General features: G+C 65.5%; 76 protein-coding genes, 2 pseudogenes and 1 riboswitch (1 of these 79 running past the window's edge). Of the genes and pseudogenes, 28 read left to right on the top strand and 50 right to left on the bottom strand.

Going from position 1 to position 95,227, the window contains the following annotated elements:
- A pseudogene (locus tag IB225_RS08800) lies at positions 1-117 on the top strand (IS30 family transposase); the annotation flags it as partial.
- Between the two features lie 200 nt (positions 118-317).
- Here IB225_RS08800 and IB225_RS08795 read toward each other — a convergent pair.
- From IB225_RS08795 to IB225_RS08755, 9 genes are all read right to left on the bottom strand, one after another.
- Positions 318-1,304, bottom strand: coding sequence for a hypothetical protein (locus IB225_RS08795; protein WP_192310783.1), 987 nt, complete (start codon positions 1,302-1,304; stop codon positions 318-320).
- Between the two features lie 66 nt (positions 1,305-1,370).
- Positions 1,371-2,099: an energy transducer TonB gene (locus IB225_RS08790; protein ID WP_192310782.1), complete on the bottom strand. Its 729-nt coding sequence runs from the start codon at positions 2,097-2,099 to the stop codon at positions 1,371-1,373.
- The gene (gene exbD, locus IB225_RS08785) at positions 2,096-2,521 is read right to left on the bottom strand and encodes a TonB system transport protein ExbD (protein WP_192310781.1); all 426 of its coding nucleotides are present in this window, start codon (positions 2,519-2,521) and stop codon (positions 2,096-2,098) included. Before exbD ends, IB225_RS08790 begins: the two co-directional genes overlap by 4 nt.
- A complete protein-coding gene (gene exbB, locus IB225_RS08780; protein WP_225583354.1) occupies positions 2,518-3,234 on the bottom strand; it encodes a tonB-system energizer ExbB in 717 nt (238 codons plus the stop codon). The genes exbD and exbB overlap by 4 nt, the downstream gene beginning before the upstream one ends.
- 65 nt (positions 3,235-3,299) lie before the next feature.
- On the bottom strand, positions 3,300-6,167 hold the full coding sequence (locus IB225_RS08775) for a TonB-dependent receptor (RefSeq protein WP_192310780.1): 2,868 nt from the start codon (positions 6,165-6,167) through the stop codon (positions 3,300-3,302).
- A 94-nt stretch (positions 6,168-6,261) separates the two neighbouring features.
- Positions 6,262-8,463, bottom strand: a complete 2,202-nt coding sequence (locus IB225_RS08770; protein WP_192310779.1) for a TonB-dependent receptor — start codon at positions 8,461-8,463, stop codon at positions 6,262-6,264.
- Between the two features lie 93 nt (positions 8,464-8,556).
- Positions 8,557-9,825, bottom strand: coding sequence for a DUF3526 domain-containing protein (locus tag IB225_RS08765; RefSeq protein ID WP_192310905.1), 1,269 nt, complete (start codon positions 9,823-9,825; stop codon positions 8,557-8,559).
- On the bottom strand, positions 9,822-11,261 hold the full coding sequence (locus IB225_RS08760; RefSeq protein WP_192310778.1) for a DUF3526 domain-containing protein: 1,440 nt from the start codon (positions 11,259-11,261) through the stop codon (positions 9,822-9,824). Before IB225_RS08760 ends, IB225_RS08765 begins: the two co-directional genes overlap by 4 nt.
- On the bottom strand, positions 11,258-11,980 hold the full coding sequence (locus tag IB225_RS08755) for an ATP-binding cassette domain-containing protein (RefSeq protein WP_225583352.1): 723 nt from the start codon (positions 11,978-11,980) through the stop codon (positions 11,258-11,260). The genes IB225_RS08760 and IB225_RS08755 overlap by 4 nt, the downstream gene beginning before the upstream one ends.
- Positions 11,981-12,123: 143 nt before the next feature.
- Here IB225_RS08755 and IB225_RS08750 point away from each other — a divergent pair, with 143 nt between their 5' ends.
- Together IB225_RS08750 and IB225_RS08745 are read left to right on the top strand one after the other, a co-directional pair.
- Complete coding sequence (locus IB225_RS08750) at positions 12,124-12,570, top strand: Rrf2 family transcriptional regulator (protein WP_192310777.1); 447 nt, start codon at positions 12,124-12,126, stop codon at positions 12,568-12,570.
- Entirely contained in the window at positions 12,567-13,460 is an 894-nt protein-coding gene (locus tag IB225_RS08745; protein ID WP_192310776.1) for an NAD(P)/FAD-dependent oxidoreductase, read from the top strand. Before IB225_RS08750 ends, IB225_RS08745 begins: the two co-directional genes overlap by 4 nt.
- A 146-nt stretch (positions 13,461-13,606) precedes the next feature.
- On the opposite strand, the gene IB225_RS08740 is transcribed toward IB225_RS08745, so the two are convergent.
- Both IB225_RS08740 and IB225_RS08735 read right to left on the bottom strand, forming a co-directional pair.
- Positions 13,607-13,939: a multidrug efflux SMR transporter gene (locus tag IB225_RS08740; RefSeq protein ID WP_192310775.1), complete on the bottom strand. Its 333-nt coding sequence runs from the start codon at positions 13,937-13,939 to the stop codon at positions 13,607-13,609.
- A 218-nt stretch (positions 13,940-14,157) separates the two neighbouring features.
- Complete coding sequence (locus tag IB225_RS08735) at positions 14,158-14,862, bottom strand: FadR/GntR family transcriptional regulator (RefSeq protein WP_192310774.1); 705 nt, start codon at positions 14,860-14,862, stop codon at positions 14,158-14,160.
- A 137-nt stretch (positions 14,863-14,999) separates the two neighbouring features.
- On the opposite strand from IB225_RS08735, the gene IB225_RS08730 reads away from it, so the two are divergent.
- From IB225_RS08730 to IB225_RS08685, 10 genes and pseudogenes are all read left to right on the top strand, one after another.
- Positions 15,000-15,740, top strand: a complete 741-nt coding sequence (locus tag IB225_RS08730; RefSeq protein ID WP_345776584.1) for a (Fe-S)-binding protein — start codon at positions 15,000-15,002, stop codon at positions 15,738-15,740.
- Positions 15,737-16,420, top strand: a complete 684-nt coding sequence (locus IB225_RS08725) for a lactate utilization protein C (protein ID WP_192310772.1) — start codon at positions 15,737-15,739, stop codon at positions 16,418-16,420. The genes IB225_RS08730 and IB225_RS08725 overlap by 4 nt, the downstream gene beginning before the upstream one ends.
- Positions 16,417-17,892, top strand: coding sequence for a LutB/LldF family L-lactate oxidation iron-sulfur protein (locus IB225_RS08720; protein WP_192310771.1), 1,476 nt, complete (start codon positions 16,417-16,419; stop codon positions 17,890-17,892). The genes IB225_RS08725 and IB225_RS08720 overlap by 4 nt, the downstream gene beginning before the upstream one ends.
- A gap of 101 nt (positions 17,893-17,993) precedes the next feature.
- Positions 17,994-19,982: a sigma-54-dependent Fis family transcriptional regulator gene (locus IB225_RS08715; protein ID WP_192310770.1), complete on the top strand. Its 1,989-nt coding sequence runs from the start codon at positions 17,994-17,996 to the stop codon at positions 19,980-19,982.
- Between the two features lie 390 nt (positions 19,983-20,372).
- Complete coding sequence (locus IB225_RS08710) at positions 20,373-21,233, top strand: transporter (protein ID WP_225583349.1); 861 nt, start codon at positions 20,373-20,375, stop codon at positions 21,231-21,233.
- Between the two features lie 70 nt (positions 21,234-21,303).
- Complete coding sequence (gene aldA, locus IB225_RS08705) at positions 21,304-22,740, top strand: aldehyde dehydrogenase (protein ID WP_192310769.1); 1,437 nt, start codon at positions 21,304-21,306, stop codon at positions 22,738-22,740.
- Between the two features lie 17 nt (positions 22,741-22,757).
- On the top strand, positions 22,758-23,396 hold the full coding sequence (locus IB225_RS08700) for a Rieske (2Fe-2S) protein (RefSeq protein ID WP_192310768.1): 639 nt from the start codon (positions 22,758-22,760) through the stop codon (positions 23,394-23,396).
- Between the two features lie 71 nt (positions 23,397-23,467).
- Positions 23,468-25,195, top strand: a complete 1,728-nt coding sequence (locus tag IB225_RS08695) for a PQQ-dependent dehydrogenase, methanol/ethanol family (protein WP_192310767.1) — start codon at positions 23,468-23,470, stop codon at positions 25,193-25,195.
- A gap of 84 nt (positions 25,196-25,279) precedes the next feature.
- Positions 25,280-25,738: an azurin gene (gene azu, locus IB225_RS08690; protein WP_192310766.1), complete on the top strand. Its 459-nt coding sequence runs from the start codon at positions 25,280-25,282 to the stop codon at positions 25,736-25,738.
- Between the two features lie 157 nt (positions 25,739-25,895).
- A pseudogene (locus IB225_RS08685) lies at positions 25,896-27,881 on the top strand (TonB-dependent receptor); the annotation flags it as partial.
- Between the two features lie 107 nt (positions 27,882-27,988).
- Here IB225_RS08685 and IB225_RS08680 read toward each other — a convergent pair.
- From IB225_RS08680 to IB225_RS08665, 4 genes are all read right to left on the bottom strand, one after another.
- On the bottom strand, positions 27,989-28,210 hold the full coding sequence (locus IB225_RS08680; RefSeq protein ID WP_225583344.1) for a hypothetical protein: 222 nt from the start codon (positions 28,208-28,210) through the stop codon (positions 27,989-27,991).
- Positions 28,211-28,218: 8 nt separating this feature from the next.
- Positions 28,219-36,921, bottom strand: coding sequence for a glycoside hydrolase family 94 protein (locus IB225_RS08675; protein ID WP_192310764.1), 8,703 nt, complete (start codon positions 36,919-36,921; stop codon positions 28,219-28,221).
- 134 nt (positions 36,922-37,055) lie between these two features.
- Positions 37,056-37,331, bottom strand: coding sequence for a hypothetical protein (locus IB225_RS08670; RefSeq protein ID WP_192310763.1), 276 nt, complete (start codon positions 37,329-37,331; stop codon positions 37,056-37,058).
- Between the two features lie 37 nt (positions 37,332-37,368).
- Positions 37,369-37,611 carry a hypothetical protein gene (locus IB225_RS08665; RefSeq protein WP_192310762.1) on the bottom strand — a complete coding sequence of 81 codons (243 nt, stop codon included), beginning with the start codon at positions 37,609-37,611 and terminating at the stop codon, positions 37,369-37,371.
- 594 nt (positions 37,612-38,205) lie between these two features.
- On the opposite strand from IB225_RS08665, the gene IB225_RS08660 reads away from it, so the two are divergent.
- The gene (locus tag IB225_RS08660; protein ID WP_192310761.1) at positions 38,206-38,658 is read left to right on the top strand and encodes a fasciclin domain-containing protein; all 453 of its coding nucleotides are present in this window, start codon (positions 38,206-38,208) and stop codon (positions 38,656-38,658) included.
- An 829-nt stretch (positions 38,659-39,487) separates the two neighbouring features.
- Here the strand turns inward: IB225_RS08660 and IB225_RS08655 are convergent.
- The 4 genes from IB225_RS08655 to IB225_RS08640 all read right to left on the bottom strand — a co-directional run bounded on the left by IB225_RS08655 (position 39,488) and on the right by IB225_RS08640 (position 42,512).
- Positions 39,488-40,423 (bottom strand): sugar kinase, encoded by a 936-nt coding sequence (locus tag IB225_RS08655; RefSeq protein WP_192310760.1) that lies wholly within the window; start codon positions 40,421-40,423, stop codon positions 39,488-39,490.
- Between the two features lie 3 nt (positions 40,424-40,426).
- Positions 40,427-41,455, bottom strand: coding sequence for an SPFH domain-containing protein (locus IB225_RS08650; RefSeq protein WP_192310759.1), 1,029 nt, complete (start codon positions 41,453-41,455; stop codon positions 40,427-40,429).
- A gap of 35 nt (positions 41,456-41,490) precedes the next feature.
- Complete coding sequence (locus IB225_RS08645) at positions 41,491-41,844, bottom strand: hypothetical protein (RefSeq protein ID WP_192310758.1); 354 nt, start codon at positions 41,842-41,844, stop codon at positions 41,491-41,493.
- A 257-nt stretch (positions 41,845-42,101) separates the two neighbouring features.
- Positions 42,102-42,512: a helix-turn-helix transcriptional regulator gene (locus tag IB225_RS08640; RefSeq protein WP_192310757.1), complete on the bottom strand. Its 411-nt coding sequence runs from the start codon at positions 42,510-42,512 to the stop codon at positions 42,102-42,104.
- A gap of 617 nt (positions 42,513-43,129) precedes the next feature.
- Between IB225_RS08640 and IB225_RS08630 the strand changes: the two genes are divergently transcribed.
- The 3 genes from IB225_RS08630 to IB225_RS08620 are packed head-to-tail and all read left to right on the top strand — an operon-like array spanning position 43,130 to position 47,696.
- Entirely contained in the window at positions 43,130-44,035 is a 906-nt protein-coding gene (locus IB225_RS08630; protein WP_192310755.1) for a TnsA endonuclease N-terminal domain-containing protein, read from the top strand.
- Positions 44,032-46,263, top strand: coding sequence for a hypothetical protein (locus tag IB225_RS08625; protein ID WP_192310754.1), 2,232 nt, complete (start codon positions 44,032-44,034; stop codon positions 46,261-46,263). Before IB225_RS08630 ends, IB225_RS08625 begins: the two co-directional genes overlap by 4 nt.
- Positions 46,260-47,696, top strand: coding sequence for a TniB family NTP-binding protein (locus IB225_RS08620; protein ID WP_192310753.1), 1,437 nt, complete (start codon positions 46,260-46,262; stop codon positions 47,694-47,696). Before IB225_RS08625 ends, IB225_RS08620 begins: the two co-directional genes overlap by 4 nt.
- Positions 47,697-47,713: 17 nt before the next feature.
- Here the strand turns inward: IB225_RS08620 and IB225_RS20540 are convergent, their stop codons facing one another.
- From IB225_RS20540 to IB225_RS08575, 9 genes are all read right to left on the bottom strand, one after another.
- Entirely contained in the window at positions 47,714-48,457 is a 744-nt protein-coding gene (locus IB225_RS20540) for a hypothetical protein (RefSeq protein ID WP_255527973.1), read from the bottom strand.
- A 505-nt stretch (positions 48,458-48,962) separates the two neighbouring features.
- Positions 48,963-50,441, bottom strand: coding sequence for a TnsD family Tn7-like transposition protein (locus IB225_RS08610; RefSeq protein ID WP_192310751.1), 1,479 nt, complete (start codon positions 50,439-50,441; stop codon positions 48,963-48,965).
- Positions 50,442-50,723: 282 nt separating this feature from the next.
- The gene (locus IB225_RS08605) at positions 50,724-51,824 is read right to left on the bottom strand and encodes a toxic anion resistance protein (protein WP_192310750.1); all 1,101 of its coding nucleotides are present in this window, start codon (positions 51,822-51,824) and stop codon (positions 50,724-50,726) included.
- The gene (locus tag IB225_RS08600; protein WP_192310749.1) at positions 51,821-52,525 is read right to left on the bottom strand and encodes a hypothetical protein; all 705 of its coding nucleotides are present in this window, start codon (positions 52,523-52,525) and stop codon (positions 51,821-51,823) included. Before IB225_RS08600 ends, IB225_RS08605 begins: the two co-directional genes overlap by 4 nt.
- On the bottom strand, positions 52,522-57,843 hold the full coding sequence (locus tag IB225_RS08595) for a DNA repair ATPase (RefSeq protein WP_192310748.1): 5,322 nt from the start codon (positions 57,841-57,843) through the stop codon (positions 52,522-52,524). The genes IB225_RS08600 and IB225_RS08595 overlap by 4 nt, the downstream gene beginning before the upstream one ends.
- An 87-nt stretch (positions 57,844-57,930) precedes the next feature.
- Complete coding sequence (locus IB225_RS08590) at positions 57,931-59,904, bottom strand: hypothetical protein (RefSeq protein ID WP_192310747.1); 1,974 nt, start codon at positions 59,902-59,904, stop codon at positions 57,931-57,933.
- A 30-nt stretch (positions 59,905-59,934) separates the two neighbouring features.
- On the bottom strand, positions 59,935-60,570 hold the full coding sequence (locus IB225_RS08585; protein WP_192310746.1) for a hypothetical protein: 636 nt from the start codon (positions 60,568-60,570) through the stop codon (positions 59,935-59,937).
- Positions 60,571-60,586: 16 nt separating this feature from the next.
- Positions 60,587-61,246, bottom strand: coding sequence for a PspA/IM30 family protein (locus IB225_RS08580; RefSeq protein WP_192310745.1), 660 nt, complete (start codon positions 61,244-61,246; stop codon positions 60,587-60,589).
- Positions 61,246-61,887 (bottom strand): DUF2170 family protein, encoded by a 642-nt coding sequence (locus tag IB225_RS08575; protein WP_192310744.1) that lies wholly within the window; start codon positions 61,885-61,887, stop codon positions 61,246-61,248. Before IB225_RS08575 ends, IB225_RS08580 begins: the two co-directional genes overlap by 1 nt.
- Positions 61,888-62,163: 276 nt before the next feature.
- On the opposite strand from IB225_RS08575, the gene IB225_RS08570 reads away from it, so the two are divergent.
- Entirely contained in the window at positions 62,164-63,210 is a 1,047-nt protein-coding gene (locus IB225_RS08570) for a glycerophosphodiester phosphodiesterase (protein ID WP_225583642.1), read from the top strand.
- A 6-nt stretch (positions 63,211-63,216) separates the two neighbouring features.
- Here IB225_RS08570 and fabB read toward each other — a convergent pair whose 3' ends face one another.
- Together fabB and fabA are read right to left on the bottom strand one after the other, a co-directional pair.
- Complete coding sequence (gene fabB, locus IB225_RS08565; RefSeq protein ID WP_192310742.1) at positions 63,217-64,425, bottom strand: beta-ketoacyl-ACP synthase I; 1,209 nt, start codon at positions 64,423-64,425, stop codon at positions 63,217-63,219.
- 2 nt (positions 64,426-64,427) lie between these two features.
- Positions 64,428-64,943 carry a 3-hydroxyacyl-[acyl-carrier-protein] dehydratase FabA gene (gene fabA, locus IB225_RS08560; protein ID WP_192310741.1) on the bottom strand — a complete coding sequence of 172 codons (516 nt, stop codon included), beginning with the start codon at positions 64,941-64,943 and terminating at the stop codon, positions 64,428-64,430.
- A 213-nt stretch (positions 64,944-65,156) separates the two neighbouring features.
- Here fabA and dinB point away from each other — a divergent pair, with 213 nt between their 5' ends.
- Complete coding sequence (gene dinB, locus IB225_RS08555; protein WP_192310740.1) at positions 65,157-66,230, top strand: DNA polymerase IV; 1,074 nt, start codon at positions 65,157-65,159, stop codon at positions 66,228-66,230.
- Positions 66,231-66,236: 6 nt separating this feature from the next.
- Here dinB and IB225_RS08550 read toward each other — a convergent pair whose 3' ends face one another.
- The 4 genes from IB225_RS08550 to IB225_RS08535 form a co-directional block, all read right to left on the bottom strand.
- Positions 66,237-66,530 carry a DUF2218 domain-containing protein gene (locus IB225_RS08550; protein ID WP_192310739.1) on the bottom strand — a complete coding sequence of 98 codons (294 nt, stop codon included), beginning with the start codon at positions 66,528-66,530 and terminating at the stop codon, positions 66,237-66,239.
- A gap of 106 nt (positions 66,531-66,636) precedes the next feature.
- Positions 66,637-68,520 carry a TonB-dependent vitamin B12 receptor gene (btuB, locus tag IB225_RS08545; protein ID WP_192310738.1) on the bottom strand — a complete coding sequence of 628 codons (1,884 nt, stop codon included), beginning with the start codon at positions 68,518-68,520 and terminating at the stop codon, positions 66,637-66,639.
- A gap of 126 nt (positions 68,521-68,646) precedes the next feature.
- A riboswitch (cobalamin riboswitch) is annotated at positions 68,647-68,867 on the bottom strand.
- Between the two features lie 15 nt (positions 68,868-68,882).
- Complete coding sequence (locus IB225_RS08540) at positions 68,883-69,251, bottom strand: TfoX/Sxy family protein (protein ID WP_192310737.1); 369 nt, start codon at positions 69,249-69,251, stop codon at positions 68,883-68,885.
- On the bottom strand, positions 69,248-69,733 hold the full coding sequence (locus IB225_RS08535; protein WP_192310736.1) for a GAF domain-containing protein: 486 nt from the start codon (positions 69,731-69,733) through the stop codon (positions 69,248-69,250). Before IB225_RS08535 ends, IB225_RS08540 begins: the two co-directional genes overlap by 4 nt.
- 88 nt (positions 69,734-69,821) lie before the next feature.
- Between IB225_RS08535 and IB225_RS08530 the strand changes: the two genes are divergently transcribed.
- Together IB225_RS08530 and bioD are read left to right on the top strand one after the other, a co-directional pair.
- Positions 69,822-70,547 carry a TMEM175 family protein gene (locus tag IB225_RS08530; protein WP_192310735.1) on the top strand — a complete coding sequence of 242 codons (726 nt, stop codon included), beginning with the start codon at positions 69,822-69,824 and terminating at the stop codon, positions 70,545-70,547.
- 4 nt (positions 70,548-70,551) lie between these two features.
- Positions 70,552-71,217, top strand: coding sequence for a dethiobiotin synthase (bioD, locus tag IB225_RS08525; RefSeq protein WP_225583340.1), 666 nt, complete (start codon positions 70,552-70,554; stop codon positions 71,215-71,217).
- 113 nt (positions 71,218-71,330) lie between these two features.
- On the opposite strand, the gene IB225_RS08520 is transcribed toward bioD, so the two are convergent.
- From IB225_RS08520 to IB225_RS08510, 3 genes are all read right to left on the bottom strand, one after another.
- A complete protein-coding gene (locus tag IB225_RS08520; protein ID WP_162338103.1) occupies positions 71,331-71,723 on the bottom strand; it encodes a phasin family protein in 393 nt (130 codons plus the stop codon).
- 155 nt (positions 71,724-71,878) lie between these two features.
- Positions 71,879-72,235 carry a 6-carboxytetrahydropterin synthase QueD gene (gene queD / locus IB225_RS08515; RefSeq protein ID WP_192310733.1) on the bottom strand — a complete coding sequence of 119 codons (357 nt, stop codon included), beginning with the start codon at positions 72,233-72,235 and terminating at the stop codon, positions 71,879-71,881.
- Between the two features lie 63 nt (positions 72,236-72,298).
- Positions 72,299-73,666, bottom strand: a complete 1,368-nt coding sequence (locus IB225_RS08510) for a DEAD/DEAH box helicase (RefSeq protein WP_192310732.1) — start codon at positions 73,664-73,666, stop codon at positions 72,299-72,301.
- Between the two features lie 400 nt (positions 73,667-74,066).
- On the opposite strand from IB225_RS08510, the gene IB225_RS08505 reads away from it, so the two are divergent.
- The gene (locus tag IB225_RS08505) at positions 74,067-74,831 is read left to right on the top strand and encodes a Crp/Fnr family transcriptional regulator (RefSeq protein WP_192310731.1); all 765 of its coding nucleotides are present in this window, start codon (positions 74,067-74,069) and stop codon (positions 74,829-74,831) included.
- Positions 74,832-74,928: 97 nt separating this feature from the next.
- Here IB225_RS08505 and cydC read toward each other — a convergent pair whose 3' ends face one another.
- The 12 genes from cydC to ccoN all read right to left on the bottom strand — a co-directional run bounded on the left by cydC (position 74,929) and on the right by ccoN (position 87,191).
- Positions 74,929-76,602, bottom strand: coding sequence for a thiol reductant ABC exporter subunit CydC (cydC, locus tag IB225_RS08500; RefSeq protein WP_192310730.1), 1,674 nt, complete (start codon positions 76,600-76,602; stop codon positions 74,929-74,931).
- A complete protein-coding gene (gene cydD / locus IB225_RS08495; RefSeq protein ID WP_192310729.1) occupies positions 76,599-78,293 on the bottom strand; it encodes a thiol reductant ABC exporter subunit CydD in 1,695 nt (564 codons plus the stop codon). Before cydD ends, cydC begins: the two co-directional genes overlap by 4 nt.
- Positions 78,290-79,015, bottom strand: a complete 726-nt coding sequence (locus tag IB225_RS08490; protein WP_192310728.1) for a sulfite exporter TauE/SafE family protein — start codon at positions 79,013-79,015, stop codon at positions 78,290-78,292. Before IB225_RS08490 ends, cydD begins: the two co-directional genes overlap by 4 nt.
- Entirely contained in the window at positions 79,005-79,190 is a 186-nt protein-coding gene (ccoS, locus tag IB225_RS08485; protein ID WP_192310727.1) for a cbb3-type cytochrome oxidase assembly protein CcoS, read from the bottom strand. The genes IB225_RS08490 and ccoS overlap by 11 nt, the downstream gene beginning before the upstream one ends.
- On the bottom strand, positions 79,187-81,559 hold the full coding sequence (locus tag IB225_RS08480; RefSeq protein WP_192310726.1) for a heavy metal translocating P-type ATPase: 2,373 nt from the start codon (positions 81,557-81,559) through the stop codon (positions 79,187-79,189). Before IB225_RS08480 ends, ccoS begins: the two co-directional genes overlap by 4 nt.
- Positions 81,560-81,566: 7 nt before the next feature.
- Positions 81,567-82,079: a FixH family protein gene (locus IB225_RS08475; RefSeq protein WP_192310725.1), complete on the bottom strand. Its 513-nt coding sequence runs from the start codon at positions 82,077-82,079 to the stop codon at positions 81,567-81,569.
- 2 nt (positions 82,080-82,081) lie between these two features.
- Positions 82,082-83,677: a 4Fe-4S dicluster domain-containing protein gene (locus tag IB225_RS08470; RefSeq protein ID WP_192310724.1), complete on the bottom strand. Its 1,596-nt coding sequence runs from the start codon at positions 83,675-83,677 to the stop codon at positions 82,082-82,084.
- Positions 83,678-83,751: 74 nt separating this feature from the next.
- Positions 83,752-84,048, bottom strand: a complete 297-nt coding sequence (locus IB225_RS08465) for a hypothetical protein (protein WP_192310723.1) — start codon at positions 84,046-84,048, stop codon at positions 83,752-83,754.
- Positions 84,045-84,980 carry a cytochrome-c oxidase, cbb3-type subunit III gene (ccoP, locus tag IB225_RS08460; protein WP_192310722.1) on the bottom strand — a complete coding sequence of 312 codons (936 nt, stop codon included), beginning with the start codon at positions 84,978-84,980 and terminating at the stop codon, positions 84,045-84,047. The genes IB225_RS08465 and ccoP overlap by 4 nt, the downstream gene beginning before the upstream one ends.
- Positions 84,977-85,117: a cbb3-type cytochrome c oxidase subunit 3 gene (locus IB225_RS08455; protein ID WP_192310721.1), complete on the bottom strand. Its 141-nt coding sequence runs from the start codon at positions 85,115-85,117 to the stop codon at positions 84,977-84,979. Before IB225_RS08455 ends, ccoP begins: the two co-directional genes overlap by 4 nt.
- Positions 85,118-85,120: 3 nt before the next feature.
- The gene (ccoO, locus tag IB225_RS08450; RefSeq protein WP_192310720.1) at positions 85,121-85,741 is read right to left on the bottom strand and encodes a cytochrome-c oxidase, cbb3-type subunit II; all 621 of its coding nucleotides are present in this window, start codon (positions 85,739-85,741) and stop codon (positions 85,121-85,123) included.
- 10 nt (positions 85,742-85,751) lie between these two features.
- The gene (gene ccoN, locus IB225_RS08445) at positions 85,752-87,191 is read right to left on the bottom strand and encodes a cytochrome-c oxidase, cbb3-type subunit I (protein ID WP_192310719.1); all 1,440 of its coding nucleotides are present in this window, start codon (positions 87,189-87,191) and stop codon (positions 85,752-85,754) included.
- A gap of 167 nt (positions 87,192-87,358) precedes the next feature.
- On the opposite strand from ccoN, the gene IB225_RS08440 reads away from it, so the two are divergent.
- The 6 genes from IB225_RS08440 (at position 87,359) to IB225_RS08415 (ending at position 94,790) form a co-directional block, all read left to right on the top strand.
- A complete protein-coding gene (locus IB225_RS08440) occupies positions 87,359-88,927 on the top strand; it encodes a cytochrome ubiquinol oxidase subunit I (protein ID WP_192310718.1) in 1,569 nt (522 codons plus the stop codon).
- Positions 88,928-88,940: 13 nt separating this feature from the next.
- On the top strand, positions 88,941-90,086 hold the full coding sequence (cydB, locus tag IB225_RS08435) for a cytochrome d ubiquinol oxidase subunit II (protein WP_192310717.1): 1,146 nt from the start codon (positions 88,941-88,943) through the stop codon (positions 90,084-90,086).
- Positions 90,087-90,096: 10 nt separating this feature from the next.
- Positions 90,097-90,210 carry a cytochrome bd-I oxidase subunit CydX gene (cydX, locus tag IB225_RS08430; protein WP_192310716.1) on the top strand — a complete coding sequence of 38 codons (114 nt, stop codon included), beginning with the start codon at positions 90,097-90,099 and terminating at the stop codon, positions 90,208-90,210.
- 152 nt (positions 90,211-90,362) lie between these two features.
- Positions 90,363-91,409 (top strand): aromatic ring-hydroxylating dioxygenase subunit alpha, encoded by a 1,047-nt coding sequence (locus tag IB225_RS08425; RefSeq protein ID WP_192310715.1) that lies wholly within the window; start codon positions 90,363-90,365, stop codon positions 91,407-91,409.
- Positions 91,406-92,731, top strand: coding sequence for an amino acid permease (locus tag IB225_RS08420; RefSeq protein WP_225583338.1), 1,326 nt, complete (start codon positions 91,406-91,408; stop codon positions 92,729-92,731). Before IB225_RS08425 ends, IB225_RS08420 begins: the two co-directional genes overlap by 4 nt.
- The gene (locus IB225_RS08415) at positions 92,724-94,790 is read left to right on the top strand and encodes an FAD-dependent oxidoreductase (RefSeq protein ID WP_192310714.1); all 2,067 of its coding nucleotides are present in this window, start codon (positions 92,724-92,726) and stop codon (positions 94,788-94,790) included. The genes IB225_RS08420 and IB225_RS08415 overlap by 8 nt, the downstream gene beginning before the upstream one ends.
- Positions 94,791-94,794: 4 nt before the next feature.
- Here IB225_RS08415 and IB225_RS08410 read toward each other — a convergent pair whose 3' ends face one another.
- Positions 94,795-95,227, bottom strand: the final stretch of a protein-coding gene (locus tag IB225_RS08410; RefSeq protein ID WP_192310713.1) for a family 43 glycosylhydrolase. It continues 1,178 nt past the right edge of the window; only the last 433 of its 1,611 coding nucleotides appear in the window; the start codon falls outside the window, past its right edge; the stop codon is at positions 94,795-94,797.

The following is a 95,227-nucleotide window of genomic DNA, read 5'->3' as shown; positions in this document are numbered from 1 at the left end:
GTCTCGCAGGCCAAGCTGGATGCCGTGGCACGCCAACTCAACGAGCGGCCACGCAAGACGCTGGGCTACGAAACACCGGCACAGCGATATCGGAAAACTGTTGCGTCGATCGGTTGAATCCAAGACCCAAAGCGGACATCCGTCGGATGCGAGTTAGTTCGGATAGCTGGGCGCTCCGTTCCGCATCAACAAGTCGGCGCACGTCGTCGCTCTACCTGAAGACCAGCTTCTGACGGATATTGGGGTGCCTGCGTCGCGAGCAGGCACCTCAACCTTAGCTCTCAAATGCCCGCTTATCGCTGCAGGCATACGGCCGCCTAGAGCGCTGCGTTGGCGGGACTGCATTCGTTGTCGTTGGGGCAAAACCAGTCGCGCAGCATGGCGGCCACGCCTGGCTTTCCGGGACCCACGTACTGCGCGCGCCGCACCTTGTAGGCGCTGAGGATCGCGCCCGCTCGCTCCTTGAGTCGGAGATCAGCCTCCGAAACGGCCGTCCCCTTTGGCACCGCGTACGTGAACTGTCCGGTCTCGCGCTGGAACGTAGGGATCGCACGGAAGTCACGCGTCACGAAATCGCCCGTCATGTCCTGATAGATGGAGGAGTCCACGAAGAAGCGGACGGCCTCGTCGGGGTAGCCGAACAGATACCCGTAGCCGGCGAATCGCGACGCATCGCGCGCGTACTCAACCGCCATGAGCGCCTCGATGGGACCGGCGTTCGGCGTGATCGACCAGCGGGAGAAAAACTTTTCCTTCCGCTGGATCATGTCGACCAGGGCGGGTCGCGAGAACAGGACACCTCCCACGTGCCGGTCGCCCGCATGGGGCGTGGCGAAGTGAATGATGTCCGCATGGATCTCATCGCCGCACGTCCACGTGGAGACGATCCGACGCAACTCATCGACCTCTCGAAGGGCAGTGAAGCGGTCTGCTGCAGACTTGGCTTCGGCGAGCCGGGCCTTTTGCTCGTCCGTCATCTTCGATGCGCGGCGCGATCCGAGCTCGGCCATCACCGACGTCGCTTCTTTCTCGCTCATGCGGGGGATGGAGGTGGACACCCTTCGGTCATAGAAGCCGGAGCTCATGGGCTTGAGGCCACCCACGAGCGTGAAGAGTGCTTCGGTGTCCAGCGCTTCGAGGAGATACTTCTCCGACTTCTGTTGGAGCTCCGCAGGGAGTCCTTCGTTGCTGAAGCACTGGCTCTTCGTGTTCGTCTGAGCCAGCGACGTCGTGCTCGCGGTGATGCCGGCGATAGCCAGGAGCACAAGAGGAGCGATCCTCAGGCGTGTCTTCGCGGTTTTCATGAACTTTCTGCCTTATGTTAGGAAGGATGGAGCGACGCTGGTCGCGGAGCGGGGTCTGGATACCTATCAACGTCTTCGGACGTAGAACTCCACGGGCACCATCACGTCGACGGGGTAGGGCGCCAGTTCGGTGGGTGGCGGCGGGACGGGGCTGGCCCGCTGGACGGTGTCGAGCGTTGCCTGGTCCAGCAGCGCGTTGCCGCTGCTTCGCTCGATCCTTGCGTTGGCGACATAGCCTCGTTGGTCCACCGAGAAGCGCACATGCGCAGTGCCCTCCTGGCGCATGCGTTCGGCCTGGCGGGGATAACGGCGATGCTGCTCAAGATGTCCCAGCAGGATCCCTTGCCATGTCGCGGCAATCTCTCCCCGAACGCCTGACACCGTCTGTCGCGCTGCAAGCCGCGTGCTCCGTGCGGCATCGGCGCTGGGGGGAGCCTGTGCCTGCATCGGCTTCTCAGAGGGAGGCCCTTTGGGCTCATCGAGTGCCTGGTCGGGATCCTGGACGTCAGGAGTGTCGAACGTCGGCAATTCGACGCGGGGTTGCAAGCGCGGTTGCTCCGCCCGCAGCGGGCGCTCGTTCGGCGGCTGTATGGGACCTTGCGGCATGTCGGTGGGTGGCGCCGGCGGCGCCTCGGGCGTCGCGGCCAGGTCAAGCATGATGGCGTCCGCGGCGAGATCCGCTGTCGCAGGGGGCGCAGTTCGCCACCACAGCACTACCGCGATGGCCGCCAGATGGACGAGGACCGCCACGGCAAGACTGGAACTCCATACGATCGCGTGCCTGGACGCCGTCATTCCCCGGTCCGCTCCAACCCCACCAACGCGACCTTCAGGTAGCCGGCATCGCGCAGTGCGTTCATTGCGTCCATCAGATCGGCGTACGACACGGACTGATCGGCGCGAAGGAAGACGCGCGTATCGCGATCGCCTCGCGTGGTGGCATCGAGCGTGGTGCGCAGACTGCTTGATGTAACGTGCTGCTCGTTGACGCTCCAGCTGAGATCGGCCTGCACCGTCAGAAAGACAGGATCGGCCTCGCGAGGCTTGGGTTCTGCGGCGTTGGCCGGAAGCTCCACGGGAATGTCCACCGTCGCCAGCGGCGCAGCAATCATGAAGATGATCAGCAGCACCAGCATGACGTCGATGAAGGGGGTGACATTGATCTCGTGATTCTCATCAAGATCCTCGTCATCGTGCCCACCTGCACCGGACTTCATGGCGCTTGCCTCTGCGTCCTTCTATCCAGATCCCGGGAAACCACTTGTTGGATACCCGCGGAGATATCGCCGAGCACGCCCCTAAGACCCGCGAGGGAACGCGCGAAGTGGTTGTAGATCACGACGGCAGGGATGGCGGCCACAAGACCAAGCGCAGTGGCCAACAAGGCTTCGGCAATGCCGGGAGCAACCACCGCCAGATTGGTGGTGTTGGATTCGGCGATGCCCACGAAGCTGTTCATGATGCCCCAGACGGTCCCGAACAGCCCCACGAACGGCGCTGTCGCGCCGATGGTGGCCAGGACACTGGCGCCTTTGCGAAGCTCGCGCAGGTGACGGGCTTCCAGTCGGTCAAGCCGGGAGGCGACACGCTCGCTGACGCCCGCCTTGTCTTCCACATCGTGCGACAGCCGAAGTTCCAGCACCGTCGCATCGAGCAGCGATCGGGGGATGTCGTGCTGCAGGGCATCCGCGCTTTCGATGTCGCTCAGCCGAACAGCGGCGAGCACCTGATCTCGCGCTTCGCCCAAGCGGCGGCGCAGACGAGAAAACTCCCAGGACTTGGCGAGCAGCACGGTCCAGGTGACCAGTGAGGCCAGCGCCAGCCCCACCATGACTGCCTGCACGATGATGTCCGCATGGACGAACATCCCCCACGCGGTCAGTGTGTCGGGAGCGAGGGCAACCCCGGCAGTGGCGGAAAACGGCAACATGGAGAGCGTCCTGAGCAAGGGTTCGGACGAAGCAGGCGGCAGGTGCCGCCTGCTCGATTCGTCGCTTAGAAGCGGTAGCCGAGTTCCAGCTGGAAGTGGCGACCCAGCTCGTATTCCTCGTATGCACCAGCCCAGTCGTCGATGTGCGAGGCGATGTTGCGCCGGTTGAGGACGTTGGTGACGTCCAGGTTGGCGAACACGGTTTCCTGCTTCACGCCGATGCGGCTTTCCCAGGCAACGCGCAGATCCCACGTCATCGCAGTTCCGAAGTCACGCCGTGCGTAGACGTCGACCATCTGCCCTTCGTACATCTCTGCGCCGCCGGTGTACATCGCCGCGCTGAACGGCCCGCGCCAGCTCAGGAAGCTGCCTACCGTGAGACCGAGCGCAGGAACACGGGTCTGCGTGGCGATTCGCGCCGTCCAGGGTCGACTGTAGTTGCCGATCGGACGCTCGTTGTAACGGATGAAGGCGCCGTTGTACTTGATGAAGTAGTCATTGCCACGGCTTTCGTAGGAGTAGTGCGAGCGGTCCACATCGGTCCAGTTCGCGATCAGCTGTGCGCGCGTGTACGTCTCGCCCAGCGTGATTTCCTGCAGGGGCTCAATCGTCAACGAGACACCGTCCGTGTCGGTCTTTCCTATGTTCTGGTAGGTGTAGTGGGAGGTCTGGTCCACGGTCGGGTCAGGATTCGGCCCCTCGATCTCCACCGCCACGATCTGATCGCGGCCTCGGCGGTTCACATACTTCAGCTCGAAAGCCGTATCCCACGCCACCTGCCGGAAACCCAGCGTCCATTCGTCGTCATGGGGAATGTCCAGATCGCTGAGAACAGTCGTGTTCAGCGCGGTGCGCACGGGATCGGACCACACCAGGTCGGGTCCTCGGGTCAGGCGGTACTCCAGTGCTTCGCGTCCCACGCGCAATGCGTAGTCGAAGATGTTGCGACCGTAGTAGCGGTTTGCGCCTGCAATCAGTCGACTGCTTCCATCGGCGGCGAGGTCGTATTCGAAGGCCAAGCGCGGGGCGACGGTGGTCTTGTCCATGTAGTCGTCGCCATCGACGCGCACGCCTAGTCGAATGCGCGCGCGGCTGATGCGCAAGTCATCTTCGGCCCATACGTTCCATGCCGTCTGGTCCACCTTGATCCGGCCTGCGCGATACAGGTCAACGAAGCTGGCGTACTGTCCATCGCCTTGGACGAAGCCCGGGACAGGCATGTTGGCCGGGAAGGTCACGGGCGAAGTCGAGCAGTGACGCGTGTCGACAACGCCGTTGGCATCCGTGCAGGTGCGGGTGGGACGCAGCGAGGGGATGCCACCATCGGTGTAGTCCTCCTTGCGCTCGTAGATGGCTTCGGTCCTGGACAGGCCCGCTCCGATGGCGAAACGGTGCTCACCGCCCCACAGTTCGATCGGCGCCCATTCCAGCTTGCCCTGGTACCCCACACTCTCCTGCTCCTGGTAGAGGTCGCCGAAGGTTCCGAATAGCGCCAGTCCCCCGGGGGTAGGCTGGCCCCAGTTGATCTCCGGGGAGTGGCGCCAGCGCGCAAACCAGCCCGGGCCGCCCGTGCGCGAGTGCTCCAGCGATGACCAGCTCAGCTTGTGGGTCTGGACGACGCGGTCTCCTTCAATCGTTGCCGTCATGCCGACGTTGGAGCCTCCCCCGTCAATGATGAAGTCGCCTTCCAGCGCGTTGCGATTGAAGTGCTGGCTCTGGTGAGGTTCATGATTGACGACCGTTTCGAGCATGAACCGATCACTCGGCGTCCAGACACCCTTGACGAAGTAGTTCTCGATCTTGCGGAACACATTGGTGAAGGTCTGAAGTGACGCGCCCGCGTCGACCATGGACTCGTTCACCATACGCTGGTTGTAGATGTCGGAGCGCTTGTGGGTGAAGCTCCCCAGAAGTCCGAAGTTCTCCGTCAGGTGGCCTTCGAGGTTCAGGCGCCACGTGGTGGTCTCGAACTCGGGCTGATTGCGGACGTAGCCATCGGCGATGGCTGGCGTGTCGTAGAACTCCGCTTCCTTCCACTTGTCGATGTTGTACTTGGTCCAAGCGTCGCGGGTGTGCGTCATCGACACGCTGCCATGCAGCTCCTTGCTGGGCATGCGGGTGATGGCGTCGATCACGCCCCCATTGAAGCCGCCATACTCGGCCGGGACATTGCTGTCGTAGACGTCCACCCGTTCCACCAAGCCAATATCCAGTGCAATGCCCTGGCTCGTGTTGCCGTGAAGCTCCGTCGGCGAGGAGTTGACGTAGGTGTAATCGGTGTTGCCAGGGTTGATGTCGTTGTTGACCGACATCCCATCGACCATGAAAAGGTTCTGCCAGAACGGCGCACCGTGGATGCTGATGCTGGCCGGCTCCAGGTCGCCCGGTCTGTTGCTGCTGGTGGCGCCACCATCCAGCTGCACCGCAGGATTGAGGCGCAGGACACTGGTGATATGGCCGTTGGTCGCAGGGATGGAGCGCAGAGCGCGCTCGTCATACTCCGTCTTGCCCTGATAGATCCCTTCCGAGGCCACGCTGCCCTGCACCGAGAGCGGCGCGGTGACGACGGCAGCAGGGGTGCCCGCCTCGCCCGAAGGCACAAGCGCGTATTCACCCCCGGGGCGCACACTCACCATCCAGCCTGTGCCGGCCAGTAGCTGCCGCAGGGCTGCCTCTGGCGTGAGTGCGCCGAGGACTGCCGAGCCACGCCCGGTCACGCCTTGCGGCACCTGCACTTCGGCGTTCGACTGGTTCTCAAACTCGGCAATGGCAGATTCCAGTGACTGGGCTGGAATGTTGAACTGGCGGACGTTGTATGCACTGCCATCCGCCGCCATGGCGTCAACGGCCAAGGAGGACAAGGCGACTGAGACAGCACTGGTCAGCACGAGCGTGTGCAATAGAGGACGACGGGCACGAGAAAAGCGCGACATTGATGACACTCCTTAAGAATGGGGACTAGCGCCAGAGTCGGCGGTAGTGGGTCGACACGGGCCTGGTCGAACTGCATCGACCGATCACGGACCTTTAGAACTTGTAGCGAATCCCAAGAGCCACGCTGCGCCCCCTGAGAGGTGACTGATCCTTCACGAACGAGGTGTGCACGTAGGCTTCTTCGTTCAGCAAATTCGTGGCTCGGATGTAGAACTCTGCCGATTGCCTCTTCGTCAGTTCCACCCGATAGGCCACTGTGGCGCTGAGCATGTTGTAGCCATCGGTCTTCGTCTCATACGAGGCGATCCGATCCTGTGCGAATGTGTGGTGATACTCCGCATCCACCGACAGTGGGCCGCTCGACCAGGCGTGACGTATCCCAAGGCGCGCGGGCGGGATTCGCGGCAGGTTGTCGTCCTGCCCCTTCAGATCAGCCCGAACGTAATCGCCAAAGACGGTGAAGGTGTGCTCTTCATTGAGCTGCCGGCTGATCTGACCATCCACCCCAGTGAACGTGGCATCGGCGGCCGTGTACAGCAGGAGCCGTTGCGGCAGGCCAGTCTCGTTCTCCTCTTCAATCAGCTTGGCGAAGATGTAGTTCTCGACATCTTGATGGAAGAGGCCCACCTCAATATCGAAAGCCTCCCTTTGGTTTCGATACGCCAGATCGATCGACCGCGTCTCTTCGGTGATGTCGGAGGCATACACAGGAAACCCTGGGCCAAGCAGGCTGGGCCGCAAAAGCCCGATCTCGTAGCTGTTGGTCGCGAGGTTGTTTCCACCCGCGTAGAGTTCGCGAGGACCGGGGGCGCGCTGCGAGCGCGCCAAGCTCAGACCCAGTGACTGCCCCTCGCCAAAGTTCCAACGTGCGCCCGCAGATAAGGACAGCAGATCGTGCTGTGCTTCGGGAATGACATAGTCGCTCTGATAGATGCCGAGGAGCAGCTCTTGGATGGATGGATGCATCGTTTCCAGCATCTCCAGGGAAAGCCCGATCGCCTCTTCGAACGACGGGTAATACGCCCTGCTCTTCCGACGGTCATAGCGCGCCGCCAGGGAGATATCGACTGGACCGAAGCTCTTGTCCTCATTGAGGTAGACGGCCCATCCCTCGCTGAATATCTCGTCGTCGCCGTCGCCCAGGTTGGCATTGTTGTAGCTCATGCCACTGAACGTGCCATCGGTGTACTGCAACCCCAAGGCGCCGCTGAATCCCAGCAATGGCTTATGGGTCAGCTCCACACGCGCGTCGCCCACGTCATTGCGATATCGAGAGAACAGCTTCCCAGCATCGACCTCGTCGTGCATGTAGTCGGTGGATGAGAGCCACGCGCGGGCGCGCTCGAACCCTGGTAGGACGTCCCGAAAGTCGGCACGAATGTCGTACCGCTCATTGCGCAGGTTGATCAGCGCCACATCGTTATCGTTGAGCCCAATGTAGGGATCACCGAAGCTTCCGTGCGCCTCGCAGTGAAGATCGGGGGCATGCAAGTGGCACAGACCGTTTCTGTGGCTGTGCCCTGGGAGCCCATACTTGCTTTTTTGCAGGCTGTAGGAAGCGCCCACGTAGCCACGCGTTGTGATCCAAGACGCGCCTGCAGAAGAGCTGGAACTATCGGCAAACGAATGCAACAGCCGCTCACTTCCAAAGCCATCTGGTACGTCATAGTCGTCGCTGCTTCGATCGGATCCCTCAGCATGAAACGCAAACGAGCCACTTCCCAGGGTGATTTTTCCAACCCCCGTCTTCTCCCTGTCGCCTGTTCCGTAGCGCAGCTCCGCCGCGCCGCTGACTCCCCCCTCAGGCACGGCGGTCGGGATCTTGCTGTCGATCAGATTGATCGCGCCATTAACCGCATTTCCGCCATAGCGTGTTGCAGCCGCGCCTCGAACGATCTCGATGCCGTCGAGCAGGAGCGGATCGGTCGCGATGGCGTGATCGGGCGAAACAGAAGCGGCGTCATAGACGTTGGAACCATTGCTGAGGATCTCGATCCGCGGCAGCGTCTGGCCTCGGATGACAGGGCGCGATGCGCCGCCCCCAAAGTTGTCCAGATGCACCCCAGGGAGGCCTGCTAGCGTCCCACCAAGCCCGCCCTGTCGGCGATGTGCCAGTTCATCTCCGGTGAGGATCTGAATCGGCTGTACAAGGAACTTGGTGTCGCGCTCCTTCTGCCCTTTGACCACCAGCTCATCGAGTTCCACAAGACTTAGCTCGGAACGGTCTTGGGCATGAGCTGCGAGCGAGCTCAATACGAGGACTGCAACAGCGGTCGCGAGGGCTCTCTTCTTCATTATTTGTTTCTTGTGGTGGTGGTTGTTTGTTCTTCGGGATCGACATGCTTCGCCGCAGCGCCGGTACGCACTGATTTCTGCAGGCATCTCGATCTAAGGGCTCGCAGGAAGCGCCATGTCATAGTCGGGTGCTCGTCCATAATCCGCCTGCCGGAACGGCTCATCGCGGAAGAGGAAGCGGTAGTAATAGGCACGCAGGTCCGCGTGATACGCGCGGATCCGGTCCTGGTAGGCGAGATGGGCCTGCATGTCGGTGTCAGCAAGGCGCGTCAATGCCGCCTGCATGCCCACCGGCGGCAACAGCCAGCCCAGGCTGGAAGCCGCGGTTGAGCGCTTCTCGATGCCTGCGCGGTAGTCGGCGGCCATCTGCGCGACATCGTCGTCGCCGTTCTGGTGGAACGCGAGGTACCACTTGTAGTGGAACGCGGTCCCCAAGGGGGCTGAGTCGCTCCATTCCGGATAGCGCGCATAGAAGCGCTGCATGGTGTCTTCGCGCGGGATGTCCCATGCCCGGTTGACCGCCTCACGCTGGGCGCGTGCAATCTCGGCCCCCTGATCCACCGGAATGGCACGCTCGATCGCCACGTGCGCCAAGGCGGGCAGTACAAGCGCGATCGCGACCCAGGACGCCGCAAGGGTCGCGGCATTGGTTGCCGAACTCCACCCGCGCCGGGCCACCAGCAAGGACAAAGCGGCCCAGAACACCAAGTAAGCCGTGGCCAGTCCCAACACGCCGGCGATCTTCGACAGCGTTACGCCCTGCTGGAGCGCGACAACCACGAATGGCACGCCCACGCAGGCCAGCAACGCCAACGCCCGGACCATGGCCTTGCGCAGGTACAAGCGGCCGAGGCCCATGGGCAGGCTGCGCAGCATCCGCTCGCGGCCGGACTCCGTTTCGTTGGACCGCAGGTCGTGGAAGAGCACGATCACGAAGACGGGAAGCAGGAACGTCAACAGGAACGCGAAGTCGAAGCGACCCGCCAGCGCGAGTTCCGGATTGAAGACATCTCCGTCGTGGATCTGTGCCTCCAGCCCCAATGCCCGCACGCGCAGCATGAAGGGTGCGACGTCACGCATGCCGACCGCTGCGAAGGACAGTGCCGACGGTGGATTCCAGGTGGGATGGAAGGAGTAGTAGGCCGCTTGGCCCGCGTCGGTCGACTCACCGTGGGCCGCCACCACCGCGGCGCTGTCGGTGGCCTGCAGGGTTGCGATACGGGCGATCGCCTCGCGCTGGCTGTCGATACGCTGCACGCCCGACACGAGGCTGGCGACGGTAAGCGCCGTCAACATCAGCAGGCCGATCACGGGGATGCGTGAACGCAGCAGAAGACGCCATTCGTAACGCCAGAGGCTCATCGGTTCACCTCCAGCCGGCGTGCGCGCCAGTCCAGTGCGAACAACGCCACCGCCACCCAAGCCAGCAGAACCAACATGCCCGGCAGCATCGTCCTCAGGAGCGCATCGCGCGGCTGAGGCGTGAACGAAAAGCGCGGAATCTCCTGCCAGTGGCCATGGTCGACACGCTTGCGCTGGTCGGCCCCGGCGTCGCGGGCGGTGTCGTCCGCGTAGGAGACACCATCGGCCTGCAACTGGTTGAGCTGCTGCACCATGCGATAGCGGTAGGCCTCGGCCTGGTCCAAGAACCGTAGATGCGCCGACAGATCCGTGGCTGTAGCGGCCATCGAGACCTGGCGCAGGGCGATGGATGGACTCAGGATGGAAAACCAGGAGACCAATCGATTCTGGTCATGCTGGATGCCGGCGCTGCGCGCGGCATACTCGTCGAAAAGGCGGGACGTCAGGCGTTCGCCTTCGACCGCCAACAGTCCCTTGTAGTTGACCGGAAGATCCTCGACGCGCGTGACCCCGTAGCGATCAAGGACGCTCTGTCGGAACTTGTTGAAGTAAGGATCGTTGGGGTCATGACTGTCGCCCATGGCCCGCAGGTCCCGCGCGATACCCACCTCGGTCTGCAGTCGGTCCGGCAGCGGCTGCGCTGCATAAGCGACGTCGGGCGCGATGCGCGGGATCAGCAGCGTGGAGAGCGCCCACAGCGCTACCAGCGCAAGCAAGGCGTCACGGCGCCGCTTCATGGCGGCCGACACGAACGCGATGAGGACCGACCACAGGCCGAGGTACAGCACGTATCCCAGCATGACGGCGGACGCGACTGCCGTGGATGCCGCAGGAGCGGCGGCCATGATCGCCAAGCCAACGAATGCAGGCAGCACGAATACGCCGGCCACGACGAGCAGTGCCAGGAGCTTGCCACCGACGATGCTTCGGGAAGACGCGCCCTGCAGCATCAGTTGCCGCAAGGTGCCGCGCTCGCGCTCCTGGGACAGCACACCGTGACCGAGGAACACCAGCACCAGCGGCGCGAGCACCTGCAACACGAACGCCGGCGTGAGCTGACCGAAGCGCGTCAGGATGGAGCCCTGCATGACATCGCCGAAGTTGGCCGTGTTCTGGCGATGCCCTTCCAGGAACATGCTGCTGCCGGTGAACGGATCCACGCCGGCATCGAAGGCGGCCAGTGCGGAAGGCAGTCGGTAGACGAAGTGGCCGTAGTGGACCACGCGATGGGGATGGCGATCTGGCTGGGCCTCGAAGGCGGCCTGCGCTGCGGCCTGTTGGCGGCTGCGGTATTCAGCCGCACTGCTCATGTGGTGCAGGGAGACCACGGTCGCCACAATGGCGAGCATCGCCAGCAGCACAATTCCGGCTAGCGCCGTGCGGTTGCGGATCATCGCGCGCAGTTCGTTGCGCATTACAGGAACGAGTGCACTCATGCGGCGTGCGCTCGTCCGGCGAAGTGAGCGTGCAGCGCCTTCAGGTCGAAGTCCGCGCGATCGGCTTCGTGCACGATCCGGCCATGTTCAAGCACGCCGATCCGGTCGGCGACGTCGACCGCGCCCATCAGGTCGTGTGTGACCATCAGAACCGACGCACCGCGTGCCCTCACCGATTCCAGCAGGCCATGGAAGTCTGCGCTCGCGCCCGGATCGAGCCCGGAGGTGGGCTCATCGAGCAGCAACAGCGGCACTTCGCGCATGAGCGCGGTGGCGATTGCCACCTTCTGACGCATGCCCTTGGAGAACCCACCAAGGCGCTGCCGCCACGCCGACTCCTGCAGTCCCGCAGCGCGCAGCGCATCCCCGATGGCCGATGCATCGTGCCGGCGACCGGCAAGCGAGAGCAGATAGTCGACGTTCTCGATGGCGGTGAGATGTTCGTAGAGCGCGACGTTCTCTGGCAGGTAGGCCAGCTGCGCGCGCGCCCGGTCCGGCGTCTGCCACGGGGTGAACCCACCCACACGGACCTCGCCAGAGGTCGGCTTCAGGAAGCCAAGCAGCACGGACAGCGTCGTTGACTTGCCAGTGCCGTTACCACCGAGAAGCGCGTAGATGCTGCCTCTTTCCACCTGAAGGTTGAGGCCGGAGAGGACCGTCTTGCCTGGAAAGGACACGGATAAAGATTGGACGTCGACGACACGATTGGGCGCGTTCAAGACTTGTAGGGCTCACTGCGGGGAGCTATTCACCATAATGTAATAACATTACATTCACAAGAACAAGACAAACGTCGCGGCTCTCCCCCTCGCCTCGCGAGCACCAGTTGACTGACTGCGCTTCATGTAACAACATTAGTTACATGAAAAGAGACAGTCGCCTTTCCGCCGTCCTTCACGCCTTGCTGCACATGGCCGAGCGCACAGAGCCGATGACCTCCGAGGAACTGGCGCTGTGCCTGAGCACCAACCCGGTCGTCGTCCGTCGAACGATGGGGTTGCTCCGCGAGGCGGGGCTGGTCGCTTCAGCGAGAGGGCACTCAGGCGGTTGGCATATCAAGGCGGACCTCTCCAAGGTCAGCTTGCGCCAACTGCATGAGGCGCTGGGTGAGCCGGCGTTGTTCGCCATGGGGAATCGACACGAGAACCCTGAATGTCTTGTTGAGCAGGCCGTCAATGCCGCCCTGAGTGAGGCCTTCGACGCAGCCGAGGCGCTTCTCCTCGAGCGCTTCGCTTCGGTGTCGCTGGCGGACCTGGCGGAAGACTTTGCACGCCGGCACAAGGCACATCTCGAGAAGGAAACCCAATGAAGAACTACGATGTCATCGTGGTAGGTGGCAGCTATGCGGGCATGGCGGCTGCACTGCAGCTCGTGCGTGCGCGACGCACCGTGCTGGTCATTGATGCTGGCAAGCGGCGAAACAGGGCCGCCTCGCACTCGCACGGTTTCCTATCCCAAGACGGCGCAGATCCTGCCGTCATTGCCAGCACGGCAAGGACACAGTTGGAGGCCTATCCGACGTTGTCGTGGGTAGACGATCTTGTAGTGAGGGCGTCTGGATCGCGTGATGCTTTCACCGTCGAGACGGCTACAGGCGAGGTATTAGGTGCTCGTCGACTGCTTCTGGCAACTGGTGTCTCTGACACGCTGCCGGAGGTGAATGGTTTGGCTGAGCGGTGGGGAATCAGTGTCTTTCACTGCCCCTACTGTCATGGGTACGAACTTGATCAAGGACAGATCGGTGTGATCGCGGCCAGTCCCATGTCCATCCACCAAGCGCAGCTTTTGCCGGAGTGGGGATCGGTGACCTTCCTCACCAATGGCATGGTGGAACTGGATGAGCCCACGCTGCAGGATCTCTCGGCGCGTGGCGTGATCGTGGAGACAACCCTCATCGATAGGATCGAGGGGCATGCCGATGTAGTGCTCACGGACGGCAGGGGTCTTAGCTTCGTGGGTCTGTTTACTGCCCCCAAGAACGCCCCTTCGACTTCAACAGCGGAAGAACTGGGCTGTGCCCTCGCAGAGACTCCGATGGGTACGCAGATCCAGACAAGCGAGACAAAGGAAACAACGGTCGCCGGCGCTTTCGCCTGTGGTGATGCTGCTCGCGTTCCCCATTCGGTTTCTCTGGCCGTTGCGGATGGCGCATGGGCGGGTGCCCAGATCCATCGCTCTCTTGTGTGGTCGGAAGGCTAGTCCAATTCTTCCAAATAGCAGCAGATCCTCGATGTCCGTTTCTGGCCGGAAGCGGACATCAGGCAGATTGGTGCGTGTGGAGCAGCCCCAGGTCCGGGGCAGCTCCAACAGAGGGCTGAGGCCCCTGCGCGGATCCAGCCAATAGCCTAGTGCGACCCTGTCTTAGACAATACGTTCAGGACGACTACACCGCTAATGATCAGCGCCATTCCGACGAAACCCCAGGCATCAAGCTTCTCGCCGTGGTAAAGCCATGCGATGGTCGTGATTAGGACAATGCCAAGGCCCGCCCAAACAGCGTAAGCGATACCTACGGGAATGACCTTCAGTGCGAGCGATAGGAAGTAGAAGGTTGCCGCATATCCGGCAACTACGATCACTGACGGGACAACTTTGGTGAATCCTTCACTGGACTTCAGCGCGGTTGTTGCGACCACTTCGCCAACAATTGCAAGTGCCATGAAGAGCCAGGCATTCATTGGCGAATCCTCCATTCGAGTGGGGCGCAATGATGTTCCCGTGCAGACAGAATGAACAGTCTTGTTGGGGTTCCGAAACTCTGAGCAGCTTATAGGCGCGTGCGGTCCTAATCCGATCACGATGAGCGGGGTCGTCATGCGCACTTGGCGTGAGCTCATTCACGCCAAGGTCTGCTTCCGATCCAAAGCAGACGTCAATCAGAGTAGCTGCGACCGCATTAGCTACGAGAAACCCTTGGAAGAGCATTGAGTTGGACGGCCACAAAATCCATATGTCCGCTCGCCGCGCTGCGTGCTCGATCTGCATCACGCGCCAGGATCGCGGCCAGCAGCGCGTCGTGTTGCTTACGCAACTGTTGCGAGACTGGCGACTGTGGCGACAGGCCGGCGAGGCTGACCTGCACGTGGTCGTGCAGCAGCGCCAGAAGGGAGGCGATGAGATACGAGAACACAGGGTTGTGCGTCGCATCGGCGATTGCGCGGTGGAAGGCCACGTCGCTGCGGATCTGCGCCTGCCGGTCGCTGCCGTTGTACGCCGCATCGACCGCGGCGTGCGCCGAGCGGAGTCGCTCGCGATCTTGGTCGTCGTGCCGCAGCGCCGCCAGTTCTGCCGTGCGGCCTTCCAGCATCGCGCGGAACTCCACCAGGTCGGCCTGCAGCATCGGATGATTACGCGCCATGTCCTGCCAGATCTCCGCCATCCGGCGCTCGCTTGCGGCTACCACGTAGGTGCCGTCGCCCTGCCGGCGCTCCAGCACACCGCGCGCGACCAGCAGGCCGATCGCCTCTCGCGCCGTCGCACGCGAGACCTGCAGGCGGTCGGCGAGCGTACGTTCGGCGGGTAGTCGGCGACCGGCGACGTAGTGCCCGTCGGCGATGGCCTGTTCGAGGTGGCGGGTGACCTGGGCGACTTGTGAGGACATGAAGGCCTGCGCTCGGATTGGTCGGACCAATATACCGCCCTCGGGAAGGCGTCACAGACTCGGTGCCGGACAAGACAGACCCGCTCGCCATGCGCTCGCCAGATCCTGCCGCCTCCTCCCCCCTTCGGGACGTGTACGTGTTCGCCACCTGCGTGGTGGATCTGTTCATGCCCGATGCCGGCCTGGACGCGATCGCCGTGCTGGAACGGATCGGTTGCCGCGTGCATCTGCCCGAGGCGCAGACTTGCTGCGGACAGCCCGCCTACACCAGCGGCTTTCCCGAGGAGTCGCGCAAGGTCGCACGCGCGCAGCTGGACCTGTTCCCGCAGCGTTGGCCGATCGTGGTGCCGTCGGGCTCCTGCGCGGGGATGATGCGGCACCACTGGCCGCGGCTGTTCGCGGACGATCCTGTACTGCTGGCACGCGTGCGCGACATCGGCGCACGGGTGGTCGAGTTCTCAGACTTCCTCGCTGCGACCGATCTGCCGATGCCCGCGCCCGTCACCGCCGATCCGGTGTCCATCTGCCTGCACACCTCGTGCAGTGCACGTCGCGAGACCGGCGCACTGGCCAGCGGGCGTCGACTGCTGGAGGCGTTGCCCGGCGTCGAGCTGAAGATCCAGGCCTACGAATCCGAATGCTGCGGCTTCGGCGGCACCTTCGCGGTCAAGCAGCCCGAGATCTCCGCCGCGATGGCCGGCGACAAGGCGGATGCGTTGGCAGGCAGCGGCTGCGATGCCTTCGTCAGCGGCGACTGCGGCTGCCTGCTCAACCTCAACGGCACGCTGGCGCGTCGCGAGGCGCCGCTGCAGGGCCGGCATATCGCCAGCTTCCTGCGCGAGCGCTGGGGCCTGCCCGCACCGGACGCCGGCGCATGAGCCTGCCCGCCGCATCCACACGCGCGCGCTCCGCGATTCTGTCGCGGCTGCGCGCGGCCGCGCCGGTCGAACTGCCGGTGCCCGACGTCGCCGCGTACTACGCAGACGCCGGCGTACCCTCGTCTGCCGTGATGCGCGAACGCTTCATCGCGCAGGCGCGCGGCTGGCGTGCCGAGGTGATCGAAACCGACGCCGCCACATGGCCAACCGCGCTCGCCGCGGTGCTGGCGGACAAGGGCGTGCGCCGGCTGATGGCGGGCCGCGACACGGCGCTGATCGACGGCCTTTACGCCGCCACGCAGGCAGTGACGCTGGACTGGTACGACGCGCCCATCGAAACGCTCAAGCCGGTGCTGTTCGACACCGTCGATGCCGGCATCACCACCACCCTAGGTGGCATCGCGGAAACCGGCAGCCTGATCCTGTGGCCGGACGCGCGCGAGCCGCGCACGCTGTCGCTGCTGCCGCCGCTGCATATCGCGGTGCTGCGTGAAGCCGACCTGCAGCCCACGCTGTACGCGGCCATGCGGCATCGGAAATGGGCGGCGGGCTTACCCACCAATGCGCTGCTGGTCACCGGCCCGTCCAAGACCGCCGACATCCAGCGCCTGCTGGTCTACGGCGCGCACGGTCCGCGCGAACTCGTCATCCTGCTGCTGCGCGCCGAGGCCACGGCATGAGCGCGGTACGGCCCGCCGCCGATCCGGTCGCGTTCAAGGACAACGCGCGCCTGGTGCTGGCCGATCCGGTGCTGCGTCGCGGGTTCCGCGGTGCGATGGACTACCTGGCCGACAAGCGCGCCGCGCAGTTCCCCGAACAGGATGCGTTCGAGCGTCTGCGCACGCTGGGCGAACACCTGCGCAAGCGGGCGCTGTCGCGGCTGCCGGACCTGCTGGAACAGCTGGAGCAGGCGCTGCACGCACGCGGCGTGCAGGTGCACTGGGCTGAGGATGCGGCCGATGGGAACCGCATCTTCCAGGAGATCGCCGCGCGCCACGACGCCCGCATGATGGTCAAGGGCAAGTCGATGGTCAGCGAGGAGATCGAACTGAACCATCGCATGCAGGAGCACGGCATCGCCTGTGTCGAGACCGACATGGGCGAGTACATCCTGCAGCTCGACCACGACCGGCCCAGCCACATCATCATGCCGGCGATCCACAAGACCAAGGAGGACGTGGCGAAGATCTTCGCCGAGCACATCCCCGGCGCCGGCTACACCGAGGACGTGGACGAACTGATCGCGATCGGCCGCGTGGCGCTGCGCGACAAGTTCCGCCAGGCGAAGATCGGGGTATCGGGCGTCAACTTCATGGTCGCCGAGACGGGTTCGCTGGTGCTGGTGGAGAACGAAGGCAACGGACGGCTCTCGACCACGGTGCCGGACGTGCACATCGCCATCACCGGCATCGAGAAGGTCATCGAGAAGCTGGAGCACGTGCCGCCGCTGTTCACCCTGCTGACGCGCTCGGCCACCGGCCAGGCGGTGACCACCTACCTCAACGTCATCAGCGGTCCGCGCCGCGAGGGCGAGAAGGACGGGCCGCGCGAAGTGCACCTGGTGCTGCTGGACAACGGCCGCAGCCAGGCCTTCGCCGAGGAACGCTTCCGCGCGACGCTGCAGTGCATCCGCTGCGGGGCATGCATGAATCACTGTCCCGTCTACGCGCGCATCGGCGGACTGTCGTACGGCACGACCTACCCGGGACCGATCGGCGCGATCATCTCGCCACACCTGCTGGGGCTGGAATCGACCCGCGACTTGCCGACCGCGTCCAGCCTGTGCGGCGCCTGCGGCGATGTCTGCCCGGTCGGCATTCCCATCCCCGAGCTGCTGATGCATCTGCGCGAGGCAGGACGGCACCATCGTCCCGCACTGCAGCAGCGCGACGCATTGAAGGGGCAGGGAGCAGTGCGTAGCATCCCGGAGGTCCTCGCCTGGAAGGCGTGGCGATTGCTGTATTCCAGTGGAGTGCGGTATCGCCTGTTCACCTGGATCGCCTCCCGGCTGCGCGGCCTCACGCCTGTGCACCAGGGCGGCTGGACCCGATCCCGTACGCCGCTGACACCCGCGCCGCGCTCGCTGCGGGAGCGATGGCGGACGTCGCGCACCCGCATCACCACCGATACGCGCAGCACGCAGGAGACGTAGGAAACACGCTGGAAACGACCGCGGACCGGGAGCATCCGCAGTCCATACACACGAACGGCACGCAAGCGGGAACGTCTTCGTCCGGCCTTGGGAGGGGTGGCATGGCAACTGTCCAACAACACGTCGAAACGGTGTTGCGGGTGATCCATTCGGGATCGCCCAGCACCGGAAGCAACGCCAATACCGATCTGATCCACCGCTCGTGGCGCCGTTGCGCCAACGAACACGCCCTCGACCCGGCGATGCGCCCGGACGTGCGCATCGAAACCCACTCGCGCCTGCGCGAATGCCGCCAGCAGGTGGAAGAACACCTGCACGTCGCGCGCGCCGGCATGGAGCAGCTCTACAAGCACGTCTCCGACCTCGGCTACGTGCTGCTGCTGACCGATGCCGAAGGCGTCACCCTGGACTTCATCGGCAACGACACCTGGGATGCGCCGTTGCGCCGCGCGGGCCTGGCGCTGGGCGCGAACTGGAACGAGGTTCACGCCGGCACCAACGGCATCGGCACCTGCATCGCCGAGCAGTCGACGGTGATCTGCGATCGCGAGGATCATTTCTACATCGGCCACATCGGCCTCAGCTGCACCAGCACGCCGCTGTACGATCCCGATGGCGCCTTCATGGGCGCGCTGGACGTGTCCGCGCTGTCGTCGCCGGACAGGCGCGAGAGCCTGCACTTGGCGCGCCATCTGACCGTGCTGCATGCGCGGATGATCGAGGACGCCAACTTCATCCGCCAGTTCCGCGCGCACTGGATCCTGCGCCTCGGTACGGTCGGGCCGCTGGTCGATGTCTGCGGCGAACTGATGCTGGCGGTGGACCGCGACGGCCGCATCGTCGGCGCCAACAGCGGCGCGCGCCAGCAGCTTCGCCTGCTGGAATCGCTGCACACGCGCGACGCCGCGCGCGCGCAACTGGTCGGCCACCACCTGACCGGCGTGTTCGGCACGCGCATCGACGACATCTGGCGGCTGACCAAGGGCACGTCGCACGATTCGCGCGGCGTGGTCACCACGTGGGACGGACAGGGCTACCACGCGTCGATGATCGCGCCGAAGACCGCACCGCGCCTGCAGGTACCGGAGGTGGGCGAGACGCAACGGAATCCCGTGCAGGACAGCGTGCTGTCGCGGCTGTCCGGTGGCGATCCGCGCATGGACCAGTTGCTGGAACGTGCGGCACGCTTGGTCGACAAGCCGGTCAGCATCTTCCTGCAGGGCGAGACCGGTACTGGCAAGGAAGTCCTGGCCCGCGCGTTGCACGATGCAAGCCGTCGCGCGGAGCGTCCGTTCGTGGCGGTCAACTGCGCCGCCATCCCGGAGTCGCTGATCGAGAGCGAGCTGTTCGGCTATGCGCCGGGTACGTTCACCGGTGCGCGCAGCAAGGGTATGAAGGGACTGATCCAGCGCTCCGACGGCGGCACGCTGTTCCTCGACGAGATCGGCGACATGCCGCTGCCGCTGCAGACGCGCCTGCTGCGGGTGCTGGCGGAACGCGAGGTGCTGCCGTTGGGTGCCGACGAGCCGGTGCGCGTGGATCTCAACGTGGTTGCCGCCTCCCACCGTGACCTGCGCCGCCAGATTGTCGCGGGCACGTTCCGCGAAGACCTGTACTACCGGCTGTGCGGCGCCACGCTGGCGTTGCCGGCGCTGCGCGAACGCGGCGACAAGGCCTTCCTCGTCGAGCGCATCCTGGAGATGGAAGCGCAGGCGATGGGCGTGCGGGCCGAGATAGACCCGCGTGCCGTGGCGGTGCTGCTGCGCCACGACTGGCCCGGCAACATCCGCGAGCTGCGCAATGCCCTGTGCTACGCCCTGTCGATCGCCGATGGCGCCATGGTCCGTGTAGACCATTTGCCCCAGGAGGTCTTCGAGACCGACGGCTCCGCCGTGCCCGCGACGGCGACGGTCATCCCGTTCCCGCGCGAACCTGCGGCCGGTACCGATGAACGCGGCGAGCTGCTGGAGGTACTGCGCCGCAACCGCTGGAACATCAGCGAAGCCGCCCGCGATCTGGGCGCATGCCGCGCCACCGTCTACCGGCGGATGAAGCGGCTGGACATCGTGTCGCCAACGCAGACCGACTAGCACCGTCCACCTGCAGCGCGCATGGCGTGACCCTGCGACCCGACGGCCCGTCCTTGCGACGGGCCGTCTTCGTTTGCGCCGCCATCGCGCTGCCGTGTCCAGAGGGTGCGACACCTGTCGCAGGTGGCTGCGACAGCTGGTCGCATGCACGTGTCGCATGTGCATTGCACTGCCGCATGGATTTGATGGCCTCCACCGATGGAGTCGGCGACAAGTCATTGATTCGATAGGAAGGCATGTCCATGGCTCCGCTGCACTGCAACGTGGCACGCGGCTTGCGCTACCTCCTGCGTGGACCTGATGCGCGTGCGCAGCGGTCCCGGAACCACCGCCGCACGGACGACGTTCCGTGGACCGGCCGGTCCATTCACTCGGGAGGGAAGCACCACCATGAAGAGAGAGACGATGCCGTCGCTGCCGCGCCTGTTGCCGTTGGCCTTGTTGCCGCTGCTGGCGATCGCGGGCACGGCCAGCGCGCAGACCACGTTCGACGTGATCGGTCCGCGCGAGTACGAGCTGCCGGTCGGTTTCGAGCCGTTCAACGTGTTCGTGCAGTACGCCACGTACCAGGACAACGGACGCATCTTCAATGCCGATGGCGACCGCGTCGACGGCTCGGGCAGCAAGGCACTGACCGGCCTGTCCAAGTACGTGCGCTTCTGGACGCCCGAATCGAACAAGAAGATCGGCGTGGCCTGGGAGGTGATCGTGCCCGAGGTCGCCATCCGCAACACGCGCGCTCCGCAGGGCGACCGCCACATCAGCGGCATCGGCGACCCCATGACGGGCTTCGCCATCTGGTACAAGCCCAGCGAGAAGGCCACGCTCGGCTTCCAGTCGTTCGTGCAGGTGCCGGTCGGCACCGAGCGCGTCAGCGACACCAACTGGAAGAACCTGTCGAGCTTCTTCTGGGACTGGCGGATGGGCGACAAGTTCGGCTGGACCGGCGACGCCGGCTTCGTCTGGCAGAGCCGTCGCGACAGCGGCATCCAGCCCGGCCTGACGCTGCACACCAACAACCGCTTCGCCTACCGCGCGTCGCAACGCCTCGAGCCGTTCCTGGCGCTCGATGCCGAGCACACCGAATCGAACGATGGCCTGCCGACCGGTTGGGCCGTCGATGCCGGCGCGGGCCTGATGGTCCATACCTTCGACAACCAGTCCATCACGTTGCGCTACTCGACCTCGCTCGATGGCAAGAACCACAGCGTCAACGACAGCCTCAACCTGAAGTACGCCTACGTGTGGTGATCACCGCCGGTGGCGCGCCGTTCCCCATGGACGGCGCGCCTGTAAGGACAACACAAGCAAAGGAAACCCCATGACACAGACCTACCAGAACTACATCGATGGCGCGTTCGTCGCCGGCGGCGGCGCGACCATCGACGTGACCAACCCCGCCGACGGCGCATTGCTCGCGCGGATCCCCGACAGCGATGCCGCCACCGTGGACGCCGCCGTGTCCGCCGCGCGCCGCGCACAACCGGCGTGGGAGAAGCTTGCGCCGATCGAACGCGCCGGCTACCTGCGCAAGATCTCCGCCAAGCTGCGCGAGCACCGCAAGGAGCTCGCCGGCGTGATCGTCCGCGAGCAGGGCAAGATCCAGCAGCTGGCGCAGGTCGAGGTCGACTTCACCGCCGACTACATCGACTACATGGCGGAGTGGGCGCGCCGCCTGGAAGGCGAGATCCTCACCAGCGACCGCGCCAACGAGAACATCTTCCTGTTCCGCAAGCCGATCGGCGTGGTGGCCGGCATCCTGCCGTGGAACTTCCCGTTCTTCCTGATCGCCCGCAAGCTGGCGCCCGCGCTGGTCACCGGCAACACGATCGTGATCAAGCCGAGCGAGGAAACGCCGATCAATGCGTACGAGTTCGCGAAGCTCGTTGCCGAGACCGACCTGCCGAAGGGCGTGTTCAACCTGGTCGGCGGCCTCGGGCGCAGCACCGGGCAGGCGCTGGTCGAGCATCCGCAGGTCGACCTGATCACCTTCACCGGCAGCGTGGCCACCGGCAGCCGCATCATGCAGACGGCGGGCCGCAACCTGACCCGCGTGAACCTGGAGCTGGGCGGCAAGGCGCCGGCCATCGTGTTGGCCGATGCCGACCTCGATCTGGCGGCGAAGGCGATCTACGACTCGCGCGTGATCAACACCGGACAGGTCTGCAACTGCGCCGAGCGCGTCTACGTCGAGCGCGGTGCACATGAAGCGCTCGTCGAGCGGCTGGTGAAGCTGTTCCGCGATACGAAGTACGGCGATCCGTCCGAACGCGACGACCTGCAGATGGGGCCGCTGGTGAACCAGGCGGGCCTGGACAAGGTGGCAGCGGCGGTGGAGCAGGCCAAGCGCGACGGCGCCACCATCGTCACCGGCGGCAAGCCGGCCGAGCTGGGCAAGGGCTTCCACTATGAGCCGACGCTGATCGTCGACGCGCGCGCCGACATGGCGATCATGCGCGAGGAAACGTTCGGTCCGGTGCTGCCGATCCAGGTGGTCGACAGCCTCGACGAAGCCATCGCGCTGGCCAACGATTCCGAGTACGGACTGACGTCGTCGATCTTCACCCGCGACATCAACGCGGCGATGAAGGCGGCGCGCGAGCTGCGCTTCGGCGAGACCTACATCAATCGCGAGCATTTCGAAGCCATGCAGGGATTCCATGCGGGCCGGCGCAAGTCCGGCATCGGCGGCGCCGACGGCAAGCACGGCCTGCTCGAGTTCACCGAGACCCACGTGGTCTACCTGCAGACGCCCTGAAGAAGAGAGTAGCCACGATGATCGAAGCGAAAGAACAGGGCGGTTGCGCGTGCGCATGCGCCGGACATCCCGACGACAGCGGGCGGCGCAGCATGCTGGCCGGAGCACTTGCGCTGGCCGCACTGGCGCCGTTGGCCGCGGTCAGCGGTGGTGCGCAGGCGCAGGCGGCTGCACCGGCGCCGGCTGCCACGCGCAGCCAGAAGCCGGAGCCGGGCGACAAGCTGGCTTTCATGATCGGGCCCAAGGCCGGCAAGGAAGTGAAGCCTGCCGACATCGAAGTCGGCAAGCCGCCGGTGCTCGCGTATCCGATGGATCCGGCGACCGGCAAGGTGCTGATCTCGAAGGCCAACCTGCTGACGGTGGTGCGGCTGAAGCCGGCCGACCTGAAACCGACCAGCGCCCGCAACGCCGCCGACGGCATCGTCGCGTTCTCGTCGCTGTGCACGCACTACGGCTGTCCCATCACCACGCTGCACCCGAGCCAGACGCAGATCGTCTGCAACTGCCATGGCTCGGTGTTCGACGCGGCCAACCGCGGCGCCGTCACGACGGGGCCGGCCACGCGCCGGCTCGCCATGCTGCCGGTGACGATCAAGGACGGTGCGCTGGTGGTCAGCGGCAAGTTCGACGGACCGCTCGGCCCGCCGACCACCTGATCCGCGCACACGTCCACGTCCACTTTCCACTTTGCACCACACACACCAACGCTTCACCCGGGAGGAGACCCATGCACCTGAAACTGATCACGGCCGCGCTCGTCGCGTCCCTCGCTTCGGCCCCGCTCGCCGCGGCCGATTACCAACCCGTTACCGACGCGCGCCTGGCCAAGCAGGAGCCGGCGAACTGGCTGCTGACCAAGGGAAACTACGCCGGCTGGAGCTACAGCGAACTGGACCAGGTCACCACCGCCAACGTCGCCAAGCTGCGGCCTGTGTGGTCCGCGGCCACCGGCGTGAACTCCGGCCATGAAGCGCCCGCCATCGTCAATGGCGACTACATGTTCGTGGCCACGCCGCACAACCAGGTGATCGCCTACGACACGCGCACCGGCAAGGTCCGCTGGAAGTTCGTGCGCGAAGTACCGGAAGGCCTGGGCGCGCTCCATCGCACCAATCGCGGCGTGTCGCTGTACGGCGACAAGGTGTACGTCGGCAGCATCGACTGCATGCTCAGCGCGCTGGACGCCAAGACCGGCACGCTGGTGTGGGAAGCGCAGGTCTGCGACTGGGAGCAGGACAGCGCCTACATCACGTCCGCGCCGCTGGTGGTCAAGGGCAAGGTGCTGATCGGGCCGTCCGGCGGCGAGTTCGGTGTGCGCGGCTTCCTCAAGGCCTTCGATGCGGAAACCGGCAAGCTGGCATGGACGCGCTACAGCGTGCCGGCACCGGGCGAGAAAGGGTTCGAGACGTGGCCGCAGGACGGCGAGTGGAAGGACGCGTGGAAGAACGGCGGCGGCACCATGTGGATGCCGGGCAACTACGACGCGACCAACAACGTCATCTACTGGGGCGTCGGCAATGGCGCGCCGTGGCTGGGTGACCAGCGTCCCGGCGACAACCTGTACCTCGCGTCGGTGCTGGCGCTGGATCCGGAGTCGGGCGACATCGTCAGCCACTTCCAGTACCACTGGAACGACTCGTGGGACTGGGCCGGCATGAACGCACCGACGCTGGTGGAGTTCAATCGCAACGGCAAGAAGGTGTCCGGCCTGATCAGTGCGCAGCGCAATGGCCGCCTGTACTGGCTGGACCGCGACGCCAAGGGCCAGATCACCTACAGCAAGTCCGAACCGTACGTGCACAACACGGTGTTCACCAGCATCGACCCGAAGACCGGGCGTCCGACGTATAACGAAGAAGCCAAGCCGGCTACCGGCAAGACGCGCACGTATTGCCCCAGCCTGTGGGGTGGCAAGGACTGGCCGTACGAGGCGTACAACCCGAAGACCGGCATGCTGTACATCCCGTACAACGACAACCACTGCCTCACGCTGACCGGCATGATCCAGCCGCGCATCCCGGGCCAGTGGTCGGCGGGCGTGGACATCAACCGCCTCGACCTGTCGGTGAAGAAGAATTTCGACCACATCGGCGGCATCCAGGCGTGGAGCGTGGATGGCGGCAAGGAAGTGTGGCGCGAGAAGTATCCGCACTCGTGGAACTGGGGTTCGATCATGACCACCGCCGGCGGCGTGCTGTTCGCGGGCGGCACCAACGATCGCATGTTCCGTGCGTACGACGCCAAGACGGGCAAGCTGCTGTGGGAGTTCCCCACGCCGTCCGGCATCATCGCGCCGCCCAGTACCTTCACCGTCGACGGCAAGCAGTACATCGCCGTGGTGTCCGGCTGGGGTGTGGATGCGCAATGGATCCAGGGCAAGATGCACGACCTCGCGGGCTGGGAGAAGGCCGTGCCGGAAGGCGGTTCGGTGTGGGTGTTCGCACTGGGCGACTGACCGCCACCACCATCGACCTCCATCCTGCGCGACCCCGTCCAGGGTCGCGCAGGATCTTCCCCATGAAAGAGTAGGAACGTCCTGATGTCATCGAAACATGTACTACCTTGCTTGATCGCCGCGCTTCTTGCGTGGGCACCCCTGCAAGCGGCAGCGAAGACTTGCAACGTCGCCATCGACAGCAACGATGCGATGCAGTTCGACAAGAAGGAGATCCGCATCGCCGCAGACTGCACGCAAGTGAAACTGACGCTGCGGCATACTGGCGCCCTTCCCGCTGAAGTGATGGGCCACAACTGGGTGCTGACGACCACTGCAAACCTTGAAGCCCTCGCGACAGCGGCAGGAAAACTGCCTGCTAGCAGCGATCATGTCCCCAAGGGCGATGCCCGCGTCTTGGCCGCCAGCAAGGTCATCGGCGGCGGGCAGTCCACCACGCTCACCTTCCCCACGTCGATGCTGCGCAAGGGCGGCGACTACACCTTCTTCTGTTCGGTCCCGGGACATTGGTCGATGATGAAAGGCAAGCTGGTGTTCGGGTGATCTGCGCATGAGAAAAGCGTCGCGCTTCTGGCCCTGGTTGGGAAGCACACTGGTCGCGCCCTGTGCACTGGCTGCACCCGGTGGCGTCCCCGACATGCCAGCGGAAACCATGGATCGGGTCGTCGTCACTGCGACCCGACTGGAGGCGGTGAGTGCGTTCGACACACCGGCCTCCACCAACGTGGTATCGCTGGGTGAGGGTGGTGCTCGTCCCCAAGCGGCGTTGTCCGAGGTACTCGACGGAATCCCTGGGCTGCTCGCGCGCGAACGACAGAACCTGGCGCAGGACACGCAACTGTCGATCCGTGGCTTCGGCGCACGGTCGACGTTCGGCGTACGCGGACTGCGCCTTTACGCCGACGGCGTGCCGGCGACCATGCCGGACGGCCAAGGGCAAGTCTCGCACTTCAACATGCTCGGCGCGGATCGCGTGGAAGTGCTACGCGGCCCGTTCTCCGCGTTGCACGGCAACTCGTCAGGCGGTGTGATCCAACTGTGGAGCGACATTCCCGACGAGGGGCATGAAGTGCGCGCGCAGGCCAGCGTGGCCAGCCACGAAAGCACCGTGATCGGCGCGCGTCTGCGTGGTGCCGGTGACGTGGTGGGTTACAGCGTGGCCGCCTCCGTGCTGGATACGCAGGGCTACCGCGACCACAGCGCGGCGCGGCGGGAATCGCTGAACGCCAAGCTGCGGTTCCGTCCGGGCACCGGCACGCTCGACCTGCTGCTGAACCATTTCAATGCACCCGATGCCAAGGATCCGCTGGGGCTGACGCGCGCGCAGGCGTGGGAGGATCCGAGCCAGGCATCGCCGGTCGCGATGCAGTACGACACGCGCAAGTCGGTCCGCCAGGACCAGCTGGGCGCGGTCTACGAATGGCCGTTCGCGGAGGGTCATCGCCTGCGTGCGATGGCCTATGGCGGACGACGCGAGGTGGAGCAGTACCTGGCATTGCCGATCGCGGCGCAGGCCAACCGGCTCAATTCCGGTGGCGTGATCGATCTCGACAACGACTACGGCGGGGCTGATCTGCGCTGGGCGTGGACCGGCAATTTCGCCGGGCGGCCGTTCGAATTGAGTGCGGGCACCAATGCGGACCGCCAGCGCCAGCATCGCCGCGGCTACGAAAATTTCGTCGGCACGACGCTGGGCGTGCGCGGCGCGCTGCGTCGCGACGAGCGCAACCAGGTCTGGAACGTGGACCAATATGCGCAGGCGTGGTGGCGTGTCGCCCCACGCTGGTCGCTGCTGATGGGTGCGCGCCACAGCCGGGTTGGGTTCCGCTCGGACGACGACTACATCGCGACCGGCAATCCTGACGACAGCGGTCGCGTTGTCTACGAGCGCACGACGCCGGTGGCCGGTGTGGTATTCGCGCCGGCGGATGCCTGGCGCGTGTATGCATCGTTCGGGCGCGGCTTCGAAACGCCGACCTTCAATGAAGTCGGCTACCGCGCCGACGGCGGCGCCGGACTGGCCTTCGACCTTCGCCCTGCGACGTCGCGCAATGCCGAGCTGGGGATGAAGTGGCGCGGAGAGCGGGGCGCGCGCGTCGAGGCCGCGCTGTTCCGCGCCGATACCGACGACGAGCTGGCGGTCGCGCGCAATGTCGGTGGCCGCAGCAGTTTCCGCAATGTCGGTGCCGCCCGCCGGCAGGGTATCGAGATGCAGGCGGACCTGCCGCTGTCGGAGGCCTGTCAGCTGCAGGCCGCCTACACCTGGCTGGATGCGGCCTTTCGCGACAGCTTCCCGATCTGCACCGCCAGCGGTTGCACATCGCCGGTCGTGCAGGTGGCCGCCGGCACGCGCATTCCCGGCGTCGCACGGCAGCAGGCGTCGTTGCGGCTGCGATGGCAAGGCACGCACTGGAACGCTGCAGCGCAGCTGCTCGGTGTCGGCGATGTCACGGTGAACGACACCGGCAGCGAACGTGCGCCCGGTTACGGCCTGCTCAATCTGGAGGTAGTGCGCGATTGGTCGGTGGCGAGTGGCCGGTTGCAGGGGTTCGCCCGCGTCGACAACGCGCTCGACCGTTTCCACATTGGCTCCGTGATAGTCAACGAAGGCAACGGCCGCTTCTACGAACCAGGCGCGGACCGCACCTTCACCGTCGGCCTACGCTGGCTATGGAGCAACTCTTGATGCCCATGCGGGGCAGGTGATTAGGTGGATTTACCGAGGGTAGGGGCATGGCAGCTTCCGACCCGAAGCGGACATGGAAGCAATGTCCTAACAGACGGGCGGCCAGCCTAAAGTCGATGGCGGCTGATTTCGGATAACACGCTCGCGTGTGTCTTGAGCATGAAATCGAGCCGGCCCTCCACGTGCTGGATATCTTCATCGCCAGCCTGATCCAGGATCTCTTTCGCGAGCGCATTGAACTGAGGCCAGAACTGGGCTTCATGCCGAATATGCTGCAGCCAGGGCGGCAACATGACAGCCAGTCTGTCCAGTTCCGCATCCAGCTGCATACGAGGTTTCATATGGGAGCGCGCGGCCAGCTTGCTTCCACCCGATGCACGTTGCCGTCGTCCACGAGCGCGAAGCGCAACCCACCCTGGTCAATGCCATCCAGTTGCAGCGTGGCGGTACCGGCATCCCGGTGCGTAACGGAGATGACGTAGAGGCTGGAGCCGAAGCGGTAGCGCAGCTCGTACTCCGTCCATTCGCGAGGCACGCAGGGATCCAGCGCCAACTCGCCCCCGATACGCTGCAAGCCCAGCAGCGACTCGGTCAGCAGACGGTACATCCAGCCGGCGGAGCCGGTGTACCAGGTCCAGCCGCCACGGCCGACATGCGGCGCCACGCCATAGACATCGGCTGCGAGCACGTAAGGCTCCACCTTGTAGACAGCGGTGGCATCAGGATCCTGCGCGTGATGGATTGGATTGATCATTCGTGCGAGCTCCCACGCCCGCTCCGTGTCGCCTTGATGCGCGAACGCCATGGCGGCCCATACCGCGGCATGCGTGTACTGGCCACCGTTCTCGCGCACGCCCGGTACGTAACCCCGGATGTAGCCGGGATCCTTCGGCGTCTTGTCGAAGGGAGGGTCGAGCAACTGGATCAGTCCTGCCTCTCGCTTCACGAGATACCGATCCAGTGACGCCATTGCCTGGCGTGCGCGCACGGGATCCGCGGCCCCCGACAACACCGACCAGCTCTGCGAGATCGAATCGATCCGGCATTCATCGCTCTGGCTGGAGCCTAGCGGCGTGCCGTCATCGAACCAGGCGCGCCGATACCATTGGCCATCCCAGGCGTGGGCTTCCAGATTCCCCCGCAAGCGCTCGGCATGCTCTTTGCATTCGTCGGCGAATGCCTCATCCCCGCGCACGCGCGCCACGTCGATGAAACGCTGCAGCGTGTCGTAGAGGAAGAAGCCGAGCCACACGCTTTCGCCCCGGCCGGCCTCGCCCACGCGGTTCATGCCGTCGTTCCAGTCGCCGGTACCGATCAGGGGAAGCCCACGCTCGCCGAGCAGGCTGCAACCGCGGCGCAACGCCAGCACGCAATGCTGGTAGAACGACTGCCGCAGATAGGACGTCGCGGGCATGTCGTAGTAGGACTCTTCGTCTGCACCGACCGGGCGGCCGTCGACGAAGCCGACCTGCTCGTCCAGCACGCTGGCATCGCCCGTCACCTGCAGATAGCGGCAGGCGGCCAGCGGCAGCCAGAGATAATCGTCCGAGCAGCGCGTGCGCACGCCGCGCCCCTGTGGCGGATGCCACCAGTGCAGCACGTCGCCCTGCGGAAACTGATGGGCCGCACACAGCAGCAGGTGCGCACGGGTCAACGCCGGCTTGGCGTGCAGCGTGGCCATGGTGTCCTGCAACTGGTCACGGAAGCCGAACGCCCCACCGGACTGGTAGTAGCCGCTGCGCGCCACATAGCGGCACGCGAGGGTCTGGTACATCAGCCAGCCGTTCACCAACGCATCGACCGCGGGCTCCGGCGTACTGACCTGCACGGACGTCAGCAGCCCGCGCCAGTGGATGCGGACGGCGTCCAGCGCGTCGTGCGCCCGCTGCGCGCCCTGCACGCGACGGGCCAGATACAGGGCGTCCTCGTAGTCCTTGCCCATGCCGAGCCGGAACACCGTTTCGGACGCCTCGCCATCGAGCAGCGACATCGGCACCTGGATGGCGGCGCACGGATCGAGCCCGACGCCCAGGCGGCCGGACAATCCCTCGCGCTGGAGCGCCGCGGGATCGGCCATGCCGCCATTGCGACCGAGAAATTCCGTGCGGTCGCCCGTGAAGCTGCAGCCACTGGCATCGGTATCGAAGAACGCAACCCGGCCGTTGAACTCGGTGTTGTAGGGATTGCGTGCCGTCAACACGCCGCTGGCAGCATCCTGCTCGGTGATGATGTGCATCTGCGATTTGACCCGCAGGTCACCCAGCACCCATTCCACGTAACCGGTGGCAGAGAGCCGGCGTGCGCGTCCGGACAGATTCCGGAGCTTCAGTACCGAGTACTTGACCGCATCCTCGACCGCCACATACACCCACAATTCGCTGGCGATGCCATCTTCGATGTGCTCGTACACGCTGTAGCCGAAGCCATGGCGCGTCCGGTACGCCCCACGACCCCGGCGTGGCAGTGGAAGCGGCGACCACACGTATCCGGTGTCCTCGTCGCGTAGATAGAACGCTTCGCCACCGCTGTCAGCGACCGGGTCGTTGTGCCAGGGCGTGAGGCGAAACTCATGCGCGTTCTCGAACCAGGTGTAACCCGCCATGCTTTCGCTGACCACCGTGCCCAGCCTTTCGTTGGCCAGCACGTTGGACCAAGGCGCCGGTGTCGGGTTGCCTTCGCGGGTGGTGATTACATACTCGCGGCCATCAGCCGAGAAAGCGCCGGTGCCGTTGTCGTGAACGAAGGTGCCGGACACGGCCTCGAAAGGCCAACTGTCGTCTTCCTCATCTACCTCCATTGGTGGTGGCAGCCCGGTCGATGCGTCGAGCGCGGGAAGCTCCACAGGATCCTCGCGTGGACCCTCCGCCAACAGCGTCGGCATGATCCGTTCGGCGGGCTCGCGGCGACCGATCTGTGCGGCCAGCGATCCCTGCTGGTCGCTGATGATCACCCGCGCCACCGACTGCAGCAGGATGCGGTCCTCCTGCGACATCTGCTGGCCCGGGCGCACGAAGATGCCGCCCGGACGATCCAGCACGTTAGCCTCCGGATCTGCCGAGATCATGCCCAGGATCAGGTCCTGCAGCTGCTGCCGGTAGCCGGCCTGGCTTTCGTTCCAGATCACTAGGTCCGCGCGCAGTCCTTTGAGCCGCCAGTAAGCGTGCGCCTGCACCATCTGCCGGACCAGTTCGATGTTGTCGGCGTCGGAGATCTGCAGGAGGGCGATGGGCAGGTCGCCCGAGATCGCGTGACCCCAGAGCCCGGACTGGCCGCGCTGGTTCTGCAGCAGGACATCGGCGTCCGCGCGCAGCAGTGGGTGCGCATAGACAATCAGCCCGGCCAGCCGTTCATAGAGTTGCGCATCCGCTTGCGACGCGTTGATCTGGCGGCGGACGACCTGGCTGTGGGTCCATGCCAGGTCGAAGACGCGGTCGGCGAGCCGGCGATCGCGGTACTTGTCGATCAGTCCGGCACAGGCCTCGCGGTCCACGCCTACACCGTGCACCATGTCGATCATCGCGGTCTGGCCCGGCGCCAGCTCGATCCGGCAACGGATGGCCACGATCGGGTCCAGTACCGAGCCCTCGCTGTCGGACAGCGTGTCCTGCTCGGCCAAAGCCACCGGCGTGCGCGGCGTGTTGCCGCGACCGAGGAAGCGAGCGCGATCGGTTTCGTACGAGATCGCGCTGATGTCGGCGTCGTGCACGGCCACCAGATGGAACATCCACGGCGGAACCTCGTCGTGCGCGCGCGGCCTGCGCGTGCAAAGCATTGCCTGCTTCTCGCGCAGGATCTCGGACTGCACGAACAGGTTGCTGAAGGCTGGGTGCAGTTCGTCCGCGATGGCGGGCGCCAGCACCACCTCGGCATAGGTGGTGACCTCGATCGTGCGTGTCCGCCGGCTCCGGTTGCTCAGGCGAAGCCGGCGCAGTTCGATGTCGTCCTCGGCGGAGATGGCGATCTCCAGATGGCTCTCGTAGCCGCGTTTGCGTCCCCGGAACTCGACCTTGGCATCGGAGAAGATCGCTTCGTACTGGTCCACTGGCGCGCATGCCGGCTGCAGCGACGTTGACCAGAACTCCCCGCTCTCCACATCCCGCAGGTAGCAGAAGTTGCCCCAGTGATCGCGCGTGCCGTCTTCGCGCCAACGCGTGACTGCCATGTCGCGATGACGGCTGTACCCGCCGCCGGCACTGGTGACCAGGCCGTGGTAGCGGCCGTTGGAGAGCAGTTGCACCGCCGGCCGCGACGTGCCCGGGTTGCGGAAGATGCGCAGCTGGGTCTCGGCTTCGGTGGGAGCGGCGCGTGTGCCCAGCGTCTCGGCTTCGTGCGGATGGAACACGCCGGTATGCGGGATGCGCTCCTGAAGCAGTAGCAGCGTCGCCTGGAACTCGGCATCGGCCACGAAGCGTCGCTGCATGGGCTGCTGCCGCAGCAAGTGGACGAGCGAGAGGAATCCCATGCCCTGGTGATGGGCCATGAAGGAGCGCACCACCACGTGGTCCTGGCCTGGCGGGACGCGAGCCGGTGTGTAATCGATCGCTTCGTACAGCCCGAAGTGGCCACCGAAGCCAAGGTCTTCCTGTCTTTGCAGATTCTGGCAGGCCGCCTCCGGCGCCACCATCAACGCCATCATCGTGGCGTAGGGCGCGATGACCAGGTCCTGGCCCAGCCCGCGCTTGAGGCCCAGCCCGGGTACGCCGAAGGCGCGGTACTGGTAGTTCATGCGTGCGTCGACGGTGTTGTAGCCCGACTCGGAGATGCCCCAGGGCACGTCATGATGCTCACCGTGCAGGATCTGCGCTTCCACCGCATGCCGGGACGTCTGGTCGAGCAGGGTGTCCGGATAGCTGGGCATGACCAGCTGCGGCATCAGGTACTCGAACATGGAGCCGCTCCATGAGAGCAGCGTCGCATCGCCGTTGACCTCGGTCAGCAGGCGGCCCAGCGCAAACCAGCTTTCCTGCGGCAACTGTCCCTGCGCGATCGCCACGAAGCTGCACAGGCGTGCTTCCGACGCCAGCAGGTCGTAGAGCCCGTTGTCCAGGCGGTGTTCGTCCACGTTGTAGCCGATCACCAACAGGTGGCGTGCGCGGTCATAGAGGAATTCGTATTCCATCAGCGAGAACTGCCCGGCGATGTGCGCAAGGCGTTCGAGTTGATGGATCCGTTCCCGTGCGCGTCGGGTCGCCAGCGCGCCTGCGGGACCCTCCTGCAGTTCGCGCAGCGTAGGCAGGCGGTCGCCGGTCCATGCGTCGGCATCGGGTAGCAGGAACTGAAGCTCCGCATGCGCCGACCTGCAGCCCTCGACGAGCGCGGTCGGCCAGTCATGCGGATGAATCTGGTCTGGATCGATGGTGGGCCAGGTCGCGACGATGCCCTCCGCGTGCACGACCAGGCGCGCCAGCATGCGTTCCGCATCGGTAACGGTCGCTGGCGGCTCGCGCTGTGCCTGCGTCAGGACGGTGCGGAACTCGAACACCGCCAACGACAATGCATCGCCGTCGGTCAGCGTGTCCTCGAGTGCGTCTTCCAGCACGGCCAGGGTGTCAGCCAGCCCGATGAACGTGGCGGGTGCCAGGACAGGGGCATCGGCCAGTGCCAGCAGGCCCTGTCGCAGGGTCAGCAGATGCCCGGCAAGGTTGCCGCTGTCCACCGTGGAAACATAGGCCGGAGGCAGTGGCTGCAAGGTTTCGGTGTCGTACCAGTTGTAGAAGTGCCCGCGGTGACGCGGCAGCGCATCCAGCGTGTCGAACACCAGGCGGCTGCGTTCCATCACGCCACCGACCTGCAGATAGCCGAAATCGTAGGCCGCCAGGTTGGCCAACAGCGACAACCCGATGTTGGTCGGTGAAGTGCGTCGCGCCACCACCAGCGCTGGATGCTCCTGCACATTGTCGGGCGGCAGCCAGTGATCCTCCGCGCGCACATAAGTTTCGAAGAAGGCCCACGTCCGGCGCGACAGTTTGCCCAGGAACGCCAACTGCGGTGCGGACAGCTTGCCTGCCTGGTGGCTTGGAGGGCGCCCCAACCACGCCATCAGCATCGGTGACAGTAGCCAGAGCAACAGCAAGGGCGTGGCTATCCACAGTGCGGCCGGCTGTTTCATCGCGAGCAATACGGCCATAGCGATCGCGATCAGCGGCGCAGGCACCATGCTGTAGAGCTCCGCGCGCACGTCGCTGCCGAGGCTGCGCTCGACTTCGCTGGAAGGATTCCACTGCAACAGGTGCCGCCGCGTGACCAGCAGGCGCCATAGCGTGCGCAGGATCGCGCCCAGACTGAAAAAGGCTTCGTACGGCAGGCATGCCACTTTGACCACCGCGCGCCAGAGTTGCCTCAGGCTGGACCTGCCGACCTGGACCAGATGGGTTTCCAGCGGCATGTCCACCGGCAGGGCGAACACGTCCCGTAGCGCCGGAAGCAGCACGGGCAGGGCCCACAGGCTCAGCAGCCATGCGGTCCAGATGAGCGGGTCCGACGAGAACAGCCAGCCCAGCACCAACAAGGCGACGGTGGCCGCCGACACCAGGCTGCGGCGCAGGTTGTCGAGCAGCTTGCCGCGCGAGAGCCAGGACAGCGGATTGCGTTCGAACCCGCCGTCGCGCCGCGGCACCCACGGCAACACCCACGGCAACAACTGCCAGTCGCCGCGGATCCACCGGTAACGCCGCTTCACGTCTGCCAAGTAGCGAGACGGATAGTCTTCGAACAGACGTACGTCGCTGACCAGACCGGCACGCGTGTAGCACCCTTCCAGAAGATCGTGGCTGAGGATGCGGTTGTCGGGAAAGCGGTCCGCGAGCGCGTGCTCGAACGCATCCACATCGTAGATGCCCTTGCCGACGAAGGACCCTTCGCCAAACAGGTCCTGATACACGTCCGACACCGTACGCGTGTAGGGATCGATGCCCGGCTCGCTGCCGAACATGCGCGCATAGCGCGAACTCGGCCGTCCGCTGAGACTGGTCCCCACGCTGGGTTGGAGGATGCCGTAGCCGCGGACCACACGGCGGCGCCGCTCGTCGAACACGGCCTGGTTGAGTGGGTGCGCCAGCGTGCCGGCGAATTCACGTGCGGCATCGCGGGGCAGTTTCGTGTCGGTGTCCAACGTGATCACGTAACGAACCTGCGCAAGCACGCCGATGTTGCCGGTCACCTGAAGGAAGTCTTCTCCGATTCCGCCACGCAGCAGCCGGTTCAATGCCGCCAGCTTGCCGCGTTTGCGTTCGTAGCCCATCCCGCGTCGTTCGCGCGGATTCCACAGGCGCGGTCGATGGAACAGGAAGAACAGGTCGCCGCCGCCTTCGTCTGCCCGTTCGGGTGTGTACCGACGATTGAGCTGTTCGACCCGGTGTACGGCATGGGCCAGCAGCGCGGCATCGCCTGGCAGCGAAGCCTCGTTCGCATCCAGGAAGTCGGTGAGCAGTGCGAAGTGTAGGTGGCGGTCGCGGTTCGCCAGGAAGCGGACTTCCAGTGCTTCGACCAGGCTGTCCACCCCGTCCGCGCTGCCCAGCATGCTGGGGACCACTACCAGCGTGCGCGCCGTGGCTGGGATGCCCTTGGAGAAATCCATCCGGGGCAGGAGGCGGGGCGGTACCAGCAGGGTTGCCATCCAATTGACGAGCGCTATGCCCAGTTCGCTGAAGGCGAGGAGCGCGAGCATTACCAGCAGCCACGTCGGCACCGCCTGTGTCGCTGATCCCGCCGTCAGCAGGCCGTGAGTGAACAGGCCGATGATGATCGCGATCGGGATCAGATAGATCGCGAGCGGAATACGGCGCGGTCGAAGGCGAGCCGGCCGCGCACCGGATAATGAAGCGGCCACCGCCGCCTGCGTCTGACTGACGCCATCGTCCACAAGATAGAAGCCGACGTGTGCCTGATGGTGACCCGGCGCGTCCAAGGGGACGGCCTGTGCCAGCTGCAACGCGATCTCCGCCACCGCGTTCTCACTGACATTCGCGAGCCGGGCGATCTTTTCCACCATGTGCCGGTAGCTGTCGCGGGTGCTGAAATCCATCAGTGCGTACGTGCGCGCCGGGTCCGCACGGAGCGTGCGCTCGACCACGCTCATGTCTTCGACGAACTCGCGCCAGTCCATGTTGGCCAGAAAGCGCAGGCTGCCGATACTGTTGCTGATCGATACTTGGTCCGCGGCCTGCTGCTGACTCTCCAGATGCACCAGTTCCTCAATGCGCAGGCCGCCATCGGCGGCCCACTGCTCCAGCCATGTAATCGGCATGGAGAACACGCCACCACGCCCCTGCAGCCCCCGCGTCAGTTCGGAAACGAACGCGCCGCTCAGCGGCGGATCCGAGCGCGCCATGTCGGCAATGACCAGAACGACGTCCTTGGGGTTTTCCGCGGCCGTCCGGTTGAGTTGGGCCGCCCACTCGCTGGCCAGCCGGTGATCGTCACCGTCGCGCATGACGCGCACTGCCATACGACGCAGGTTATCGATCAGCGCCAGCCGCAACATGATCGGAATCGCCCACAACTCGCCCAGTTTCAGTGGCGTGATGGACTGATAGGCGGCGAAGAAGCGGCGCAGCGTTTCCGCGTCGATGCGGCCATCACCGTGCGCGATGGCTTCCAGTGACAGGTCGTAAACGCGCGGCAGGCCGCTGGACGGCCCTTGGCTCAGCGAGGGGAGCTGCCGGCTGTAGCCTTTCGGAAGATGCCGCCGCGCAGTGACGATTTGCTCTTCCACCAGGTAGTAGTTGTCCAGCAACCATTCGCCGGCTGGCGTGATGCGCATGTCGTCCTGGACCATCCGCGTCAGCAGCGCGCAGACATCATCCAGCAGGCCTTCGTTCTCGGCCAGACGGTCCAGCAGACGTTCCGGTCCAGCCTGTGGACGTATCCGATGAGCACGCGCCAGTGCGCGGCCGTGCAGTTCCATCTGCTCCACATTGAACAATTGCGCGCGCAGCGGTGCTTCCGCGCGCAACGGCTTCTGGATCGCGGCGCGGCGCCAGCGCCACAGACGCCGGCGCAGGCGTAACCAGCGGCTGAAAACCCTCCAGACCTGCGGCATCGGAAATCCTGTGGGGAGTGGCTGACCGACGTGGAACCCATCCTTGCACGCACTTCAGGAGGCGGATGTGAAGGATGCAGCGCGGTCGCGAACGCATCGCGATCGACTCCACGTCTCGCGAACGAACGAAACTGCTAAGTCGGCATCGGCGTCAGGGTAAAGAGGAAACCGCGCGCATCCAGCATCGCGCGCAGGCGTTCCTCGGCGGCAATGCGATTGAAGGTACGCCGCACCCAAAGGCCGTAACACGGACGGCCACCCTCCGCACTGCTGCCCGGCTGGACACGACGGCTCACACGGACATCCATGGATTCGCACGCGGTCGCCCAGATGACGCGCAGGTCGTCCGGGCCGATGGATTGGCGAGTACCCAGGTGCAACAGGAAGACCTGCCTCTGTTCGCGTCGCATGGGGATCCCCTCGGCCGACTCGCCCGGTCGCGCCGGCCTAATGCCTGAAGCCTGGCCAGTCGGGATGGCGGGAAGCCTCATACCACTGCTGCGCACGCGTCATCGCTTCCGGTTTGGAAAGATCGGCTTTGGCGAAAAAGAACCAGCGTACGTCGCTGTCGGGCCTCTGCTGTTCATGGATCAGGCGATATGCGTTGACGCGGGTATCCCGTTCCGGATCCAGCAGTGCGTCGATGGACTCGACGCTGTGCGGCGAGATGACCAGCGAGATGCTGCTCACGGCATTGCTCCCAAGGCCACCCGCGCAATGGCAGGGCGAACCTTGGTGCGGCGCTGCGAGTCCCTTCTGCCCGACCAGAAATGCCATTCCTTCCTTACATGCTGGCGAAGTAGCACTGCCACGCGTTGAAGGACACCAGAGCGCGCGATCGCGCGGGGCGTATCGCCAGCATCCGCCTGGATAGGCCAACCTTCGTTCTCCGCGCATTCCACTGCGCGATCACTCATGAGGTTGGCCATTCGCTGGAATGCGTGGAGGCCAAGTACTACGCGATGTCCCTTGGTATTCATAGCGGCTCCCGATCTTGTGCGAGCCGGCACACTGCGGGCGCGGACGCTAACCAGCATCGGAATTCCGCGTCCCCCGACGCTACCACGTAACGCACTACAGAAATCGATTATCTGACAGCCGGACGTCACGCCGCACTAACAGCAGCAAGCGCACCGTCGGCAAGCTACGATGCAATACCGTATCGGCTGCTCAGCCGCGCAACACTTCCCCTCGATCCTCCGCATTGAGCTGCACTTGGCATACGCCAGGTCACGGCCTTGGCCGTTCATTTGATCTCCCCGAGGTCTTTTGCAGGAACAACCCATGGAAATGCAACGGAAAGAAGAACTCGCACAGCGAAACCTGTTGGGCACGCTGAGGAGCAACAGCACGTTCGGCACGTTCATCAATGCGATCGACAAGGCGGGCCTCGCGGCTTCCTTTACGGGTACGGACCAGTACACGCTGTTCGCCCCGACCGATGAAGCGTTCTCGGCACTACCGGCCGGCACGCTGAAGCGACTGCTTGAGCCAGGCAACAAGGACGAACTGGCGTCCCTCATCAACTATCACGTCGTTACCGGTCGCAAGACCACGACGGATGTGGGGAAATGGCAGTCGGCGCGCACCGTGCAGGGGCAGAATGCACCGGTTGAAGTCGCCGAAGGGCAGCTGAGTATCGGCGGCGCACAGATCACACGATCGGACATCATGGCCAAGAACGGCGTGATCCATGTCATCGACAAGGTGAACATCCCGGAAGCCAAGCCTCACTGAAGGTGGCTGCACCGGAATGCAGGCGGCGGGGAGCGATCCCCGCCGTTCTCGTGTGCAGTCGGTTCAAGCCGGCGCCACGTCATGGCGACCAAGCCCAGCCATCCCCATCTATACGACACGGATTCGCCAACATGGATAACCTCAGCGCAGCCAGCGCCCTTATGGCGAGAATTTCCCACCAACTAAGACCTCCTGGTACGACCACGATGTCTCCCTGCAGCCGTTGCTGCAGACCGAGCCCCGGTGGCCAGCCTTGCGCGCGTTGCCTCACCGACGAACTGGGAGGATCGATCAGTAACCAAGGAGCCGCGCTGAGGTGGCTCGAATCAACCAAGCAGGTCATTCAAGACGAGCAAACGGTGCTGCGGTACGCCTCGCAGGTCTAGCGTGCGGTCGCGATCCAGCCGAGTCCTCAACCGTTATCCCGCGCCAACTTCACGGCAGCACGCTCTGCCGACTCGGCAGATGTACTTGGATCGCGTGATGACATCCACCCTGGCGCTCTCATTGGTGATACGGAACACGGCTGCCGCCCGCCTATAGCTCGCTCCCGGAGGGGGCGGCGTTCTCTACGGTCTGGACCCTGCCTTACGCGTTGCGTCCGCTTTAGATGGCGGCGCGATCATCGAGTTCTCCATGCCCCTTGATCGTCCGATTCAACAAGAGATCATCGCTGGCTGGGCGTAATTCTGTACAAAGTCGTGTGTCGGCTTCTGGCCGGAAGCGGACATCAATTGGACACGGGCCTTACGCGCGGCTCTGGCTAGAGCTCATTCGGTTCCTGCCCAACTCGATCGCCCTTAGGCGGAGATGCCCAACTCGCTGGCTGTTAGCACACCAGGCAACCATTACGCTCTGCAACGTCAATAACGGCAGTCATTCCGGAGTTGAACTCCAAGTAGTCGGCCTCTATGCCATCGCTGAAGATCACACCATAGCCCGCCATCTGCGACACAAGCCGCAGGGGCTGCTCGCGGGTGACCTTCCCGAACACAAGGCCTGTTTGCGTTGTCCTACTTGGGAACGGCTCGCGAACCGTGAAGTGCAGATGGTCGGCGTCCCAAGGGAAACCTTTCTCGCGCAGTTCCTTGATAGATCCTTTCATCGACTGTCCAGCAATTCCCGCTGCGCCCGCCAATAGGCTACGAAACCATCCTGTAGAGCCGAGTCCGGTCGACACGATTAGCCCGCTGGAGGAGTGCGTCTCGCTCCGGCCACCGACATGAACTTCGTACCGGGCGGACACATGTGAGCGCGGACCAATGAACAGGTCGTTGACCGCGTGCAACTCTTGGCCGTCGCTTAGGCGCGCACGTGCCATCGTGATGCTGCGGGTTGGCCGCGTTCCGGTCTGAGCGGCGAGCGTGATCGAAGCGAGGTCACATACTTTGAATGGCAGGAGCACACCGTCCCATCTTGCTGGATCGGGATTCACGCCGATTACCGGCTGACCAGAGAGGTATTTCAGGGTATTGGCCACAAGGCCATCCTGTCCGAGAACGACCACCAAGGCTTCGGGAGGGAACAGGAAGTTGGGCAGGAAGCTGCGATCGAGCTTCTGCACGCGACCAAACCGGCGCAGCGAGGTTTCGGCAGTCAGCACTGCTTGCTGATAGATGCGGTCCTCGGCCTCGTAGTCGCCGAAGTCCGCACCCAGGTGCTCGATGTAGAAGCGTGCCTGCTCAACCGTGTTGAAGCGGACTGTCAGCTCTTCGAGGCGGGTTTTGCGGACGATTAGGACGATCCGCTGGCTCAGCGGCTCCATGCCTTACGCCCGTGCCGTGGTCTGGCCCTTGGCAGCAAGCTGTTGCAGGAGATCAGGCGTGATGTTGAGCTCGCCGATGCGATCGGCGTTCTCCGCCAGGCCTTGGAAGGCCATCGCGATCAGAGCGCTGGGATCAGCATTGCCGACGTTCAGTGCCTGCAGCACCTTGGGATCGACGCCCTGCACGGCCTTCATCACCGCACCGACGGCATAGGCCCTCGCGTCGGCTTCCTTCTGTGCGTTTTCCATGCGAAGGGCAGTTAGCGCCTTGTTCTTGTCCTCAAGGGCGATGCGCCCGGCCATGTCCTCGTTCTGGATCTCCTGACGCTTTTGCTGTGCTACGCGCTCTGCTTCCAGCTGGGTCTCGCGGATCTGGCGCTTCTTGGTCTCGACCGCGATCTCGGTATTCAGCTCGTTCTCCTTGATCGCGCGCTCTTGCTCGATGGCGGAGTTTCGTCGCAGGTAGGTCGCGTCATCGGCCTGCTTGAGGATCTGCTCGCGCACCGTGGCTTCCAAAGCACGCGATGTTTCCGGATTGGGTCTCACCGCCAGCACGGCCAGGTTCACGAGCTCGAGCCCCAGGCTGGACAGTCCTTCCGGCTGACGTAGACCGTCACGTACCGTCTGCACAAGGCGCTCGGATGCGCGAAGCAGGTCCTGAAGGGTCTGTCCTTGCAGTACGGATCGAAGCTGGACCTGGACAGCGTTGACTACACGCTGCGGAACCTTGGTCGGATCCTCCGACACGTACTCACCATTGGGCTTAATCGTGAAATTCATGAGGCTGGCAAGTGTCTTCGGCTCGGTCACGCGATAGGTGACCTGACCCTGCACGGTCACTTGCTGGAAGTCGCTGCTGACCTCATTAAACATGAAAGGTACGTCCACGCTTTCGAGCGGGACCGAAACTAGTGAGGCATTGGGAGCGAAGTAGAAGAAGGCGAGGCCGGTGCCTTCGCGAACCGGCTGCCCGTTTCGGTACTGGATGACGTAAGTGCTGGGACTAGCCTTGACGTAGCGCAAACCAAACATGAATCCTCCTTGTCATGAGTCGATAGGTCTAGGACCTAGATTTTGTTCAACTGATGAAGCTTCGCGCTGCTTTCAGAATTGGACTGGGAGCACAGCTGATCTAACTGTCCTCCGGCCTGGTCCACTGCCGCTAGTGCGCAGTAGCCATAAAGGCTCCAACCCCTGTAAAGAGTTGCATAAGCAAAAAAGATGCCGAGGATCACAAGAATCTTTAGCCAGATCGGGCCAGGCGCGGTAAGGGCCAAGACATACATCAAGAGCCAGTGCACTCCGACAACAGTAGCCATGGCCGGCGATAGTGCCCTAGCGAGTACTGATCGGCGAACGAACGCTTTGTTGCTGCGAGTCCGCACATCGGTGTTGAGCACGATCAGCTGAAGGTTGGACATGCTTACACCGGCCTGTCTGGCTCTCAGTACAACCTGCCTGACTGGACTAGGCGCTGGCCGCCAGAAGGTGACCGCGAATTGCATTCGCCGGTATCGCTCAGTCTCACGTCGCGCCGCCAACGAGTTCTCCCCAAACTGGTTTAGCACCCATTCGAGGCGCCTTTCGGCGACGTAGCGACAGGCCCGACACCACCATCGGCCAGAGAAGACTTCATCCAAGCCGGTTTCGATCGCGGAGATGCAGCGCCTGAGCGAGGTCATGCGACCAGGGCCCCTGAGACGCGTGACTTGATCTCCTCCAGACTTGCGGACGAGTGTTCGTTCTGTAGCAGAGTGAGCAGGAAGTCGAAGAGACGCTCGCGTTCTTCAAGCGGCAAGACTTGCCCATCTGCGTTACGGGCGAGCTCATCGACCGCGCGGAACGCGGAAACGTAGACGGATCTGGGAAGGGCGTTACCGGTGCCTGCTACAAATCGTGCGCCATTGATCAGAAACCACACATCGACGCCGCCTTCCTTCAGCCTCATCAAGTAGTTCATGTCCGGCACTCGAGCATCCTGCTCGTACAAGTGCTGACTCACGCGCTTGACTCCGCCTAGCTCGGCGAACTTCTGCTGGGTCAGTTCGAGCCGGCCCCGTTCTTGGCGGAGTCTGCTGCCGAAGCTCATTTCGGGTCTCCGGGCCTTGCGATGACGAGGAAAGTCTACTATAAGGATCAGAATATGTATACAAATGAATACATATGTTCCCAATACAGACTACTAAAACGCCTCTGAGAAGTGGTGCGCAGGTTCGCTCAGAATTTGCCCGGAGGGGCTTATCCATTAGTGGCTGGGCGAGGCTCCACGGCTACTCCGCCCAACTGGTCTACGGAGTGCTCACCGGTCGTAATCAGGGGCTACGTGGCCAGAGTCACGAAATTGCCGTGCGGCTGGGGCTTAAGCACGGCTTGATCGGGCGCGTCAGCGAAATTGACGCACTTGTGCAGGGGGCGCCGAATGAAGGCGCACATTCACCTCGCCAGGGAGGTGACCCCGAAACTTAACCCGTCGGATAAAAAGAAAGCCGCCTCGGCTAAAGGCGGCTATCTGGCGTGACTTGATTGCTCAAGCTGCTCGCTTGCTGGCAGTCTCCACTTCTGCCCACATGCAAGTCAAGCCTCCGTCGAATCTCTTTCTCGATGACTTGCTCCAGCGAGGAGCTTGGGGGCGCATGTGCTCAGAGGGATCGTTGCATACAGGTACCGTCCGCGTGCACTTGATGTCGACCACCCCGGGCGGTCGACATGAACTTAAACATCGCAAAGCTTGCGGCTGCGATCCGGGAGGGGCGCGGCATAGGGACGGGTGACGCATATCGGCCGTGGATTCAGATCACACGGCGTACATCGTCGCCCTACTCGAACCTCAATGTTGGCCCTGTGCCGCACCTCAAAAGGCTGACGCACTTCTTGTCACGTGCCGAGCGTCAATTCGCGCTCTACCTGTGGTGGCTGGGTGCTGAAGACGTCCGGGAACAGTATCCGCTCTGGCCTTGGCCCCACTTGCACCCGGAAGTGCAGATCGCTCCGCAAGCTGAAGACAGACTTCACCCGGGCATGCAGTTCGTCGCAACTGAGGCGGACATTGCTCTGCGAACCTATCCGGGCACCACCATTGCGCACGTCCTTACCATCGACATGATGGTGACGGTGCCGGTGTCGATGAACCCCGCACGCCTCATCGGAATTAGCTGCAAGCCGGAATCTATCGTAGGCGCGGGCTCGCCGACGGATCGAGATATGGAGCGGATCGAGTTAGATCGCCGTTACTGTGTTGCAGGCAATATCCCATTCCGCTTAGCGCATCCGGAGCAGCTGCCGCCGAAGCTTCTGGTTGGACTCCATGCCATATCGCCGATTGAACCGCGTTCCATGCTGATGCAGCTCGTACGCGCGGCACCCTACCTCAAGTACGTTGATCTGCTGCAACGCACGGCGTACGACCGACCTGCGTGGATTGCCTCCAAGGAAGCTGGCAACCGAGTCGGATGGTCGACTCCTGAGGAGCAGCGCGCATTCCACATTTCGATTTGGTACCAGCACGTTGACCATGACGTCTCAAATGGCCTCATAACCACAAGGCCTCTGGTTACCGGCGGAATGGCCTTGCGTGAGCAGGGGCGGCAGCGGTGGTTTGGGGAGGGCGCGTGACGCTACGCGAAAACACTGTCATCAAGCCGGGCATCGGCCAGTCCTTAATCGGGCGTCCGCATCGCGTGCTCTTGATCGACCACAAAGCTGCCATCGCGGCGATCATCGAAGTTGCAGGGCTCAAGAACGACGCAGGCAAGCGGTCCAAGTACGCGCGCGGACCAAAGGTTGTCGATCTTGCGGCTCTGGAGGATGCCCACAAAGAAGGGCGAATCGTCGAAACGGGATATCAGCCTCCAGGCCACTGGTCCATGCTCGACGAGGAGTATCTGGATACTGCTCCCACAGAAAAGGAAAAGAACAAGCGGGAGCGACGCCTCGAGCAGCGAGATGCCAGTTGGCGCCTGCTTGCGCCGATGCTCAAAGGGACGCATGTGCGGGACATCGCACGGAACCCAACCGCGCTGCGCGCCTCGATCCTGAGGCAAGCCAAGGAGCACCAGCGAAATCCAAGCACCATCTACCGACTTCTGAATACATACCTGGCAAGTGGTGGCGTCAGGAATAGCCTGATCCCCGACACCCACCGGCGCGGCGGTCCCGGTGTCGAGAAGGTGCACCGACGGAAGCTCGGTAGGAAGTCGCGGCTTGAGAAGGCTGGCAAGGTCGTCGAGGGAAGCTATGTCCTCAAAGAAGAGGACAAGGTGAAGCTTGCGATCGGCTATCTCCTGCAAAGCAAAACCACAAATGAATCGGACGCATATCTGCTGACGTGCGGGGTCCATTGGTCAGCGCTGAAGGAGGATGGAACCCCAGAACTCTTCCCGATCCATCAGCGGCCGACACAGGCGCAGTTCCGCTATTGGGGGCGCAAACTCAACCAGTTGGACGATCGCAAGCGGCGCATCGGTTTGGATCGTTTGACCGTGCAGCCAACGCCGGGAAGCACGCAAGATCAAGTGTCCACTGTTGGCCAGATGGCGATGCTCGACTCCACGACCAACGATGCCTACCTGACGTCCATGTTCTCGCGGCTCAGGAAGCTGCCGCCGATGCACATCACGATTCTGAAAGAAGTTCGATCGACTGTCGTGATCGGCTTCTATGTGGGTTGGGAGTCGCCAAGCACTTGGACGGCCCATCAGGCGATCTTGTGCGGAGCGGAGAGTAAGGTCGAGATCTGCGCGCGATTCGGAATCACGATTGCCGATGAAGATTGGCCATCGCTGCTCTGCAAGTTGATCATCGCCGACAATGGGGAGCTGAAGTCAAAAACCACAACAGCCGCGGAGGAGGAGTTTCGCTTCGCTGTGGAGTACACCAAGTCCTGGAGCGGGCAGAGCAAGTCGGACGTCGAAACGCAGCACCACACCCATCACAAAGAGCTAAACCACAAGTTGCCGGGGACGACACGCGGGAAGCGGCGGGAGCGCGGAGAAAGACATCCAGCATTGGAGGCGATATGGAACTACGCCGAGTACATGCACGAATTCCTGCTGATGGTCATTGAGTACAACAACGAGGAAGTGGCACGCCTGGCGCCCACGGCAATGCTGGAGGAGGGCGTGCGGCCTACGCGCATCAACATCCTGAAATGGATGATGGAGAAGAACATGCGGGCAGACCTTCCGTACGACTTGGAGCGGCTGCGGGCCTTCACCATGCCGCCAACCAAGGCCGTAATGACCAAGCGCGGAATCAGGCTGCTGATGCCAGATGGACGGCGCCATGTCCCAGACCTTCGGTTCTACGCGCCAGCATTGCAGAGCTCTGCTCAGTTCAAAGAGGCGGTCGCCAAAGATAGCGCGGTGAGCATCACGATTCGACAAAGCGAAACCGACACTAGTCGTGTCTGGTTTGCACTTCCAGATCAAGGGCTGACCAGCATACCTAACGTCAGTTCCGATGTGGACATGAAAGAAAGGGGGACCGTCGTCGACTTCGTCCAATGGGTCGAAGAGCGTGATTTGGTCAGGGACGTACAACGGGGTGACGAGGATCAGAAGGCTTTGAGTAAACTTCTGCGTCGTCAGGCGACAACGAATCACGGTAAGTCCGAGCTGACGAAAGAGCTCGCGGCGCAAGAGAAAAAGCCCTCACAGAAGAGCATGGTAGGCGGCTTGCGCAAGAACCGTGACGAGGAAATGCAGGCGCTCAAGTCGGCGAGCGGTCCGAGCGCAGCTGCAGAGAAACAAGCCTTACCTACGGACGCTGTGGAAGCTGTCGTCGAACGTGGCGATGCTGCATCCGAGGCCATGGAGGCCTTCATGAAAGAAGTTGCTGCATGAGCAACCAGCGACGCGATCATCCTGAGTTGGCGTTGGGTCCCAATCCCCTGCTCGAGGCCCTCGCTCCGTTCCTGCCGGTGAAAGATATTCCAGCGGCGCTTCGAAGGGAGCCGCTAGCCAATGTTGACTGGCGTAGCCTGCCACCTGAGCAACGGGAATCGCTTCTAGGGCTCTCCGATGATCACTACTGGCCAATATCTCCCCATGTGCATGTGGCTGCTGAGATCCAACTTATGCTTCGGTCCGGATTGATGCAAAGGAATCCAATGTCCCTAGAGGAGCAACGCCGCATCAACATGCTGGCGTTGGCAGACAGTGTGAACAGAGTTCAACTCCAATCCCTGAGAAAAAGGGCTGGGGGCTCAGTCTTGGCGGCAATCACGGGGCTGGGGAAGTCGACGCTTGTAGAACGCGTGTTGTCGGTTCTGGCACCTCAACAGTTCGTCGTCCATAGAGAAAGGCGGGATTGTGGCTGGTCGGTACTCACGCAAGTGACGTATCTCATTGTGAATGCGCCTAGCAATGCGACAAGGAGGGGATTATTCGCGGCAATCATCGGGGCGCTGGATGCACTGCTTAGCACAGACTACGCGGCAGACCTAAAACGCCAGAAGAACCTCGATGAGGCCATGGTGTTTGTGGCTAAAGTCCTATCGTTCCACAGAGTCGGATTGCTGGCCATCGACGAGAATCAGCCAAACACGCTGGCAGAGAACGTGTGGGGCGACGAGTTCATCCAGTACTTCCTCGGATTGATGAACCTTGGTATTCCGGTTCTTTTGATGGGGAATCCGTTGGCATTTAGCGAACTAGATGCGAGTGCGCAGTTGCTCCGTCGATTTGTCACGCATGGGTGGCATGTCTTGAGTCCCGCGAGGCAGGGTGCCGACTCCTGGTGGTCAAATCAGTTTCTACTTGGGGCGACACGATTCACCCTCTGCGAGGAAGCTCCTTCGATCGATGAGATACAAGACGCAACATCTGGAGTAGATGGGGGGATTCCGGGCACATTCGTGGCCGTCTGGAAGGAGGGGCAGAAGATCGCACTGCGTCGAGCGGGGGGCGCCGCTCGTCTCACAGTAGAAGACCTCAAGGCCGCCGCCTCGAGTCCCAACGTCGCGAAGCTCCTGGAAATTGCCCGAGCCGTATCAACCGGAAATGCGAGCTCCAGGTTTGATGACATTCCTCAGCAGCCAAGGGCACCAAACCAAGGAAGCATTGGGGGCCCGATGGCGACGAGGCCGGAGGAAGCTGGCCAAGCGTTGAGCCGAATTTCACGCCAGGTCAAACAGCAAGAATCGAGGAAACAGAAGAAGAAGGAGCAGGATATGGCTGCTCGGAAGAATCTATCTGAGGATGACCTTCGGAGAGGTGCGGATGCACATGCTAGGTTTGCCGGTGAGCAGGCGCATCAGGGTGAGCTCGACATTTAAGAAACAAGTCTGGAGCGTTAGGAGTCGCGGCCGGTCCCCATGCGTCTTTTTAGCTCAATCGTGACCCAGGACTTGGCCGACCACCTTTGCGTAGCGGCAATTTCCTCGAGAAGTCGATCGGGGATCTTCTGCATTGCTTTCCAGACGTGGCGACGATTACCGCCGGCTTCTCTGGCGGTCTGTGTGATGTTCCGATCAGTCAGAAGAAATGGTGCCAGTGATCCGGGGAGTGCGACGTCAAGGAGGAACCGACGCAATTGCTCCTGCAATGGCGGCTCAGAGTCTTCATTGAGTTTCGAGCTTAGGTCGAGCCTCAACTGAGATGAATCTCCAGCCGTGGGCAGATCGATTCCCAAGGCGGAAACTGCGCCGAGGACAACTAGTTTTTGAGCAAGCCTGCCCGGTGCTGAGTTGTGAGAAAGCTCGGCGTGGATAAAGTTCTCCATGATATGGCGCCCGGTTCGGGATGTGATGTTCGCAATGCCCGTCGACCAAGTTCGCCGGATAGTGGATTCAATCTCAGCCTGGGCAGAAGCTATGCCGCCGAACCTAGATACGACAACGTCCATGTAGGCTGCCCATGCGTGACTTGTGACGACAGGCAGCTTGCCTTCCAGCAGCTGCGTCCAGAGATAGAGGTACGTCGAGTGCCCGTCGGATGCCGCCCAAGGAATTCTGTTGGCGGGAGTTGAAATCTTGCCGCGTGGAAGGGCGTACTGCCCAAGGTTTCCAGCGATTCCCCCGGATACTTCATCGTTCAATGCGAGGCCGTGCTCGGGGCAGCAAAGAAGTGCAGGGATCTGGTGGAGAATGCGCCACTGCCCAAATCCGTAGGCGTTGATGTCATCGGCTACGCACTGAGGACAGGATCGGAGACTCCGGGTAACCAAATGGAACTGCCTAGAATTGAAATTGCGAAGGACCTTTTGTGCCCTGTGTGATCGATCTCCAGCGATGAGCGCGTCACTCCACGCGGCTGAGGCTGCCGGCGACATCGCTCTCGAATAGACGCCGAAGAATGTGTGCCTGAGTAAGACATCCCTCGGGGGGACCAAGTCCCCAAAAGCGCGCTTGGAAATGGTGGCGACGCTCTCTCCAAATAGGTTTCGTTTTCGGCCACCGGTAGTGCCATAGAGATCGACGAGGATCGCACTCTTGCCTCTGCTTCCTGTTTGAAAGTATCGAAACGCAGCTAGCGTGAATAGCAAAGCCCCAGGGCGAAGAGAGGGAACATAGCCCAATGTGACCTGTGACACCGGGTTGACCTCAGGAGCCGCTGCTGGGCAGCCGTCCGAGGCGGCGCAGTGCTTTAGTAAGCCATGGTCGATCATTTCTGTAGAGCCACGCGTAGCCGTTTCCCGGCAGTCCTCTAAGTTCAGATAGAGGAAGGTGGGCGTAGCGCTTACAGAGATGCGAGAACTTGGTGCGTGAAACAAACTTCCTGTGGGAGAACGTGGAACGGCTTCGTAGTGCTTTTAGGCGCTCATCCGCGCCGAGAATGCGATTGACGACGGAGGAAGAAACGCCAGAGGACACAGCTATCGACCCGACGGGTTCTCCTTTCGCCAGCAGTCTCCGGATTTCACCAACCAATGCGGGGGTCACAGACTTGCTTCGGCTGATGAATGGAATCCCGAATCGCGTTGCCCACTGCACGCCGGTTGTTGTAGAGACGCCAACAATCTTTGACGCTCCTGAGATCGACATACCTCCTTCAGCTACGAGTTGTTTGAATCGTGTGAGATCCCGCTCTTTCAGTGGTCGCGGATTGGTCTGGTGTTCGAGGGGCGCGCTATCGCAGCCAGATTCGCAGGCCTGCACAAACTCCTCCCAGCTATCGGTGATCGCACCGACAAGGAGGAGATGCTTCAGCGGGTGTCCGGGTTGGGGACTTCTTCTGGAGAGTGAAGCCGCCAAACCCGGCCATTCGTAACCGACTGATTCCAGCGGCGCCATTCCCGGCAGCCCCTCCAGGCCCCGATAACGTTCACGAATCAGGGAGACGAGCTTTTCAATGCGCAAGTTTCCGTGACTGGTCGCCAGTCCTCGTCCGCGAAGCAGGCGCTGATACCCGCCAGCAGCACGCGCAGTTGAAAGGCCACCAGGCGGAAGCATCGCCAAGTACAGGGAATCGCGAGCGAGCCGAGAAAGAGTCGCCATTGCGGTTTCGCTGGGAACTTGTACCTCGATTAGTTTGCAATCCTGGGGGTCCGCCGGAGTCACCCAGTAGCGTCGATGGACGGGCGTAATAGCGTCTCGGAGAAAGACCAGTGGCCGAGCGTGCTTCAGGCAAACAAAGCTTGAAGGAAACTGGTGCTCGATATGCCAGTACGAATATCCAAGCCGCTCTTGCTCTTCGCCAGCGCAGTCAGAACATAGCTTGAGCGGATGGTAGCCGCCCACCCGGCTAGCCGTGATCCCCAGCCGCATCTTCAAACTAGGGATGGCCCCTTCAGTAATGAGGTCTATTGTTTCTTCTGCTTTTTTGTCATCGATGGTGGGCAGGAAGTAGCCCAAGAGTGTATGGCGGAGTGCTAGTTCGCGAGGCGGGCCCAACTGACCACGAGTCCTCTGCGTCAACGTCCGAAGATGTGCTGGGAAGTCATGGCATAGAGCGGAATGTGGCGTGCCAAAGAGCTGGTCGCTGGTCTGATGTGCAGAAGTGCTGCAGTTCAGCTGGTGCGCGTGGCTACACCAGCTGTAAAGGGTCTGATTTGCGAGGAGAAGCGGCAGGATGGCTGACATGGCCAAGACTTCCTCCGGGCCGATCAGTTAAGCACGTTTCACGGCGTGAAGATCGTCTGCCAAGGAATAAACTGTTGAGCCAACTTTTCTCGCGTCGACGATCTCGGAGAAGCGTATTTGGCTCGTTTGGGCTAATTTCTCGTGACCAAATCGGTAGGCCCGACATTGAATCCCTTGGAGTTGCTAGGCTGCGTTTGGACTATCTATTGCTAATCACCAGGAAACAGAACGGGCCGCCCTGGGGCGGCCCGTTCTTTTTTGAGGTGGAAGCGCTGTTGCCGATCAGGCCGTCGCGTTACCCGCCGTCGGCAGGGCCAGCCGCTTTTCGAGGTCTTCGCGCATGCCGACCAGTTCGGTGGACAGCTGCTTGCGCTTGGCCATGCCTTCGCGATGGATCTCGCGGACTTCCTCGACGGTACGGATCAGCGTGTCGTTGACGGTGCGCAGCGTCTCGATATCGATCACCGAGCGCTGGTTGGCGCGCGCGGTGCCGACCGCGGTGGAGTGCACCAGTTCGGCGTTCTTGCGCATCAGCTCGTTGCTGGCGTCATCGATGGCGTTCGCCAGCTCGACGGCATTGCGCTGGTCGGCCAGCGACAACTGGATGGCGAACTGGTTGCGCCACATCGGGATGGTGACGTCGCGCACCGCGCTGAACTTCTCGATCAGCTGGATGGCGTTGGCCTGGATCAGGCGGATCATCGGCAGCGTCTGATCGGCCGCGTGCTGCAGCACCTGCAGGTCGGATACGCGCTTGTCGATCAGGCGTAGCGCGGTGTCCAGCGCCGCACGGCGGGTGCGCGATTCGGGATCTTCCAGGCCCGACAGCGACGCGAGATCCGCTTCCAGTTCGCTGATGCGGACGCGACCCGCGGCGACGTGCACGCCCAGCTCGCGGCGCTCGTCCAGCACGATGTCGTGCATCTGGTCGTACTCGCGCACGCGCTGCTGCTGGATCTGCTGGGTCTTGCCGACATCCGCCATCAGCTGGTCGATCTGCCGGTTGGTCGAGCTGTAGCGCTGCACCAGGTCATCCTTGGTCGCGCGCATCTTGTCGATCAGCGGGCCGAGGATCGGCAGCTTGGAGCGGCCGTGGAACGATTCGAGGTTCAGCGAGCGTGCGATGCGCACCACTTCGCCGAGCTTGTCGCCGCTGCTGTCGAGGTCGGCGTTGCGCACCTTGTCCAGCAGCTGCGTGCTGAAGGCGCTGGTCTTGGTGGTGGCTTCGCGACCGTAGGTGTGCAGGTTGCCGGGCGCGATGTCCTGCAGTGCCTTCGCGGCTTCCTGGATGCGCGGGATGTCGGCGCTTTCCAGGCCCAGGTCGGTCAGCAGCTGCGGCGACAGCGCCGCGGGAACCAGCGTCTGTTCGGAATTCGTCGTCATGGGGCCTCCTGGGTGTTGGTTTGCTGCGCGGCCACCGCCGGTGTGGCGGGCGGTGCGGGCAGATGTTCGATGTGGGCTTCCAGCTCATCGATCGTCCGCATGGCGGAGGATAGCTGCATTCCATGCCCGGCACCGGCGGCGACGCCCTGCTGCTGGCAGAGCAGCACGGAAAGCCGGGGCAGTTGCAGTGCATGCCGCTCGGCGATGGCGAGTGCGTTGGCGGCGACGAGGTCCAGCTGGCTGGCGGTGATCTCGTACGCGCTGCGCAGGGTGACTAGGTGCGCAAGCCGCGAGGTGCCGGCAGGCGTGCCGCCTTCCGCCGTCGCCTGCTGGCGTGCCAGGCCGTCGATCTCCTGTTGCAGGTGCGCGCAGGCATCGCGCAGCCGCTGCGCATGCGCGGCGAGCGTCTCGTGCTGGTGGCGCAGTCGTGTCGCTTCGAAGCCGGCCTGCCGCAGCAGGATCCCGCTACGTTCGCGCAGCGACCGCGCTTCGGCGGCGAGGCGGATGTCGCGGCCGATCAGGCGTCCCCAGAAGCCGACGCTGCGACGCAATGCGCGCGGGTCGGCCGACAGCAGGACGGTGCGCAGGTCGCGCAGGGTGCCCTGCAGGTCGCCGGCGCCGGCCTGTGCCATCGCGCGGATCGCCGCGGCGTGCTCGGCCAGGCCGGGGGCATCGGCGTCCATGGCGGTCGACGGGTTCACCGCGGGAGGTCTCCCGTGTCGTCATCCGGTGCCGACGGAGACACATCCAGCGTCGGCGTCGGACGCTCTTCCTTGAAGGCGAGGCTGGCGATCACCTGGTCGAACTCGGCCTCACGTGGCGTGCGTGTCTTCGCCTTGCGTGCCGCTGCCGGGACGGGCGCGGTCGCATTGCTGCGCATCGCCTGCGCGAGTGCGACGAGCGCTGCGTTGAGCTGGTCCTGCCGCGCCATCGTCTGCTGCAAAGCTTCCAGTACCGGGGCGGTGTCGAGCGCAGGTGCAGGCGCAGGCGCGACCGGCGTGGCGACGGGCTCCGGCGCGCGCAGCGACTGCAGGGCCGCGAGCAGCGCCTCCCACGGCGCAGGCGGTGCCGCGTCAACCGGCGCCGGTTCGCCCAGGCGCTGCAGGCCGACGGCGATGTCGGCCAGTTGCGCGACGACGCGTCCGCCGACATCGGCATCCTCGGCGCCCATGGCCTTGTTGCGCAGGAAGTCGGCCTTGATCTGGTTCCAGCGGGCCAGCTCGTCGGCCGCCAACGTGCCGCGCAGTTCACCGAGCTTCAGCAGGTTCTCTTCCGCACCGGTGGTCAGCAGCTGTGCCTCGCCCAGGTAATGGTCCGAGATCATCTGCTGCAACTCCGCGGCGTTCATCACCGGCGAGATCTTCTCCGCCAGCTTGTTCATGTTGCGATAGCTGCCCTGCAGTCGGAACGGCGGCTCCACGCGGTACTTGTCGGCCTGCGCGGCGCTGGTGATGTACTGCTGGTTGACGCGGTAGACCACGTCGCGCACGGTCAGCAGCCGCTGCAGCACCGCGACGATCTCGCCGATCTCCGCGCCGCTGTAGGCGTGCGACAGCTGGTTGGTGCTGACATCCTTGCCGCGCGCCTTGTCGACCAGCAGATAGAGGTCGGCCATGTCGCGGGTTGCGAGCGGTGCGAGCACCGGGTTCGACGTCAGGCAGTTCTCCACGTAGCTCAGCAGGAACGCGTCCTCCATGCCGCCCAGCACATCGCCCAGGTTGTAGATGTCCGCACGGTTGGCGAGCATGTCGGGGATCTTGAAGACCTCGCCGGACTCGGTGTACGGATTGCCTGCCATCACCACCGCGAACTTGCGCCCGCGCATGTCGTAGGTCTTGGTCTTGCCGCGCCAGACGCCCTCGATGCGGCGCGTGCCGTCGCACAGCGAGATGAACTTCTGCAGGAACTCCGGATGCGTGTGCTGGATGTCGTCCAGGTACAGCATCACGTTGTTGCCCATCTCCAGTGCGAGGTTGAGCTTCTCCAGTTCCTGTCGCGACGTGGCGTCCGGCGCCTGCGCCGGATCCAGCGAGCGCACCTCATGGCCGAGGGCCGGGCCGTTGATTTTCATGAAGACCAGGCCCAGGCGGTGCCCCACGTATTCCATCAGCGTGGTCTTGCCGTAGCCGGGGGGTGAAATCATCATCAGCAGGCCCATCAGGTCGCTGCGCTTGTTCTCGCCGACAGTGCCCATCTGCTTGGCGAGGTTGTCGCCGATCACCGGCAGATAGACGTCGTTGATCAGCTTGTTGCGCACGAATGAGGTCAGTGGGCGTGCCTTGAATTCCGACAGGCGCATCGCGCTGCGTTCGCGCTGAGCGACTTCGCCACGCAGTGTCTGGTAACGCTGCCATGCGGGCACGAAGTCGTCGCGATGCGCGGCGAAGCGTGCGGGCAGGTCGTCCACCGCCAGCGACAGGCGTCCCTCGCGGATGCGCGGATGTTCGCCCAGCAGGCCGTCGACGGTGTTCATCAGCGTCACGTGCTCCACCACGTGGGTCAGCTGCGATCCATGGCGGTACAGCGCAATCGCCTCCGGCACGTACGATGCCAGGTGGGCCTGCTCCGGTAGTGCCGTCAGCGCGTCCAGTGCCTGCCGCAGCAGCGACCAGGCCGCGGCCGGGCGTGCGTCCAGGCGCTGCAATGCACTGGCGAGCACGCCGCCACCGGCGTCGTCGGTCAGGCGGGCACGGAACGCGGCGACCAGCGCTTCGGCGTAGTGGGTGAAGCGGAACGTCGGCGTTGCCGACGTGACGGTGTCCACGATGAAAGCCGCCGCGCCCTGAGCATCCGTGGTGGGGAAGGGCAGCGCATCGCGCTGCACCCACTCGATCAGTGCGGTCGCCAGCTCGTCGCGCAACGTCTGCAGCGCCCTGCCCGCGGGCGAGAGGGCATCGATGGCGCGTGCCGCGCGGATCCGGTCGATGACATCCTGTGGCGTCGCATCGCCGCGGCACCACCAGGCCACGGCCAGTGCGCGTGCGGCGGGCGCATGCCGCAGGGTGCCCGCCGCCTGCCGCAGCGGCAGGTAGCTGCGCAGGATGGCAGCTGCGTCGTGGTCGTGGATGCCCTTCTCGTAGCCCTCGCGATACCGCGGTGCGGCGTAGTCGCGGACGATCCTGTCCAGGGCTTCCGGATCGGCCAGCGCATGATCCAGTTGCTCCGCACTCAGTCCGCCCTCACCGGCCAATGCGTCCTGCAGCAGGCGGCAGGCGAGGTACTCGCCGCGGTACAGCGTGGGTGACTCGGACTCGAGGGTAACGTCCCAGTACGCGCGCAACGCGTCCAGCGCAGGCTCCTGCAGCGGCTCCAGGTAGTCGGTGCCGGTCAGGTGCACGGCGAGCGTGTCGCCGCGCGGAATCAGTGTCAGGTCCAGCGGTTGCGTATTGACGCTGAAGCGGTGGCGCGGCCCCAGCCGGATGACGTTGCCGGCGTCCTCGAACAGGTCGCTGCGGTCGCGCAGGCCGCGCACGGCCTGGTCGCGTGCGCCCTTGATGCGCGCCTCGATGTCGTCCGCCTTCACCGAGTCCTTCAGCTCGCGCAGGCGACCGGCCAGCTCGCGCAGCTTCAGGATCAGTGCGTCGCCGGCGAAGAAGGCATTGAGTTCGTCCGGTGAGGTGAAGCGTTCGGTGCGACGGCCGAGGCCTTCCAGGATGCGGTTGGCCGCTTCCTGCACCGACTGCGCCTTGCGCTGGCGTTCGTCCAGCAGTGCCTGCTTGTGCGCCTCGAACGCCTCCAGCATCTCCTCGCGCTTGGACAGGATGTCGCCGAGGAACTGTTCGTGCTCGCCGAACTGGCTCTCCAGTTCCTCCAGCTGCACCATCAGGCGCGAGAGTTGTTCGTCCGCACGCTCGGGCGTGGTCGCCATCGCCAGCGCGTTGCTGACCGCCTGGCCGAACAGGGTGAACTGCGCGCCGAACTGCGCCACGGCCTCGGCCGACCCGAGTTCGCGGCGACGCTGGGTCGCGCGGGCACGGGTCTGGTTGAGTTTCGCGTAGATGGCCGACAACGCATCGACCACGCGGGTGCGCTGGGTGGCGTCGTCGACCCGCAGCGTTGCCATCAGCTCGGACAGCATGTCCAGCTCGCCGGCCATGCCCTGCATGGCCTCGATGGCTTCCGCCAGTTCGCGGGCGCTCGCCGCTTTCTGTGCGCGGGCGTCGAGTTCGACGAGGCGCTGCTGGAAGGGCGCCAGCGCCTTCTCGCCGGCGAGGAACTGGCCGGTCGCGGTGCCGACGCGCTCGTGCGCCTCCTGCAGCGCGGCCGTCATCGCATCGATGGCGGCGGTGTCGATATAGCGGTAGTCGCGCAGCGTCAGCAGGTGGCCGCGCAGACGCGAGACGGCACCGAGGGCTTCGACGAACTCGGCGATGCCGTTCCAGCCCTCCGGCTGCAGGCGGCCGAGCAGGGCACGATGGTCGCGTTGCGCCTGCGCCATCGAGGTCTCGGACTGGCGCCGGATCTCCTGCACCTTCTCGTATTCGTCCAGCACCGATTCGCCGGTACCCGCGATCTCGTGCAGCAGCGTGGCCAGTCCATCGCACTGCGTGTCGTCGATCCAGTGGTGCAGGTCGAACAGGCGGCGGGTGCAATGCGTCAGCAGCTGGTAGCGCTGCGCGGACACGTCGGGACGTTCAATCTCGCGGGCGAGGTCGAACAGGTTGGAGACCGCACGCACCAGCTCGGCATTGCCGAGTCGGGCCATGAACGACGTACCGGCGGGTCGTGTGGCCGCGAATTCGTCCGAACTGAAAGGCGTCTGCCACACCTGCATCGAATGCACGCGGGTGGGGTCGTCGTTCTCGGCGCGGAACAGCACCATGCGGCCGTCGTGCAGGCGCGCGTAGCCGTGCGCGAGCACAGGCGGCTGCAGGCGGCGCTGCACCAGGTTGTAGACCAGCAGCGCGGCCTGGCCGGTCTCGCGCTCGTAGAACACGTACATCACGTCCTCGCCGTTGGGCGAGCGGATCGTGCGCTTGTACTGCATGTCTTGCACGGCGGCATCGAACGCCTTGTGCTCGCCGTTCTGCAGGTAGTAACCGCCGGGGAAGATGATGCCGTGGTCTTCGGGCAGCTGGATGCAGGCCTGCACGATGGCGTCCAGCCGCGTGACCTTGCCGGTCTGGGTGTTGTAGACCAGTCCGCGCCAGGCGCTCTCGCGGTACGGCAGCACCTTCAGCAGGATCAGCGAACCGACGCGTGCGAACTCGATCTGCGCATCGTCCAGCGACTGCGTGCGGTCCTCGACCGGCTCGCTGTACACGCCGGCACCTGTCTCGGTGTTGTTCTCCACCTTCAGCGTCAGGTCGCCGCCGATGGTCTCGACGAACAGCGTGTCGAGGATGTTCAGGTGCGGATGGCGGCCGCTGACTTCCATGTCCTTGGTGGCGCGCGTCCATTCGAAATCGAAGGGCGGCGGCAGCACGATGTCGCGCTCGCCACGTGCGTCGAGGTAGTTCACCTCGCCCTCGGACGTCAGGGTCCAGCGGAATACGCGCACGTCGGTGGACTTCAGGCCGATCTGGAAGGCCATCAGCAGGCGGCCGTCGCGCACGATCAGCTGCAGCAGGCGTGCGTCCTTGTAGTAGCTGTACAGCTCGCTGAAGTCGCGCTGGAACGCACCATCGGCGAGGAAGCTCGCGGCGATGTCGACCGGGGCCACGTCGTAGCCCTCGCCCGCCTCCACCAGCCGATAGATGCCGAACACGTCGGCGACCGACGTGGTCGCCTTCAGGCCCATGTAGACGTTGAAGCCGAACAGCAGCAGGTCGCCGACCTGCACGATGTCGCGGCCGACGGAGTTGTGCTCGGTGCGGATGCGCAGCCGGCCGATGGCTTCCATCCGGCTGTCGCCGAATTCCTGCAGGCGACGCGTGTTGATTGCCTCCACGACGGTGCGCAGCCGTGCGCCTTGCTCGTCGAGGCGACGGCGCAGCACGTCGTAGGCGCCGCCCTGGGCGACGGCCTGGTCGACCTGCGTGTCGGTGGTGGGAACTTCGGACTTAGGCGTATAGGACATCGGACCTCATCCTCGCCCGTCCTGGGCGGTCGATGCGGAAATCGGGGCCGACGGCGTTCGCCGCCGGCCCGGCTCAGGCGTGTTGCGTCAGGCGTCGGTCGCTTCGGCCTGGCGCCCGGCAAGCGGCAGGCCGTTGCCGGCCAGGCGACCGAGCAGCTGCGCGGCGATCGGGCTTTCGCCGACGATGCCTTCCAGCGCCTTGCCCAGCGACACGCCCTTGGTCAGCGCGTTGAACACGCCACCGTCGCCGCCGATCAGCTCGATGTTGGCGTTCTTCAGCGCGCTGGCCAGCACCTCGGCGTTCTCGCGCGAGATCGCCTTGCCTGCGTCGATCGACGCCAGCAGCTGGCGCAGCTGCGTCTCCAGCAACATGCGGAACTCCTCGTGGCTGCGCGCATCCGGGCTCATCTTGCCCATCGCGTCGAACTTCGAGGTCAGGCCCTCGGCTTCGGCCGACATCTTCTTGGCGATGTTGCTGGCTTCGGCATCGCCCATCGCCTGGGTGGCGCTGGCGTTGGCCTGGCCCAGCTTCTGCGCGCCGTCGGCTTCCGCACTCAGGCGCTCGGTCAGCACGCGGGCGTCGGCGTTGCCCTGCTTGTAGGTGGCATCCGCCTTGGCTTCCAGCACGCGCGCTTCGGCCAGGCCGGTCTTCTCCATCGCCACGGCATTGGCTTCCTGCACCTGCGCTTCGGCCAGGCCGGGCGCAGCGCTTTCGGCGCGCACGCCGTCGGCCATCACGCGCTTGGCTTCGGCCTGCTTGCCGGCGGCCTGCAGCTCGGCGTCGGCCAGCACGGTCAGTTCGATCGCGCGGTGGCGCGCGGCCTGCTCGGCGGCTTCAGCGGCCTTGACGTCCTTGACCAGGGTTTCCTGCGCGGCGGCTTCGGCGGCCAGGATGGTCACCTGCTTGGCGCGGTCGGCCTCGGCGACCTCGCGGGTCTCCTTGATCTTCTCCTCGGCCACGGCGACGGTCTGCTCGATCTGGGTGCGCTCGCGCACGACGTTGGCCACTTCCATGCGGCCCTGCTCGACCACCTTGTCGCGGTCGACTTCCTGCATCTGCACTTCCTTGTTGGTGTTGACGCGCTCCAGCTGCTCGGCGCGCGCGACGCGCTCCAGCTCGATGGCGACGGCGCGGCGACGGTTCTGCTCGGCCACTTCTACTTGGCGCAGCTGCTCCTGCTCGCGGATCTTGATCTGCTCTTCGGTCTCCAGGCGCGCACGCTCGGACACCTGGCGCTGCTCCTCGATCACCTTGGCGGTCTCGGCGGCTTCGCGGGCGCGCACGGTCTCGACCTCGCGCTGCTGGCGAGCCTCGGCCTCCGCCTGCTGGCGTTCCAGCGCGAGCAGGGCTTCGCGGGCTTCGGTGTTCTTCTTGGTGATCGCCAGCTTCTCGTTCTGCTCGAGTTCGTTGGTCTGCACGTTCTGGCGCGCGGTCAGCTCGGTGATCTTGCGGATGCCTTCGGCGTCCAGGATGTTGCTGGGGTCGAGCAGGTGCTTGGGCGTCTGCTCCAGGTAGTCGATGGCGACGTCTTCCAGCACGTAGCCGTTGAGGTCCTGGCCGATGACGGCGACGATCTCGTCACGGAATTCCTGGCGCTTGTCGAACAGCTCGGTGAAGTCGAACTTCTTGCCCACCGTCTTCAGCGCCTCGGAGAACTTGGCGTTGAACAGTTCGTCCACGGCGTGCTTGTCGGACGCGCGGTCGGCGCCGATCGCCTTGGCCACGCGCAGGACGTCGGCCGGCGTCTCGTTGACACGCAGGTAGAACGCCACCGCGATGTCGGCGCGCATGTTGTCCTTGCAGACCAGGCCTTCCTTGCCGCGGCGGTCTACTTGCAGGGTGATCAGGCTGATCTTCATCAGCTCGGCCTTGTACAGCACCGGGATGATCAGCGCGCCGGTGAAGTGCACCTTCGGGTGCGAACTCATGTCGTTGACGATGAGGGCGGTGCCCTGTTCGACCTTCTTGTAGAAGGCCTTGAAGATGCCGATGAACCCGAACGCCATCACCAGCACGATGCCGAGGATGACGAGGAAGGGGATGAGGTTGGACATATCCATGGCGGAACTCCTTGTAGGCGACGTGCTGGCTTACTGTTGCTGGAAGGCGGCTTCTGAAATGACGCGATAGGTGTTTTCGGATTCGAGGTGTTCGATCAGGACGACACGGTCGCCACGGCCGAAGCGCTCGCCGGGCAACGCGCGGACCTGCAGAATCAAGCCGGCGCCACCGTCGTCGAACTGCGCACGACCGCCGGCGTGGTCCACGTGCGGCGAGATCACCGCACCGGCGCGTCCCAGCACCGATGGCAGGACCGGCGGGCGCAGGCGAGCAATCACGCTGGCCAGCGGGCGCAGCAGCACCGAGGTGACCAGCATGCCGGGCAGCAGCGCGGCGACCAGGACGCCGGCGCCGGTGATCCAGCGCACGGTGTCGGGCAGGTGCTGCAGCAGCCACAGATGTGCGAAGTAAGTGATCAGCCAGCCGAAGATGGCCAACACCGTCAGCACCAGCATCAGCGGCACGCCGGACAGGCCCAGCTTGGCGAGCATGCCGGCGATCGCGGTGGGTTCGGCGCCATCGCCGTCGGTGACCAGCCAGCCGTCGACGGCGTCGAAGTCGACGATCCCGGTCGCAGCCAGCAGCCAATACACCGTGCAGAACGCGAGCAGCACGCTGTACAGCAGCGTGGGGAAGGTCAGGGTGGTATTCAGGAACTCGATCATCGTGGCTCCCCCTGGTTCAGCGCTTGCGCGCGGATGACGTGATGCGCTTGCGCGCGCGGTCCAGCACGGCCTGTGCAGGATCGACGGTGTCTTTCTTGTTCGTGCGCTGTGTGGTGCCGCTTTCCGGCGCTGAGGTGCGGCGTTGCTTCATCCGTGCGGCGGAAGCGAAAGCGGGTTCCGGGTACAGCGCGTCGCCCGGCTGGCGACGCGCGACGGTGGCCTGTGCGCGCTGCAGGCTGTTGGAAGCGCGCAGGATGTCCAGCTGATGCTTGAGCCGGCGCAGACGTCCCTCTAGCTGTTCGACCACGTGCGCGAACTGCCGCTCCTGCGTGGCCAGGTCGTGGCCTTCCTCCATCCGCTGGGCACGCTCGGCCTGCAGGCGGACAACATCATCCGCCGCCGTGCGAGCCTGCGTGGCGCGGTTCTGCCGCAACGCGGTTTCCACTTTGGCCTCGATCTCGCCGATGCGGGTCGCGAGCGCTGCCTGATGCTGTTCATTGGCGATGCGGCGTGCCTTCGCGGCTCCGTGCTCGCCTCGCGCGCCGTGCAGGGCGTCGTCGATGCTGCGGATCTCCTCATCCAGCAGGCGTTCGGCGCGATCGCCCATCACGGCGCCGGCCAGGCCTTCCATGCCTTCCTGGATCCGCTTGAACAGGGTCTTCAGCGTGTCGGGCATCAGGCTTTCCTCCGGATGCCCGTGCGCAGGAACGGTCGATAGGCTTCGGTCGCGTTGATGACGTTCTCGGCCAGCGTCTCGATCTCGAACATCACGTTGGCCAGGCTGGAGTGCGTATCGAGCGCGCCGAACATGGTGTAGCCGGCCACGCCGCCGATGCGCTGCATGCCGATGGTCGAGAGGGGCAGCAATACATGCGTGCTGAGCACGTGGGCGTTGAAGGCCGCCACATCGGCCACGTCTTCCACCGGCCACAGGTAGGCCTCGACCAGGATCTGCTCGCCGCCCACGGCCAGGAAGACCGACAGGTCGCCGTACTCGTGCATCACCAGGTGCAGGCTGGGCTCGGCGCCCTCGATGGTTTCCAGGCTGATCAGGCCGTCGCGCACGGTGCTGGCCTGCTGCAGCGCGTGCCGGATCGCGGCGACCGTCCAGCCGGCCTCGGTGGACTGCGTCGGCAGGTAGGGGATGCCGGACTCGCGGGCCGCCTCGCGCATCGACTTCTCGATGGACGCCAGCTCTTCGGCGTACTCGGGCCGGATCCAGACGTCCTTCTTGACCAGGCCCTGCTCGCGCATGCGCTCGCGGTAGTTGCGGACGTGCAACGTGGAGGCCTTGATCGCGGGGCGGGAGGCTGTCATGAAATCGAACTTATTGCTTACATGTAATGTTGTCAAGCGGCAGCGCGGCGCCGGCGGGTGTCGGGTGACGGGTCGATGACGGCTGTCGCCTGCGTGTAACACGCTGCGCGGACAATGGCGCCAGCAACGAGGTCCCTCTCTCCTCCCGCGTTGCGGCGAAGCCCGGTCGATGCCGGGCTTCGTGCTTTCCGGAGCGTGCGCGGCCCATGGCATGCTGGCCCACATGAGGATCCGTCGATGCCCTGCTGCCGCCTGTTGTCCTTCTTCATCGCCGTGATGGCCGTTCCGTCCGCTTTGGCTGGCGAGGCGCCGACCACGCCGCTGGTCATCGGCCATCGCGGCGCCAGTGCGCACCTGCCCGAGCACACGCTGGCTGCGTACGCGCGCGCGATCGCCGACGGCGCCGACTACATCGAGCCGGATCTGGTCGCCACCCGCGACGGCGTGCTGGTGGCGCGTCACGAGAACGAGATCGGCGGCACCACCGATGTCGCGCAGCGGCCGGAGTTCGCCGCGCGCAAGCGCAGCCAGGTGATCGATGGCGAGACATTCGAGGGCTGGTTCACCGAAGACTTCACCCTCACCGAACTGAAAACGTTGCGCGCACGCGAGCGGCTGCCCGAGCTGCGTGACACGTCGCACGACGGACGCTACGAAATCGCGACGCTGGACGAAGTGATCGAACTGGCATCGGAGCAGACCGTGCGCACCGGCCGCACCATCGGTCTGATCCCGGAGATCAAGCACCCCAGCCACTTCCAGCGCATCGGCCTGCCGATGGAGGAACGTTTACTCAAGACGCTCGCTGCGCACGCCTACACGCGCGAGGCGCCGGTCGTCATCCAGTCGTTCGAGCAGGCCAACCTGCGCGCGCTGCGCGATCATCTGGCACCGCCCAACAAGAACATCCGCCTGCTGCAGCTGCTCGGGTCGCCGGATGCGCAGCCCGGTGATGCGCTGGCGGCAGGCAAGCCGACCCGTTATGCCGACCTGATGAAGCCGGCCGGGCTGAAGGACATCGCGGGCTACGCCGACATCATCGGTCCGTGGACGCGCCTGCTGATGCCCGTGGCGGAAGACGGCACGTTCGGCGACGCCACGCCACTGATGGCGGACGCGCGCGCTGCTGGCCTGCAGGTCTGGCCTTACACGTTCCGGCCCGAGAATCATTTCCTGCCGAAAGCGCTGCGCGAAGGCGAGGACCCACGCACGCGCAGCGAGGCGGGATCCGTTGCGGAGATCCGCGCCTATCTGGCGCTGGGGATCGGCGGCTTCTTCACCGACGATCCGGCGTTGGGGCGTCGTGCGGTCGACGCCCGCTGAGTTACATCACACCTTGCCGAACACCAGGCTGGCGTTGGTGCCGCCGAAACCGAAGCTGTTCGACATGACGGTGTTCAACGTCGCGTCGCGGCTCGTCTGCACGATGGGGAACGCGGCCGCACCCTCGTCCAGCGTCTCGATGTTGGCCGAGCCGGCGATGAAGCCATCGCGCATCATCAGCAGGCAATAGATCGCCTCGTGCACGCTGGCCGCGCCTAGCGAATGGCCGGACAGCGCCTTGGTGGACGAAATCGGCGGCAGCGTGTCGCCCAGCGCGTTGCGGATGGCCTCAAGCTCGATCACGTCGCCCAGCGGCGTCGAGGTGCCGTGGGTGTTGAGGTAGTCCAGCGGCGCGGTGACGCCTTCCAGCGCCATCTGCATGCAGCGCACGGCGCCTTCACCCGAGGGCGCGACCATGTCGGCGCCGTCGGACGTCACGCCGTAGCCCAGCAGTTCCGCATGGATGCGCGCGCCGCGCTTCACTGCGTGATCGTAATCCTCCAGCACCAACATGCCACCGCCGCCGGCGATAACGAAGCCATCGCGATCGGCGTCGTACGGGCGCGAGGCATGGGTCGGATCGTCGTTGCGCTTGCTCGACAGGGCGCCCATCGCGTCGAACATCATTGTCAGCGCCCAATGCAGTTCCTCACCGCCACCGGCGAACACGATGTCCTGGCGGCCTGCACGAATGAGGTCCGCCGCGGCGCCGATGCAGTGTGCGGAGGTCGCGCAGGCGGCGGAGATCGAATAGCTGACGCCCTTGATCTTGAACGCGGTGGCCAGCGTGGCCGACACCGTCGAGCACATCGTGCGCGGGACCATGTACGGACCGACCTTGCGGATGCCGCGCTGGCGCAGCAGGTCGGCGGCTTCGATCTGCCATTCGGCGGAGCCGCCGCCGGAACCGGCGATCAGGCCGGTGCGCGGCTGGCTGACCAGCGCTTCATCCAGGCCGGCATCGGCGATCGCATCGCGCAGCGCGATGTGCGCGAACGCCGCGGCGTCGCCCATGAAGCGCTTCTGCTTGCGGTCGATCTGCGCATCGAGATCGATCTCGGGTGCGCCGCCGACCTGGCTACGGAAGCCGAGTTCGGCGTACTGCGGGATGTGGCGGATGCCCGAACGGCCTTCGCGCAGCGCGGCCGACACGGTGTCCGCGTCGTTGCCCAGGCAGGAGGTGATGCCCAGGCCGGTGATGACGACACGACGCATGGTCAGAAATTCTCCGTCGAGGTAAACAGACCCACGCGCAGGTCGCGCGCGGTGTAGATCTCGCGGCCGTCCACCAGCATGCGGCCGTCGGCCACTGCCAGCACCAGCTTGCGGTTGATCACGCGGCTGATGTCGATCTCGTAGCTGACGCGTTTCGCGGTCGGCAATACCTGGCCGGTGAATTTCACTTCGCCCGAGCCAAGCGCGCGACCGCGACCGGGTGCACCGATCCAGGTCAGGAAGAAGCCGGTCAGCTGCCACATCGCATCCAGGCCCAGGCAGCCCGGCATCACCGGATCGCCGAGGAAGTGGCACTGGAAAAACCACAGGTCGGGGTGGATATCGAGTTCGGCGCGGATCATGCCCTTGCCATGCGCGCCACCGTCCTCGCGGATCTCGGTGATGCGGTCGAACATCAGCATCGGGTCGTTGGGCAGTCGGCCGCTGTCGGGGCCGAACAGTTCGCCGCGCGCGCTGGCCAGCAGCTGTTCGCGCGAGAAGGAAGCGGGGGCGTTCATTGCGTCGTCCGTTTTGCGAGGCGCAAATAATGCACACATGTGCATACGCTTGTCTTGATGCAAATCAAGCGGGTTTTTCCATACGCCTGCGTACCATCGACGAACTGCAATTGCGGCAAGGGTTTGGCGCACTTTGTCCGCGACTCCACACGCAGCCGTATCGTTTCTTCACGCATCCATGCGATCGCGTACGGCGGCCGATATCATCGCGTGATGCGCAAGATCATCCACATCGACATGGACGCGTTCTACGCGTCGGTGGAACAGCGCGACGATCCATCGCTGCGTGGGCGGCCGGTGGTCGTGGCATGGCGCGGTGAGCGTTCGGTGGTCTGCGCGGCCTCGTACGAGGCGCGCGTGTTCGGCGTGCGCTCGGCGATGCCGGCGGTGCGTGCGGAGCGGCTGTGTCCGCAGGCGGTGTTCGTGCCGCCCGACTTCATCCGCTACAAGGCCGTGTCGCGACAGGTGCGCGAGATCTTCCTGCGCCATACCGATCTGGTCGAACCCCTGTCGCTGGACGAGGCCTACCTCGACGTCACCGCGCCGAAGTCCGACCTGCCAACGGCCACCGCCGTCGCCGAAACGATCCGCGCGCAGATCCGCGAAGAGACGCAGCTGACCGCATCGGCGGGCGTGGCGCCGAACAAGTTCCTCGCCAAGATCGCGTCCGACTGGCGCAAGCCCGACGGCCAGTTCGTGCTGCGGCCGCACCAGGTGGAAGCATTCCTCACGCCGCTGCCCGTAGAGCGCATTCCCGGCGTGGGCAAGGTCATGCAGGGCAAGCTCAATGCGGACGGCATCCGCACCGTCGGCGATCTGCGCGAGCACTCGCAGCACGAGCTGGAAGCGCGCTACGGCAGCTTCGGCGGCAGCCTGTACCGGCGCGCGCGCGGCATCGACGAGCGGCCGGTGGAACCGGACCAGCCGGTGCAGTCGATCTCGTCCGAGGACACATTCGCCACTGATCTGCCCCTGTCCGAACTGGAGCCGCACATCGTTCGCATCGCGGAGAAGGCATGGCAGGCCAGCCGCAAGACCGAGCGTGTGGGCCGAACGGTGGTACTGAAGCTCAAGACATCGCAGTTCCGCATCCTGACGCGCAGCTTCACGCCGGAGTCGCCGCCGGCGTCGGCGCAGGAGTTCATCGACATCGCGCGGGCACTGCGCGAGCGCGTGGACCTGCCGGTCGCGACGCGTTATCGCCTGGTTGGCGTCGGGCTTTCCGGTTTCCGCGATCGTGAAGAGACCGTCGTGCAGGCCGGCCTGTTCGATCCGCAGGAAGCGTAGGCGCGCTCAGGCCGCCTGCCAGTCGAAGGCTAGGTCTTCGCTGCGCTCGAAACGGCGCAGGTGCGAGGCGATCACGTCCTGCAGGCGCGTGCGTGCTTCTGCATCGGGCGTGTACAGCGTGACCAGCAGCGCGTCGCCTTCCGCCGCAAAGTCAGCCGGGCCGAGGTCGCCGAACGGAATGCGGGCGTGGGCGTCGTCCGGGCGTTCGATCTCGAATTTGTGTCGCCAATGGTTGCACAGCGTGCGCAGCAGCTTGGCGGGATCGGTGGGAGCGACGGTGACGTGGGAAGCAGGTTGCATGGGAGGGGAATCGCGGGAGAAGGGACTTCCTGTGTACCTCCGCCCGCGGGCAACAAAAAGGCCGGCAACGGAACAGTCCATTGCCGGCCTTCTTCGTCCGTCCGAATCAGTCGCGCGCGCTGTAGCGCAGACTCAGGCCGTACTCGCGACCGGGCTGGTTGTACCAGGCGATCGTTTCGTACTCGCGGTCGAATACGTTGCTGGCGCGCGCCTGTACCGACCACTCGTCGGTGATGGCGTACTCCAGGCGCAGGTCCAGCGTGCCGTAGCCGGCCAGTCGGACGCTGTTGGCGGCGTTGTCGTAGCGGTGGCTAGCGCCGTAGCCGGTCACGCCAATGCGGAAGTCGCTGAACGCGCGGTCAACGTCGATGCGCGCGGTGTTTCGCGCGCGGCGTGCCAGCAGGTTGTCGTAGTTCAGGCCGGTCGTGTGGTTGCGCGGATCGGTGTGGCTGACCTGCGCGGCAATGTCGAAACCGGCCAACGTCACCGCGCCGGTCAGTTCGACGCCGCGGATGCGGGCTTCTTCGGTGTTCGCCGGCAGCCAGTTGATGTCCAGCGCAATCAGGTCCTCGATACGGGTCTCGTAGACGTTGACGCCCCAGTTCCACGCGTCGCCGTACTGCGCCAGGCCGATGTCGAGCGTCTTCGAACGCTCCGGCTCCAGCAGCGGATTCCCGGACCAGGGGTAGTAGAGGTCATTGAACGTCGGCGCCTTGAAGCCGGTGCCGGCATTGACCGTCAACTTGAAGCCGCTGCCGAAACCGAGGCCCCAACCCAGGTTGCCGGTCACGTGGTTGCCGAACTGGTCGTTATCGTCGTTGCGCACGCTGGCCTGCACCTGCTGCGCGCCGAAGCGGCCCTGGTACTCGACGAAGACGCCCGTGTTGTCACGGCTCTCGATCGGCGCCATTTGCCCATCGACGAAGGTCACCGTGCTGGTCACCTCGTCGCGCTGCCAGTCGGCGCCGGCGGTCAGCAGGTGCTGTTCGCCGAATGCGAAATCGCCCTGCAGCGATGCGGTGTCGCGACGGGTATCAAACGTGCTTACGAACGTGCGCGTGTCGTTGGCGACATCGGCGAAGTAGTTGTCCGACTTGTCGGAAGCACGGCCGACCTGCGCGGTGAGCGTGGTGGCGCCGGAAGGCTTCCACGTCAGCTTGCTGCCCAGCACCTGCTGCACGTTGTCGGCTTCGTTGCCGCCATAGATGCTGCCGTCGAATTCGTTAAAGGCGTCGGCGTTCAGCGCGTGGCCTTCCAGCGTCAGCGTATCGGTCAGCTTGTAGCCGGCGCGGACGTTGAGCGAGACGTTGCGGTAACCGTCGTCGTCCGGTTCGTCGGTGAAGCAGCCCTGGAACAGCGCGCCCGAGCCGCGGCAGGCGTTGATGCCGTCGGTCTCCTGGTACGCTGCGTTCGCGCCGATCCAGCCGCGCTCGCCGCCGTACGCGAAGCCGCCACTGGCCTCGCGCAGATTGTTGCTGCCGCCACCGATGCGCAGTTCACGCGACAGGCCCTGCGCTCCGCGACGGGTGAAGATCTGGATGACGCCGCCGATCGCTTCCGAGCCGTACAGGCTCGACCGCGGACCGCGCACGATTTCGATGCGCTCGATCTGGTCGACCGGCAAGTCCTGGAACGAGGCCAGGCCGGCGGTTGCCGAGCCGATGCGGATGCCATCGACCAGCACCAGCACGTGATCGGACTCGGTGCCGCGGATGTTGATGGTGCTCAGCTTGCCCAGGCCGCCCTGGTTGGTGAAGCCGATGCCGGCGCGGCCCTTGAGCAGATCGATCAGCGAGCGCGACTGGCTGCGCTCGATCTCCTCGCGGCCAATGACCTGCACCGGCGCCAGGCTGTCGCGCACGGCGACGTCGGTGCGCGTACCGGTGACGACGATCTCGTCCAGGTCGGTGGCTTCCTGCGCGCTTGCGACGAATGGCAGCGCCAGGGCGACCGCAGCGGCGAGAAGGGAAAGGGAATGACGGCTGTACATCGGACTCGACTCCATCGCGCGCCCCGCGCGCATTACTAGGCGTGGAGTTGCGGTGACGGAGAGGGAGCGTTGCGGACAGCGCAGCAGGCGAACGGCGGCGCGGCACGCCGCGACGCCCTCCGCATCGCAACCAGTGGACTTCCAGGCCGGTCTCCGGGCTTGCGAAGGTGTGCGCAATGCACGCTGCCGGGGCGCCTTCCCATGCGTGATCGCACAGTGGCCGATGCCGCGGTTGTCTTCGCCTACCGTTGCGGGGGCAGCGCCGGAATGCCGCCTGCGCGGGTCACCGGCTTCCCGTTTCAACCCCGGCAGGAATGCCGCGGGTCACCTGAAAGCGCGCGCAGTATACGGGATGGGGCGGATCAGTCGTCGCCGCGCGAATCGAACAGGTTCAACGATGGCCCCGTGTCTTCTTCACGCTCGGTGTGCGTGGTGGTCACCGGGCCGGCGGCGGGGCGGCCGCGCGGCGGGGGCAACAGGGCTGCGGCGGCGTCGTAAGCGACCAGCAGTTCACTGCGGCGATCTTCGGGCAGTTGCTGCCAGTGGCAGTCCAGCAGCGCGCCTTCCAGCGCGTAGAGCAGGTTGAGGCTGGGGCGGAACCCCGCGCGCTTCACCCGGATGAAGGCCTCGACCGCGCCCACGCCCTCCAGGTCCTCCTGCGTACGCAGGCCCACCTGGCGGAGCCAGGCGGCGGACTTGGGGCCGATGTTGCGCAGCTTGGTGCCTGTCATGTCAGCGAATCCACGAAGATGGCGGCGATGCGTTCCATGCCCGCCTGGTCGTCGGCATCGAAGCGCGCCAGGCGTGGGCTGTCCAGGTCGAGCACACCGACCAGTTCGTCCCCTTTCACCAGCGGGACCACCAGTTCCGAGCGGGAAGCCGAATCGCAGGCGATGTGTCCCGGGAAGGCTTCCACATCGTCCACGCGCTGGGTCTGGCGGGTGCGTGCGGCGGCTCCGCAGACCCCCTTGTCCAACGGGATCCGCACGCAGGCTGGTAGTCCTTGGAACGGACCGACCACCAATTCCCGGCCATCGAAGAAGTAGAAACCCGCCCAGTTGAAGTCGGGCAGGGCGTGGTACAGCAGGGCCGACAGGTTGGCCGCGTTGGCGATGCGGTCGGGTTCACCGGCCAGCAGGGCACGGGCCTGTTCGGCCAGCTGTGCGTATTGTTCCGGCTTGCTGCCGGTCAGCGTTTGGGAGGCGAATGACATGGCTCGATTCTACTCCCCGTGCCTGTTGGGCGGCCCGATATGATGTGTCGCAAAAGCAGCCCTGAACGGGCCACGGGGGAGTGCCGGCATGGGCGATGACGACGCGGTAGCAGGGTGGCGCGGCCACGGCGTGACGCGGCTGGAAGCATTCGTTGATGCCGCCTTCGCGTTCGCGGTCACCCTGCTGGTGATCTCGGTCGAGCGCATTCCCGACAGCATGGCCGGTCTGCTGCAGGCGTTGAAGAACGTCCCCGCCTTCGCGGCGAGTTTCGCGATGGTGGCGATGTTCTGGTACGCCCACGTGCGCTGGAGTCGCCGCTATCGCCTGGGCAGCGTGCCGGCGACGCTGCTGAGCCTGCTGCTGGTGTTCCTGGTGCTGGTCTACGTGTATCCGCTGCGGCTGCTGCTGGGTACCTTCTTCGGCTGGATCACGGGCGGCTGGCTGCCGATGCCGCTGTCCGATGCGAACGGGCCGCGTCCGCTGGCCTTCATGTTCGTCTTCTACGGGCTGGCGTTCGCGTCCATGTCCGCCTGCATCGGTGGCCTGTATGTGCTGGCGTGGCGTGCGCGCCGCCGGCTGGGTCTTGATGGCGACGCTGCGTCCAACGCGGCGGGTGAAGTGGCTTCGCATGCCTACTTCGTGTTCGTCAGTCTGGTCTCGGTGTTGATCGCGCTGCTGCTGAGCGATCAATCCCGGTCGTGGCAGGTCGCGCTGCCGGGCTGCGTGTACTTCCTGCTGTCGTTCGCGGGGCTCGTGCACGTGCGCGGGCGACGCTGGGGCGCCTGGCGCTGGCCGGAGCGTACGGATGGATAGGGCGATGGACCGGCTGTTCGTCACCGGCACCGATACCGGCGTTGGCAAGACGGTGGCCAGCGCAGCGCTGCTGCATGCGTTCCGTGGGCGCGGGCTGCGTGCCGTCGGCATGAAGCCGGTCGCCAGCGGTTGCTTGGCGACGCCGGACGGCTGGCGCAACGACGATGCGCTGGCGTTGCAGGCGGCAAGCGATCCCGTACCGCCTTACGACGACCTCAATCCTTATGCGCTGCCCGCCCCGCTGGCGCCGGAGATCGCGGCGCGCGATGCCGGCATGGACGTGCAACTCGGCGTACTGATCTCGGCGTTCGAGCGGTTGCACCCGCTGGCCGACCTGGTGCTCGTGGAAGGTGTCGGGGGCTGGGCGGCGCCGCTGACCGCGACGCTGGATCAGCGACACCTGGCGCAGGAGCTGCGCCTGCCGGTGGTGCTGGTCGTCGGTATGCGGCTGGGCTGCATCAACCATGCGCGCCTCAGTGCGCGCGCCATCCAGGACGACGGTGCGCGGCTGGTGGGCTGGATCGCGAACGAAGTGGATCCGGATATGGAGCGCCGCGACGAGAACTTCGCGCTGCTGTCGGCGCGCATGCCGGTGCCATGCTGGGGGCGCCTGCCGCATGCGCCCGATGGCGATGCACGTGCGATGGCCAAGCACCTCTCGGTGCCCTGACGCCGATCACGCGCAATAAAAAACCCGGCAGCGTGGGGGCTGCCGGGTCGGTCTGCGCGGAGGGAGGGGGAACCGCGCAATAAACGGTGAACCGCTGCTCTCGTGAGCGGGCCTTACTTGCCCTTGGCGGCCTTGGTCGCCTTGGCCACGGAGGCCTGGACGTTGTCGGTCGCGGTCTCGAACTGCGTCTTCACCAGCTGGCCGAAGGCTTCACCGGTCTTGAGGCTCAGGCCGAACACTTCCTGGCTGGCGGCGACGACGCGCTCGGCGTTGTCCTTGGCGACCTGCAGGCCCTTCGGCCACAGGGTCTTGTAACCGTCCAGGTCGCGAGTCTCGGCCAGCTCGCCGAAGAAGGCGGTGGTGGCGTCGACGTTCTTTTCGAAGGTCTTCAGCTGCACGCCGAACACGGTCTCGGCGCTTTCCAGGGCCAGGCGGTTGGCGCGCGAGGCAGCGGCGGCGAACTGGTGCGTGAACTGGCTGAAGCTTTCGTTGAATTGCGTGGTCATGGCGTGCTCCTGAAAAGGGATTTCCATCTGTTGCGACGCAGCATAAACCTGTCCATGTTGCAGTGCAATAACGGGCGTATGGAAATCCGACGAACGGTCAGGAGCCGTTAAAAATCAAACGCTTGTATGGCCCGGAATGAAACCGGTTCCAGCCCTCAGCTGCCGGAATAGCGGCAGCCCGAGGTGCAGGTTTCGTGCACCACGACGGTGCTCAGCAGGGGCAGCGCCGGCTTGGTCTGGTCCCAGATCCATTTCGCCAGCTGCTCGCTGGTCGGGTTTTCCAGGCCGGGGATGTCGTTGAGATAGTGGTGGTCCAGCCGGTCGTAGATCGGCTTGAAGGCGGCCTTCACGTCGGCGAAGTCCATCACCCAGCCGGCCTGCGGATCGACCGGACCGGACAGGTGCAGCTCGATGCGGAACGAGTGGCCATGCAGGCGCGCGCACTTGTGGCCTTCCGGCACGTGCGGCAGGCGGTGCGCGGCTTCCACGGTGAAGACCTTGAAGATGTCCATGCGTCGTTTTCCGGATCGTTGGAGCGCGCGGCGCCACTGAGGACGCCGCGCGCAGGTTGTTGCTTAGCGGGCGGGGCGGGACTGGCCCTGGCGGGCGCCGCCAGACCGGCCGCCGTCGCGACGCTGTCCGCCACCATGCTTCTTCGGGCCGGCGTGGGCGTGGCGCGGGGCGTCGCCGTGCGGACGACGGGCGTGCTTGTGGCCGCCGTTGTTGCGACGGGGCGTGCGTTCGCCGCCCGGCTGCTCGGCCTTGCCCGGCGCGCTGTTGCCCCAGCGGATCGGGGTCTGCAGCTCGAAGCCCGGCACGTCGCGGATGTCCATGTCGCGGTTGAGCAGGCGCACGATCGCACGCAGGTACTTCGCTTCGTCCTGCGCCACCAGCGAGATCGCCTGGCCGGTCGAGCCGTTGCGGCCGGTGCGGCCGATGCGGTGCACGTAGTCTTCGGCCACCATCGGCAGGTCGAAGTTGATCACCTGCGGCAGCTGGTCGATGTCGATGCCGCGCGCGGCGATGTCGGTGGCGACCAGCACGTTGATGCGACCGGCCTTGAAGTCGCTCAGCGCGCGCTGGCGCGCACCCTGCGACTTGTTGCCGTGGATCGCGGCGGTCTTGATGCCGCTCTTCTCCAGGAACGTCGCCAGCTTGTCGCTGCCGTGCTTGGTGCGGGCGAACACCAGCGTCTGCAGGCGGCTGTCCTGCGCCAGCAGGTGCAGCAGCAGGTCGCGCTTGCGGCTGCCGTCGACCGGGTGCACGCGGTGGGTGATGGTCTCGGCGACGGTGTTGCGCGGGGTCACCTGGATCTGCTTCGGATCGTGCATGAACTCCAGCGCCAGCTCGCGGATCGGGTCGGCGAAGGTGGCGGAGAACAGCATGGTCTGGCGGTTCTGGCGCGGCAGCTTGGCCAGGATGCGCTTGATCGACGGCAGGAAGCCCATGTCGAGCATGCGGTCGGCTTCGTCCAGCACCAGCACTTCAATGCCGGACAGATCCACGCTGCGGCGCTCGAGGTGGTCGATCAGGCGGCCCGGGCAGGCGATCACCAGGTCCACACCACGGCGCAGTGCGTCCAGCTGGTTGCCCATGCCGACGCCGCCGTAGATGGTGGTGCTGGGGATGCGCAGGTACTTGCCGTAACCACGCAGGCTGTCGTGCACCTGCACGGCCAGTTCACGCGTGGGGGTCAGCACCAGCGCGCGCGGCTTGCGCGGTCCGCCGCGCTGCACTTCCTGGGGGGTGGTGGCCAGGTACTGGATCAGCGGCAGGCCGAACGCGGCGGTCTTGCCGGTGCCGGTCTGCGCGCCGGCCAGCAGGTCGTGGCCGGCCAGGGCCAGCGGGATGGCCTGTTCCTGGATGGGGGTGGGCTGGGTGTAGCCCTGTTCGTCCAGCGCGCGCAGCAGGGCGGGCGCCAGGCCAAGGTTTTCAAAACTCATGTGGAAGCTCCAATACCGGCCGGCCGACCACGCGCGCGACGCCTGCACCCTGGGGTGCGGCAACGTACGACACGCGGAATGCGGTAAGACCGTGACTCGAAGCGTTCCCTGAAACCGCGCTGCGAGAGGGGGTGCGGAGCCGCCAACGCGGCGGATCCGGGCTTGCGCAACGAAAGAAGTCGGAGCGGGGCGGGCGCGGGAACTCGCGGGGAATTCCCTGCGCCGGCGGACCATTGGGGAAACGAACGGCCGCTGGCAAGCGGCGCGCACTGTAACCGAATCCGGGCCTGAATGGGGGAATCGACGCTGAAAGTCGGGTCTGCGACCAATTGTCGCAGTGCCGTAATAGCGGTTTTCGCGGGCGTATCATCCCCTTCGAAGACCTACGTAGCCGACCGCCATGAGCCTTCGCATTCTCCGCCAGAACGACGCTCCGGTGCGCCCTGCGCCCGCCGATGGCGTGGTGTGCCAGGCCGCCCGCGGGTGCAGCGGCTGCCTGGTACGGCATCTGGCGGTCTGCGCCGCCCTGCCGGTGTCCAAGGCCCACGCGATGGAGTCCCTGGCCGACGACGTCCGGCTGAAGGCGGCCGAGGCGCTGGTCCGCGAGGGCGAACCGCGGCGGGGCGTGTTCACCGTCACCAAGGGCGCGCTGCGCCGCATCCGGCTGTTGCCGGACGGCCGCCGGCTGGTGGCCGGGTTCCTGATGCCGGGCGACTTCATCGGCTTCTCGGGCACTTCGCACTACAAGCACACCATCGAGGCGATCACCGACAGCACGCTGTGCGAGTTCTCGATGGCCGACATGCGCGGCCTCTGCAACGACCACCCCGAGCTGGAGCGCGAACTGCTCGAACGCGCTTGCGTGGAGCTGGACGCGACCCGCGGCAATTTGATGGCGCTGGCGCGCCTGAATCCGATGGAGCGGTTGGCCGGCTTCCTGGTCGACATGGCGCAGCGTCGCCAGCGCCAGGGCCAGGACGCCACCGAAGTGATCCTGCCGATGACGCGCACCGACATCGCCGACTATCTGGGCCTGACCGTGGAAACCGTCAGCCGCAGCTTCACCCGCCTGCGCCAGGAAGGCAGCATCGCCACCGACGACCCGCACCACGTGCGACTGCTCGATCGCAAGCGGTTGGATGCGTTGGCTGAGGCGCGCGCCTGAAGCGGGGGATGTCTCCTGTGGGAGCGACGCAAGTCGCAATGACCTACCGGTAAAGCCTCATCGCGACTTGCGTCGCTCCCACACCAGCCGGAAGCGCTCACTCCTTCAGCAGCTTCCCGTCGCGTAACCGGTAGCGTGTATCCACCACGCCGTCCGGCAAAACCGCATGGCTGATGATCAGTACGCTGCGACCTTCGCTGGCCTCGGCGACGTCCCGCATCAGCGCATCGGCGGTGTCCTGGTCCAGGCCTTCGGTGGGTTCATCAAGCAGCAGTAGCGGCGCATCACGCAGCAGGGCGCGTGCGAGTGCCAGTCGGCGCGACTGACCGGCGGACAAGGTCGCGCCGTTTTCGCCTACCCAGGTGTCCAGGCCGGTATCGCGGAAGCGGTCATCCAGTTTCACCTGCGCCAGCGCCTGCCACAGGCGTGCATCGTCGGCCCCAGGATCGCCTAGCAACAGGTTCTCGCGCACGCTACCGGAGAACACGGGCGCGTCCTGCGGCAGCCACGCGAGGCGGGCATGCCATTGCACCGGATCCAGTGCCCTCAGATCCTCGCCGGCGAAGGACACCGTGCCGTGTTGCGGTGTCACCAGACCGAGGACGAGGGCCAGCAGTGACGACTTCCCTTCGCCGCTGTCTCCGGTGACCAGCACGCGCTCGCCGGGCGCGACGTGGAGGCAGGCGCCGTCGAGCACCCGGCGCGTTGTGCCGTTCCAGGCGAATGCGACGTCCTGTAGTTGCAGTGCGCCACTTACGGCGGGCGTGTGCGTGCCGACTTCATGATGGCCCGGGACGGGAAACTCAACCACGGCCTGCAGTCGTTGCGCAGCGACCGCCGCCGCACGCCATGCCTGCCACGCAGGTGCAATGGCAGCGCAGGCTTCCAGCACGGCGACCGTCATGAAGAACAGACCGCCCGCGGCAGCGGCGCTGATACGTTCCGCATGGACACCCGACAACAGGACCCACAGCATCGTCGGCAGTGCGAACGCAACGACGACGCCATGCGCCGCGGTCGCCAGCGCGAGCCTTTGCTTGCGTCGATCTTCCCAGTGTGCGATACCGCGGCTGCGGCCGTCGAGCGCCGCCAGCCACGCGATCGTCGCGTCCATCGCCACGAGATCCTGCTGGCCCTCGATGCCTTCCTGCACGGTGGCGCGCAGATGTGTCCGCGCCTCCGCGCGCTCGTCTTCCAGTGCGGCCACGCTGCGCGCGGCCAGCCACGGCGCCAGTGCGGCGATCAGTGCCAGCGCCATCAGCAGCACGATGCCGGCGAGCGGCAGGACCGCCATCGCGATCACGGTCGCCAGCAGGCACAGCGACAGCAGCGCCAGCAATGGGCCGATCGCGCGTACCAGCAGGCCGTCGACCGCGTCGATGTCGGCCATCAGCCGCGCCATCAGCTCGCCGATGCGGAAGCGGCCCAGTCGTAGCGGCGCCAGCGGCAGCGCGCGCTGGAAGAACCAGGCGCGCAGGTCGCGTGCGATCCGCAGCGTTACGTCGTGGCCGAACAGCTTCTCGCCGTAGCGCGACAGGATGCGCACGAAGGTCAGTGCGCGGATACCGGCGGACGGGCCGAAGAAGTTGAAGCCGATCGCGGCAGAGCCGGCCAGCGCAGCGGCGGTGAGGAAATGCCCGGACAGGCCGAGCAGGGCGGTGCCGGCGAGCAGCGTCAGCAGCAGTAGACCGACGGCCAGCGCGATCCGTGGGCGATGCCGCGCCAGCACCTCGCGCAGCGTGGTTGCCTGATCGCTCCGGTGCGCGCTCATGGGTTCCCTCCGTCGACATACAGACGGCCTTCGCGCAATCGCCAGGTCTGCGGCAGTGCTGCCTGCGCCATCGGGCTGTGGGTCGCCATCAACAGCGCGCGTCCGCGCGCGAACTGCCGGATCGCCTGCAGCACGTCGGCCTCGGTATCGGGGTCGAGGAAGGCGGTGGGTTCGTCGAGCAGCAGCAGATCGGGATCGCGCAGGAACACGCGCGCCAGCGCCACGCGCCGCGCCTCGCCGCCGGACAGGCCGAAGCCACGCTCGCCGATCACCGTATCCAGTCCCTCGGGCAGGCGAGCAGCGAAGCGCATCACCTGTGCGGCCTCCGCGGCCTGCTCCAGCTCCGCATCGCTGGCCTCGGGCTGTGCCATGCGCAGGTTGTCGCGCAGGCTGCCGGCGAACAGGAAGGGGCGTTGCGGGGCGTAGCCGATGCGCAGGCCGGGCGCACGCTGCAGCGTGCCCGCCTGCGCGGGCAGCCAACCGGCCAGGGCTTCCAGCAGCGTGCTCTTGCCGTCGCCGCTGGCGCCGGTCAGCGCGACATGCTGGTCGCGCTGCAGGTCCAGCGTGACGTCGTGTAGCACGTCGCGCGCACCACCGGCATGACGTAGCGCAAGCCCATGCGTGCTGAGCAGCGTCGGCGTCGTGGCGGTAGAGATTTCCGTTACGGGGGTGTCGGAGACGTTCGGCGTATCGCCGTCCAGCACGATCGCAATCTCGTCCATCGCTGCCAGCGCCGCGGCGCGGTCGTGATAGTGCGTAGCCAGCTTCCGCAGCGGCGCGTAGAAATCCGGTGCCAGCAGCAGGCAGAACACGCCCGCGCCCAGCGTCAGCGGCGCGCCGCGCAGGTCGAGCATGCCCAGGTAGGTGAGACCCAGGTACAGCGCGATCATCGCGACGCTGAGCGAGGCGAAGAACTCCAGCACCGCCGACGACAGGAAGGCGATCCGCAACACACGCAGGCTGCGCACGCGCAGTTCCTCGGCGGCGGCACGGATGCCGTGCAGTTCCGCTTCGCCGCGCCCGTACAGGCGGATCAGGCCCAGGCCGCGCAGGCGATCGGCGAAGTGGCCACCCATGCGCGTCAGCGCCTGCAGTTGGCGCTGGCTGGCGGCCTGCGCGCCCCAACCGACCAGCATCATGAACACCGGTACCAGCGGCATCGTCAGCAGCAGCACCAGGCCGACCGTGCGGTCGACGAAGAACACCGCGAGCAGGATCGCCAGCGGCACGCCCACCACTTCGGCCCGCAGCGGAATAAAGCCGCCGAAGTAGCCTTCCAGCGCATCCACATGCGCGCCCATCCGCTCAGCCAGTGCGCCGCTCTGCTGCGCGCGCACCCAGACCGGGCCGCGCGCGACCAGTCCGCGCGCGAGACGGGCACGAGTGTCCACGCGGATCTGCTCGACGGCGCGGTCGGCGAGACGGCGACTGAGCCAGCCGATCACCGCGCGCAGCAGCAACGTCGCCAACAGTCCGCCGAGCAGCGGAAGCAATGAAGCGGGGGCGGCGCCTTCGACCAGGCCGCGCTGCACGCACCACGCGATCAGCGCTGCTTGCGGCACCAGCAGGACGCCTCCCAGTACCGCGAGCGCGCCGGCTGCGTTCAGTGGCGTGCGTGCCACGGCGCCAAGCGCATGAAGGCGAGCCTTCGCCGTGGTGCCCGCCGGCATGTTCGTGGCGCTGTCCGTCATGCCGGCAGTGGCTGGCAGCCGAGCGCGGCGAGGACGCCGTGCAGCGCGGGCTGCTGCATCAGCCACGGCGAGGCGATCGTGAGCAGACCGGCGAACAGCACGAAGCCGGCGGCCACGCGACGCACGGACGCGCGCTGCCAGTGACGACCCAGGCGTGCGCCGGACCACGTCAGCACCACCATCATCGGCAACGTGCCGAGGCCGAACATCGCCATCGTCAACGCCGCATCGCGTGCATTGGCTTGCAGCCATGCCACCGTCAGCAGGCTCAGGCTGAGTCCGCACGGCAGCCAGCCCCACAAGGCCCCGGCCACCAAACGGCGAGGCAGTGTGTCCGCCGGCAGCACGCGTGCATGCAGTGGGCGCAGCGCCTGCCAGACCTTCGCGCCCGGACGGGCGAGGACGTCGAGACGACCGCGCTGGTCGAGCAGGCGCAGTGCCAGCACGACCAACGCCAGCCCGACGCCGATGCGCATCGCGAGGACTGCGGTTTCGTGCCGCGCCAGTGACAGCAGGCCACTCCCCAACGCGCCGACCAGCGCACCCGCCGGTACATAACCGCCAACGCGTCCAAGATTCAGCTGCAGCGCACTGCCCCAGCCTTGACGGGCGGACGCCGCAGAGAAGCCGGTGGCGATGCCGCCGCACATCACCGCGCAATGCGTGCTGCCCACCAGGCCGGCCAGCAGCGCCGCGAGCAGCACCGGAACGTCAGGGGCCATCGTTGGCTTCGCGCGTGCGCGGGGCACGTGGTGTGGCCGGCGCGTCGTCGAGGATGTCGAGCGCCGGGGTGTCGAGATCGTCGAACTGGCCTTTCCGCACCGCCCACGCGAACGCGGCGATGGCCAGGGCCAACAGGACCAGGCTGATCGGCAACAGCATCAGCAGGATGTTCATGCCGTCGTCTCCGTGGAGATGCGCGCCAGGCGGAGCGCATTGAGGGTCACCACCAGCGAGGATACCGCCATGCCCAGCGCCGCGATCCACGGCGTGACCAGGCCGGCCGCCGCCAGCGGCACGGCGAGCAGGTTGTAGCCGGCGGACCAGGCGAGGTTCTGCTTCACCAGTCGGCGCGACAGGCGCGCGATACGCACGGCATCGGCGATGCGCAACAGCGACGGACCCGTGGCGACGAGATCCGCCGCCCGCTGGGCCAGCGGTGCGCCTTCGCCCATTGCGATCGAGACGTCGGCGCCCGCCAGCACCGGCGCATCGTTCAGGCCGTCGCCGACCATTGCGACGATGCGGCCTTCGGATTGCAGCTGGCGCACGCGCTTCAGTTTGTCTTCCGGCGATTGGCGGGCGAGCGTCGACGCGATGCCGAGCGCCTGCGCCAGCCGTTGCACCGCGCCGTCGCCGTCGCCGCTGGCAAGATGGACCTGTATGCCTTGCGCGCGCAGCGCCGCAATCGTCGCGGCGGCATCGTCGCGCGGCCTCTCGTCAAGGGTGAAGCGCGCTATGCCGCATGTGCCGTCGCCCAGCCACAGCGCGCCATCATCCTCGCGACCCGCGGCCCAGTCGCCGCGTCCGAATCGCCAGGGGCGTCCGTCGATCTCGCCTTCCACGCCCAGTCCAGGATGCGTCACCACGTTGTCGGCCGTGATGGGTACGTCGATATCGGCGAACGCGGTTGCGATCGGATGGCCGCTGTCCTTCTCCAGCGCCGCGACCACGCGCGTGGCGGCGTCCGCCTCCAGCCCGTCGAATACCTCCACGGCGACCCGGGCCGGACGGCCATCGCTGAGCGTGCCGGTCTTGTCGAACACCACGTCGGTGGCGCGCGCTAGCGTGTCCAGCGCTTCCGGGCGCGTGGCCAGCACGCCGCAACGCGCCAGCGCGCCATGCGCGGCGGCGAGTACCGCCGGCACCGACAGCGACAGCGCGCACGGACAGCTGATCACCAGCAGCGCGAGCGTCACCTCGAACGCGCGCTCGGGCTGGTAGACCCGCCAGCCCGCGTAGACACACACCGCCAGCACCAGCAGGGACACCACGAAATGCCGGCCCACGCGGTCGGCGACGCGCGCCAGCGGTGGCCGATGACCCTGCGCGCGATCGACCAGTTCGGCCAGCTGCGACAAGCGTGTCGACGCACCGGTGGCGGTCACGCGCAGGCGCGCGGGCCGTTCGCGGCATGTGGTGCCTGCGTAGACGGTCTCGCCGGCATGACGACGCACCGGGCGGGATTCGCCGGTCAGCAGCGCTTCCTCGAAGTCCGCCGCGCCATCAAGCAGCACGCCATCCGCCGGCACGCCGTCGCCGGCGGACACGCAGACGATGTCGTTGGTCCGCAGTGCCGACGGCGGCACCGACTCGCGCGTGCCATCGTCGCGTTCGCGGATCGCGAACACCGGCTGCGCCCGCGCCAGCGCGTCGACCTGTGCGGTGGCGACGTTGCGCGCGCGCTGTTCCAGCATGCGCGCTGCCAGCAGCAGGAACACGAACATCACCGCCGCGTCGTACCAGACATGCGTGCCGCCCCGGATCGTCTCGACCAGGCTGGCGACGTAGGCGAGCAGGGTGGAACTGGCGATCAGCGTGTCCATACCTACATGGCGTGTGCGCAGTTCGCGGGCCATCCCGGCGAGGAACGGCCAGCCGCTGTAGAACACCACCGGCGTGCTGACCAGGAACGTCAGCCAGCGGAACAGGTCGCGTGTCGGCAGCGGCATGGTCGCGTTGACGTCCAGGTACAACGCTTCGGCCAGCATCATGGCCTGCAGCGAACCGAGTCCCGCCACGCCGAGCCGCAGCAGCCAGCGGCGGCGTTCGGACAGGCGCGCCTGTTCGCGCGCATCGCCGGTGGCGAGATACGGGCGGTAGCCGAGCATCGCCAGCCGGTGCAGCAGGGCGGACAGCGGCGTGCGTGCGGGATCCCAGGCGATGCGGATGCGACCGGTGACGGCGTTGGCGGTGGTGTCGAGCACGCCGGTCTCGCGGGCGAGGGCGCGGTCGATCAGCCAGGCGCAGGCGGCGCAGCGCATGCCGTCGGTCAGCAGCACGATCTCGCGGCCGCCTTCGATTACGCGGCTGTGTTCGTCCAGCAGATCGGCGCGGTCCCAGCTCTCCAGGTCCAGGCGATCGGCCTGCACCCGGTTCGCGCTTGCGCTGCGCAGGCGGTAGTAACTGCCGAGGTCGGCATCTTCGATCCACGCCGCGGCGGCGGCACAGCCTTCGCAGCAGAACGCGTGCTCGCCCACGACCACCGGGTGTCCACCGGCGACGGGCTCACCGCAGTGATGGCAGCACACCACGGGCGCGTCCATGGCGGACTCAGCCGTCCCCGACCGCGGGCGCCAGGCGCGAGGCCTGCGTGTCTTTCTGCAGGCGACCGCGGATACGCCAATGGTTGTTCTCGGGCGCCAGCTGCACATTCCAGTCGTGCCGCGTGTCGATCTCGGCGGACGCGGTCCAGCCGGTGGTCGTGAGCGCCAGCGGCAGGCGCAGGTCCTGCGCGGCTTCGGTCGGGTGGGTCATGACCAGCACCAGCCCGGCATCGCGTTCGAACTCGCCGGTCACCGCGGTCAGTTCCACGTGGTCGGGGCGGACCTGCACGATGGCGCTCAGCCTGCGCTGCGCGGCGCGTTCGTCGGGGCCCAGGTCGGTGGTCTGGATCTGCGAGACGCGCTGCACGTCGTCGATGACGGCGTCGGCGCCACCGGCACGCACGGCGGTCACCACCAGCCCGACGCCGGCGACGATGGAGGCGAGCGGCAGACCCCAGACGAGCCACACCATCGGTTCTTTCCAGAACGGGCGGCCTTGGGCGACGGAAGCGGATTTCATGGTCATGGGATCGGTCCGTAGTAGCTGCTGTCCACGGTCTTCTCGGTGCCGGTGTCGACATCGCGGACGGTGAAGGTCACGGCATGGCGGCCGTGGAGGGTGGAAGGCGCGGTGGCGGTAACGGCCAGCGAGAGGACTTCCTCAGGTGCGGCGCTTACCGCCAGCGCGCCGTCGCGCAGGCCGATGCCGGGAGAGTCCGACGCCAGCGTCACGACATAGTGGTGCGATTGCTGGTCCTTGTTCACCAGCTTGAGCGTGTAGCTGTTCTCGACCCGGTCGCCCGCCACTTCGCGATACAGCGCGTTGCGGTCGCGCAGGACTTCCGCGATCAGCACGTCGCGGTTGAACACGCCCCAGCCCCAGGCGGCGACCAGCGCCAGCAGCAGGGCGCCATAGACGAAGATGCGCGGACGCAGCACCTTCGAGGGCCTGCCGTCGATGGCGTTCTGCGTGGTGTAGCGGATCAGGCCCTGCGGATAGCCCATCTTGTCCATGACGTCGTTGCAGGCGTCGATGCAGGCGCCGCAGGCGATGCATTCGTACTGCAGGCCGTTGCGGATATCGATGCCGGTGGGGCAGACCTGCACGCAGATCGTGCAGTCGATGCAGTCGCCCAGCTGGTCCGGCACGAACTTCGGCAGCGGTTCGACCACCACGCCGGCACCGGCGAAGGTGATGGTGCCGTGCGCGCCGAGGCGCTGGTCGGCGGCGCTCGGGTGCGCGGCCGCCCGCATCACGTAGTCGTACGCGACGGTGTTCTCCAGCAGGCCGCGTGCGCGTTCCAGCACGCTGCCCAGGCCGCGCTTGCGCGGGCCGCGTGGCTCGCCGCGCATCGGGTCGTAGGCGATGATCAGCGTGTTGCGGTCGAACATCGCACTCTGGAAGCGCGCATAGGGGCACATGTACTTGCACACCTGCTCGCGCAGGAAGCCGGCGAAGCCCCACGTGGCCAGCGCGTAGAACAGCACCCAGAACGTTTCCCAGCCACCCCATGCGAACGGCCACAGCCGTGTGCCGAGGTCGAGGATGGGCGTGAAGAAGCCGACGAAGGTGAAGCCGGTCCACAGCGCGAACACTGCCCACAGCACGTGCTTGCCACCCTTGCGCAGCAGCTTGTTGGCGTTCCAGGGTGCAGCGTCGAGCTTGATGCGTGCGCTGCGATCGCCTTCGGTCCAGCGCTCCATCCACAGGAACACTTCCGTCCATACCGTCTGCGGACAGGCATAGCCGCACCAGAGACGTCCGGCGAGCGCGGTGAAGAAGAACAGCGCCATCGCCGCGATGATCAGCAGCACCGCCAGCAGCAGGAAGTCCTGCGGCCAGAACACCAGGCCGAACACGTAGAACTTGCGTGCGGGAAGATCGAACAGGACGGCCTGGCGATCGTCCCAGCGCAGCCACGGAAACACGTAGTACATGCCGAGCAGCCACCACACCGCGGCCACGCGCAGGCGGTTGAGCGTGCCGGCCACGTCGCGCGGATAGACCTTGCGCTCGCTGACGTAGAACGCGTTGCCGTGTGCATCGACCACGTCCAACGGAATGCGGCGTTTCGACGCGTCGGGCGGGGTGGAGGGAGGCGGGGCTGGCGTGGACATGGGAGCTTCTGTCTTGGCTGGCGTCATGCTCGCGCCGCGCGCGCGCGCAAGGGAGCGACGGTTTGTCGCAGGCGCTAGTCGGGCTTCAGCGCGCGGTTGAAGCGGCTGGCGGGGCGCAGCAGGATCCAGGTGAACAGGCTGCTGGCCGCGGTCGCCAGCCAGAACATGAAGAAACCCAGCGTGTAGCCGAGTTCGCGGCTGATCGCTAGGTCGGGGAAGGTCATGTCGCGCAGCGTCAGCGGATCGACGAAGGCGAAGAACACCATCGTCGCCACGCCGGCCGCGAAGAAGCTGGGCCATAACACGGCCCCGGCGCGCTGCACGAGCGGCCGGGGCGGGTGGTCGAGGCGGGGCTCGGTGAAGTCGGTCATTGCGCGCCGGCGGCCGCCTGGCTTTCCTTGTGCGACAGCGACCAGACGTACGAGGCCACCAGGCGCGCACGCGTTTCGCCCAGCAGTTCGCGGTGCGCGGGCATCACGCCGTGACGGCCGCGCGTGATCGTCGTGCGCAGGCTGTCCTTGCTGTTGCCGTACAGCCAGTAGTCGTCGGTCAGGTCGGGCGCGCCGAGTTCCTGGTTGCCCTTGCCGTCGACGCCGTGACAGGCGACGCACAGACCGTCGTACAGCGGCTTGCCCTGGGCGGCCATGAAGTTGTTGCCCATGCCTTCCTGCGGGTTGTTCAGCACGTTGACGTAGGCGATGACGTAATCCACCGCGTTCTCGCCGCCCATGTTGGTCAGCGCGGTGCCCCATTCCGGCATCACGCCTTCGCGACCATCGAGCACCGTCTGCAACACCAGGTCCGGCGTGCCGCCCCAGTGCCAGATGCCGTCGGTCAGGTTGGGATAGCCGGTCGCGCCCTGGCCGGAAGAACCATGGCAGGTGGCGCAGGTGTTGTTGAAGATCGAACGGCCCAGCGCCAGCGCCTTCGGATCCTTGGCCAGCGCGTCGATCGGCTGATTGGCGAACGGCGCGAACGTGGCTTCCAGCTTCCTGTCCTGCACGGCCTTCACTTCGTTGTGCTCGCCGGCGGACGACCACTTGGCGTAGCCGGGAATGACGCCGAGGCCGCCGTACCATGCGATGTAGCCGATGCTGAAGACGATGGTGATGTAGAACAGGTTGATCCACCACTTCGGCAACGGCTTGTTGTACTCGGTGAGGTCGCCGTCCCACACGTGCGAGGTGTCTTCCGGTGCCGGGTCGCCGGGGCGGCGGCGCGCCGTCCACCACAGCAGCCACATGCAGCCCAGGATGTTCAGTACGACCAGCGCGACGATGAATCCGATCCAGCCAGCGCTCATGGGTTGTTCTCCCCTTCCTCACCCAGCGGCATGCGCGCCGCATTCTCGAAATCCGCCTTGCGGCGTGGGCTCCACGCCCACGCCCAGCCGGCAATGAACAGCACCAGCAATACGCCGGTCACGATCCCCGAAACCATGGCTCAACCTCCCCTCGGCGCGGCCTTGCCCAGCCCTTGCAGGTAGGCGACCACGGCGTCCAGTTCTGTGCGGCCTTCCACGTCGGAGGCCGCGGTGTTGATCTCTTCGTCGGTGTACGGGTCGCCGATGCGCTGCAGCGTCTTCATGCGCTGGGCGACCTCGGCGCCGTCGACCTTGGCGTTTTCCAGCCAGGGGAAGGACGGCATGTTCGATTCCGGCACCACGTCGCGCGGATTGATCAGGTGCACGCGGTGCCAGTCGTCGGAGTAGCGGCCGCCGACGCGCGCCAGGTCCGGTCCGGTGCGCTTGCTGCCCCACTGGAACGGGCGGTCGTAGACCGATTCACCCGCCAGCGAGTAGTGGCCATAGCGCTCGGATTCGAAGCGCAGCGTGCGCACCATCTGCGAGTGGCAGTTGTAGCAACCCTCGCGGATGTACACGTCGCGTCCGGCCAGCTCCAGCGCGGGGTAGGGCTTCACGCCTTCCAGCGGCTTGATCGCCTCGGCCTGGAACATCAGCGGGACGATCTCGGCCAGGCCGCCGAACGACACTGCCACCGCGATCAGGACGGCCATCAGGCCGACGTTCTTCTCGATCTTCTCGTGCGAATTTCCGTTGCTCATCGTCAGGTCCTCAGGCGCGCGCTTGGCTGGCATCGGGCTGCAGGATCGGCTGCGGCGCGGTGGACTTGGCCGCCTGGAAGGTCTTCCAGGTATTCCAGGCCATCAGCACCATGCCGACGAAGACCAGCAGGCCGCCGCCCAGGCGGACCAGGTAGTAGGGGTAGGTGGCGTTCAGCGCTTCGACGAAGCTGTAGGTCAACGTGCCGTCGGCGTTGGTGGCGCGCCACATCAGGCCCTGCATCACGCCGGCGATCCACATCGAGGCGATGTAGAACACCACGCCCAGGGTGTGCAGCCAGAAGTGCGTGTCGATCGCCTTGACCGAATACATCTGCTCGCGGCCCAGCAGTTTGGGCAGCATCGCGTAGACCGAGCCGATGGTGATCATCGCCACCCAGCCCAGCGCGCCGGCGTGCACGTGGCCGATGGTCCAGTCGGTGTAGTGGCTCAGCGAGTTGACCGTCTTGATCGACATCATGGGACCTTCGAAGGTCGACATCATGTAGAACGACAGCGAGACGATCAGGAACTTCAGGATCGGATCGGTGCGCAGCTTGTGCCACACGCCCGACAGCGTCATCACGCCGTTGATGGCGCCGCCCCAGCTGGGCGCCAGCAGGATCAGCGAGAACACCATGCCCAGGCTCTGTGCCCAGTCCGGCAGCGCGGTGTAGTGCAGGTGGTGCGGGCCGGCCCACATGTAGACCGCGATCAGCGCCCAGAAGTGCACGATCGACAGGCGGTACGAGTAGATCGGGCGGCCGGCCTGCTTCGGCACGAAGTAGTACATCATTCCCAGGAAGCCGGCGGTCAGGAAGAAGCCCACCGCGTTGTGCCCGTACCACCACTGCACCATCGCGTCGACGGCGCCGCTGTAGACCGGATAGGAGTGCAGCAGGCCGCTCGGCAGCGCCAGACTGTTGACGATGTGCAGCAGCGCGACGGCGATGATGAAGGCGCCGAAGAACCAGTTCGCCACGTAGATGTGCTTGACCGCGCGCTTGACGATGGTGCCGAAGAACAGCACGCCGTAAGCGACCCAGACCACCGCGATCAGGATGTCGATCGGCCAGATCAGTTCGGCGTATTCCTTGCCCTGGGTCAGGCCCAACGGCAGGGTGACCGCCGCCAGCACGATGACCAGCTGCCAGCCCCAGAACACGAACGCCGCCAGCTTGTCGGAGAGCAGCCGCACGTGGCTGGTCCGCTGCACGATGTGCAGGCTGGTGGCGAACAGCGCGCAGCCGCCGAACGCGAAGATCACCGCGTTGGTGTGCAGCGGCCGCAGCCGTCCGTAGCTGAGCCACGGCAGGTCGAAGTTGAGGGCCGGCCAGTACAGCTGGGCGGCGATCAGCACGCCCACCAGCATCCCCACGATGCCCCAGACCACGGTCATCACCGTGAACTGGCGCACCACCTTGTCGTTGTAAGTCCCCTGGACGCCTTGCATGCGGCCTCTCCTATTCTGGTACGGTGGATTCTCGGGACCCACCGGCCGGGCCGCATTGATCAGAATCAAGGCCGGCGTCCCCCGAACGGGGGTGCGACGGACGGTCGCGCCTCGGGCAGGATGTCGGGGGCTAGAATCCCCGTCAGACAACCGGGAGCCGCACTGCCATGCCGGACATGACCGTCGTCGAACTGTCCCGTCTGCAATTCGCGCTGACGGCGATGTACCACTTCCTGTTCGTGCCCCTGACGCTGGGGCTGTCCTTCATGATCGCCATCATGGAGAGCGTCTACGTCATGACGGGGCGCGACATCTGGCGGCGCATGACCCTGTTCTGGGGCACGCTGTTCGGCATCAACTTCGCGATGGGCGTGGCCACCGGCATCGTGATGGAGTTCCAGTTCGGCATGAACTGGTCCTACTACAGCCACTACGTGGGCGACATCTTCGGTGCGCCGCTGGCGATCGAGGGCCTGATGGCCTTCTTCCTGGAAGCGACCTTCATCGGCCTGTTCTTCTTCGGCTGGGACAAGCTGAGCAAGGTGCAGCACCTGGTGGTGACCTGGCTGGTGGCGCTGGGGTCCAACTTCTCGGCGCTGTGGATCCTGGTGGCGAACGGCTGGATGCAGAACCCGGTCGGCGCGGTCTTCAATCCCGAGACCATGCGCATGGAGATCACCGACTTCATGGCGGTGATCTTCAACCCGGTGGCGCAGGCCAAGTTCGTGCACACCGTCTCGGCCGGCTACGTGACCGGCGCGATGTTCGTGATGGCGATCAGCGCGTTCTACCTGTTGCGCGGCCGCAACGCCGACTTCGCCAAGCGCTCGATGGCGGTGGCGGCCAGCTTCGGCCTGGCCGCGGCGCTGTCGGTGGTGGTGCTGGGCGACGAGAGCGGCTACGCCACCAGTGAGCACCAGAAGATGAAGCTGGCGGCGATCGAAGCGATGTGGGAGACCGAGCCCGCCCCGGCCGGCTTCAACGCTTTCGCGATCCCGGACCAGCAGAACCGGACCAACCACTACGCGCTGCATATCCCGTACGTGATGGGCGTGATCGGCACGCGCTCGTTCAATACCGAGATGCCGGGCATCCTGGATCTGGTCGAGCGCGCCGAAGGCCGCATCCGCAACGGACTGATGGGCTACGAGGCGCTGCAGAAGCTGCGCGCGAACAAGCACGACGGCACGGCACGCTACGTGTTCGAAGCGCACTGGCGCGACATCGGCCATGCGCTGCTTCTGAAGCGTTACCGCGACGACATCGGCAACGCGACCGAGGAAGAAATCGTCCGTGCCGCGCACGACACCGTGCCGCACGTGGCGCCGCTGTTCTGGAGCTTCCGGGTGATGGCCGGGCTCGGCTTCTACTTCATCGCGTTCTTCGCCGTCGCGTTCTACCTAGCCAGCCGGCAGCGGCTGGACAAATACCGATGGTTCCTCAAGGTCGCGTTCTGGAGCCTGCCGCTGCCGTGGGTGGCGATCGAGTGCGGCTGGCTGATCGCCGAGTACGGGCGGCAACCGTGGATCATCGACGGCGTGCTGCCGACGTTCCTCGCCGCGTCCGGGCTGAAGCTGCACCAGATCATCATCACGCTGACCGGCTTCGTGCTGATCTACACGGTGCTCGCCATCATCGAAGTCTGGCTGATGCGCAAGCTGATCCTGAAGGGGCCCGAGCATCTGTCCGAGCCCGCCCCCGATGCCCCGGCACCGCAACCGGCCCTGGCGGGCTGACGGGAGACGACGCATGGACACGATTCCCCTCGACTACGCCACGCTGCGCCTCCTCTGGTGGCTGCTGCTGGGCATCCTGCTGATCGGCTTCGCGGTGATGGACGGCTTCGACCTGGGCATCGCGACGCTGCTGCCTGCGGTGGCGCGCACCGACGAAGAGCGCCGCATCGTGCTGAACGTCATCGGCCCGGTGTGGGAAGGCAACCAGGTGTGGCTGATCCTCGGCGGTGGCGCGATCTTCGCGGCGTTTCCGCCGTTGTATGCGGTCAGCTTCTCCGGGTTCTACATCGCGATGTTCCTGATCCTGTTCGCGCTGATCCTGCGGCCGGTCGGTTTCAAGTTCCGCAGCAAGGTGCCGGATCCGCGCTGGCGCGCGGCGTGGGACTGGTCGCTGTTCGTCAGCGGGCTGGTGCCGGCGCTTGTGTTCGGCGTGGCGATGGGCAACGTGCTGCTCGGCGTGCCGTTCCATTTCGACGAGACGCTGCGGATCTTCTACGAAGGCGGTCTGTTCGGCCTGCTGACGCCGTTCGCTCTGTTGTGTGGTCTGGTCAGCGTGGCGATGCTGCTGATGCACGGCGCCAACATGCTGGCATTGAAGACGTCCGGCGAGATCGCCGTACGTGCACGCCGCTACGGCACCGTCGCGGCCCTGGCCACGGCGCTGCTGTTCGTCGTCGCCGGCATCTGGGTGGCGCGTCTGGATGGCTATGCGCTTCAGGTAGCGATGGACCCGGCCGGCTCGTCGAATCCGCTGGCCAAGGTGGCGGTGGCACAGCCCGGCGCATGGATGGAGAACTACGCGCGCTGGCCGCTGACCTGGCTGCTGCCGGTGATCGGCGTGGCGGCTGCGCTGGCGAGCGCGGCGCTACTGCGGGCCGGGCGCGCGGGACTCGCGTTCCTGGCCTCGTCGATCAGCATCGCCGGCATCATCCTGACCGAAGGGCTGGCGACGTTCCCGTTCCTGCTGCCGTCGTCGACGCAGCCGGGTTCCAGCCTGACCGTCTGGGATGCGTCGTCCAGCCACATGACGCTGTTCATCATGCTGCTGGCGACGGCGTTGTTCCTGCCCATCATCCTGCTCTATACCGCCTGGGTCTTCCGCGTGCTGCGCGGCAAGGTCGACCAGACCGGCATGGGGCGCAATCCCAACGCGTACTGAGGAGCACGCCATGTGGTACTTCAGCTGGATCCTGGGCGCCGGACTGGCGGCGAGCTTCGCCATCCTCAATGGCATGTGGTACGAAATGCGCGAAAACGATCGCGAGGCCGGACGCGATCCATAGCGGCACCGGTCGTCGTCTCACAGCCACGAAAGCCCCGGTCCGTACCGGGGCTTTCCGTTGCCGGGCCTGGGTGACTCGGCACTGTGCCGCGACCGCTCCGGCGCGTAGGCTTGGGCAGCGTCGTCCGCGGCGCTGCCACTGACGGGAACGCCATGCCGGATACCGCTAGCCTCCTTCCCCTGGAACGCGCACGCGCGTTGCCCGCCCGCTATTACACCGGCGAGGCGACGCTGGCGATGGAGCAGGCGGCGGTGTTCCAGCGCAGCTGGCAGCTGGTCGCCCACTTGGCGCAACTGGCGGAACCGGGCGACCACATCGTCGAACAGGTGGGTGGCGTACCGGTGCTGGTGGTGCGCGGGCAGGACGGCGTGCTGCGCGCCTTCCCCAACGTGTGCCGGCACCGCGCCGGGCCGCTGGCGCTCTGCAACGGCAAGGGCGCGCGCGCATTGCACTGCAAGTACCACGGCTGGACCTACACGCTGGAAGGCCAGCTGCGCAGCGCGCCCGAGATGCAGGGCGCGGCCGATTTCGACATGAGCGACATCCGCCTACCGCCGCTGCGTGTGCAGGCGTGGCAGGGACTGGTGTTCGTCGCCCTGCACGAGGACGTGCCCGCCTTCGACGAGGTCTACGGCGGCATCGCCGAACGCATCGCACCGATCGACTTGGCCGCGATTCGCTTCCACCACCGTGATCATTACGACATCGCGTGCAACTGGAAGGTCTACGTGGACAACTTCCTGGAGGGCTACCACCTGCCGCACGTGCACCCCGGCCTGTCGAAGGTGCTGGATTACCGTGCCTACGACACCGAGCTGTTCCCCTGGCATTCGCTGCAGCACTCGCCGCTGCGCGACAGTGGAGACATCTATGGGGATGGCGACGCGTTCTACTACTTCGTCTATCCCAACGTGATGCTCAACATCATGCCGGGGCGGCTGCAGACCAACCGCATCCTGCCGCTGGGGCCGGAGCGCTGCCGGGTGGAGTTCGACTACTACTACGCGGCGGATGCCGCGGCGCAGGCGCGCATCGCCAACGACCAGGCCTTCAGCGACGACGTGCAGGACGAGGACATCCGCATCTGCGAAGCGGTGCAGCGTGGCCTGGCCTCCGGCTTCTACGACGCCGGCCGCCTGTGTCCCAAGCGCGAAAGCGGCGTGTGGCATTTCCACAACCTGCTGAGGGCCGCGTATTGAACCCGGCCACGCTGCCGCGCGATGGCCGCAAGATCGGCTTCTGGACCTGCACCGCGCTGGTGGTGGGCAACACGATCGGCATGGGCATCTTCGTGCTGCCCGCGTCGTTGGCGCCATTCGGCTACAACGCGCTGCTGGGATGGGGCATCACGGTGCTGGGCTGCCTGGCATTGGCCCGGGTACTCGCGCAGCTGGCGCGCCTGCTGCCGCAGGCGGACGGACCGTATGGCTATGTGCAGCAGACGCTGGGTCGCCTGCCGGCCTACGTGGTGCTGTGGTCGTACTGGGTGTCGAACTGGATCACCCTCGCCGCGCTCGCCACCGGCGTGGCCGGTTACGCCGCATCGATCTTCCCGTCGCTCGCGCGCGTGCCGCCTGCGGTGCTGGGCCTTTGCGCGCTGTGGACCTTTGTCGGCGTCAACCTGCTGGGCGTGCGCAGCGGTGGGCGCGTGCAGGTGGTCACCACGGTCCTGAAGTTGCTGCCGATGCTGGCCGTGGCGGGACTGGGTGCCTGGATGCTGCTGCAGTCACCCGGGTCGTTCGCCGCGCACCCGCCCGCCAGGCCGATCAGCCTGGGCGATGCGATGGCGGCGTCGACGCTGGCGCTGTTCGCCATGCTGGGCATCGAGTCGGCGACGATTCCCGCGTCGAAGGTCAGGGATCCCGGTCGCACCATTCCGAGGGCGACCATGGCGGGCACGTGGATCACCGCTGCGATCTATCTCGTGGTTTCTTCGGTGCCGCTGCTGTTGTTGCCGCATGCCGAGCTCGCCCAGTCCAGCGCACCGTTCGCGCTGGTGATGGAGCGCTTCGCCGGCGAAGGCACGGGGCGGTGGATTGCGCTGTTCGTCGTCGTCAGCGGCCTGGGTGCCTTGAACGGCTGGACGCTGCTGAGCGGCGAGATGATGCGCACCATGGCCGAGAGCGGCACGATGCCCCGCGTGTTCGCGCGGGCCAATCGGTTCGGCGCCCCGGCCGGTGCGCTGGTGCTGACGGCCCTGCTCGCCAGCGTGATGGTGCTGATGAACTACAGCCGTTCGGCGGTGGCCGGCTTCACCTTCCTCAGCACGGTGGTGACCGCCGCCAACCTGCCGCTTTACCTGGGCTGCTCGCTGGCGCTGGGCGTGCTGTGGTGGCGGGGACATCGTGGCGCCGGACGCACGCTGCTGGTCGCAGCCGTGCTGGGTGTGGCGTATACGGTGTTCGCCTTCATCGGCATGGGCGCGCAGCCGTTCTGGCTGGCGCTGGCGCTGATGGCGGCCGGTCTGCCGCTGTACTTCCTGCTGGGGCAACGGCGTCGCGCAGAGGCAGAGGGTGCGTGATCCGCGCTACGACATTCTGTTCGAACCGGTCCGCATCGGACCGGTGACGACGAAGAACCGTTTCTTCCAGGTGCCGCATTGCAACGGCATGGGCCACGCGATGCCGCTGGCGCATGCGGCGATGCGCGAAGTGAAGGCCGAAGGCGGCTGGGGCGTGGTGTCGACCGAAGAGTGCGAGATCCACCCCAGCAGCGATCTGACGCCGTACGTCGAGGCGCGGTTGTGGGACGATCGCGATATCCCCGCGCTGGCACTGATGTGCGACAAGGTGCACGCGCACGGCGCACTGGCCGCGCTGGAGCTGTCGCACAACGGGCCGACCGCCTCCAACCTGTACTCGCGGGAAGTGCTGCTCGCGCCGTCGCACCAGCCATCCAAGTACGGCTATCCGTCGCAGGCGCGCGCGATGGACCTGCACGACATCGCCGAGTACCGGCGCTGGCATCGCGACGCCGCCGTGCGCGGCATGAAGGCCGGCATGGACATCATCTATGTCTACGCCGCGCATGACCTGTCGTTGCCGATGCATTTCCTGCAGCGTCGCCGCAACCAGCGCACGGATGCCTATGGGGGCTCGCTGGAGAACCGCGTGCGCCTGCTGCGCGAGGTGCTGCAGGACACGCGCGAAGCGGTCGGGCATCGCTGCGCGGTCGCACTGCGCTTCGCCACCGAGGAACTGCTGGGGCCGGGTGGCGTGGAACTGGCCGAGGCGCAGGACATCGTCGGCCTGCTGGCCGAATTGCCTGATCTATGGGACGTCAATCTCGCCGCCTGGTACAACGACTCGGTGCCGTCGCGCTTTGCCCGCGAAGGCGCACAGGAACCTTTCATCGACTTCGTTCGCAAGACGACCACCAAACCGGTGGTCGGCGTGGGTCGCTTCACCTCGCCCGACACGATGGTCTCGCAGATCCGCCGTGGCGTGATCGACCTGATCGGTGCGGCGCGCCCGTCGATCGCCGATCCCTACCTGCCGCGCAAGATCGAGGAAGGCCGCGTCGACGACATCCGCGAATGCATCGGCTGCAACATCTGCGTCTCCGGCGACATGACCATCTCGCCGATCCGTTGCACGCAGAACCCCAGCATGGGCGAGGAGTGGCGCAAGGGCTGGCATCCGGAGCGCATCGCGACGAAGGCCAGTGAGGCGCGCGTGCTGGTGGTCGGCGGCGGTCCCGCCGGACTGGAAGCGGCACGCGCGCTCGGCCAGCGTGGCTACGAGGTGCACCTGGCCGAAGCGCGGCGCGAACTCGGCGGACGCGTCACCCGCGAGGCGCGCTTGCCGGGCCTGGCCGAATGGGCACGCGTGCGCGACTGGCGGCTGGGACAGATCGGCAAGCGGGCGAACGTCAGCACCTATCTCGATTCCGCGCTCACCGCGCAGGACGTGCTCGACTTCGGCGCGGACCATGTCGTCATCGCCACCGGCTGCCACTGGCGGCGGGACGGGTTCGGTCGCACGCACGGGTTGGGTATCGCGGACTTCATCGGCAACCCGCGCGTGTTCACGCCGGACGATCTGATGGACGGGCGCTGGCCGGAAGGTCGCGTGGTGGTCTACGACGATGATTACTTCTACACCGCCAGCGTCGTTGCGGAGGCATTGCGGCTGCGCGGCTGCGACGTGACCTGCCTGACGCCCGACGACACGTTCGCCTCGTGGAGCGCGAACACGCTGGACTACCGCCATATCCAGTGGCGGATGGCCGAACTCGGCGTGCAGCAGTGCGTCTCGCACATGGTCACGGGGTACACCGGCACCACGCTTGCGCTGGAGCAGGTGTGGAGCGGCGCCAGCAAGTCGCTCGACTGCGATGCGGTGGTCGTGGTCACTGCGCGCCTGCCGGACGATGCGCTCTACCAGGCGCTCCGGCAGCGCGAAGCCGAGTGGGAAGGAATGGGAATCCGCAGCGTGTCCTGCATCGGCGACGCGCTGGCGCCAGGCCTGATCGCGCATGCGGTGTACGCGGGCCACCGTTACGCGCAGGAACTCGATGCGCCACGCACCGGTGACGTGCCGTTCAAGCGCCACTTCCATCACGAGACGCCGATGGCGTGACGTGTCAGGCGAGGGCGCGGTAGCGGAAGTCGCTGAACTCCACCGCACCCGCGCCCGCGCTGTACAGCGCCACGCGCAGGCTGAGGAAGCCGCCGAACACGTTGTGGTGCAGGCCGGACACTTCCATGCGCGTGTCCAGCCGCGTCCACGTGCGGCCGTCGTCGTGCGAGTGGTGCCAGGTCACCACATGATGGTCATTGGTCAGACGGAGGCGAACGCGCCGCGTCGGCAGCGCCTGCCGCGCCCAGGTCTGTTCCTCCGCGTACTGGAACACACGCAGGCCGTCGGGCGTGAAGCCCAGGCCGACGAAGGCCTTCGGGCTGTAGAACAGCAGCAGGCCGCCTTCGCCGCCGTCGATCAGCGTCAGCGTGACCTCGGCGTGGTAGGCGCGGTCGCCGACGATGCAGGCCAGGGCGCTGCCATCGGCGGGCGAGGTG

Source organism: Pseudoxanthomonas sp. PXM02 (genome assembly GCF_014851805.1).
Taxonomy (GTDB): Bacteria; Pseudomonadota; Gammaproteobacteria; order Xanthomonadales; family Xanthomonadaceae; genus Pseudoxanthomonas_A.
Note: the sequence above shows the minus strand (reverse complement) of the source record. Positions and strands in the feature narration are given on the sequence as shown.

What these genes read in the sequence shown, in the direction of transcription:
- IB225_RS08720 (WP_192310771.1), top strand. Translation starts at nt 16,417, where the DNA reads ATGAGCGCGGTACGGCCCGCCGCCGATCCGGTCGCGTTCAAGGACAAC.
- IB225_RS08520 (WP_162338103.1), bottom strand. Translation starts at nt 71,723, where the DNA reads ATGACCACGCAATTCAACGAAAGCTTCAGCCAGTTCACGCACCAGTTC.
- ccoP (WP_192310722.1), bottom strand. Translation starts at nt 84,980, where the DNA reads ATGAGCGCTGGCTGGATCGGATTCATCGTCGCGCTGGTCGTACTGAAC.
- IB225_RS08490 (WP_192310728.1), bottom strand. Translation starts at nt 79,015, where the DNA reads ATGGCCCCTGACGTTCCGGTGCTGCTCGCGGCGCTGCTGGCCGGCCTG.
- IB225_RS08795 (WP_192310783.1), bottom strand. Translation starts at nt 1,304, where the DNA reads ATGAAAACCGCGAAGACACGCCTGAGGATCGCTCCTCTTGTGCTCCTG.
- fabB (WP_192310742.1), bottom strand. Translation starts at nt 64,425, where the DNA reads ATGCGTCGTGTCGTCATCACCGGCCTGGGCATCACCTCCTGCCTGGGC.
- IB225_RS08770 (WP_192310779.1), bottom strand. Translation starts at nt 8,463, where the DNA reads ATGAAGAAGAGAGCCCTCGCGACCGCTGTTGCAGTCCTCGTATTGAGC.
- IB225_RS08510 (WP_192310732.1), bottom strand. Translation starts at nt 73,666, where the DNA reads ATGAGTTTTGAAAACCTTGGCCTGGCGCCCGCCCTGCTGCGCGCGCTG.
- IB225_RS08455 (WP_192310721.1), bottom strand. Translation starts at nt 85,117, where the DNA reads ATGGTTTCGGGGATCGTGACCGGCGTATTGCTGGTGCTGTTCATTGCC.
- IB225_RS08645 (WP_192310758.1), bottom strand. Translation starts at nt 41,844, where the DNA reads ATGTCCAACCTTCAGCTGATCGTGCTCAACACCGATGTGCGGACTCGC.
- IB225_RS08695 (WP_192310767.1), top strand. Translation starts at nt 23,468, where the DNA reads ATGCACCTGAAACTGATCACGGCCGCGCTCGTCGCGTCCCTCGCTTCG.
- IB225_RS08605 (WP_192310750.1), bottom strand. Translation starts at nt 51,824, where the DNA reads ATGACGACGAATTCCGAACAGACGCTGGTTCCCGCGGCGCTGTCGCCG.
- IB225_RS08440 (WP_192310718.1), top strand. Translation starts at nt 87,359, where the DNA reads ATGCCGGACATGACCGTCGTCGAACTGTCCCGTCTGCAATTCGCGCTG.
- cydD (WP_192310729.1), bottom strand. Translation starts at nt 78,293, where the DNA reads ATGACGGACAGCGCCACGAACATGCCGGCGGGCACCACGGCGAAGGCT.
- exbD (WP_192310781.1), bottom strand. Translation starts at nt 2,521, where the DNA reads ATGAAGTCCGGTGCAGGTGGGCACGATGACGAGGATCTTGATGAGAAT.
- IB225_RS08535 (WP_192310736.1), bottom strand. Translation starts at nt 69,733, where the DNA reads ATGTCATTCGCCTCCCAAACGCTGACCGGCAGCAAGCCGGAACAATAC.
- ccoS (WP_192310727.1), bottom strand. Translation starts at nt 79,190, where the DNA reads ATGAACATCCTGCTGATGCTGTTGCCGATCAGCCTGGTCCTGTTGGCC.
- queD (WP_192310733.1), bottom strand. Translation starts at nt 72,235, where the DNA reads ATGGACATCTTCAAGGTCTTCACCGTGGAAGCCGCGCACCGCCTGCCG.
- IB225_RS08465 (WP_192310723.1), bottom strand. Translation starts at nt 84,048, where the DNA reads ATGACCGACTTCACCGAGCCCCGCCTCGACCACCCGCCCCGGCCGCTC.
- IB225_RS08775 (WP_192310780.1), bottom strand. Translation starts at nt 6,167, where the DNA reads ATGTCGCGCTTTTCTCGTGCCCGTCGTCCTCTATTGCACACGCTCGTG.
- bioD (WP_225583340.1), top strand. Translation starts at nt 70,552, where the DNA reads ATGGACCGGCTGTTCGTCACCGGCACCGATACCGGCGTTGGCAAGACG.
- exbB (WP_225583354.1), bottom strand. Translation starts at nt 3,234, where the DNA reads ATGTTGCCGTTTTCCGCCACTGCCGGGGTTGCCCTCGCTCCCGACACA.
- IB225_RS08765 (WP_192310905.1), bottom strand. Translation starts at nt 9,825, where the DNA reads ATGAGCCTCTGGCGTTACGAATGGCGTCTTCTGCTGCGTTCACGCATC.
- IB225_RS08475 (WP_192310725.1), bottom strand. Translation starts at nt 82,079, where the DNA reads ATGAAATCCGCTTCCGTCGCCCAAGGCCGCCCGTTCTGGAAAGAACCG.
- IB225_RS08750 (WP_192310777.1), top strand. Translation starts at nt 12,124, where the DNA reads ATGAAAAGAGACAGTCGCCTTTCCGCCGTCCTTCACGCCTTGCTGCAC.
- cydB (WP_192310717.1), top strand. Translation starts at nt 88,941, where the DNA reads ATGGACACGATTCCCCTCGACTACGCCACGCTGCGCCTCCTCTGGTGG.
- IB225_RS08530 (WP_192310735.1), top strand. Translation starts at nt 69,822, where the DNA reads ATGGGCGATGACGACGCGGTAGCAGGGTGGCGCGGCCACGGCGTGACG.
- IB225_RS08630 (WP_192310755.1), top strand. Translation starts at nt 43,130, where the DNA reads ATGAACTTAAACATCGCAAAGCTTGCGGCTGCGATCCGGGAGGGGCGC.
- IB225_RS08580 (WP_192310745.1), bottom strand. Translation starts at nt 61,246, where the DNA reads ATGCCCGACACGCTGAAGACCCTGTTCAAGCGGATCCAGGAAGGCATG.
- IB225_RS08595 (WP_192310748.1), bottom strand. Translation starts at nt 57,843, where the DNA reads ATGTCCTATACGCCTAAGTCCGAAGTTCCCACCACCGACACGCAGGTC.
- cydC (WP_192310730.1), bottom strand. Translation starts at nt 76,602, where the DNA reads ATGAGCGCGCACCGGAGCGATCAGGCAACCACGCTGCGCGAGGTGCTG.
- IB225_RS08700 (WP_192310768.1), top strand. Translation starts at nt 22,758, where the DNA reads ATGATCGAAGCGAAAGAACAGGGCGGTTGCGCGTGCGCATGCGCCGGA.
- IB225_RS08655 (WP_192310760.1), bottom strand. Translation starts at nt 40,423, where the DNA reads ATGGAGCCGCTGAGCCAGCGGATCGTCCTAATCGTCCGCAAAACCCGC.
- IB225_RS08425 (WP_192310715.1), top strand. Translation starts at nt 90,363, where the DNA reads ATGCCGGATACCGCTAGCCTCCTTCCCCTGGAACGCGCACGCGCGTTG.
- IB225_RS08760 (WP_192310778.1), bottom strand. Translation starts at nt 11,261, where the DNA reads ATGAGTGCACTCGTTCCTGTAATGCGCAACGAACTGCGCGCGATGATC.
- IB225_RS08735 (WP_192310774.1), bottom strand. Translation starts at nt 14,862, where the DNA reads ATGTCCTCACAAGTCGCCCAGGTCACCCGCCACCTCGAACAGGCCATC.
- IB225_RS08480 (WP_192310726.1), bottom strand. Translation starts at nt 81,559, where the DNA reads ATGGACGCGCCCGTGGTGTGCTGCCATCACTGCGGTGAGCCCGTCGCC.
- IB225_RS08745 (WP_192310776.1), top strand. Translation starts at nt 12,567, where the DNA reads ATGAAGAACTACGATGTCATCGTGGTAGGTGGCAGCTATGCGGGCATG.
- IB225_RS08570 (WP_225583642.1), top strand. Translation starts at nt 62,164, where the DNA reads ATGGCCGTTCCGTCCGCTTTGGCTGGCGAGGCGCCGACCACGCCGCTG.
- IB225_RS08540 (WP_192310737.1), bottom strand. Translation starts at nt 69,251, where the DNA reads ATGACAGGCACCAAGCTGCGCAACATCGGCCCCAAGTCCGCCGCCTGG.
- IB225_RS08680 (WP_225583344.1), bottom strand. Translation starts at nt 28,210, where the DNA reads ATGCAGCTGGATGCGGAACTGGACAGACTGGCTGTCATGTTGCCGCCC.
- IB225_RS08675 (WP_192310764.1), bottom strand. Translation starts at nt 36,921, where the DNA reads ATGCCGCAGGTCTGGAGGGTTTTCAGCCGCTGGTTACGCCTGCGCCGG.
- dinB (WP_192310740.1), top strand. Translation starts at nt 65,157, where the DNA reads ATGCGCAAGATCATCCACATCGACATGGACGCGTTCTACGCGTCGGTG.
- IB225_RS08470 (WP_192310724.1), bottom strand. Translation starts at nt 83,677, where the DNA reads ATGTCCACGCCAGCCCCGCCTCCCTCCACCCCGCCCGACGCGTCGAAA.
- IB225_RS08585 (WP_192310746.1), bottom strand. Translation starts at nt 60,570, where the DNA reads ATGATCGAGTTCCTGAATACCACCCTGACCTTCCCCACGCTGCTGTAC.
- IB225_RS08670 (WP_192310763.1), bottom strand. Translation starts at nt 37,331, where the DNA reads ATGCGACGCGAACAGAGGCAGGTCTTCCTGTTGCACCTGGGTACTCGC.
- ccoO (WP_192310720.1), bottom strand. Translation starts at nt 85,741, where the DNA reads ATGAGCAACGGAAATTCGCACGAGAAGATCGAGAAGAACGTCGGCCTG.
- IB225_RS08740 (WP_192310775.1), bottom strand. Translation starts at nt 13,939, where the DNA reads ATGAATGCCTGGCTCTTCATGGCACTTGCAATTGTTGGCGAAGTGGTC.
- IB225_RS08715 (WP_192310770.1), top strand. Translation starts at nt 17,994, where the DNA reads ATGGCAACTGTCCAACAACACGTCGAAACGGTGTTGCGGGTGATCCAT.
- IB225_RS08710 (WP_225583349.1), top strand. Translation starts at nt 20,373, where the DNA reads ATGAAGAGAGAGACGATGCCGTCGCTGCCGCGCCTGTTGCCGTTGGCC.
- IB225_RS08660 (WP_192310761.1), top strand. Translation starts at nt 38,206, where the DNA reads ATGGAAATGCAACGGAAAGAAGAACTCGCACAGCGAAACCTGTTGGGC.
- IB225_RS08550 (WP_192310739.1), bottom strand. Translation starts at nt 66,530, where the DNA reads ATGCAACCTGCTTCCCACGTCACCGTCGCTCCCACCGATCCCGCCAAG.
- IB225_RS08640 (WP_192310757.1), bottom strand. Translation starts at nt 42,512, where the DNA reads ATGAGCTTCGGCAGCAGACTCCGCCAAGAACGGGGCCGGCTCGAACTG.
- azu (WP_192310766.1), top strand. Translation starts at nt 25,280, where the DNA reads ATGTCATCGAAACATGTACTACCTTGCTTGATCGCCGCGCTTCTTGCG.
- IB225_RS08650 (WP_192310759.1), bottom strand. Translation starts at nt 41,455, where the DNA reads ATGTTTGGTTTGCGCTACGTCAAGGCTAGTCCCAGCACTTACGTCATC.
- IB225_RS08575 (WP_192310744.1), bottom strand. Translation starts at nt 61,887, where the DNA reads ATGACAGCCTCCCGCCCCGCGATCAAGGCCTCCACGTTGCACGTCCGC.
- cydX (WP_192310716.1), top strand. Translation starts at nt 90,097, where the DNA reads ATGTGGTACTTCAGCTGGATCCTGGGCGCCGGACTGGCGGCGAGCTTC.
- IB225_RS08790 (WP_192310782.1), bottom strand. Translation starts at nt 2,099, where the DNA reads ATGACGGCGTCCAGGCACGCGATCGTATGGAGTTCCAGTCTTGCCGTG.
- aldA (WP_192310769.1), top strand. Translation starts at nt 21,304, where the DNA reads ATGACACAGACCTACCAGAACTACATCGATGGCGCGTTCGTCGCCGGC.
- fabA (WP_192310741.1), bottom strand. Translation starts at nt 64,943, where the DNA reads ATGAACGCCCCCGCTTCCTTCTCGCGCGAACAGCTGCTGGCCAGCGCG.
- IB225_RS08590 (WP_192310747.1), bottom strand. Translation starts at nt 59,904, where the DNA reads ATGGATATGTCCAACCTCATCCCCTTCCTCGTCATCCTCGGCATCGTG.
- ccoN (WP_192310719.1), bottom strand. Translation starts at nt 87,191, where the DNA reads ATGCAAGGCGTCCAGGGGACTTACAACGACAAGGTGGTGCGCCAGTTC.
- IB225_RS08505 (WP_192310731.1), top strand. Translation starts at nt 74,067, where the DNA reads ATGAGCCTTCGCATTCTCCGCCAGAACGACGCTCCGGTGCGCCCTGCG.
- btuB (WP_192310738.1), bottom strand. Translation starts at nt 68,520, where the DNA reads ATGTACAGCCGTCATTCCCTTTCCCTTCTCGCCGCTGCGGTCGCCCTG.
- IB225_RS08610 (WP_192310751.1), bottom strand. Translation starts at nt 50,441, where the DNA reads ATGTCAGCCATCCTGCCGCTTCTCCTCGCAAATCAGACCCTTTACAGC.
- IB225_RS08620 (WP_192310753.1), top strand. Translation starts at nt 46,260, where the DNA reads ATGAGCAACCAGCGACGCGATCATCCTGAGTTGGCGTTGGGTCCCAAT.
- IB225_RS08725 (WP_192310772.1), top strand. Translation starts at nt 15,737, where the DNA reads ATGAGCCTGCCCGCCGCATCCACACGCGCGCGCTCCGCGATTCTGTCG.